105 protein-coding genes, 1 tRNA gene, 1 other RNA gene and 1 pseudogene (1 of these 108 cut by a window edge) are annotated in these 105,080 nt (G+C 67.3%); 52 read left to right on the top strand and 56 right to left on the bottom strand.

Annotated features, from left to right (window positions below; all coding sequences use genetic code 11):
- A pseudogene (locus FA740_RS05120) lies at positions 1 to 586 on the top strand (IS5 family transposase); the annotation flags it as partial.
- Between the two features lie 78 nt (positions 587 to 664).
- Here FA740_RS05120 and FA740_RS05115 read toward each other — a convergent pair.
- Both FA740_RS05115 and FA740_RS05110 read right to left on the bottom strand, forming a co-directional pair.
- Positions 665 to 740, bottom strand: a tRNA-Ala gene (locus tag FA740_RS05115).
- A gap of 191 nt (positions 741 to 931) precedes the next feature.
- Positions 932 to 1,249: an FYDLN acid domain-containing protein gene (locus tag FA740_RS05110; protein ID WP_136855692.1), complete on the bottom strand. Its 318-nt coding sequence runs from the start codon at positions 1,247 to 1,249 to the stop codon at positions 932 to 934.
- Positions 1,250 to 1,346: 97 nt separating this feature from the next.
- Here FA740_RS05110 and FA740_RS05105 point away from each other — a divergent pair, with 97 nt between their 5' ends.
- The 3 genes from FA740_RS05105 (at position 1,347) to FA740_RS05095 (ending at position 3,490) form a co-directional block, all read left to right on the top strand.
- Complete coding sequence (locus FA740_RS05105; protein ID WP_136855691.1) at positions 1,347 to 2,042, top strand: M48 family metallopeptidase; 696 nt, start codon at positions 1,347 to 1,349, stop codon at positions 2,040 to 2,042.
- A 31-nt stretch (positions 2,043 to 2,073) separates the two neighbouring features.
- Positions 2,074 to 2,718, top strand: coding sequence for a GntR family transcriptional regulator (locus tag FA740_RS05100; RefSeq protein WP_136855690.1), 645 nt, complete (start codon positions 2,074 to 2,076; stop codon positions 2,716 to 2,718).
- 67 nt (positions 2,719 to 2,785) lie between these two features.
- On the top strand, positions 2,786 to 3,490 hold the full coding sequence (locus FA740_RS05095) for an intradiol ring-cleavage dioxygenase (protein ID WP_136855689.1): 705 nt from the start codon (positions 2,786 to 2,788) through the stop codon (positions 3,488 to 3,490).
- On the opposite strand, the gene FA740_RS05090 is transcribed toward FA740_RS05095, so the two are convergent.
- Together FA740_RS05090 and hemB are read right to left on the bottom strand one after the other, a co-directional pair.
- Entirely contained in the window at positions 3,487 to 4,113 is a 627-nt protein-coding gene (locus FA740_RS05090) for a lipid-binding SYLF domain-containing protein (RefSeq protein ID WP_136855688.1), read from the bottom strand. The two genes, FA740_RS05095 and FA740_RS05090, sit on opposite strands and share 4 nt — an antisense overlap.
- Positions 4,114 to 4,183: 70 nt before the next feature.
- Positions 4,184 to 5,179: a porphobilinogen synthase gene (gene hemB, locus FA740_RS05085; protein WP_045982965.1), complete on the bottom strand. Its 996-nt coding sequence runs from the start codon at positions 5,177 to 5,179 to the stop codon at positions 4,184 to 4,186.
- A 94-nt stretch (positions 5,180 to 5,273) separates the two neighbouring features.
- Here hemB and FA740_RS05080 point away from each other — a divergent pair, with 94 nt between their 5' ends.
- From FA740_RS05080 to FA740_RS05065, 4 genes are read left to right on the top strand one after another with little or no spacing between them, the layout of a single operon-like run.
- Positions 5,274 to 5,846 (top strand): hypothetical protein, encoded by a 573-nt coding sequence (locus tag FA740_RS05080; protein WP_136855687.1) that lies wholly within the window; start codon positions 5,274 to 5,276, stop codon positions 5,844 to 5,846.
- Between the two features lie 40 nt (positions 5,847 to 5,886).
- Positions 5,887 to 9,366, top strand: a complete 3,480-nt coding sequence (gene mfd, locus FA740_RS05075; RefSeq protein WP_136855686.1) for a transcription-repair coupling factor — start codon at positions 5,887 to 5,889, stop codon at positions 9,364 to 9,366.
- Entirely contained in the window at positions 9,363 to 10,496 is a 1,134-nt protein-coding gene (locus tag FA740_RS05070) for an aminodeoxychorismate synthase component I (RefSeq protein ID WP_136855685.1), read from the top strand. Before mfd ends, FA740_RS05070 begins: the two co-directional genes overlap by 4 nt.
- A complete protein-coding gene (locus tag FA740_RS05065) occupies positions 10,457 to 11,092 on the top strand; it encodes an aminotransferase class IV (RefSeq protein ID WP_169306219.1) in 636 nt (211 codons plus the stop codon). The genes FA740_RS05070 and FA740_RS05065 overlap by 40 nt, the downstream gene beginning before the upstream one ends.
- A 1,007-nt stretch (positions 11,093 to 12,099) precedes the next feature.
- Here FA740_RS05065 and FA740_RS05060 read toward each other — a convergent pair.
- The 8 genes from FA740_RS05060 to FA740_RS05025 form a co-directional block, all read right to left on the bottom strand.
- Positions 12,100 to 12,342, bottom strand: coding sequence for a transposase (locus FA740_RS05060; protein ID WP_136855683.1), 243 nt, complete (start codon positions 12,340 to 12,342; stop codon positions 12,100 to 12,102).
- A 345-nt stretch (positions 12,343 to 12,687) separates the two neighbouring features.
- Positions 12,688 to 12,891 (bottom strand): hypothetical protein, encoded by a 204-nt coding sequence (locus FA740_RS05055; protein WP_136855682.1) that lies wholly within the window; start codon positions 12,889 to 12,891, stop codon positions 12,688 to 12,690.
- 175 nt (positions 12,892 to 13,066) lie between these two features.
- Positions 13,067 to 13,516, bottom strand: a complete 450-nt coding sequence (locus tag FA740_RS05050) for a F0F1 ATP synthase subunit epsilon (protein WP_136855681.1) — start codon at positions 13,514 to 13,516, stop codon at positions 13,067 to 13,069.
- Between the two features lie 9 nt (positions 13,517 to 13,525).
- The gene (gene atpD, locus FA740_RS05045; protein WP_136855680.1) at positions 13,526 to 14,950 is read right to left on the bottom strand and encodes a F0F1 ATP synthase subunit beta; all 1,425 of its coding nucleotides are present in this window, start codon (positions 14,948 to 14,950) and stop codon (positions 13,526 to 13,528) included.
- A 21-nt stretch (positions 14,951 to 14,971) separates the two neighbouring features.
- Positions 14,972 to 15,841, bottom strand: coding sequence for a F0F1 ATP synthase subunit gamma (locus FA740_RS05040; protein ID WP_136855679.1), 870 nt, complete (start codon positions 15,839 to 15,841; stop codon positions 14,972 to 14,974).
- Between the two features lie 12 nt (positions 15,842 to 15,853).
- Positions 15,854 to 17,389, bottom strand: a complete 1,536-nt coding sequence (gene atpA / locus FA740_RS05035; protein ID WP_136855678.1) for a F0F1 ATP synthase subunit alpha — start codon at positions 17,387 to 17,389, stop codon at positions 15,854 to 15,856.
- Complete coding sequence (locus FA740_RS05030) at positions 17,389 to 17,955, bottom strand: F0F1 ATP synthase subunit delta (RefSeq protein ID WP_136855677.1); 567 nt, start codon at positions 17,953 to 17,955, stop codon at positions 17,389 to 17,391. The genes atpA and FA740_RS05030 overlap by 1 nt, the downstream gene beginning before the upstream one ends.
- A 273-nt stretch (positions 17,956 to 18,228) precedes the next feature.
- Positions 18,229 to 19,002 (bottom strand): methyltransferase domain-containing protein, encoded by a 774-nt coding sequence (locus FA740_RS05025; protein ID WP_136855676.1) that lies wholly within the window; start codon positions 19,000 to 19,002, stop codon positions 18,229 to 18,231.
- A 57-nt stretch (positions 19,003 to 19,059) separates the two neighbouring features.
- On the opposite strand from FA740_RS05025, the gene gloB reads away from it, so the two are divergent.
- The 3 genes from gloB to FA740_RS05010 all read left to right on the top strand — a co-directional run bounded on the left by gloB (position 19,060) and on the right by FA740_RS05010 (position 24,287).
- Positions 19,060 to 19,806 carry a hydroxyacylglutathione hydrolase gene (gene gloB / locus FA740_RS05020; protein ID WP_136855675.1) on the top strand — a complete coding sequence of 249 codons (747 nt, stop codon included), beginning with the start codon at positions 19,060 to 19,062 and terminating at the stop codon, positions 19,804 to 19,806.
- 217 nt (positions 19,807 to 20,023) lie between these two features.
- The gene (gene clpA, locus FA740_RS05015; protein ID WP_136855674.1) at positions 20,024 to 22,348 is read left to right on the top strand and encodes an ATP-dependent Clp protease ATP-binding subunit ClpA; all 2,325 of its coding nucleotides are present in this window, start codon (positions 20,024 to 20,026) and stop codon (positions 22,346 to 22,348) included.
- A 1,639-nt stretch (positions 22,349 to 23,987) separates the two neighbouring features.
- Positions 23,988 to 24,287, top strand: coding sequence for an H-type lectin domain-containing protein (locus FA740_RS05010; RefSeq protein ID WP_136855673.1), 300 nt, complete (start codon positions 23,988 to 23,990; stop codon positions 24,285 to 24,287).
- Here the strand turns inward: FA740_RS05010 and FA740_RS05005 are convergent.
- The gene (locus FA740_RS05005) at positions 24,284 to 25,045 is read right to left on the bottom strand and encodes an alpha/beta fold hydrolase (protein ID WP_136855672.1); all 762 of its coding nucleotides are present in this window, start codon (positions 25,043 to 25,045) and stop codon (positions 24,284 to 24,286) included. The two genes, FA740_RS05010 and FA740_RS05005, sit on opposite strands and share 4 nt — an antisense overlap.
- Positions 25,042 to 25,641, bottom strand: coding sequence for a 2-hydroxychromene-2-carboxylate isomerase (locus FA740_RS05000; RefSeq protein WP_136855671.1), 600 nt, complete (start codon positions 25,639 to 25,641; stop codon positions 25,042 to 25,044). Before FA740_RS05000 ends, FA740_RS05005 begins: the two co-directional genes overlap by 4 nt.
- Positions 25,642 to 25,725: 84 nt before the next feature.
- Here FA740_RS05000 and FA740_RS04995 point away from each other — a divergent pair, with 84 nt between their 5' ends.
- Positions 25,726 to 26,745 (top strand): ribose-phosphate pyrophosphokinase, encoded by a 1,020-nt coding sequence (locus FA740_RS04995; protein WP_136855670.1) that lies wholly within the window; start codon positions 25,726 to 25,728, stop codon positions 26,743 to 26,745.
- Between the two features lie 100 nt (positions 26,746 to 26,845).
- Here the strand turns inward: FA740_RS04995 and purD are convergent, their stop codons facing one another.
- Positions 26,846 to 28,102 carry a phosphoribosylamine--glycine ligase gene (gene purD / locus FA740_RS04990; protein ID WP_136855669.1) on the bottom strand — a complete coding sequence of 419 codons (1,257 nt, stop codon included), beginning with the start codon at positions 28,100 to 28,102 and terminating at the stop codon, positions 26,846 to 26,848.
- A 62-nt stretch (positions 28,103 to 28,164) separates the two neighbouring features.
- On the opposite strand from purD, the gene xseA reads away from it, so the two are divergent.
- A complete protein-coding gene (gene xseA, locus FA740_RS04985; RefSeq protein WP_136855668.1) occupies positions 28,165 to 29,748 on the top strand; it encodes an exodeoxyribonuclease VII large subunit in 1,584 nt (527 codons plus the stop codon).
- Between the two features lie 2 nt (positions 29,749 to 29,750).
- Here the strand turns inward: xseA and FA740_RS04980 are convergent, their stop codons facing one another.
- Together FA740_RS04980 and eda are read right to left on the bottom strand one after the other, a co-directional pair.
- Entirely contained in the window at positions 29,751 to 30,947 is a 1,197-nt protein-coding gene (locus FA740_RS04980) for an MFS transporter (RefSeq protein ID WP_136855667.1), read from the bottom strand.
- Positions 30,948 to 30,949: 2 nt separating this feature from the next.
- A complete protein-coding gene (gene eda / locus FA740_RS04975; protein WP_136855666.1) occupies positions 30,950 to 31,591 on the bottom strand; it encodes a bifunctional 4-hydroxy-2-oxoglutarate aldolase/2-dehydro-3-deoxy-phosphogluconate aldolase in 642 nt (213 codons plus the stop codon).
- Positions 31,592 to 31,852: 261 nt separating this feature from the next.
- Here eda and rpsB point away from each other — a divergent pair, with 261 nt between their 5' ends.
- The gene (gene rpsB, locus FA740_RS04970) at positions 31,853 to 32,626 is read left to right on the top strand and encodes a 30S ribosomal protein S2 (protein ID WP_136855665.1); all 774 of its coding nucleotides are present in this window, start codon (positions 31,853 to 31,855) and stop codon (positions 32,624 to 32,626) included.
- Positions 32,627 to 32,709: 83 nt separating this feature from the next.
- Positions 32,710 to 33,621: a translation elongation factor Ts gene (gene tsf / locus FA740_RS04965; RefSeq protein WP_136855664.1), complete on the top strand. Its 912-nt coding sequence runs from the start codon at positions 32,710 to 32,712 to the stop codon at positions 33,619 to 33,621.
- Positions 33,622 to 33,769: 148 nt separating this feature from the next.
- Here the strand turns inward: tsf and FA740_RS04960 are convergent, their stop codons facing one another.
- Positions 33,770 to 34,576, bottom strand: a complete 807-nt coding sequence (locus tag FA740_RS04960) for a helix-turn-helix transcriptional regulator (RefSeq protein ID WP_136855663.1) — start codon at positions 34,574 to 34,576, stop codon at positions 33,770 to 33,772.
- Positions 34,577 to 34,783: 207 nt separating this feature from the next.
- Between FA740_RS04960 and FA740_RS04955 the strand changes: the two genes are divergently transcribed.
- Entirely contained in the window at positions 34,784 to 35,371 is a 588-nt protein-coding gene (locus FA740_RS04955; RefSeq protein ID WP_136855662.1) for a (d)CMP kinase, read from the top strand.
- A 17-nt stretch (positions 35,372 to 35,388) separates the two neighbouring features.
- On the opposite strand, the gene ade is transcribed toward FA740_RS04955, so the two are convergent.
- The 3 genes from ade to hisB form a co-directional block, all read right to left on the bottom strand.
- Positions 35,389 to 37,083: an adenine deaminase gene (gene ade / locus FA740_RS04950; protein ID WP_136855661.1), complete on the bottom strand. Its 1,695-nt coding sequence runs from the start codon at positions 37,081 to 37,083 to the stop codon at positions 35,389 to 35,391.
- 61 nt (positions 37,084 to 37,144) lie between these two features.
- Positions 37,145 to 37,774, bottom strand: coding sequence for an imidazole glycerol phosphate synthase subunit HisH (gene hisH / locus FA740_RS04945; protein WP_136855660.1), 630 nt, complete (start codon positions 37,772 to 37,774; stop codon positions 37,145 to 37,147).
- Positions 37,774 to 38,361 (bottom strand): imidazoleglycerol-phosphate dehydratase HisB, encoded by a 588-nt coding sequence (hisB, locus tag FA740_RS04940; RefSeq protein ID WP_136855659.1) that lies wholly within the window; start codon positions 38,359 to 38,361, stop codon positions 37,774 to 37,776. The genes hisH and hisB overlap by 1 nt, the downstream gene beginning before the upstream one ends.
- A gap of 206 nt (positions 38,362 to 38,567) precedes the next feature.
- Between hisB and FA740_RS04935 the strand changes: the two genes are divergently transcribed.
- The 4 genes from FA740_RS04935 to FA740_RS04920 all read left to right on the top strand — a co-directional run bounded on the left by FA740_RS04935 (position 38,568) and on the right by FA740_RS04920 (position 41,602).
- The gene (locus tag FA740_RS04935; protein ID WP_136855658.1) at positions 38,568 to 40,328 is read left to right on the top strand and encodes a BCCT family transporter; all 1,761 of its coding nucleotides are present in this window, start codon (positions 38,568 to 38,570) and stop codon (positions 40,326 to 40,328) included.
- A 96-nt stretch (positions 40,329 to 40,424) separates the two neighbouring features.
- The gene (locus FA740_RS04930; RefSeq protein ID WP_211243643.1) at positions 40,425 to 40,886 is read left to right on the top strand and encodes a hypothetical protein; all 462 of its coding nucleotides are present in this window, start codon (positions 40,425 to 40,427) and stop codon (positions 40,884 to 40,886) included.
- A gap of 1 nt (position 40,887) precedes the next feature.
- Positions 40,888 to 41,250 carry a cell division protein ZapA gene (locus FA740_RS04925; protein ID WP_136855657.1) on the top strand — a complete coding sequence of 121 codons (363 nt, stop codon included), beginning with the start codon at positions 40,888 to 40,890 and terminating at the stop codon, positions 41,248 to 41,250.
- Positions 41,251 to 41,284: 34 nt separating this feature from the next.
- On the top strand, positions 41,285 to 41,602 hold the full coding sequence (locus FA740_RS04920; RefSeq protein WP_136855656.1) for a hypothetical protein: 318 nt from the start codon (positions 41,285 to 41,287) through the stop codon (positions 41,600 to 41,602).
- On the opposite strand, the gene FA740_RS04915 is transcribed toward FA740_RS04920, so the two are convergent.
- Entirely contained in the window at positions 41,599 to 42,381 is a 783-nt protein-coding gene (locus tag FA740_RS04915; RefSeq protein ID WP_136855655.1) for an alpha/beta fold hydrolase, read from the bottom strand. The two genes, FA740_RS04920 and FA740_RS04915, sit on opposite strands and share 4 nt — an antisense overlap.
- A 93-nt stretch (positions 42,382 to 42,474) precedes the next feature.
- Here FA740_RS04915 and FA740_RS04910 point away from each other — a divergent pair, with 93 nt between their 5' ends.
- The gene (locus FA740_RS04910; RefSeq protein ID WP_246053471.1) at positions 42,475 to 42,834 is read left to right on the top strand and encodes a hypothetical protein; all 360 of its coding nucleotides are present in this window, start codon (positions 42,475 to 42,477) and stop codon (positions 42,832 to 42,834) included.
- Positions 42,835 to 42,934: 100 nt separating this feature from the next.
- The gene (locus tag FA740_RS04905) at positions 42,935 to 44,137 is read left to right on the top strand and encodes an MFS transporter (protein WP_136855653.1); all 1,203 of its coding nucleotides are present in this window, start codon (positions 42,935 to 42,937) and stop codon (positions 44,135 to 44,137) included.
- Here FA740_RS04905 and FA740_RS04900 read toward each other — a convergent pair.
- On the bottom strand, positions 44,040 to 44,816 hold the full coding sequence (locus FA740_RS04900) for a DUF599 domain-containing protein (RefSeq protein WP_136855652.1): 777 nt from the start codon (positions 44,814 to 44,816) through the stop codon (positions 44,040 to 44,042). The two genes, FA740_RS04905 and FA740_RS04900, sit on opposite strands and share 98 nt — an antisense overlap.
- A 91-nt stretch (positions 44,817 to 44,907) precedes the next feature.
- Between FA740_RS04900 and FA740_RS04895 the strand changes: the two genes are divergently transcribed.
- The 4 genes from FA740_RS04895 (at position 44,908) to FA740_RS04880 (ending at position 49,253) form a co-directional block, all read left to right on the top strand.
- Positions 44,908 to 46,365 carry an FAD-linked oxidase C-terminal domain-containing protein gene (locus tag FA740_RS04895; RefSeq protein ID WP_136855708.1) on the top strand — a complete coding sequence of 486 codons (1,458 nt, stop codon included), beginning with the start codon at positions 44,908 to 44,910 and terminating at the stop codon, positions 46,363 to 46,365.
- Positions 46,355 to 47,392: an FAD-binding protein gene (locus FA740_RS04890; RefSeq protein WP_136855651.1), complete on the top strand. Its 1,038-nt coding sequence runs from the start codon at positions 46,355 to 46,357 to the stop codon at positions 47,390 to 47,392. The genes FA740_RS04895 and FA740_RS04890 overlap by 11 nt, the downstream gene beginning before the upstream one ends.
- Entirely contained in the window at positions 47,392 to 48,687 is a 1,296-nt protein-coding gene (gene glcF / locus FA740_RS04885; RefSeq protein WP_136855650.1) for a glycolate oxidase subunit GlcF, read from the top strand. The genes FA740_RS04890 and glcF overlap by 1 nt, the downstream gene beginning before the upstream one ends.
- A 113-nt stretch (positions 48,688 to 48,800) precedes the next feature.
- Positions 48,801 to 49,253 carry an Hsp20 family protein gene (locus FA740_RS04880; protein WP_136855649.1) on the top strand — a complete coding sequence of 151 codons (453 nt, stop codon included), beginning with the start codon at positions 48,801 to 48,803 and terminating at the stop codon, positions 49,251 to 49,253.
- A gap of 97 nt (positions 49,254 to 49,350) precedes the next feature.
- Here FA740_RS04880 and recR read toward each other — a convergent pair whose 3' ends face one another.
- The 7 genes from recR to FA740_RS04845 form a co-directional block, all read right to left on the bottom strand.
- Positions 49,351 to 49,950 carry a recombination mediator RecR gene (recR, locus tag FA740_RS04875; RefSeq protein WP_136855648.1) on the bottom strand — a complete coding sequence of 200 codons (600 nt, stop codon included), beginning with the start codon at positions 49,948 to 49,950 and terminating at the stop codon, positions 49,351 to 49,353.
- A gap of 5 nt (positions 49,951 to 49,955) precedes the next feature.
- Positions 49,956 to 50,300 carry a YbaB/EbfC family nucleoid-associated protein gene (locus FA740_RS04870; RefSeq protein WP_136855647.1) on the bottom strand — a complete coding sequence of 115 codons (345 nt, stop codon included), beginning with the start codon at positions 50,298 to 50,300 and terminating at the stop codon, positions 49,956 to 49,958.
- 3 nt (positions 50,301 to 50,303) lie between these two features.
- A complete protein-coding gene (locus tag FA740_RS04865; protein ID WP_136855646.1) occupies positions 50,304 to 52,103 on the bottom strand; it encodes a DNA polymerase III subunit gamma/tau in 1,800 nt (599 codons plus the stop codon).
- A 55-nt stretch (positions 52,104 to 52,158) separates the two neighbouring features.
- Entirely contained in the window at positions 52,159 to 52,815 is a 657-nt protein-coding gene (locus FA740_RS04860; RefSeq protein ID WP_136855645.1) for an HAD family hydrolase, read from the bottom strand.
- A gap of 95 nt (positions 52,816 to 52,910) precedes the next feature.
- Positions 52,911 to 54,371, bottom strand: coding sequence for a fused MFS/spermidine synthase (locus tag FA740_RS04855; RefSeq protein ID WP_136855644.1), 1,461 nt, complete (start codon positions 54,369 to 54,371; stop codon positions 52,911 to 52,913).
- Between the two features lie 86 nt (positions 54,372 to 54,457).
- Positions 54,458 to 54,554: signal recognition particle sRNA small type (ffs, locus tag FA740_RS04850), an RNA gene on the bottom strand.
- A gap of 50 nt (positions 54,555 to 54,604) precedes the next feature.
- Positions 54,605 to 56,422 (bottom strand): bifunctional 2',3'-cyclic-nucleotide 2'-phosphodiesterase/3'-nucleotidase, encoded by a 1,818-nt coding sequence (locus FA740_RS04845; RefSeq protein ID WP_246053470.1) that lies wholly within the window; start codon positions 56,420 to 56,422, stop codon positions 54,605 to 54,607.
- Positions 56,423 to 56,827: 405 nt separating this feature from the next.
- Between FA740_RS04845 and FA740_RS04840 the strand changes: the two genes are divergently transcribed.
- On the top strand, positions 56,828 to 57,286 hold the full coding sequence (locus tag FA740_RS04840) for a hypothetical protein (protein ID WP_136855707.1): 459 nt from the start codon (positions 56,828 to 56,830) through the stop codon (positions 57,284 to 57,286).
- 12 nt (positions 57,287 to 57,298) lie between these two features.
- On the opposite strand, the gene FA740_RS04835 is transcribed toward FA740_RS04840, so the two are convergent.
- Positions 57,299 to 58,159, bottom strand: coding sequence for a prephenate dehydratase (locus tag FA740_RS04835; RefSeq protein WP_136855642.1), 861 nt, complete (start codon positions 58,157 to 58,159; stop codon positions 57,299 to 57,301).
- Positions 58,160 to 58,292: 133 nt separating this feature from the next.
- Here FA740_RS04835 and FA740_RS04830 point away from each other — a divergent pair, with 133 nt between their 5' ends.
- The 11 genes from FA740_RS04830 (at position 58,293) to FA740_RS04780 (ending at position 71,239) form a co-directional block, all read left to right on the top strand.
- Positions 58,293 to 58,808 (top strand): c-type cytochrome, encoded by a 516-nt coding sequence (locus FA740_RS04830; RefSeq protein WP_338118609.1) that lies wholly within the window; start codon positions 58,293 to 58,295, stop codon positions 58,806 to 58,808.
- Between the two features lie 169 nt (positions 58,809 to 58,977).
- Positions 58,978 to 60,864, top strand: coding sequence for an extracellular solute-binding protein (locus tag FA740_RS04825; RefSeq protein ID WP_136855640.1), 1,887 nt, complete (start codon positions 58,978 to 58,980; stop codon positions 60,862 to 60,864).
- Between the two features lie 95 nt (positions 60,865 to 60,959).
- Positions 60,960 to 62,036, top strand: a complete 1,077-nt coding sequence (locus FA740_RS04820) for a microcin C ABC transporter permease YejB (protein WP_136855639.1) — start codon at positions 60,960 to 60,962, stop codon at positions 62,034 to 62,036.
- Positions 62,036 to 63,139, top strand: a complete 1,104-nt coding sequence (locus FA740_RS04815; protein ID WP_136855638.1) for an ABC transporter permease — start codon at positions 62,036 to 62,038, stop codon at positions 63,137 to 63,139. Before FA740_RS04820 ends, FA740_RS04815 begins: the two co-directional genes overlap by 1 nt.
- Before the next feature lie 95 nt (positions 63,140 to 63,234).
- Positions 63,235 to 64,869: an ABC transporter ATP-binding protein gene (locus FA740_RS04810; protein WP_136855706.1), complete on the top strand. Its 1,635-nt coding sequence runs from the start codon at positions 63,235 to 63,237 to the stop codon at positions 64,867 to 64,869.
- Positions 64,866 to 66,089: a glycosyltransferase gene (locus FA740_RS04805; protein ID WP_136855637.1), complete on the top strand. Its 1,224-nt coding sequence runs from the start codon at positions 64,866 to 64,868 to the stop codon at positions 66,087 to 66,089. The genes FA740_RS04810 and FA740_RS04805 overlap by 4 nt, the downstream gene beginning before the upstream one ends.
- A 29-nt stretch (positions 66,090 to 66,118) precedes the next feature.
- Positions 66,119 to 67,588, top strand: a complete 1,470-nt coding sequence (gene cysS / locus FA740_RS04800) for a cysteine--tRNA ligase (RefSeq protein WP_136855636.1) — start codon at positions 66,119 to 66,121, stop codon at positions 67,586 to 67,588.
- Complete coding sequence (locus FA740_RS04795; protein ID WP_136855635.1) at positions 67,585 to 68,355, top strand: squalene/phytoene synthase family protein; 771 nt, start codon at positions 67,585 to 67,587, stop codon at positions 68,353 to 68,355. The genes cysS and FA740_RS04795 overlap by 4 nt, the downstream gene beginning before the upstream one ends.
- A 90-nt stretch (positions 68,356 to 68,445) precedes the next feature.
- Positions 68,446 to 69,318, top strand: coding sequence for an ABC transporter permease (locus tag FA740_RS04790; RefSeq protein ID WP_136855634.1), 873 nt, complete (start codon positions 68,446 to 68,448; stop codon positions 69,316 to 69,318).
- Positions 69,315 to 70,127, top strand: a complete 813-nt coding sequence (locus FA740_RS04785) for an ABC transporter permease (protein WP_136855633.1) — start codon at positions 69,315 to 69,317, stop codon at positions 70,125 to 70,127. The genes FA740_RS04790 and FA740_RS04785 overlap by 4 nt, the downstream gene beginning before the upstream one ends.
- A gap of 11 nt (positions 70,128 to 70,138) precedes the next feature.
- The gene (locus FA740_RS04780; protein WP_136855705.1) at positions 70,139 to 71,239 is read left to right on the top strand and encodes an ABC transporter ATP-binding protein; all 1,101 of its coding nucleotides are present in this window, start codon (positions 70,139 to 70,141) and stop codon (positions 71,237 to 71,239) included.
- 21 nt (positions 71,240 to 71,260) lie between these two features.
- Here the strand turns inward: FA740_RS04780 and FA740_RS04775 are convergent, their stop codons facing one another.
- The 5 genes from FA740_RS04775 to FA740_RS19605 all read right to left on the bottom strand — a co-directional run bounded on the left by FA740_RS04775 (position 71,261) and on the right by FA740_RS19605 (position 75,907).
- On the bottom strand, positions 71,261 to 72,592 hold the full coding sequence (locus FA740_RS04775) for a cytochrome P450 (protein WP_246053468.1): 1,332 nt from the start codon (positions 72,590 to 72,592) through the stop codon (positions 71,261 to 71,263).
- A complete protein-coding gene (locus tag FA740_RS04770) occupies positions 72,589 to 73,758 on the bottom strand; it encodes an alpha/beta hydrolase family protein (RefSeq protein WP_136855632.1) in 1,170 nt (389 codons plus the stop codon). Before FA740_RS04770 ends, FA740_RS04775 begins: the two co-directional genes overlap by 4 nt.
- Positions 73,759 to 73,823: 65 nt before the next feature.
- Entirely contained in the window at positions 73,824 to 74,507 is a 684-nt protein-coding gene (locus FA740_RS04765; protein WP_136855631.1) for a M48 family metallopeptidase, read from the bottom strand.
- Between the two features lie 54 nt (positions 74,508 to 74,561).
- Positions 74,562 to 75,743, bottom strand: a complete 1,182-nt coding sequence (locus tag FA740_RS04760) for a vWA domain-containing protein (RefSeq protein WP_136855630.1) — start codon at positions 75,741 to 75,743, stop codon at positions 74,562 to 74,564.
- Positions 75,743 to 75,907 (bottom strand): hypothetical protein, encoded by a 165-nt coding sequence (locus FA740_RS19605; protein WP_169306218.1) that lies wholly within the window; start codon positions 75,905 to 75,907, stop codon positions 75,743 to 75,745. The genes FA740_RS04760 and FA740_RS19605 overlap by 1 nt, the downstream gene beginning before the upstream one ends.
- Before the next feature lie 115 nt (positions 75,908 to 76,022).
- Between FA740_RS19605 and FA740_RS04755 the strand changes: the two genes are divergently transcribed.
- Positions 76,023 to 77,621 (top strand): GMC family oxidoreductase, encoded by a 1,599-nt coding sequence (locus tag FA740_RS04755; RefSeq protein WP_136855629.1) that lies wholly within the window; start codon positions 76,023 to 76,025, stop codon positions 77,619 to 77,621.
- Here FA740_RS04755 and FA740_RS04750 read toward each other — a convergent pair.
- The 5 genes from FA740_RS04750 to FA740_RS04730 form a co-directional block, all read right to left on the bottom strand.
- Entirely contained in the window at positions 77,618 to 78,913 is a 1,296-nt protein-coding gene (locus FA740_RS04750) for a GH1 family beta-glucosidase (RefSeq protein ID WP_136855628.1), read from the bottom strand. The genes FA740_RS04755 and FA740_RS04750 overlap by 4 nt on opposite strands.
- Before the next feature lie 12 nt (positions 78,914 to 78,925).
- Positions 78,926 to 79,741, bottom strand: coding sequence for a metal ABC transporter permease (locus FA740_RS04745; RefSeq protein WP_136855627.1), 816 nt, complete (start codon positions 79,739 to 79,741; stop codon positions 78,926 to 78,928).
- Positions 79,738 to 80,598: a metal ABC transporter permease gene (locus tag FA740_RS04740; protein WP_169306217.1), complete on the bottom strand. Its 861-nt coding sequence runs from the start codon at positions 80,596 to 80,598 to the stop codon at positions 79,738 to 79,740. The genes FA740_RS04745 and FA740_RS04740 overlap by 4 nt, the downstream gene beginning before the upstream one ends.
- Positions 80,599 to 80,665: 67 nt before the next feature.
- On the bottom strand, positions 80,666 to 81,520 hold the full coding sequence (locus tag FA740_RS04735) for a manganese/iron ABC transporter ATP-binding protein (RefSeq protein ID WP_136855626.1): 855 nt from the start codon (positions 81,518 to 81,520) through the stop codon (positions 80,666 to 80,668).
- Positions 81,513 to 82,388, bottom strand: a complete 876-nt coding sequence (locus FA740_RS04730) for a metal ABC transporter substrate-binding protein (RefSeq protein ID WP_136855625.1) — start codon at positions 82,386 to 82,388, stop codon at positions 81,513 to 81,515. Before FA740_RS04730 ends, FA740_RS04735 begins: the two co-directional genes overlap by 8 nt.
- A gap of 98 nt (positions 82,389 to 82,486) precedes the next feature.
- Here FA740_RS04730 and FA740_RS04725 point away from each other — a divergent pair, with 98 nt between their 5' ends.
- A complete protein-coding gene (locus FA740_RS04725; RefSeq protein WP_136855624.1) occupies positions 82,487 to 82,903 on the top strand; it encodes a Fur family transcriptional regulator in 417 nt (138 codons plus the stop codon).
- Positions 82,903 to 83,259, top strand: a complete 357-nt coding sequence (locus FA740_RS04720; RefSeq protein WP_136855623.1) for a YigZ family protein — start codon at positions 82,903 to 82,905, stop codon at positions 83,257 to 83,259. Before FA740_RS04725 ends, FA740_RS04720 begins: the two co-directional genes overlap by 1 nt.
- A gap of 23 nt (positions 83,260 to 83,282) precedes the next feature.
- Here FA740_RS04720 and FA740_RS04715 read toward each other — a convergent pair whose 3' ends face one another.
- The 4 genes from FA740_RS04715 to FA740_RS04700 form a co-directional block, all read right to left on the bottom strand.
- On the bottom strand, positions 83,283 to 84,260 hold the full coding sequence (locus FA740_RS04715; RefSeq protein WP_136855622.1) for a zinc-binding dehydrogenase: 978 nt from the start codon (positions 84,258 to 84,260) through the stop codon (positions 83,283 to 83,285).
- Between the two features lie 94 nt (positions 84,261 to 84,354).
- Positions 84,355 to 84,615 carry a DUF6525 family protein gene (locus FA740_RS04710; protein WP_136855621.1) on the bottom strand — a complete coding sequence of 87 codons (261 nt, stop codon included), beginning with the start codon at positions 84,613 to 84,615 and terminating at the stop codon, positions 84,355 to 84,357.
- Positions 84,609 to 85,229, bottom strand: a complete 621-nt coding sequence (locus tag FA740_RS04705; RefSeq protein ID WP_169306216.1) for a DUF1826 domain-containing protein — start codon at positions 85,227 to 85,229, stop codon at positions 84,609 to 84,611. The genes FA740_RS04710 and FA740_RS04705 overlap by 7 nt, the downstream gene beginning before the upstream one ends.
- Positions 85,226 to 86,458, bottom strand: coding sequence for a GTP-binding protein (locus FA740_RS04700; protein ID WP_136855619.1), 1,233 nt, complete (start codon positions 86,456 to 86,458; stop codon positions 85,226 to 85,228). Before FA740_RS04700 ends, FA740_RS04705 begins: the two co-directional genes overlap by 4 nt.
- Before the next feature lie 100 nt (positions 86,459 to 86,558).
- Between FA740_RS04700 and FA740_RS04695 the strand changes: the two genes are divergently transcribed.
- The 11 genes from FA740_RS04695 (at position 86,559) to FA740_RS04645 (ending at position 98,460) form a co-directional block, all read left to right on the top strand.
- Complete coding sequence (locus FA740_RS04695) at positions 86,559 to 88,421, top strand: ABC-F family ATP-binding cassette domain-containing protein (RefSeq protein ID WP_136855618.1); 1,863 nt, start codon at positions 86,559 to 86,561, stop codon at positions 88,419 to 88,421.
- Positions 88,422 to 88,548: 127 nt separating this feature from the next.
- Complete coding sequence (locus tag FA740_RS04690) at positions 88,549 to 89,289, top strand: MipA/OmpV family protein (RefSeq protein ID WP_136855617.1); 741 nt, start codon at positions 88,549 to 88,551, stop codon at positions 89,287 to 89,289.
- A gap of 156 nt (positions 89,290 to 89,445) precedes the next feature.
- Positions 89,446 to 90,609, top strand: a complete 1,164-nt coding sequence (locus FA740_RS04685) for an ABC transporter substrate-binding protein (RefSeq protein ID WP_136855616.1) — start codon at positions 89,446 to 89,448, stop codon at positions 90,607 to 90,609.
- 4 nt (positions 90,610 to 90,613) lie between these two features.
- A complete protein-coding gene (locus FA740_RS04680) occupies positions 90,614 to 91,531 on the top strand; it encodes a branched-chain amino acid ABC transporter permease (RefSeq protein WP_136855615.1) in 918 nt (305 codons plus the stop codon).
- Complete coding sequence (locus tag FA740_RS04675; RefSeq protein WP_136855614.1) at positions 91,528 to 92,472, top strand: branched-chain amino acid ABC transporter permease; 945 nt, start codon at positions 91,528 to 91,530, stop codon at positions 92,470 to 92,472. The genes FA740_RS04680 and FA740_RS04675 overlap by 4 nt, the downstream gene beginning before the upstream one ends.
- A complete protein-coding gene (locus FA740_RS04670) occupies positions 92,469 to 93,209 on the top strand; it encodes an ABC transporter ATP-binding protein (protein WP_136855613.1) in 741 nt (246 codons plus the stop codon). The genes FA740_RS04675 and FA740_RS04670 overlap by 4 nt, the downstream gene beginning before the upstream one ends.
- Positions 93,209 to 93,895 carry an ABC transporter ATP-binding protein gene (locus tag FA740_RS04665; protein WP_136855612.1) on the top strand — a complete coding sequence of 229 codons (687 nt, stop codon included), beginning with the start codon at positions 93,209 to 93,211 and terminating at the stop codon, positions 93,893 to 93,895. The genes FA740_RS04670 and FA740_RS04665 overlap by 1 nt, the downstream gene beginning before the upstream one ends.
- 102 nt (positions 93,896 to 93,997) lie before the next feature.
- Positions 93,998 to 94,375: a hypothetical protein gene (locus FA740_RS04660; protein ID WP_136855611.1), complete on the top strand. Its 378-nt coding sequence runs from the start codon at positions 93,998 to 94,000 to the stop codon at positions 94,373 to 94,375.
- Between the two features lie 15 nt (positions 94,376 to 94,390).
- Positions 94,391 to 96,499, top strand: a complete 2,109-nt coding sequence (locus FA740_RS04655) for a M10 family metallopeptidase (RefSeq protein WP_136855610.1) — start codon at positions 94,391 to 94,393, stop codon at positions 96,497 to 96,499.
- A 76-nt stretch (positions 96,500 to 96,575) separates the two neighbouring features.
- The gene (locus FA740_RS04650; RefSeq protein WP_169306215.1) at positions 96,576 to 97,814 is read left to right on the top strand and encodes a YeeE/YedE family protein; all 1,239 of its coding nucleotides are present in this window, start codon (positions 96,576 to 96,578) and stop codon (positions 97,812 to 97,814) included.
- Position 97,815: 1 nt separating this feature from the next.
- Positions 97,816 to 98,460: a ceramidase domain-containing protein gene (locus FA740_RS04645; protein WP_136855701.1), complete on the top strand. Its 645-nt coding sequence runs from the start codon at positions 97,816 to 97,818 to the stop codon at positions 98,458 to 98,460.
- Between the two features lie 321 nt (positions 98,461 to 98,781).
- On the opposite strand, the gene FA740_RS04640 is transcribed toward FA740_RS04645, so the two are convergent.
- The 11 genes from FA740_RS04640 to FA740_RS04590 all read right to left on the bottom strand — a co-directional run.
- Positions 98,782 to 99,858 (bottom strand): beta family protein, encoded by a 1,077-nt coding sequence (locus FA740_RS04640; protein ID WP_136855609.1) that lies wholly within the window; start codon positions 99,856 to 99,858, stop codon positions 98,782 to 98,784.
- A 16-nt stretch (positions 99,859 to 99,874) separates the two neighbouring features.
- Positions 99,875 to 100,426, bottom strand: a complete 552-nt coding sequence (locus FA740_RS04635; protein WP_136855608.1) for an ImmA/IrrE family metallo-endopeptidase — start codon at positions 100,424 to 100,426, stop codon at positions 99,875 to 99,877.
- Between the two features lie 34 nt (positions 100,427 to 100,460).
- Positions 100,461 to 100,928, bottom strand: coding sequence for a hypothetical protein (locus FA740_RS04630; protein ID WP_136855607.1), 468 nt, complete (start codon positions 100,926 to 100,928; stop codon positions 100,461 to 100,463).
- 189 nt (positions 100,929 to 101,117) lie between these two features.
- Positions 101,118 to 101,336, bottom strand: coding sequence for a hypothetical protein (locus FA740_RS04625; RefSeq protein ID WP_136855606.1), 219 nt, complete (start codon positions 101,334 to 101,336; stop codon positions 101,118 to 101,120).
- Between the two features lie 745 nt (positions 101,337 to 102,081).
- Positions 102,082 to 102,516, bottom strand: coding sequence for a hypothetical protein (locus tag FA740_RS04620; protein ID WP_136855605.1), 435 nt, complete (start codon positions 102,514 to 102,516; stop codon positions 102,082 to 102,084).
- 126 nt (positions 102,517 to 102,642) lie between these two features.
- The gene (locus tag FA740_RS04615; RefSeq protein WP_136855604.1) at positions 102,643 to 103,149 is read right to left on the bottom strand and encodes a hypothetical protein; all 507 of its coding nucleotides are present in this window, start codon (positions 103,147 to 103,149) and stop codon (positions 102,643 to 102,645) included.
- Positions 103,150 to 103,151: 2 nt separating this feature from the next.
- On the bottom strand, positions 103,152 to 103,811 hold the full coding sequence (locus FA740_RS04610; protein WP_136855700.1) for a peptidoglycan recognition protein family protein: 660 nt from the start codon (positions 103,809 to 103,811) through the stop codon (positions 103,152 to 103,154).
- A gap of 361 nt (positions 103,812 to 104,172) precedes the next feature.
- On the bottom strand, positions 104,173 to 104,541 hold the full coding sequence (locus tag FA740_RS04605) for a hypothetical protein (RefSeq protein WP_136855603.1): 369 nt from the start codon (positions 104,539 to 104,541) through the stop codon (positions 104,173 to 104,175).
- A gap of 17 nt (positions 104,542 to 104,558) precedes the next feature.
- Positions 104,559 to 104,738 (bottom strand): hypothetical protein, encoded by a 180-nt coding sequence (locus tag FA740_RS04600; RefSeq protein ID WP_136855602.1) that lies wholly within the window; start codon positions 104,736 to 104,738, stop codon positions 104,559 to 104,561.
- Positions 104,735 to 104,977 carry a hypothetical protein gene (locus FA740_RS04595; protein ID WP_136855601.1) on the bottom strand — a complete coding sequence of 81 codons (243 nt, stop codon included), beginning with the start codon at positions 104,975 to 104,977 and terminating at the stop codon, positions 104,735 to 104,737. The genes FA740_RS04600 and FA740_RS04595 overlap by 4 nt, the downstream gene beginning before the upstream one ends.
- Positions 104,974 to 105,080, bottom strand: partial view of a hypothetical protein gene (locus FA740_RS04590; RefSeq protein WP_136855600.1) — the final stretch only. The gene runs 253 nt beyond the window's last position; only the last 107 of its 360 coding nucleotides appear in the window; its start codon lies off the right edge, out of view — the gene reads right to left on this strand; its stop codon occupies positions 104,974 to 104,976. Before FA740_RS04590 ends, FA740_RS04595 begins: the two co-directional genes overlap by 4 nt.

Here is a 105,080-nt window from a genome sequence, read left to right as displayed (position 1 = left end):
AGACGCTCTACAATCGCTGGAAGCGTTGGAGCGATAATGGGGTCTTCGCGCGGATCATGGTCGGTCTGGCCGCCGAAGGCGCCGATCCCAAGACGATCATGATCGATGCCACGTATCTGCAGGCGCATCGCACGGCTTGCAGCCTGCGCGCGAAAAAGGGGGGCGGGGTCGCCAGATCGGCCGAACGAAAGGCGGCATGAACACGAAGCTGCATGCTGTCACCGATGCGAAAGGCCGTCCCATCCGGTTCCACATCTCGGCAGGGCAGGTCAGCGATTACACCGGTGCGGCAGCACTGTTGGGCAGCTTGCCGAAGGCGGACTAGTTTCTGGCTGACAGGGGATATGACGCCGACTGGCTGCGAGAAGCGTTGGAAGACAAAGGGATAAGCGCCTGCATCCCCGGCCGGAAATCCCGCAAAAAGACCGTAAAATACGACAAGCGGCGCTATAAAAGGCGCAATCGTATCGAGATCATGTTCGGTCGTCTGAAGGACTGCAGACGTGTCGCCACGCGTTACGACAGGTGCCCGGAAACCTACCTCTCCGCAATCGCATTGGCCGTAACCGTCCTGTTCTGGCTGTGATCAAGAACGAGTCCTGAACCTAAGCAGCTAGGCATAAATCTAGCTCTAATTTATTGAACTGAAACGATAATATGTAAATGGTGGAGCCAAGGGGAATCGAACCCCTGACCTCTTGAATGCCATTCAAGCGCTCTACCAACTGAGCTATGGCCCCACCGTGAGGTCCGCGAAGCGCTTCAGCGCCGCCGCGTGTGGGGTCTATAGGGGGGGGCGGCGCGGGGCGCAAGCGGAAAATCCGCAGCCCCGGAGAGATTTTCGATGCGCCCGTCGCAGGGCCGGAAAAACAGCCCCAAGGCGCGGTGCCGCAATGGAAAAGGCCGCGCCTTTGGGGCGCGGCCTTGGGTCTTATTCTTCTTCGTCGCCGGCGACATCGGCGATGTCGTCCAGCGACACGTCGCCGTCGTCATCGTCCTCCTCCAGCAGATCGTCGTCGATCTCGGCGGCGTCATCGGCGATGTCCTCCTCGTCGTCGACAAGGTCGTCGTCTTCGGTGGCGGCCACGGTCTTTTCGGTCACCAGGGTCTTGCCGCGGCCATCGGTCAGGCTGTCCACGCTGAACGTGTTGCCGCAGGCCGGGCAGGTCATCGGATCGGCCTTGAGATCATAGAACCGGGTCGCGCAATGCGGGCACAGGCGTTTGGTGCCCCATTCCTCTTTGGGCATGGTATTCTCCTTCAGCCGCGATTAGGGGAAATCGGGCGTTCCCCTGCCATAGCGGCCAGAGGGTGTCAAAGGCTTTATCTGGCAGGCCGAGGCGGGCATGGCAAGCGTGGATCAGCGGATCACCATCGAAGAGGGGCTGGCGGTGCAGCTGCGCCGCTCGGGGCGCGCGCGTCGGATGACGCTGCGGGTGCCGCGCGACGGGTCGGACCCGGTGCTGACGCTGCCGGTCGGCGTGCCGCTGTCGCAGGGTCAGGATTTTGCGCGGTCGCGCCGCGACTGGCTGCGGGCGGCGGTGGCGCGTCTGCCCGCCCGGGCGCAGGCGGTCGCGGGCGCCGCCCTGCCGGTCGAGGGGCGAGCGCTGATCCTGACGCCCGCCGACCTGTGCCGCCCCCGGATCGACGGTGACCGCCTGCTGGTACCGCAGGGCCGACCCGTGGGCAGCACGGCCGCCGCCTGGTTGAAACAGCTGGCGCTGCTGCGGCTGCGGGCGGCCTGCGACCGGCTGTCGGCCGACCTGGGGCGGCCCTATCGGGCGATCGTGTTGCGCGACACGCGGTCGCGTTGGGGCAGCTGCACCCATGACGGGCGGCTGATGTTCAGCTGGCGTCTGGCGATGGCGCCGCCCGCGGTACTGGACTATGTCGCCGCCCATGAGGTCGCGCATCTGGCGCATATGGACCACTCGGCCCGGTTCTGGGCGCAGGTCGAGGCGCTGATGCCGGGCCATGCCCCCCACAGGGCCTGGCTGCGTGCCCAGGGCGGCGATCTGATGCTGTGGCGCTTCCGCGATTGACGGGGCGGTGATTCGTGATCACACCAAGGCCATGAGCCCCACCGATCCCACCGCGCATGAACGCCTGTATCGCAGCCTTCGCAGCCAGATCATGCTGGGAGAGCTGCCGCCCGGCCGCGCGCTGACCCTGCGCGGCATCGCCCGCGATCACCACCTGTCCATGACCCCCGCCCGCGAGGCTGTCCGCCGCCTGGTGGCCGAGGGCGCGCTGACCCTGTCGGGGTCGGGCCGGGTCGCCACGCCCGCGCTGACCGACGACCGCATCGAGGAGCTGGCCGCGCTGCGCGCCCTGATCGAGCCCGAGCTGGCCGCCCGCGCCCTGCCGCGCGCGCATTTCGCGCTGATCGACCGGCTGGCACTGATGAACGGCCGCATCGCCGACGCGGTCGAGCGTCATGACGCGGTGGGCTATATCCGCTGCAACCTGGAATTCCACCGGATGCTGTATCTGCGCGCCCAGGCCCCGGCCATGCTGGCCATGCTGGAGACCATATGGCTGCAGCTGGGGCCGACGATGCGGGCGCTGTATGGGCGCGTCAAACGCAACGAGCCGCCGCGCCATCACCGGATGATCCTGGCCGCCCTGCGCGCGGGCGACGAACCTGCGCTGCGCCTGGCGGTGCGGGCGGATGTGACGCATGGGTTGCGGCACCTGACCTCGACCGAGGGGGCCTGACGGCAATGTGACTTTGCGCCGGGGCCCGGGCGGGCATCATGGGCCGCGCACCACAGGAGATGCCGCCATGATCGACCGCCGTCAGCTGTTGCAAAGCCTGGCCCTGGCCGCCCCGTCGGTCCTGGGGATCGGCGCGGTGGGGCAGGCGCTGGCGCAGGAGGCCCGCGCCGCCCATCTGATCGCCGCGAATGTCTGCCAGCTGACGCCCCGGACGACCGAGGGGCCGTTCTATTTCGACCCCCGCCTGATGCGCGGCGACATCCGCGACGGCAAGCGGGGCCACCCGATGGCGCTGCGGCTGCAGGTCGTGGATGCCGCCTGCCGCCCGATCGAAGGGGCGCGTGTCGATGTCTGGCATTGCGATGCGCAGGGCAATTACAGCGGCTATCCGGGGCAGGAACAGGGCGACATGCGCGGGGCGACGTTCCTGCGGGGCGCGCAGATGACCAATCAGGCCGGGCGCGTGGCGTTTCGCAGCATCTGGCCGGGCTGGTATCGCGGTCGCACGGCGCATGTGCATTTCAAGGTGCTGCTGGGTCAGCGCGACCTGCTGACCGGCCAGATCTTTTTCCCCGACCGCTTCAGCCGGGCGGTGTTTGACCAGCTGCCCGATTATGCCCGCGCCAGCACGCGGGGCCGGATCTTCAACGATCAGGATGGCATCGCGCGCCGGGCGGGGCAGGGCGCCTATGCCGAGGTGACCCAGGTCGAGGGGGGCTTTGACGCCGCGATGGTCATCGGGCTGGCCGGGGACCGCGCGGCGCTGCTTTAGCCGCCCGCGCCCATCGGCGGCAGGCTGAGGGTGCCGAACTGGACCTCGGGCAGGGCCGAGGGGATGACGCGGGTGTATTTCGTGCCCTCGATGGCCGCGCCCGCGATCAGGCCCGACTGGCCAAAGATCATCGCCACGACCGGGAACTGGGCGCTGAACGTGTCGGCCCCCACCGCCATGCCGCCCGACGGCAGCGCGTAATAGGCCCCGGCCCCCGCGGTCCAGCCGGGTGCGGCGCGGAACGCCATCAGCGCCTGTTCGTCCTGAAAGATCAGCACATGCGCATATTGCTGCGCGCCAGCCTGAAAACCCACGGTCGCCCGGGTCGCGGAATAATAGTCGACCGTCTGCCCGCCGATGCGCAGCGCGCCCTGGCCATAGGCGCCGCCGAATCCCAGGGCGGCCTCGGTCATCAGGGGCATGTACAGCACGCCGCGCGCGTTCTGCAGCAGCGGCGCCGAGGCGGGATAGGTGCCGATCAGATACTGATGCGTCTGATCGACCCGCGCGTCCAGCTGGGCTGCGGCGTCGCTGCCGACCGCGTTGCTGCACCCCGCCGCCAGCAGGGCCGCGCCCCCGGCCAGCAGCAGGCTGCGCCGGGACAGGTTGTGTGCATTGCTCATGTGTCGCCTCGTGTCGCTGTGCGGGGCTCGTGCCGGCCCGTTGCCCGGCAGGATACGCCAGCGCCGGGCGTCACGCCAGCATCTCGGCCACGGTGGGCGCGAAATAGCTCAAGACCCCGTCACAGCCCGCCCGGCGAAAGCCCAGCAGGCTTTCCACCATCGCGTCGCGCGACAGCCAGCCGTTGCGGATGGCCCCCTCGATCATCGCGTATTCGCCGCTGACCTGATAGGCAAACGTCGGCGCGCCGAACTCGTCCTTGACCGCGCGGCAGATGTCCAGATAGGGCATGCCCGGTTTCACCATGACCATGTCCGCGCCCTCGGCCAGATCGCGCGCGACGCAGCGGATCGCCTCGCCGCGATTGGCGGGGTTGATCTGATAGGTCTTCTTGTCGCCCACCAGCCGACCCGACGCCCCCACCGCATCGCGGAAGGGCCCGTAAAAGGCGCTGGCGAATTTCGCGGCATAGGACAGGATGGCGACGTTCTTGTGATCGTGACGTTCCAGGGCGGCGCGCAGGGCGGCGATGCGGCCGTCCATCATGTCGCTTGGGCCCAGGATGTCGGCCCCGCAATCGGCCTGGACCAGCGCCATGCGCACCAGCGCCTCGATCGTCTCGTCGTTCAGGATCTCTCCGTCCCGGACCAGCCCGTCATGGCCGTTGGCGTTATAGGGGTCCAGCGCGATGTCGGTCATCACCACCAGGTCGGGGACCTCCTCCTTGACCGCGCGGATGGCCAGGTTGCCGATATTGTCGGGGTCCCATGCGCGGGCGCAGTCATCCGTGCGGCTGGCCTGATCGGAATGGGGAAAGATGCAGATCGCCGGGATGTTCAGGCGTGCGGCCCGTTCGGCGGCGCGTCTGGCCCCATCCAGCGTCAGACGCTCGACCCCCGGCATGGAGGCGATTTCGCCCTCGGCGCCGGCCACCTCTGTCACGAAGATGGGCCAGATCAGGTTGGCGGGCGTCAGGTTCCGTTCGGACACCATGGCGCGGATGTTGGCATTGCGGCGCAGCCGGCGCAGGCGGCCGGCGGGGAAGGGAGCGATGATCGGACTGGCCATGCGGGCCTCCTGTCTGGGGTGGGGCAACCGTGCCGCTTTTCCTTGGTCGAAACCCGTTCTAAGGTCGCGCGCAGACAAGGACAAGGAACTGCCCGTGCCGCAATTCGACAACCTGCTGGGGCTTCTGGGCAGCCGGTCCTTTTCCTCGATCTGGTTCTGGCTGGTGCTGATCGGCACCTGGTCCATGGTCGGGCGCAGCGTGCTGGGCGTGCCGACCGAGGTCTTGTCGCGCGCCCATCAGGCGCAGGGCCAGGGCGACGGTCAGGGCACCGCCGTCATCACGCTGCTGGACTGGCTGTCGCTGATCCTGCCGCGCTGGCAGTTGGGCCCGCGCGAGGGGGCGGTGTTTCTGGGCGTCACCAGCTTTCTGATCACCTCGCTGGCGGTGCTGGGCTTTGGCTTCGGGCTGGAGATGGCGCAGGCGCTGACCCTGCTGCTGGTGCCGTTCTGGGCGCTGTTCTGGATGCGCGTGCGCCTGGCGCGCCGTCTGGTGCCCCTGGTCCATGCCGCGCAGGAGGGCCGCGCGCCCGTGTCGCAGGCCGCCGCCGACGCCGCCCGCGCGATGATCTGGCACAAGCGTTTCGTCACCATCCTGTCGATGATATCGGTCGCCGTGACGGCGCTGTGGGGGGCGCTGTGGACGGTCCTGCATCCGTTGGGCTTCTAGCCCGCTTGACTTCACCGTCCCGGGCCTTAGGTCAACCATCATGTCCGAACAGCTGATCCTCTCCGGCGCGCCCGAAGGCTATGACGCCGCGCTGATCGCGCGCGAGGCCGCGCGACCCGAAAACCGCGGGGCCCCCGTGATCCACGTGGCCCGCGACGACCGCCGCATGGAGGCGATGCGCGCCGCCCTGGCCTTTGTCGCGCCGCACTTGGCCGTGCTGGATTTCCCGGCCTGGGACACGACGCCCTATGACCGCGTCTCTCCGGCGGCCGAGGTGCAGGCCGCGCGCATGGCCACGCTGGCGGGCCTGGCCCAGGGACGGGTCAGGGGGCCGTTCGTGTTGCTGACCACCCTGAACGCGGTGCTGCAGCGCCTGCCCGCGCGGGATCTGGTCACCGGGCTGGCCTTCATCGCCCGCGTGGGCGACCGCATCGACGAAGCGGCCTTGCGCGATTTCCTGGTCCGCATGGGGTTTGCGCAGACCGCGACCGTGACCGACCCCGGCGATTATGCGATCCGGGGCGGCATCATCGACATCTATCCCCCCGGCACCACCGGGCCGATCCGGCTGGACCTGTTCGGCGACGTGCTGGACGGGGCGCGCCGCTTTGATCCCGACACGCAGCGCACCACCGAAAAGTTGGACCGGGTCGAACTGGCCCCCATGTCCGAGGTGATCCTGGACGAGCCCTCGATCACCCGGTTCCGCCAGAATTACCGGACCGAGCATGGCGGCGGCACCAGCGACCCGCTGTACGAAAGCGTCAGCGCGGGCCGCAAGACCGCAGGCATGGAGCATTGGCTGCCCTGGTTCCACGACCGGATGGAGAGCCTGTTCGACTATCTGCCCGGCGCGTCGGTCGTGCTGGACGACCATATCGGCCAGGTGATCGACGCGCGGCGCAATACGATCCGCGAACAGTTCGAGGCCCGCCGCGCCGCGATGGCCGCCAAGGGCCGCAGCGACACCGTCTATAAACCCATCCCCCCCGACGCGATGTTCCCGACGGAAGGGGAATGGGCCGCCTGGCTGGCCCCGCACCGCGTGCTGCGTCTGTCGGTGCTGAACCAGCCGCCCGGTCCCGGCGTGCTGGATGCGGGCGGGCGTCCGGGGCGCAATTTCGCGCCCGAACGCCAGGCCGAACAGATCAACCTGTTCAGCGCGCTGGCCGGTCACGTCAAGACGCTGGCGCGCACGCACCGCGTGGTGATCGCCAGCTTTTCGGACGGGGCGCGCGATCGCCTGTCGGGACTGTTGACCGATGAGGGGCTGGCGGGTGCCAAGCCCATCGCCGATCTGCGCGACCTGTCTGACGCGGCGGGCAGCATCGGTCTGGCCGTCTGGCCGCTGGAGGAGGGATTCGTCGCGGACGGCACCGCCCTGGGGCGGATCGCGGTCATCTCGGAACAGGACGTGCTGGGCGACCGGCTGATCCGGGGCGCGAAAAAGCGGCGCAAGGCCGACAATTTCCTCAAGGACACCCAGACCCTGTCGCCGGGCGATCTGGTCGTGCATGTCGAACACGGCATCGGCCGCTATACCGGCATCGAGACGATCATGGCGCTCAAGGTCCCGCATGACTGCGTGGCGCTGGAATATGCGGGCGGCGACCGCCTCTATGTCCCGGTCGAGAATATCGAGCTGCTGTCGCGTTACGGCCACGAGGAGGGGTTGCTGGACCGCCTTGGCGGCGGCGCCTGGCAGGCCCGCAAGGCACGCCTCAAGGAACGCATCAAGCTGATCGCCGACAAGTTGATGCGCGTCGCCGCCGAACGCCTGCTGCGCCCCGCCCCCGTGCTGGAGCCCGAGGATCACGACTGGCAGGCCTTTGCCGCGCGTTTCCCCTATAGCGAGACCGACGACCAGCTGTCCGCCATCGAGGATGTGGCCGGCGATCTGGCCATGGGCCGCCCGATGGACCGCCTGGTCGTGGGCGATGTGGGCTTTGGCAAGACCGAGGTCGCGATGCGCGCAGCCTTCATCGCCGCCAGCCAGGGGATGCAGGTCGCCGTGGTGGCCCCCACGACCCTGCTGGCGCGCCAGCATTACCGCAGTTTCGTCGAACGGTTCCGCGGCACCGCGATCACCGTGCGTCCGCTGTCGCGCTTTGTCAGCGCCAAGGATGCCGCGGCCACCCGCACCGGCCTGTCGGACGGGCAGGTCGACATCGTCGTGGGCACCCATGCGGTGCTGGCCAAGGGCGTGCGCTTCAAGAACCTCGGCCTGCTGATCATCGACGAGGAGCAGCATTTCGGCGTCGCCCACAAGGAACGCCTGAAGGAGCTGCGCAGCGACATCCACGTCCTGACCCTGACCGCGACGCCCATCCCCCGCACGCTGCAGCTGTCCCTGACCGGCGTGCGTGATTTGTCGGTCATCAGCACGCCGCCCGTGGACCGCCTGGCCATCCGCACCTATGTCAGCGAATTCGACAGCGTCACCATCCGCGAGGCGCTGCTGCGCGAGAAATATCGCGGCGGGCAGTCGTTCTTTGTCGTCCCGCGCCTGACCGACCTGCCCGAGGTCGAGCATTGGCTGACCGAGAACATGCCCGAGCTGAACTATATCGTCGCCCACGGCCAGCTGGCGGCGGGCGATCTGGATCAGCGGATGAACGCCTTTTACGACGGCAGCCATGACGTGCTGCTGGCCACGACCATCGTGGAATCGGGCCTGGATATCCCGACCGCGAACACGATGATCGTCTGGCGCGCGGACATGTTCGGGCTGTCGCAACTCTATCAGATCCGCGGCCGGGTCGGGCGGTCCAAGGCGCGGGCCTACGCCTATCTGACCACGAAACCCCGCGTGCCGCTGACCCCGCAGGCGATGCGGCGGCTGAAATTCCTGGGCTCCATCGACGGGCTGGGCGCGGGCTTCAACCTGGCGTCCCAGGACTTGGACCTGCGCGGCGCCGGCAACCTGCTGGGCGAGGAGCAGTCGGGCCATATCAAGGAGGTCGGCTTTGAGCTGTACCAGCAGATGCTGGAGGAGACGATTGCCAAGCTGAAATCCGGTGAGCTGGAGGGCACGCCCGAGGATGAATGGGCGCCGCAGCTGAACCTGGGTGTGCCGGTGACCATTCCCGACAGCTACATCCCTGATCTGGATGTGCGGTTGGGCCTTTACCGCCGTCTGGCCGAGCTGACCACCAAGGTGGAGCTGGAGGGCTTCGCGGCAGAGCTGATCGACCGTTTCGGCCCCCTGCCGCGAGAGGTGAACACGCTGTTGCTGGTGATCCGCATCAAGGCAATGGCCAAGCGCGCCAATATCGCCAAGCTGGATGTGGGCCCCAAGGGCATCACCGTCCAGTTCCACCTCGACAAGTTCCCGAACCCCGCGGGCCTGGTCGATTTCCTGGCCGACGAGCGGGGCACCGCCAAGGTCACCGACAACAAGATCGTCCTCAAGCGCGATTTCGCCACGGATGGCGAGCGGATCAAGGGTGCCTTTGCCGTTGCCCGCGACCTGGCCGCCAAGATCCGCGAAGGCCGCGCCGCCCGAAAGCCCGCCCCGTGAGCGACGGCCTGATCCGGTTCGACACCGGACCCCTGGGCTGCGGCACGCTGTTCACCCGGCCTCAGGCGGTGATCCGGGCCGACGCGCCGCAGGGCGTGGGTCCGGCGCTGGCCGCGATGCAGGCGGCGCAGGCGCGGGGCTGCTGGCTGGCGGGGTATCTGTCCTATGAACTGGGCTACGCGCTGACCCCGCGCCTGGCCGATCTGATGCCTGCTGACCGGCGGATGCCGCTGATCCTGATGGGCGTTTTTGACGGCCCCGAACCCGCGCCGCCGCTGCCTGCTGCGGGGGCTGAGGCGTGCTTTGGCAGGCTACGTCCGCTGTGGGACAGGGCGCGATATGACGCCGCGATCGCAGCCGTGCATGGCTATATCGAATCGGGCGATACCTATCAGATCAACCTGACCTTTCCGTTGACGGCCGAGGTGTCGGGCGATCCGCTGGCCCTTTACGCCGCGCTGGCGGCCCGGCAGCCGGTGGGCGAGGGGGCGTTCGTCGATCTGGGCGGCCCCATCGTGCTGTCGCGCAGCCCCGAGCTGTTCTTTGCCGTGGATGATCAGCGGCGCATCCTGACCCGCCCGATGAAGGGCACCGCCGCCCGCCTGGCCGACCCCGCCGCGGATATGGCCGCAGCGCAGGCCCTGCAGACCTCGGAAAAGAACCGGGCCGAAAACCTGATGATCGTCGATCTGCTGCGCAACGACATCAGCCGCATCTGCCGCCCCGGCAGCGTGCAGGTGCCGCAGCTGTTCCATGTCGAACGCTATGCGACCGTGCATCAGATGGTCTCGACCGTGCAGGGGCAGCTGCTGCCGGGGGTGGGGCTGGCGCAGGTCCTCGGGGCGCTGTTTCCCTGTGGGTCCATCACCGGCGCGCCCAAGATCCGGTCGATGCAGATCATCGCCGAACTGGAGGCCGCCCCGCGCGACATCTATTGCGGGGCCATCGGATGGGTCGATCCGTCAGGGCCGATGCGGTTCAGCGTCGCGATTCGCTCGCCCTGGTTCGAGGCGCCGGACCGGTTGCGCCTGAACGTCGGCGGCGGCATCATCCATGACAGCGAGGCCGGACCGGAATGGGAGGAGGCATTGTGCAAATCCGCATTCCTGGGCCCATTCCCGACGATCTGACCGTTTTCGAGACGATGCGCGCCGAGGCGGATGGGCGCATCCCCCTGTGGGACCTGCATCGCGATCGGCTGCGTCGGGGCTGCGCCGCGGTGGGCTTTCCGCTGGACGAGGGGCGGGTATGGACGGCGCTGGCCGGGCTGCCGCGCGGCCAGGTGCTGCGCGCGCGTCTGGCGGTCGCGGCGGATGGGGCGGTGGCGCTGACCCATGCGCCGCTGCCGCCGAACCCGCCGCGTTGGCACGTGGTGATGTCGCCGCTGCGCCTTGATCCGTCCAATCTCTGGCTGGGCATCAAGTCCTCGAACCGCCCGGTCTACGAGGCCGCGCGCGCCGCGCTTCCCCCCGGCGCGGACGAGGCCTTGTTGTGCAACCACGACGGCGCGCTGTGCGAGGGCACGATCACCAACGTCTTTCTGCGCCGCGGCGCCCGGTTGGTGACGCCGGCGCTGGCCTGCGGCCTTCTGCCCGGCGTTCTGCGGGCGCACCTGCTGCGTGACGGGCAGGCGCAGGAGGCGGTCCTGTCGCCGGACGACCTTCGGCAGGGCGAGGCCTTTTGCGGCAATGCCCTGCGCGGGCTGATCCCGATCCGCCTGATCTGAGCCGGAGCAGACCGGACCCCCATCGAAGGGGTCCGGTCTGCGCGGGGGCACCGCCCCCGAACCCCGCAGCACGGCGCCGCCTGCGGGTCGTGCTGCCGCGCAAGGGGTACCTTGGCTCGGAGGGTGCTATCAGGTCGGAGGTTCTGCCTTGGCAAAGCCGATGTGGCATCGTTTGGGCCTGGCCCATCGGCGCCGCGTGTCTGGCGGCTTGGAGCGGACGTATGGTGGGCGAGATGGCGGGCACCAACGGCGATGCCGGTAGCCATGCTACCCTGCCTACCGGCGGTTCGAAGCTGGCGATCCGGGCGACGTCAGGTCCGGGGGGCGATATCGATCACCCCGAGGAGACGACGTTGGCACTGCAAGGCTATATCACGCGCGTCGTATGGTGGCGGTGTGGTTACAGGCCGTGCCGCCAACAACCCCTCTCGCAAGACCGGCAGATTGGCGCCTGCCAGTCGATCACGCGTCCGGGTGTGGCCCGATGGCGCGGCGCGGCTGCGTGTTTCTACACAGGTAGCTCTGCGGCAAAGGCCGCAGACGGCATATCTTTTCACGTGGTGCGTGCAGGAATTGCGCAGAGAGCCGACAGGACAGATTGCGGGGCGTGTCCTTGCGACCAAACGTCTTGATCACGGTCGAGCGCTGGTAGTCGAGTTCTGCCGGGGCGGCGGTATCAGCAACGGTTATTAGATAGGTGACGCGGGAAATGGCGTGTTCCGGATTCTTTGATCGCCGCTGCGCGTGAGGTGCTGCGCGCCGTCAGTCCAAGTGGCCCTTGGAGATTATATCCCTGGAAGAAGCCGTTTAAGGCAATAGAGGGGCCTGCGTGTCGATAACATATGGCTTTTGAGCGGGTCTGCCATGACTGGTCGGGCGGTGCGATGTCCAGTTCGCGTCTGAACAATTGAAGTGCCACAGTTTCTGCTTGGTAAGTGCGCTCGTCCATGAGCATCAGGGTGTTTGCCCGGCCCAGCCCTGGGGTCGGACCTCCGTCTTGATCGCAGTCAGGCAATGGCGGTCGCAGCCAAAGCGATGGCGGAATGGTATGTCTCCGGGCACTTGTCGTACCGCCGAGCGACACATCCGCATTCCTTGAGGCGACCGAGCAAAATTTCGATGCGGTGACGGCCTTTGCAGCGCCGCTTGGCGTATTTCACTGTGATCTTACGGGACGCCACGCCTGAAATAGACGCTTCTATCCTGCTATTCTGGCATGCGTTTTGTAGATAGTCAGCGTCATATTCCATCCTCTCAGGAAACAGTCAGCCATTGGCGGCCGCTCAGAAGCGCCACCGTGACGGCGTAATCGCTAACCTATCCTGCAAATATGTAGAAGCGGATCGGTCGGACTTTCACATCAGTGACAGCCTGCAGCTTCTCGGAACATTGTCGGACAAAACTGTTCCCAGGACAATTTCCCTTTCCCTCGAACTCTTCTGTTCGACCCGCTTGCCTGTCGCGCGCACCCTCTTCGCATGCCGGCTGCGACCCGTGTGAGGCACCCTTTAGATAGGCCGCATTGTTGATGATCGTCTCTGCACCCGTCACTTCGGCGGTCAGCCCATGGCCCGGTCGAAGACCCCGAAATCCTTCTACTGTTTCCGAGAATTGGAGAAAGCTTTCGCGGGGGCGCGTTTCCCCGGCGTATCGCACCACGACAAACCATTGCGATTAATGATGATAACGCCGTTGAGGGTCCAAAGATCGCCAACACCCGTGTGGCCGTGGCTCTTGGGAATGACCTGAAGGTAGTAGGCTATCTGCGCCTCGGTCAGCCAGAACAGGTTGATGACCAATCAGGTCTTCTTGCAGAGCCTGAAGCACCAATGAGACATAAAATTAACCGTTCTAGAGCGTCGCAAAACCCCATGGTTCCATACATAAGCCGCCATTCTGGCTGGGCGAACCATTGACTCATGACAAAAGCCCCGGTCGGGACCGGGGCTTTGATGGAGTGCCGATGGATGGCGATCAGTCGGGGACGGTGGACTGGTTGGGGTCCAGCCCGATATGCGTGCCAAGCGCCTGCATGTCGCCCAAGAGCTTGACGGCGGCGGTTACGATCTCTTCGCCAACCTGCTCGCGCCGGTCGGTGGCGTTGCGATGCACGCGGTGGGCGTCGCGCAGCATGTCGTTATAGACCTCCTGCGTCAGCTCCTCGCGCGGGTGACCGCGTTCGGCCAGCAGGCTGACGCTGTCCTGATTGATCTCGGCAAAGCCGCCGGTCACGGCGAATTCGCTGGTGGCGCCGTCGGCACCGACCAGGATCACCATGCCCGGACGCAGGGTCACGATCGTGGGCGCATGGCCGGGCATGGCGGTCAGATCGCCATCGCTGCCCGGCAGGCGCACCTCGCGCACGGGAACGGAGGCGAGCCTCCGTTCCGGCGACACGAGGTCGAACTGCATGGTATCGGCCATTGTGCCCCCTTACGCCGCTTCTGCGGCCAGACGCTGTGCCTTGGCCTTCACGTCCTCGATGTCGCCGACCATGTAGAAGGCCGATTCCGGCAGGTGGTCGTATTCACCCGCGACGACCGCCTTGAACGAGGCGATGGTCTTTTCCAGCGGCACCTGGACGCCGTCCGAACCGGTGAAGACCTTGGCCACGTCGAAGGGCTGCGACAGGAAGCGCTGGATCTTGCGCGCGCGGGTCACGGTCAGCTTGTCCTCTTCGGACAGTTCGTCCATGCCTAGGATCGCGATGATGTCCTGCAGCGACTTGTACTTCTGCAGGATGCCCTGCACGTCGCGCGCCACCTGGTAGTGCTCCTCGCCGACGACGGCGGGGTCAAGGATGCGGCTGTTGGAGTCCAGCGGGTCCACGGCCGGGTAGATGCCCAGTTCCGAGATCGCACGCGACAGAACCGTCGTGGCGTCCAGGTGGGCAAAGGTCGTGGCAGGCGCCGGGTCGGTGAGGTCGTCGGCCGGGACGTAGACGGCCTGGATCGAGGTGATCGAGCCGTTCTTGGTCGAGGTGATGCGTTCCTGCATCGCGCCCATGTCGGTGGCCAGCGTCGGCTGATAGCCCACGGCGGACGGAATGCGACCCAGCAGAGCCGACACTTCGGACCCGGCCTGGGTGAAGCGGAAGATGTTGTCCACGAAGAACAGCACGTCCGTGCCCGACGCGTCACGGAACTGTTCGGCCAGGGTCAGACCGGTCAGGGCGACGCGCATGCGGGCTCCCGGCGGCTCGTTCATCTGGCCATAGACCAGGGCCACTTTCGACTCCGACAGGTTGTCGGGGACGATGACGCCCGATTCGACCATCTCGTGATACAGGTCGTTGCCTTCGCGGGTGCGCTCACCAACGCCTGCGAACACGGAGTAGCCCGAGTGCACTTTGGCGATGTTGTTGATCAGTTCCATGATCAGAACCGTCTTGCCCACGCCGGCGCCGCCGAACAGGCCGATCTTGCCGCCCTTGGAGTAGGGGGCCAACAGGTCGATGACCTTGATGCCGGTCACCAGGATCTCCGAGCTGGTCGCCTGCGCGGCAAAGTCGGGGGCCGGCTGGTGGATGGCGCGGGTCTCGCTGGCGGCCAGGTCGGCGCCCTCGTCGACGGGCTCGCCCACGACGTTCAGGATGCGGCCCAGGGTCACGTCCCCCACGGGCACCATGATCGGGTTGCCGGTGTCGGTCACGACCTCGCCGCGGACCAGACCTTCGGTCGCGTCCATGGCGATGGTGCGGACGGTGTTCTCGCCCAGATGCTGGGCAACTTCCAGCACCAGCTTCTTGCCGTTGTTGGTCGTCACCAGCGCGTTCAGAATCGCCGGAAGCTGGTCTTCGAACTGCACGTCAACGACGGCGCCGATCACCTGCGTGATTTTACCAGTGGCCTCTGCCATGTTGTCACCTTTGCTTTACGGTCAGAGCGCCTCGGCGCCCGCAATGATTTCGATCAGCTCCGTGGTGATCGCAGCCTGACGCGAGCGGTTGTACTGCGTCGTCAGTCGGTCGATCATGTCGCCCGCGTTGCGCGTGGCGTTGTCCATGGCACTCATCCGCGCGCCCTGCTCGGACGCTGCATTCTCCAGAAGGGCGGCAAAGATCTGCGTCGCGACGGATCGCGGCAGCAGCTCTGCCAGCAGCGCATCCTCACCCGGCTCGTAGTCGTACAGCGCGTTGGCGGTGGCCCCTTCGGGCACCTCGGCGGGGATGATCTGACGCGCGGTCGGGATCTGGCTGATCACCGATTCGAAGCGGTTGTAGAAGATCGTCGCCACGTCGAAATCGCCGCCGTCAAAACGGGCCAGAACCTCGTCCGTGATGGCGCGGGCGGTGTCATAGCCCATGCGCTTGACCTCGGAGAGGTCGACATGATGCACGAACAGGCTGCCATAGTCGCGCTTGAGCTGCTCGCGGCCCTTCTTGCCAACGGTCAGGATCGCGACCTGCTTGCCCTCGGCCCGCAGCCGTTCCGCATGAACGCGCGCCAGACGCACGATCGAGCTGTTGAAGCCCCCGGCCAGACCGCGTTCCGCCGTCATCACGACCAGCAGGTGACGCTTGTCCTCACCCGTGCCGGCCAACAGGCGCGGCGCGCCGGACTGGCCTGCCGCATTCGCGGTCAGGCCGGCCATGACGGCCGCCATGCGGTCGGCATAGGGGCGCGCGGCCTCCGCCGCCTCCTGCGCACGGCGCAGTTTGGCGGCGGCGACCATCTGCATCGCCTTGGTGATCTTGCGCGTGTTCTTGACGCTGCCGATCCGGTTCTTGAGATCCTTGAGACTGGGCATCTATTCCCCCTCTCAGGCGCGGGTGCTGTTGTATTCGTCCAGCACCGCCTTGATCGCATTTTCCAGATCGCCGCTGACCTTGCGGTCGTTGCGGGTCATGTCGTCCAGCAGGTCGGACTTCTGGCTGCGCAGGAACTGGATCAGACCCTCTTCCCAGGCGACGATCTCGCGGACGGGAACCTGGTCGATATAGCCCTTGGTCCCGGCATAGATCACGATCACGATCTCGGCGTTGGTCAGCGGACGATACTGCGGCTGCTTCATCAGCTCGGTCAGGCGGGCACCCCGGTTCAGCAGGCGCTGAGTCGCGGCGTCCAGATCCGAACCGAACTGGGCAAAGGCCGCCATCTCGCGGTACTGCGCCAGTTCCAGCTTGACCGGACCAGCGACGGATTTCATCGCCTTGGTCTGGGCGGCCGAACCCACGCGGCTGACCGACAGACCGGTGTTCACGGCCGGGCGGACGCCCTGGAAGAACAGTTCCGTCTCCAGGAAGATCTGGCCGTCGGTGATCGAGATCACGTTGGTTGGGATATAGGCCGACACGTCGCCCGCCTGCGTCTCGATGATCGGCAGCGCGGTCAGCGAGCCCGAGCCGTTGGCCTCGTTCAGCTTGGCCGAACGCTCCAGCAGGCGCGAGTGCAGATAGAACACGTCGCCCGGATAGGCTTCGCGTCCGGGCGGACGGCGCAGCAGCAGCGACATCTGGCGATAGGCCACGGCCTGCTTGGACAGATCATCATAGATGATCAGCGCATCCATGCCGTTGTCGCGGAAATATTCGCCGATCGCGGTGCCCGAATAGGGGGCCAGGAACTGCATCGGCGCCGGGTCGGACGCGGTCGCGGCCACGACGGTGGTATAGGCCATGGCGCCGGTCTCTTCCAGCTTCTTGACCAGCTGGGCCACGGTCGAACGCTTCTGGCCGACCGCGACATAGATGCAGTGCAGGGTCTTCATGCCCTCGGCCTCGCGGCCGTTATAGCTCATCTGGTTCAGGATCGTGTCCAGCGCGATCGCGGTCTTGCCGGTCTGGCGGTCACCGATGATCAGCTCGCGCTGGCCGCGGCCAACGGGGATCATGGCGTCCACGGATTTCAGGCCGGTTGCCATCGGCTCGTGCACCGATTTGCGCGGCATGATGCCGGGGGCCTTCATGTCGGCGATGCGGCGCTCGGTCGTCTCGATCGGGCCCTTGCCGTCGATCGGGTTGCCCAGGCCGTCCACGACGCGGCCCAGCAGGGCCTTGCCGACCGGAACGTCCACGATCGAGCGCGTGCGCTTGACGGTATCGCCTTCCTTGATCGAGCGGTCGTCGCCGAAGATCACGATACCGACGTTGTCGGTCTCGAGGTTCAGCACCATGCCGCGGATTCCGCCGGGGAATTCGACCATCTCGCCGGCCTGGACCTTGTCCAGACCATAGACGCGCGCGATGCCGTCACCGACGGACAGGACCTGACCAACTTCGGCAACTTCGGCGTCCTGGCCGAAGTTCTTGATCTGCTCCTTGAGGATCGCCGAAATTTCGGCAGCCTGGATTCCCATTATCCGACCTCTTTCATGACATTCTGCAGGGAAGCGAGCTTCGAGCGGACCGAGCTGTCGATCATCTGCGAGCCCAACTTGACAATCATGCCGCCGATGAGGGTCTCATCGACGCGCGTGTTCAGCTTGACCGTCTTGCCCGATTTCTCGGCCAGGGTCTGTTTCAGGCGGTCCATCTGCGCATCCGTCAGCGCGATGGCGCTGGTGACGTCGGCGGTGACCTCGCCGCGCTCGGCGGCGATCAGGTCGGACAGGCGCGACACCAGCTGCGGCAGCACGAACAGCCGGCGGTTCTGCGCCATCAGCTGCAGCGTGTTGGCCAGCACCGGCGACAGCTGCATCCGGGTGGCCAGCGCGCCGACGGCGCGGGCCTGCTGATCGCGGGAATAGATCGGGCTGGCGATCAGGTCGCGCAGCTCGGCGCTGTCGTGCAGGGCCGCGTCCAGATCGGCGGTCTGGGTCGCCAGGGCGTCGATGCCCCCGCTTTCCTTCGCGATCTCGAAGACGGCCTGCGCATAGCGTCCGGCGATGCTCTGGGACATGGAAACAGAGTTGGCCACGGTCATCCTTTACGGTTTGCCCAAACCCCGCTGGCGGGCCGGGCTGTCGCCTGGTCTGTCGCGGGGTGCGGGTCGCGGTCGCGCGGCTGATGGAAGGTCGCGCGCAAATCTGGGGCGTCTCTAGCAGGTGATTTGACGCCCGGCAACCTACAAGGGCAGGGAAACGCGGGCCTTTGCGACAAAGGGCGCAGGTTTGCGAAAACCCCCGACGGACAGCGCTAACACCCGCCCCGAACCGCCTGGTCTTTATGCGGCAGGATGTCGCATCAGGGGTGGGATTCAGTCGCTTTTGCGGGCGGTGGGCGCGGTTTGCGGGCGGGGGCGCGCCACGCCGTCCAGGATCTCCAGCGGGCTGGGCACATGGATTCGCACCCCCGGACCGACCGGGGCGCGGGTCTGGCGGGACAGTTCGACCAGGATCACGCCCGCGATCAGCACCCGGCTGATGCGCGCGCCGGTGCGTTCCCAGAACTGGGCGCTGCGCAACCAGAATCGCCTGTCGGAAGGCGGGATATAGACCGCGCTGCCGTGCCAGTCGTTCTGGAACCCCGCGCGGCGCATCTGCGCCTCGACCTGGCCGGTGGTGTAGGACCGCCCGAAGCCAAAGGGCGTGCGGTCCGAGGCCGCCCACAGGCCCGCCCGGTTCGGCACCATCAGCATCATCCGCCCCCCCGGTCCCAGGCAGCGCCAGGCCTCGGCCAGCAATTCGCGCGGATGCTCGCTGGTCTCCAGCCCGTGCAGCATGACCAGCCGGTCCAGGCTGCCGGTCTCGATCGGCCATGCGGTCTCGTCGCACAGGACCGAATGGTTGGCCTGGCCGGCGGGCCAGCCCATCACCCCCTGCGGCCCGGGCATCAGCGCCGTCACCCGGCGCGCCGTCGGCAGATAGGGCCGCAGCATCGGCGCGGCAAAGCCGAACCCCGCCACCGTCATGCCCGTGCAGCCCCCCGGCGCCCACCGCGCGGTCAGCCGGTCGCGCAGGATGCGCTGGACCACGCGGCCAAGCGCCCGCTGGTAATAAAAGCGCCGCAGCTGGTCGATGTCATGGTGCATTGCGCGCAGGTCCCGGTTTTGACAGGCTCAGGTGAACACAAGGTCAAGGATTTGCCAATGCCGCTGGAACTGGTCACGCTGCGCTGCCTCAAGGACAACTATGCCTACCTGCTGCATTCCGACGCGGGCACCGTGCTGATCGACGCCCCCGAGGCGATGCCGGTCCTGACCGAACTGGAGGCGCGGGGCTGGGGCCTGGACGCGATCCTGCTGACCCATCACCACGACGACCACATCCAGGCCGTCCCCGACATCGTCGCGGCCACCGGGGCGCGCGTCATCGGGGCGGCCGCCGATGCGCACCGCCTGCCGCCGCTGGACGTCCGCGTGGCCCCCGGAGAGCCGCTGGAGGTGCTGGGCGAGGCGGTCGAGGTGATCGACGTGTCGGGCCATACGGTGGGTCACGTGGCGTTCCATTTCCCGGCCAGCGCCATGGCCTTTACCGCCGACAGCCTGATGGCCCTCGGCTCCGGCCGCCTGTTCGAGGGCGATCCGGCGATGATGTGGGACAGCCTGTCGCGCCTGAATGCCCTGCCCGGGGACACGCTGATCTGTTCGGGACACGACTATTGCGCGGGCAACGGCGCCTTTGCGCTGTCCGTCGATGCCGACAACCCCGACCTGCACGACCGCCTGGCCGCCATCGCCGAGGCGCGCAGCCCCTGCGCCCCCGCGACCCTGGCCGAAGAGCGCGCGACCAACCCGTTCCTGCGGATCTCGGCGCTGCGCGGCCCCCTTGGCATGGAGGGTCAGGACGACGCCGCGGTCTTTGCGCGGCTGCGCCGGATGAAGGACGAATTCTGACCCCCTGCGGCACCGGCGCACAGGGGGCCGGGCGCGATACGCTTGAAATGCGGGCGTTGCGACATCACATTGGCCTCAACCGGGGGAAAAACGTGGCACCTGTCGGAAAAACCACTTGATGCCAGGCGAAATCCACCAAATCTTAACCCTACCATGACAGTCTGGGCAGGTGGGCCGCGAACAGCCCATACCGCCAGCCGACTGACAGGAGACGACCGTGCCAAGTTTCTCGACCTCCCTGGAACAGGCCATTCACCAGGCGCTTGCGCTGGCGAACGAACATCGACACGAGCTTGCGACGCTGGAACATCTGTTGCTGGCGCTGACCGAGGAACCCGACGCGGTCAAGGTCATGCGCGCCTGCAACGTCGATCTGGAAGAGCTGCGCAAGACCCTGGTCGATTTCATCGAGGATGACCTGTCCACGCTGATCACCGATGTCGAAGGCTCCGAGGCGGTGCCGACGGCCGCCTTCCAGCGGGTGATCCAGCGCGCCGCCATCCATGTCCAAAGCTCGGGCCGCCAGGAGGTGACCGGGGCCAACGTGCTGGTGGCCATCTTCGCCGAACGCGAATCTAACGCGGCCTTCTTCCTGCAGGAGATGGACATGACCCGCTATGACGCGGTGAACTTCATCGCGCATGGCGTGGCCAAGAACCCGTCCTTCAACGAGCCCCGCAAGGTGGTCGGATCGGACGAGCCCGCCGAGGCCAAGCAGGCCGAGGCCGCCCCCGACCCCAAGGACGAGACCGCCCTTGGCAAGTATTGCGTGGACCTGAACGTCAAGTCCAAGAAGGGTGACGTCGACCCCCTGATTGGTCGCGAACCCGAGGTCGAGCGCGCGATCCAGGTCCTGTGCCGTCGGCGCAAGAACAACCCCCTGCTGGTGGGTGACCCCGGCGTCGGCAAGACCGCCATCGCCGAGGGCCTGGCGCTGAAGATCACCCGCGGAGAGACCCCCGAGGTTCTGGCCGGTGCCACGATCTTCTCGCTGGACATGGGCGCGCTGCTGGCCGGCACCCGCTATCGCGGCGATTTCGAGGAGCGCCTGAAGGCCGTCGTCAAGGAGCTGGAGGCGCATCCCGATGCGATCCTGTTCATCGACGAGATCCACACCGTCATCGGTGCGGGCGCGACCTCCGGGGGCGCGATGGATGCGTCGAACCTGCTGAAGCCCGCGCTGGCGGGTGGCAAGCTGCGCTGCATGGGCTCCACGACCTACAAGGAGTATCGCCAGCACTTCGAAAAGGACCGCGCGCTGAGCCGCCGGTTCCAGAAGATCGACGTGAACGAGCCTTCGGTGCCCGACACCATCAAGATTCTGATGGGTCTGAAGCCGCATTTCGAGGCGCATCACGACCTGCGCTACACCAATGACGCGATCAAGTCGGCGGTGGAGCTGGCTGCGCGCTATATCAATGACCGCAAGCTGCCCGACAGCGCCATCGACGTCATCGACGAAGCCGGTGCTGCCCAGCATCTGGTCAGCGAGAGCAAGCGGCGCAAGACGATCAGCCCCAAGGAGATCGAGGCCGTCGTCGCCAAGATCGCCCGCATTCCGCCCAAGAACGTCAGCAAGAACGACGCTGAGGTCCTGCGCGATCTGGATGCCGGTCTGAAGCGTGTCGTCTTTGGCCAGGACAACGCCATCGAGATGCTGTCCAGCGCCATCAAGCTGGCCCGCGCGGGCCTGCGCGAACCGGAAAAGCCCATCGGCAACTATCTGTTCGCAGGCCCGACCGGCGTCGGCAAGACCGAGGTGGCCAAGCAGCTGGCCTCCAGCCTGGGCGTCGAGCTGATCCGCTTCGACATGTCGGAATACATGGAGAAGCACGCCGTCAGCCGCCTGATCGGCGCGCCTCCGGGCTATGTTGGCTTTGACCAGGGCGGTCTGCTGACCGATGGGGTCGACCAGCACCCGCATTGCGTGCTGCTGTTGGACGAGATCGAGAAGGCGCATCCGGATGTGTTCAACATCCTGCTGCAGATCATGGATGCGGGGCGTCTGACCGACCATAACGGCCGGACCGTCGATTTCCGCAACGTGATCCTGATCATGACGTCGAACGCAGGGGCCGCGGATCAGGCCAAGGCGGCGATCGGCTTTGGCCGCGACCGGCGCGAGGGCGAGGATACGGCCGCGATCGAGCGGACCTTCACGCCCGAGTTCCGGAACCGTCTGGACGCGATCATCAGCTTTGCGCCTCTGTCGCGCGACGTGGTGGTCCATGTGGTCGAGAAGTTCGTGCTGCAGCTGGAGGCGCAGCTGATGGACCGCAACGTCCATATTGAACTGACCCCCGAGGCCGCCAACTGGCTGGCCGAGAAGGGCTATGACGACCGAATGGGCGCCCGCCCCTTGGGCCGCGTGATCCAGGAAAGCATCAAAAAGCCCTTGGCCGAGGAGTTGCTGTTCGGTCGCCTGACCAAGGGTGGCGTGGTCAGGGTCAATATCGAGGACGACAAACCCGTGTTCGACATCACCGGCCCCGACGCACCGCGGATCGGCAAATCCAAGACGCCCCTTCTGACTGCGGATTGATGCACGACTTGCAGGCCCCGCCGCGATGGCGGGGCCTTCACCATTCTGGTCGGTTCGAACATCGGCATGGCCTGCCGAATGGCGGATATTGCTTCCTGCGAACTACGCGACCCGTCATACTCTGAGCGGTTGGGTTGATCCTGATCACGGCCGCAGGTGATGGTTGCCGCCAAGGCAACTGCGGTAAAGTACGTTTCCAGGCATGTGCCATATGATGCGGCGACATGTCGCCAAGTCACAAGCCAGCCGGATGTCATCTCCATGAAGTCGCGCTTTTGTGACACCGTTTATTATGTGCGATGTCTTGCTATGGGGACACCCGGTCTACGGTGTCGACTATTGGGCATCTTTTCATAGGATGCGTCGCCGCTGGCCGGGTCACGTCCCTCTCTGCAAGGCGTCATGAATCCTGCTGCACCATGGTGCCACTCCCTGCACGTGCCGTAAGAGAGGAGTTGGCTGCCCATTCGCCTCAGTGTGCGGATGCAATTTGGTATTCCGATCTCGGGCGACTTGTCCGCAGGACCATTTCCTTTGCTGTAGAACGCCATTGTTCTCCCGATCCGGCGGTCGGGTGCGAGTTTTTGGAGCGCAGACCGCAGGCTGGGGGGGCTTCAGTCAGCCGGCAGTGATCAGATAGTCCTCGATCGGTTCCCTTTTCGGCATTCCTATCACGATCCGGGCAACGGCGGCGTGATCGTGTTCGCGCTCAGAGCGATTGAGGAGGGGCCTGGCTATTTTTCTCCAAGCCCGTCGCCCCGTCGCACACCGTCGCGATAGCAAAGATTGATGCTGCTCTGAACCCCCAGATCCACGAAACTTGGGCGGCAATGGTTCTTGAGACAGGCCGGGCGAGGGCGCGTGATGGACATACCCGATAGCCATATCACGCTGCTCATCGATCAGAACTCATCAAGGGCTTGAGGCACGCGAAGGACGGTATATCGTGGGGTTAGAAAACGGCGCGTCACTGGGATGAAAGTTTGCAAACGGGCTCGAAGCAGCCGTGCCAGCCGGTCGGCACCTTGTCCCCTCTGCGCTCACGAGAGGGTCGCGTGGAAACCTCCATGCACCTTTCGGAGGACAGCCCGAACATCGCGTCGGGATATGGTCGGCAGGGGTTGGGGCGGCGCGTGGTCCTCAGAAAGGGGGGTGTGCCTTGTCGATGTTGGCCTTAAGGTCCGGGTCAAGGGTGCCGGACCCCATGACGGTCATGTGCACGTGAATGATACCGTGCTTCGAAACCGACCGCGCCATTGATTTCTAGACACGGTGATCGTCCCGCTGAGCTCATCGTCGGAGCCTGCCCACCGGTCAGGTCGCTCTGACAAGCTGCGGTCGTTCGTTGATCCGCTGCGTCATGGCGGTGGAAAGCCCAAAAGGGGGCGGCGTCTGTCTTGGGGGCAACGCGGCCTGTGGCGCAGGCCGCCGGGTCGCATCGGCCCTTGCAACAAGGGCGGCTGACCGCACTGATCTAACCCTTCTTACCCCAAAATCCCCGCAGGGGAGGCACAAGGATGCATGGCGCTCCATCCGATCTTTTTTTCCCCGCGCGACCCGCTAAGACGGGGCTGCGCAAAGGGATGAGCCCATGTAGAGATTTGCCACCCACGAAATCAGAATCCTGCACGGAGAGGTCATGATCGTCTCCGACGATGACACCCAGGGACCGATGTGGACGGATCAGGGCGAACGCCAGGTGCGGCAGCATGTCGTGTTCAGTGAACGCTTTGTCGCGCCGCCCGTCGTGCAGCTGGGCGTGGGGATGTGGGATCTGGACCGCGGCTGCAACCAGCGCGGCGACCTGCAGGCGCAGAATGTCACGCTGACCGGGTTCGACATCGTGTTCCAGACCTGGGGCGACACCCGCATCGCGCGGATGCGGGTGCAATGGACGGCGACCGGCGCCGTTCCCGACGAACAGGACTTTATCCTCTAGGCGCGGTCCAGGTTCACCGCGATCAGTCCGGCGACCTGCTGGGGGTGGGTCAGTGGGGCCATGTGGCCCGCACCGGGCACCACCGCGCGGCCGACATCGGGCAGGCGCGCGGCCAAGGCATCGGCGATGCCCCGGATCACCGGCGGGCTGTCGGCCCCCTGGATCAGCAGCACCGGCGCGTCGATTTGCTCCAGCCCGCCCTCGCGCAGGATGCGGGCGCTGTCATGGCGCAGCGCATCGCCCGTGCCCGCGACCAGCCGGATCTGGCGCAGCATCGCCGCGCCGATCCGCGGCGGCACCGCGCCCCAGACCGACAGGAAGGCCGCCGCCGCCTCGGCATCGCGACCCTCGTCCAGCAGGGCCGCCATCCGGGCGTCCAGCGCATCCTGGGCGGGGTCGGGGCAGGCGGCGAACAGCACCGGCTCGATCAGGGTCAGGCTGCGCACGGCCTCGGGGGCGGCCACCGCGATGCGCAGCGCGACGGTCGCGCCGAAGCTGTGGCCGATCAGGTCCAGCGGCCGGTCGATCATCGCCGCGGCCAGCCGCGTGACAGCCGTGTGGTAGTCCGGGCCGTCGGGCGTTGGCTGCCAGTCGTCGCTGCGCCCGTGGCCGGGCATGTCGAACCCGCGCAGATCGACGCGGCCCGCCAGCGCGGCGGCGATGGGGCCCCAGGACGACCCGCTACCCATCATGCAATGCAGCGCCAGCGCCGGGCGGTCGGCATCGCCCGGCCAGTGGCGCAGATGCAGCCCCGTCACAGCGTGGCCAGATGGCGGTCCAGAAAGTCCAGCCGGTCCTGGCCCCAGAACCGCTGATCGGTCTCGCGCACGATATAGAAGGGCGCGCCAAAGGCCCCCGCCGCGACCGCCTGTTCCAGATTGCGGCCATAGGTTTCGGCGCCGACGAACAGCCCCGTGTCGGCCAGCGCCGGATCGAACCCATGCGCGCCCAGGATGTCACGGATCACCGCGTCGTCGCTGATGTCGCGGTTCTCGGCCCAGACCGCGCGCAGGAACCCGTGCACCAGCCCGCCCAGATCGCCGCCGCCCGCCTCCTGCGCCGCGATGATCGCATAGGAGGAGGGCGCCATGTTCACCGGCCAATGCGCCGGTTTCAGGGTCAGGGGCATGCCCAGATGGTCGGCCCACCGGGGCAGCTCCTGGTTGCGATAGTCCATGCGGCTGGCATGGCGCTGCGCGGGGCGCACGCCGCCGGTGCGGTCGAACAGCTGCAGCAGGTCCAGCGGCCTGTAGGTGATCTGCGCGCCGTGGCGGGCGGCGATCCGTTCCAGCCGGTCGCCCGCCAGATAGCACCAGGGGCTGATGGTCCCCAGATAATAGTCGATATGGGCCATGGCTTTGTCCTTTCCGGGTTTGCCGCAGGCTAGCGCGGTGCTAAGGCAGCCGCAATCTGACGCAACCGCCAAAGGCCCCGCCCCATGCCCGTCATGACCGAACCCAAGCTGATTTCCGGAAACGCCAACCGACCTCTGGCGCAAAGCATCGCGCGGCGCATGTCCCTGCACCGGGGCATGAGCGTCAACCTGCTGGATGCGCGGGTCGAGCGGTTCAACGATGCCGAGATCTTCGTCGAGGTCTATGAGAACGTGCGCGGCGAGGACATGTACATCATCCAGCCGACCTCGAACCCGGCCAATGACAACCTGATGGAACTGCTGATCATGGTCGACGCACTGAAGCGGTCGTCGGCCGCGCGCATCACCGCCGTGATCCCCTATTTCGGCTACGCCCGCCAGGACCGCCGCGCCAAGGCCCGCACGCCCATCACTGCCAAGCTGGTCGCGAACCTGCTGACCAATGCGGGGATCGACCGGGTGCTGACGCTGGACCTGCATGCGGCGCAGATCCAGGGGTTCTTCGACATTCCGGTGGACAACCTTTATGCGGCGCCGGTCTTTGCGCTGGATGTGCAGCATCACTTCAAGGGCCGGATGGGCGATCTGATGGTGGTGTCGCCGGATGTGGGCGGCGTGGCCCGCGCGCGCGAGCTGGCGACCCGGATCGGCGCGCCCCTGGCCATCGTGGACAAGCGCCGCGAGAAGGCCGGCGAGGTGGCCGAGATGACCGTGATCGGCGACGTGTCGGGCAAGGCCTGCATCATCGTGGACGACATCTGCGACACGGCGGGCACGCTGTGCAAGGCGGCGCAGGTGCTGACCGACAATGGTGCGACCGAGGTGCATGCCTATATCACGCACGGCGTCCTGTCCGGCCCTGCGGTCGAGCGGGTGTCGAAATCGGTGATGAAATCGCTGGTCATCACCGATTCGATCCAGCCGACCGATGCAGTCAAGAATGCGCCCAACATCCGCATCGTGCCGACCGCGCCGATGTTCACGCAGGCGATCCTGAACATCTGGAACGGGACATCGGTGTCCAGCCTGTTCGAGACGGACACGCTGCTGCCGATCTATGAGGGGTTGTACTCTCCCAGCTGAGGGACGCGCCGGGCGCGGGGGCGGATGCCTCCGGCGGGGATATTTTTCTGAAGAAGAAGGGCAGGGGCCGGTGCGTGTTTGGCGCGCCGGCCCTTTGCTGTCAGAGGGCGCGCCAGCCGATGTCGCGGCGGCAGAAGCCCTGCGGCCAATCGATCGCGTCGACCAGCGCATAGGCGCGCTGATGCGCCTCGGCCAGGGTGGCGCCGCGGCCGGTGCAGGCAAGGACGCGTCCGCCTGTGGCGATGACGGTGCCGTCCTTGGTGTCGGTGCCGGCGTGGAAGGTCATCTGGAAGCTGGTTTCGGGCAGGTCCTGCAGGCCGCGGATGGCGGTGCCCTTGGTATAGGCGCCGGGATAGCCCTGGGCGGCCATGACCACGGTCAGGGCGTGGTCGTCGGCCCAGGTGACGGGCGTGTCGGCCAGCCGCCCCTCGGCGCAGGCCAGAAGAAGGTCCAGCACCTGGCCGCCAAGCCGCATCATCAGCACCTGGCATTCCGGGTCGCCAAAGCGGACGTTGTATTCGACCAGCCGCGCTTGGCCCTCGGCGATCATCAGCCCGGCATAGAGCACGCCCTGGAACGGGGTGCCGCGCCGCGCCATCTCGGCGATGGTGGGGCGCACGATGCGGTCCATCACCTGATCCTGGATCGCCTGCGTCAGCACCGGGGCGGGGCTGTAGGCGCCCATGCCGCCGGTGTTTGGGCCGGTATCGCCGTCGCCCACGCGCTTGTGGTCCTGGGCGGTGCCGATGGCCAGACAGTCGGTGCCGTCGGAGAGGATGAAGAAGCTCGCTTCCTCTCCGTCCATGAACTCCTCGATGACGACGGACATGTCGCCGAATGCGCCGTCGAAGATGTCGTCGATGGCGGCATGTGCCTGTTCCACCGTCTCGGCCACGGTGACGCCCTTGCCGGCGGCCAGACCGTCGGCCTTGACCACGATCGGCGCGCCCTGGGCGGTCACGTAATCGCGGGCGGCGGCGGCATCGGTGAACCGGGCCCAGGCTGCAGTCGGGGCGGCGCAGGCGTCGCAGATTTCCTTGGTGAAGGTTTTGGATGCCTCCAGCTGGGCTGCGGCCTGCGACGGGCCAAAGACCAGGAAGCCCGCGTTGCGCAGGGCGTCGGACACGCCTGCGGCCAAGGGCGCCTCGGGGCCGACGATCACGAAGTCGATGGCGTTTTCCTGAGCGAACTCCAGGACCTCGGCGCGCGACAGCACGTCCAGATCGGCGCATTCGGCGACGCCCGCGATGCCTGCATTGCCGGGCGCCACGATCAGGCGGTCGCATTTCGGGTTCTGCCGGATTGCCCAGGCCAACGCGTGTTCGCGCCCGCCGCCGCCCAGGATCAGGATATTCATCTGCCGCCCTTTCGCTTGACCTTGCGGCGTTCTAGTCTGGCGCGGACAAGGGAACAAGACGCATGGACCTGCTGGACGACGACATGGACGATGCCCCCGAACCGGGCAGCAACGCGCATGAATTCACCGTGTCCGAACTGTCCGGCGCGGTCAAACGCAGCATCGAGGATCAGTTCGGCCGCGTCCGCGTGCGGGCCGAGGTCGGCCGCGTGTCCCGCCCCGGATCGGGACATCTGTATTTCGACCTGAAGGATGACCGCGCCGTCCTGGCCGCCGTCACCTGGAAGGGGCAGGCCGCCCGCCTGATCCAGCGCCCCGAGGAAGGGATGGAGGTCATCGCCACCGGCCGCCTGACGACCTTTCCGGGCCAGTCGAAGTACCAGATGATCGTCGATCAGATCGAACCCGCGGGTGCGGGCGCGCTGATGGCGATGCTGGAGAAGCGTCGCAAGGCGCTGGCCGCCGAAGGGCTGTTCGATCAGGACCGCAAGCGCGCCCTGCCTTATCTGCCACGGGTGATCGGGGTGGTGACCTCGCCCTCTGGCGCGGTGATCCGCGACATCCTGCACCGGCTGCGCGACCGGTTTCCGACCCGCGTGATCATCTGGCCGGTGGCCGTGCAGGGCGAGGGTTGCGCGCCGCAGGTGACGGCGGCGATCCGGGGCTTCAACGCGCTGACACCGGGCGGGCCGATCCCGCGGCCCGACCTGATCATCGTGGCGCGCGGCGGCGGGTCGCTGGAGGATCTGTGGGGCTTCAATGAGGAACCTGTCGTACGGGCGGCGGCGGAAAGCGACATTCCCCTTATATCGGCTGTGGGGCATGAGACGGACACGACGCTGATTGATTTCGCTTCGGACAGGCGGGCGCCGACACCCACGGCCGCGGCCGAGATGGCCGTGCCGGTCCGCGCCGATCTGGCCACACGACTGGCGGAAACCGGGGCACGGATGGCGCGCAGCAATGCGCAGGCGATCCAGCGCCCGCGTCAGCGCTTGCGCGATCTGGCCCGCGCCCTGGGCCGCCCCGCCGCCCTGACCGAGGGCGCGCGGCAGCGGCTGGACCTGTGGGGCGGGCGGCTGGAACCGGCGCTGCGGCAGCTGGCCCGCGCGCGCCGGCAACAGCTGGCCGCGCGCCCGATGCCCGCCGCCATGCTGCGTCAGTTCACCCAAGGCAAGCGGTCCGGGCTGGACCGGGCGCTGATGCGGCTGGAGGCTGCGCGCAACCGGCGACTGGAGCGTCCGCGCGACCGTCTGGCACAGCTGCGCGACCGGCTGGAGAATTCGCTGGTGCGGGTTCTGGCCGACACCCGGCGCGCGGTGGCGCAGCAGGGCGCGCGGCTGGCCGATCTGGACCGGCGGCTGGTCGCGGCCATGGCCCGTATCCGCGCTCAGCGGCAGGATGCGCTGGTCCGGCTGGACAGGATGCGGCTGTCATTGGGTCATGAACAAACGCTGCGGCGCGGTTTCGTGATCCTGCGCGACCCGGAGGGCGGGGTGATCACCGCGCCCGAGGTCGCCGCCCGGACCCCGCGGGTGGAGCTGCAATTCGCGGGCGATCGCCGCGTGGCCGTGCGCCCCGAGGGCGTCCCCGACAAGCCAAAGCGGCGCAAACCCGCCCCACCGGAGCAGAAGACGCTGATCTGATCTCAGGCGGGGCGGGGACGCATCACCAGCCAGATCAGCGCTCCGCCCGCCAGCACCAGGAAGGGCAGCATCGCCAGATTGACCGCGTTCCAGCCCGCGACGATGGACCCGCCCGAACAGTTCATCAGCCCGCCCGACGACAGGGATGCCAGGAACACCCCGCCGAAGACGACGAAATCGTTCATGCCCTGCACGCGGCCGCGTTCCTCGGGGGCGTGGGCGCGGGTCAGCATGGTCGTGGCCCCGATATAGCCAAAGTTCCAGCCGATCCCCAGCAGGATCAGCGCGATGAAGAACTGCTCCAGCTCCAACCCGGACAGGGCGACGGCGCCAGCGGCGGCCAGGATCGCCAGGCCCAGCCCCACGATGGTCTCGGCCCCGAAGCGGGCGATCAGGTGGCCGGTGACAAAGCTGGGCGCGAACATGGCCAGCACATGCGCGCTGACGATGTTGGCCGCATCCGCCGTGTCATAGCCGCAGCCCACCACGGCCAGCGGTGTCGATGTCATCACCAGGTTCATCAGCGCATAGGACACCATCCCGCAGATCATCGCGACGGCGATGGCGGGGGTCCGCAGGATCTGGCCCATCGGGCGCCCGGCCGGTGCGCCCGCCACCGGGGCGGGCGGTTTGGGGATGTCCAGAAAGGCAAACAGGACCGGCCCGGCCAGGTTCAGGCCGATCACCGCCAGATAGGTCGCCAGGAACGGCACCGCCGTCAGGTCGCTGGTCATCCGCACCAGCGCGGGGCCGATGATCGCGGCGGCAAGGCCCCCGGCCATGACCAGGCTGATGGCCTTGGGGGCGTAATCTTCCGGCGCGGTGTCGGTGGCGGCAAAGCGATAGAAGCCCTGCGCCGACATGTAGATGCCCGTCAGGGTCGACCCGACCATGAACAGCCCGAACGATCCCAGCCACAGCCCGGCCGCCGCGACGGCCGCGCCCAGGCCCCCTGCCGCCACCGCCAGCAGGAACCCCGCCTGCCGCCCGCGCGCCTGCATGAAGCGTGCCAGCGGCCGCGCCGACAGGGTCGAGCCCAGGATGATCATCGACAGCGGCAGCGTCACCAGGCAGGGATGCGGCGACAGGATCTGTCCCGCCAGCCCGCCCACAATGAAGATGACCGACATCTGCGCGCCCAGGATCGCCTGCGCCAGCACAAGGACGGCGACATTCCTGCGGGCGCGCGCCAGGTCCATGGTCAGCCGCGCAGGGCTGCGGCGGTGCGGGCGCGATCCTCGATCGCATGCCAGTTGCCGGCGGCCATGTCGGCGTCGCTCACGATCCAGCTGCCACCGACGCAGATCACGTTGGGCAGGGACAGATAGCTGGTCGCGTTCTGCGGCGTGACGCCGCCCGTGGGGCAAAAACTGATGCGGGGCAGGGGGCCTGCCAGCGATTTCAGCGCCGGGGCGCCGCCCACCGCCTCGGCCGGGAAGAACTTCAGCATGTCAAACCCGGCATCTGCGGCGCGCATGACTTCGGAGGCGGTGACCGCTCCGGGCAGCAGCGGCAGGGCCAGATCCTCGCAGGCCGCGATCAGCCGGTCGGTCAGGCCGGGCGAGACCGCAAAGCTGGCGCCCGCGTCCTTGGCGCGTTTCGCGTCGTCCGGGGTCAGCACGGTGCCTGCGCCGACATGGCCTCCCGACACGCGGCTCATGGCGCAGATCGCGTCCAGCGCGGCATCCGAGCGCAGCGTCACCTCCAGCACCGGCAGGCCGCCCGCGACCAGCGCGCGCGCCAGCCCCTCGGCGTGGCCTGCGTCCTTGATGACGATGACCGGGATCACCGGCGCCAGCTGGCACAGGGCTTTCGTCTGCCGGGACTGATCTTGGGGGGTCATGACGGGCCTATCGCTTATGAATGGAACTGCTGCGAACCTGAACCCAAGCCCCGCCCGATGCAAGGGTGCCGCCATGCTGATGTTACCGCTATCTGCAGGAATGCCACAGCGAATCCGCTTGCGTTTCGCCCGTGCAGGGGCTATCGCGCGCCTACTTCACAGGCAGGGGAGGGCCTTGCGGGACATATCCGCAAAGGTCCACCGGTTGGGGCATCCGCCCTGAGACCCCCTGCCAAGGCGCAAACCGGAAAGGAACTCCTCATGGCGCTTCCCGAATTCTCGCTGCGTCAGCTTCTTGAAGCTGGCGTTCACTATGGCCACCAGACGCAGCGCTGGAACCCCCGCATGGGCGAGTTCATCTATGGCGACCGCAACGGCATCCACATCCTGGACCTGACCCAGACCGTCCCGATGCTGGACCAGGCCCTGCAGGTCGTGCGCGACACCGTCGCCAAGGGCGGCCGCGTGCTGTTCGTCGGCACCAAGCGCCAGGCCCAGAAGGCCATCGCCGAAGCCGCCGAGAAATCGGCGCAGTTCTACATGAACCACCGTTGGCTGGGCGGCACGCTGACCAACTGGAAGACCGTCAGCCAGTCGATCAACCGTCTGAAGGCGATTGATGAGACCATGGCCGGCGGCGCCGAGGGTCTGACCAAGAAAGAGCGCCTGCAGCTGGAGCGCGAGCAGACCAAACTGCAAGCCTCGCTGGGCGGCATCCGCGACATGGGCGGCCTTCCCGACCTGATCTTCGTCATCGACGTGAACAAGGAAGACCTGGCCATCCTGGAAGCCAAGAAGCTGGGCATTCCGGTCGTGGCCGTGGTCGACACCAACTGCTCGCCCGATGGCGTGGACTACATCATTCCGGGCAACGATGACGCGGCCCGCGCCATCGCGCTGTACTGCGATCTGGTCAGCCGTGCGGCGCTGGACGGCATGTCGGCACAGATGGGCGCCGCCGGCGTCGACCTGGGCTCGCTGTCGGACGCCCCCGAAGAGCTGCTGGACGAGGCCGAGGCGCCCGCCGAGGCCTGATCCGTCCGGATCGACGATTTCATGGATGTGTCGTCAGGCGGGGGTATGCCCCGCCTGACGCGTTCAACAGATAGGAGACGGATATGGCAATCACCGCAGCGATGGTGAAGGAACTGCGCGAGACCACCGGCGCAGGCATGATGGACGCCAAGAAGGCCCTGACCGAAAACGACGGCAACATGGAAGCGGCCATCGACTGGCTGCGCACCAAGGGCCTGGCGAAAGCCGCCAAGAAGGCCGACCGCGTCGCCGCCGAAGGTCTGGTGGGCGTGCAGGTTTCGGGTGGCCGCGGCGTTGCCGTCGAGATCAATTCGGAAACCGATTTCGTCGCCAAGAACGCCGATTTCCAGCAGCTGGTCCGTGACATCACCGGCGTTGCGCTGAACGGCGCAAGCGACATCGAGGCGCTCAAGGCGGCCGATCTGGGCGGCAAGCCCGTGGGCGACGTCGTGACCGGCGCCATCGCCCGCATCGGCGAGAACCTGACCCTGCGCCGCGTGCAGGTCCTGGAAGGCGAGACCGTCGTGTCCTACGTGCACAACGCCGCCGCCGACGGCCTGGGCAAGATCGGCGTGCTGGTCGCGCTGTCGGGTCCGGCCGACACGGCGCAGACCGTGGGCAAGCAGTTCGCGATGCACATCGCGGCCACCAACCCCGTGTCCCTGTCCGAGGCCACCATGGACCAGGCCGCGCTGGAGCGCGAGCTGCAGGTGCAGACCGCCAAGGCGCTGGAAGAGAACGCCTCGTCCACCAAGCCGAAGCCCGAGGCCGTCATCCAGAACAACATCATCCCGGGCCGGATGAAGAAGTTCGTGGCCGAGAACACCCTGCTGGGTCAGGCCTTCGTGATGAACCCCGACCTGACGGTCGAGCAGGCCGCCAAGGAAGCCGGCGTCGAGATCACCGGCTATGCCCGCGTGATGGTCGGCGAAGGCATCGAGAAGAAGGAAGAGGATTTCGCAGCCGAGGTCGCCAAGACCCTCAGCGGCGCCTGATCTTCTGACTGCTGACTGACACGGATGCCGGCCCTTTGGCCGGCATCTTGCGTTTCGCGGCCTTTGGTGGCGGCGCGCGGCCAAGGCAACCCGACCGCGCGCCGCCTGTTCCTGACACTGTCGTGTCACCACTCACGGAACAGCGCGATCAGATGCGGTTTTTCAGCGCAGCGAAACGGTGGAAACCCTTACCTTCGCCATCCTCGCCCCGCGGCAGGGTCGCGCCGGTGACGGGGCCGAACAGCTGATGCGTCACATGGGCCTTGAGCACGGCCTGGGGGGTCGTGTCCACGCCCAGGGCCTCGCGGGCCAGGCGCATGTGCTTTTCCACGGTGGCGGGGGTGATGCCCAGGATCATCGCGGTCTCGGCTACGGTCTTGCCCGACGACCGCCATCCCAGAACCTCGCGCTGGCGGGGCGTCAGGGTCGCCTTGGCCGGGTGGCGGTGCATGGTGGCGATGCGCATGTGCATGACCCAGGACAGGACCCGCACATCGCGTCCCGCCAGGGCCCACCGCTCTCGCAGGTGGTGATCGCCTGCGCCCTGAAAGGGAACCGCCAGCACCGCGCCCACCCCGTTCAGGACCTTGTCGCGCAGGCTGACGATCTGGACCGCGCCCACGCCGTGATCCGCCGCCAGCGCCAGCGACGGCGAATGGACGCCACGGGCCAGCAGATCGCGCGCGGCGATATCGCCGTCATTGTTCAGCACCCATTCGATCCACGGGTCGCGATGCAGGTCGCGCAACTGCTGCGCGTGTTCGATCAGCCGCGGCGGCAGATTGCTGAGCACGACCGGATTTTCCTGCATCACTGATCGCGGCACGCTGAGCATGAAACGTCCCGCATAGAGCGCATGTTCGAACCCCAGATGCGCCATCGCCTGGTGAAAGACGGCGCCGATATCGGGGATGGTTCTGGCGTCCAGCAGACGTTCGATGAAACCTGGCAACATTTATATCACGAACTCAAATCATTGCATAAAGATGCATAGGATGGTGCCCCGCGGTCTTTGCCAAGGGGGAAACTGGAACAGTCCTAACGCCCGGACGCGGCATCGGGTCCGCCTTTGGGCGTCGGCGATGGGCTGGGGCGCTGGACCTTTGGGGCCGTGCCATGCGAAACAGGGCCCGAACCGCCCTTGCCCAAAGTCGCCCCCGCCATGCCCTTCATCATCGCCATCGACGGACCTGCCGCCTCGGGAAAGGGCACGATTGCCCGCGCCCTGGCCGATCGGTTCGGTTTTCACCACCTGGATACGGGCCTGCTGTATCGCGCGACGGGTGCCAAGGGCGGCGACGCCGTGGCCGCGGCGCGCACGCTGACCGCCGCCGACCTGACCCGCGAGGGCTTGCGCAGCGCCGAGGCGGGCCAGGCCGCCAGCCGCATCGCGGCCATCCCCGAGGTTCGCGATGCCCTGGTGGCGTTCCAGCGTCATTTTGCCGCACAGGAACCAGGCGCCGTCCTGGACGGGCGCGACATCGGCACGGTGATCTGCCCCGACGCGCCGGTCAAGCTGTATGTCGTGGCCTCGGACGCGGTCCGCGCCGCCCGACGCGCCGCCGAATTGGGCGCCGATCCCGACGAGATGCTGGCCCAGCTGCGCGAACGCGACCTGCGCGACAGCCAACGCGCCGCGGCCCCGCTGCGCCCCGCCGAAGACGCCGTGGTGCTGGACACCAGCGCGCTGAGCATTGAGGCCGCCGTGGCCGCCGCCATCGCCCATGTGGAGCGGGTGCGCGGCGCCTGAGGTCGTGGGGCCTGATCTCAGGGGGCGATGATCTCGAAGGCGGTGACGTCGACCATGCCGCGATCGGTGATTTTCAGCGCCGGGATGACCGGCAGGGCCAGAAACGCCAGCTGCAGGAACGGCTCCTCCAGTGTCGTGCCCAGGGTGCGGGCGGCTTCTCGCAACGCGATCAGCCGGTCGCGCACGGCCTCGAAGGGGTCCAGGCTCATCAGGCCCGCGACGGGCAGGGGCAGTTCGGCCAGGACCCGGCCGTCCAGGGTCACCACGAATCCGCCCTCGATCTGGGTCAGGCGGTTGGCGGCCAGGGCCATGTCGTCGTAATCGACCCCCACGACCGCGATGTTGTGATGGTCGTGGCACACGGTCGAGGCGATGGCCCCCCGCGCCAGCCCAAACCCCCGCACGAACCCCGTGGCGATGTTGCCGTTCTTGCCGTGACGCTCGATCACCGCGATGCGGGTCAGGTCGCGGGCCGGGTCGGGGCGCTTGTCGCCATCTTGCGGGGCGATGTCGACGGTCAGGTGTTCGGTGATGATCTTGCCTTCCAGGATGCCGATCACCGGGGTCTGGGTCCGGTTGCCGGTGCAGCGGAAATCCTGCGCGGCGACCCGGGGCGCCTTGACCGAGGCGCGCGCCACCGGGGCGATGGCCCCGCGTGCAGCAAAGGCCGCGTCATCCACCACCCGGCCCCCGGCCAGGACCAGCTGCGCGTGGCAGCCCTCCAGGCTGTCGATGGCCACGATATCGGCGCGCAGGCCCGGCGCGATCAACCCGCGATCCTTCAGGCCGAATGCCTCGGCCGCCGACAGCGAGGCGGCGCGATAGGCCGCCAGCGGCGCGGTGCCAAGCGCGATCAGGCGGCGGATCATATAGTCCAGGTGCCCGTGTTCCGCGATATCCAGCGGGTTGCGGTCGTCGGTGCACAGGCACAGATAGGGGCTGGTGGCCTCGGTCAGGATCGGTTGCAGGGCGTCCAGATCCTTGCTGACGGACCCCTCGCGGATCAGCACGCGCATGCCCTTGCGCAGCTTTTCCAGCGCCTCGTCCGCTGTGGTCGCCTCGTGCTCGGTGCGGATGCCGGCGGCGATGTAGGCGTTCAGGTCCCGGCCCGACAGCTGCGGGCAATGCCCGTCGACATGGCCGCCCGCGAACAGGCGCAGCTTGGCCATGGCGCCCGGATCGCGGTGGATGATGCCGGGATAGTTCATGAACTCGGCCAGCCCGATGGCCGAGGGGTGGCCCATGACCTGCGCCAGATCCCCGGCCTCGATCCGCGCGCCCGATGTCTCCATCTCGGTCGACGGCACGCAGGAGGACAGCTGGACCCGCAGGTCCATCAGCAGCTGTTCCGAGGCCTGCTGGAACCAGCGGATGCCGTCCAGGCCGATGACATTGGCGATCTCATGGGGGTCGCAGATGGCGGTGGTGACGCCGCGCGGCGTCACGCAGCGGTCGAATTCATGGGGCGTGACCAGGCTGCTTTCGACATGCAGATGCGTGTCGATGAAGCCCGGAACCAGGACCAGCCCGGCCACGTCGATCACGCGGGCGCCGTCATAATCGCCGATGCCCGCGATCCGGTCGCCGCAAATGGCCACGTCGCCCACCATCATCGTGCCGGTGATCAGGTCGAACACCCGGCCGCCCCGCAGGACGATGTCGGCGGGTTCGTCGCCGCGGGCCATGGCGATGCGGCGTTCCAGATCATCCATCGGCGTCTCCTGTTGCTTGGCGGCACCAAACCCCAAAGGCGGCAGGAAATCCAGAGGCGGCTCAGGGGTTCCAGCGCAGGAAGTTCGCGATCAGACGCAGGCCGACGCCTTGCGATTTCTCGGGGTGGAACTGGGTGCCGATGATGTTGTCGCGCCCGACCACCGCCGTCACCGGGCCGCCGTAGTCGACATGCGCCAGCAGATGCGCGGGGTCGGTCACCTGGAACTGCCAGCTGTGGACGAAATAGGCGTGGTCCCCGGTCGTGATCCCCTCCAGCACGGGGTGGGGGTGGTCGATGACCAGGTCGTTCCAGCCCATATGCGGCACCTTGAGGCCGGGGGCGGCGATGGCCTGGATTTCGCCGCCGATCCAGTCCAGGCCGGGGGTCTGACGGTATTCGTGTCCGGTGGTGGCCAGCATCTGCATGCCGACGCAGATGCCCATGAAGGGCACGCCGCGGGTCAGGACGGCCTGCTGTATGGCCTCGGCCATGCCGTCCACCTCGCCCAGGGCCGTGCGGCAGGCCGGGAACGCCCCGTCTCCGGGCAGCACGATGCGGTCGGCGCGGGCGGCGACCTCGGGGTCGGCGGTCACGATCACCTCGGCGCCCGCATCGCGGCCCATCAGCTGGAACGCCTTTTCGGCCGAATGCAGGTTGCCGCTGTCGTAATCGACCAGCGCGACCCGCATCACAAGGCGCCCTTGGTCGAGGGCAGAACGCCCGCCATGCGCGGGTCGGGTTCCACCGCCTCGCGCAGCGCGCGGGCCACGGATTTGAACGCGGCTTCGGCGATGTGGTGGCTGTTCAGCCCGTGGATGCGGTCCACATGCAGAGTGATGCCGCCATGCGTCGACAGGGCCTGAAAGAATTCGCGCACCAGTTCGGTGTCGAAGGTGCCGATCTTTTCCGACGGGAAATCGACGTTCCACACCAGATAGGGCCGCGCCGACAGATCCAGCGCGCAGCGGACCTGGGTGTCGTCCATCGCCAGCAGAAAGCTGCCATAGCGGCGGATGCCCGTCTTGTCGCCCAGGGCCGCGACCAGGGCCTGGCCGATGGCGATGCCCGTGTCCTCGACCGTGTGGTGGTCGTCGATATGCAGGTCGCCATCCGCGCGGATGGTCATGTCGATCAGCGAATGGCGCGACAGCTGGTCCAGCATGTGATCGAAGAATCCCACGCCGGTCCGGTTGTCATAGACGCCGGTGCCGTCGAGGTTCAGCGTGACCTCGATGCTGGTTTCCGAAGTCTTGCGGGTGATGGTCGCCTGGCGCATGGGGTGTCCTTCCTGTCAGGCGGCCTTATAGGCGCGCGCGACGGGTCCGCCAAGATGGTCCCTGCCGATGCGCCGATCAGGGGGAACAAATCGGCCCCCGGTGGCCTTTCTCACCGGAATGTGAGAAGAGAAAACCTTCCGCGGCGGATCTCCGCCAAGGGTCCCAGGACCTGCCACCCGATCGAGACGCAATTTGAAAGGGACAGATGTCACAGCCACCGAAAGGCCCCGGCACGCCGGGCACCCCCCCAAACCGCGACCGCACGCGCGAACGCGACGCGCTGACCGGCCGCTATCCCCCGCTCAAACCCAAGGCGCCGCCCCCCGTGCCCACGCCGGAACCCGGGGTCGAGCCGCTGCCCGAACCCGAAGGCCCGACCGAGATCATCGAGACCGATTATTCCATCGGTCAGGACAACATCGAAGGCCGCGCGCCCTTTGCCTTTGACGTGCACAACCCGGTCTTTGGCATCTCGGCCGCGGCGGTGGTGATCTTTACGGTCGTCACGCTGCTGTTTCCCAGCCAGCTGGAGCCGTTCTTCGGCGGCGTGCGCGACACGCTGACGGGCAATCTGGATTGGTTCTTCATGCTGGCCGGCAATGTCTTCGTGCTGCTGTGCCTGGCGCTGATCGTGTCGCCGCTTGGCCAGGTCCGCTTGGGCGGTCCCGATGCCACGCCCGATTTCAGCCTGACCGGCTGGTTCGCGATGCTGTTTGCGGCGGGCATGGGGATCGGGCTGATGTTCTATGGCGTCAGCGAACCCCTGGGCCATTTCGAGGCCGCGCTGGCCGGCACCGCGCAGGAGGGCGGCATCCGCACCGATTGGGCGCCCCTGGGCGGCGCGCTGGACGACCCCGAGGCCGCGCGCCGTCTGGGGATGGCCGCGACCATCTTCCACTGGGGCCTGCACCCTTGGGCGATCTATGCGGTCGTGGCGCTGGCCCTGGGCCTCTTCGCCTATAACAAGGGGCTGCCGCTGACGCTGCGCTCGGTGTTCTATCCGATCTTCGGGGAACGCATCTGGGGCTGGCCGGGCCATGTCATCGACATCCTGGCGGTGCTGGCGACCATCTTCGGTCTGGCGACCTCCCTGGGTCTTGGCGCCGAACAGGCGACGGCGGGTCTGTCCTACCTGTTCGGCTTTGCCAATACCGACATGACCAAGGTCATCCTGATCGTGCTGATCACGCTGGTCGCAGGCTGTTCGGTCGTGCTGGGCGTCGAAAAGGGCGTCAAGCGCCTGTCCGAGCTGAACATGATCCTGGCCATCCTGCTTCTGGTCTTCGTGATCCTGGTCGGCCCGACCGTGGTCATCCTGTCCGGGTTCTTCGGCAATCTGGGCGCCTATGTCACCGAGATCGTGCCGCTGTCGAACCCGTTCGGGCGCGATGACGACAACTTCCGCCAAGGCTGGACGGCGTTCTATTGGGCGTGGTGGATCAGCTGGTCGCCCTTCGTGGGCATGTTCATCGCCCGCGTGTCGCGCGGTCGGACCGTGCGCCAGTTCCTGATCGCGGTGCTGATCGTGCCGTCGCTGATCTCGATCCTGTGGATGACCGCACTGGGCGGCACGGCGATCGACATGACGGTGGCGGGCTTCTCGGGCATCCTGGACGCGCCGCTGGAGTTGGAGCTGTTCGAGATGCTGGCCCAGCTGCCGCTGTCGCAGATCACCTCCTTCGTGGGGATCGTGCTGGTCATCGTGTTCTTCATCACCTCCTCGGATTCGGGGTCGCTGGTGATCGACACGATCGCCGCGGGCGGCAAGATCAACGCCCCCGTCCCGCAGCGCATCTTCTGGGTCGCCATCGAGGGGGCGGTCGCGATCGCCCTGCTGCTGGGCGGCGGTCTGGTCGCGCTGCAGGCGATGGCCGTGTCGACGGGCCTGCCCTTTGCCATCGTGCTGCTGGGGGCGTGCTATGCCCTGGTCGTCGGCCTGATGGCCGAACGGCGCGAGCTGCGCTGAGCCTTGCACGCGAACGGGCGGGTTTTCCCGCCCGTTCTTGCCTTGCCGGTCCTGCAATGCGAAAACGCCGTGACAGGCCATCAAAGGACCGCGCCGATGAGCGACATCACCGCCAGCGAACGCCGCCTCAGCGCCGCGCTTGACCGCATGGACCAGCTGCTGGATCTGGGCGTGCGACCCGCCGCCCCGGCGGAGGCCGCAACCGAACCCCCGGTCCCGCATGACGACACGGCCCCGGACGCCAGCGCGCTGGCCGATCTGCAGGCCCGCCTGGACGCCGCAGCCGAGCAGTCCGCCCGCCTGGCCGAGGCCAACGAGGCGCTGATCGCCGCCAATCGCGATCTGCTGGATGCGCAGGCCACGGGTGGCATCGGCCCGGACGAGTCCCGCGCCGCGCTGGAGGCCGAGCTGTCGGCCCTGCGCGCCGCCCGCGCCGCCGAGATGGCGCAAATGAGCGAGATCATGACCGAACTGGAGCGTCTTCTGGCCGAGGAGCCTGCGGCCATCGACCAGCCGCTGCCCGGGCCGGACGCCTCCGACAATCACGAGGACCGCTGACATGGCCGAGGTCGAATTCACCATCGGACACAAGGAATACCGCGTCGGCGCCGCCGATGGCGAAGAACGCCTGCTGCAGCGCGCCGCCCAGATTCTGGACGGCGAGGCCCGCCAGATCCTGGAGCAGGCCGGCCGCGTCCCCGAGCCGCGCCTGCTGCTGCTGGCCGGGCTGATGCTGGCCGACCGCTTTGCCACGCTGGAGGAGCGCGCCGAAAAGGCCGAACGTCAGGTCGCGCGGCTGCAGCAGAACCCGCCCCGCGTCGAGGTGCCCGTCATCCCCGCCGACCTGCGCGAGGCGATGGCCGAACTGGCCGCCCGCGCCGAATCGCTGGCCGACCGGCTGGAGGAGCAGCGCCAGCCTTAACCCGCCGTTAACCCGGTGCGGCCATGATGGTCGGATGATGCGGCCCGTCCTGATTCTGCTTGCCCTGATCGCGACCCTGACGGGGTGCGCCACGCCGTCGCCCGGCTTTCTGGGCACGCCGCGCCAGGATGTGGCGGTCGACGGGATGCGCTTTGCCGTGCATGTCCGCGCCACCGACGCGCAGGTGATCCGGCTGGACTATGTCACGCGGGCAGGTCACGGGGCGGTGGCCGACCGCATGATGCGCGCGGCGCAGCAGGCGTCGGGATGCGTGCCCATTCCCAACAGCCTGCGACCCTTGGGCGGGGCGGGCTCGGCCGTCGCGGTGGTGATGCTGCGTTGTCCAACCTAGTCGCCCTGACCGTCGCCCAGAAACGCTGCCAGCGTCTCTGCCACGGCCTCGGGGGCGTCGGCATGCAGCCAGTGGCCGGCATCCTTCAGCGTTACGATGCGGACCTGCGGGAAATGCGCGCGCAGCGCCGCCTCTCCGGCCTCATCGACGTAATCGGACCGGGCGCCGCGCAGGGCCATGACCTTGCCCGCGAACCGGCCCGCAGGCATGTCGTCGGGCCAGCCCACGATCTGCGGCATGGCGGCCCGCAGGGCGCTCAGGTTCAGCTTCCACGCCGGGGGGCTGGCCTTCAGGTCCAGGTTCTGCAGCAGAAAGGCGCGGATGCCCGCATCGCCCACCTGCGCGGACAGCGCCGTGTCGGCCTGGCTGCGGCGCGTGACAAGGGACAGGTCCAGCGCCTCCATCGCGTCGATATAGCGGGTCTGGTCATGCGCATAGGCCAGCGGCGCGATGTCCATGACGACCAGGCGGCGCACCAGGTCGGGCCGGGTCAGCGCCAGGACCATCGCGGCCTTGCCCCCCATCGAATGGCCCACCAGATCGACCCGTCCGCCAAGATCGCCGATCAGGTCCGCCAGATCATCGGCCAGCGCCGGATAGTCGGCGCGGTCATCCTGCGGGCTGTCGCCGTGATTGCGCAGATCCACCGTGACCACCCGGCGCGTCTGCGCCAGCCTGCGGGCCTGCGCGCCCAGGTTGCGGCCCTGGCCGTACAGGCCGTGAACCAGAAGGATCGGAAGGGCGCCATCCGGCCCCGTAACGGTGTGATTCAGCTTCATCCGCCCAGCTTACGGCGTCTGGCGCGCGGCTGCCATCCCGTCTATCCTGCCGCGATGAAGCGCAGGGGCCACAGTTTCGAAGACATTCCCGTCATGGCGGATGAGATCGCCGTGCTGATCGCCTCGCGCTTTGGCGGGGCGCGGCGCGGAGAGCGTCCGCCGCTGGACCAGATGCTGCGCCGGCGTGGTGCCGCGCTGCCGCCCCGGCTGCGCCGTCGTGCGGCGCGGCTGGCCCGCGCCGACCAGATGGCGGCCCAGCCCCGGGTTGCCCGACAGCTGCCGGTGGAGGCGCTGGCCCGCGATCACGCCGCCCTGGCCGCCCATCTGCGCCCGTTGGGCGAGATCACGCGCTGGCAGGGCCGGGCGGTCAGTTTCGCGGCCTCGGTGGCCTTCGGGCTGATGGTGGTGGGCGCGCTGGCGGTCTGGATCGCGCTGCAACGCGGACTGCTGTGACGCCTTGCACGTGATGCAAGGCTGACCTGTCCGCGCGGGGCTTGCCAATCGGCGCCCAAGCTGGTGTGAGGGCTAACATCCCGTGCCCAGGAACGCCCTCATGACCTCCTCCCCCGACTATCGCGCCGCCATCCTGGCGCTGGCGCTTGGTGCCTTTGCGATCGGCACGTCCGAATTCGCGGCCATGGGGTTGCTGCCCTATTTCGCCGCCGACCTGATGCTTAGCGAACCGCAGGCGGGCCATGTCATCAGCGCCTATGCCTTGGGCGTCGTGGTCGGCGCGCCGATCACTGCCATGCTGGGCGCGCGGCTGCCGCGGCGGCGCTATCTGGCGGCGCTGATGGCCTTCTATGGCGTGGTGAACCTGGCGGCGGCGGTCATGCCGGGGCTGGCCACGCTGACGGGCATGCGGTTCCTGGCGGGCCTGCCGCATGGCGGGTTCCTGGGGGTCGCGATGCTGTATGCCGCCGACGCGCTGCCCGTGGGGCAACGGGCGCGGGGGGCGGCGCGGGTGCTGCTGGGGCTGACGGTGGCGAATATCTTCGGCGTGCCGCTGGCGGGCTGGATGGGTCAGGCGATCGGCTGGCGGTGGGGCTTTGCGCTGCCCGGCGTGATCGCGCTGGTCTCGGCCTGGTTGATCCTGCGCGTGGCGCCCCGCGTGGGCGGCAACCCCGACGCCCGCCCCTGGGACGAGCTGGCCGCGCTGCGCAATCCGCGCGTGCTGTGGGTGCTGGCCGTGGGGGCCATCGGGTTCGGCGGGCTGTTCGCGGTCTATGCCTTTCTGACGGCCGCGATCCTGGCCACGACCCAGGCACCGGGATACGTCATTCCGCTGACGCTGGCGGCCTTTGGCGTGGGTGGCACCCTGGGCACCTGGGGCGCGGGCCGCCTGACCGAGATCCTGGGCATCGACCGCGCCGCCTATGTCAGCCTGGCGGCGATGGCAGCGACCCAGGGCTTTGCCGCGCTGGTCGTGGGCAGCTGGCCGTTGATGGTGGTGTCGTCCTTCCTGATCGCGGCGGGGGCGGGGCTGGTCATTCCGCTGCAGACGCGGCTGATGGACGTGGCGGGGTCGGCGCAGAACATGGCGGCGGCGATGAACCATGCGGCCTTCAACGCGGCCAATGCCCTGGGGCCGTTCCTGGCCGGGCTGGCGCTGGCGGCGGGTTGGGGCTGGCGCGCGCCGGGGCTGGTCGGTGTGGCGCTTACGGCTGCGGGGGCCGTGGTTCTGACGATCGCGATCCGGCAGGACCGGAAAGCACGGCGTCGGACAGAACGGGCGGCGGCAGCGACCGCAGGATGACCTGCCGCGAGGTCGAGGCGAATTCCCGCCGCCACGTCACCCACAGCACGATTGCAGTGCCGACCATCAGCGTCCAGGCGCCGGTCAGCCAGCACAGCGCCGCCAGCGCGAAATAGACGCTGCGCAGCCCCGCGTTGAAGCTGCGCGCGGCGGTGATGTTCAGATCCGCCGCCTGCATGGCGCGGTTCATCGCCTCGGGGTGGTCGGCCCGGTTGGGGACGGCCGCCATCATCACCGCGCAATAGCCGAACAGCCGGTGGGCCCACACGAATTTCAGGAACGCATTCACCACGAAGAACATCGGCACCAGCAGGCGCAGCTCCCACCCGGTATCGGCGGGGCTCAGCTCCAGCCCGCTGGTCAGGTTGCGCAGGCGTTCCGCATTGCCGATCAGCGCCAGCAGGCCGCCCGTGGCGATCATGCAGGCGCTGGCGAAGAAGGCCGTGCCCTCGCGCAGGCTGGCCAGGATGTTGCCGTCGAAGATGCGTGGGTCGCGGTCGACGAAATGGCGCATCCATTCGCGCCGATAGCGCGTCATCAGCACCGACACCGACGGCCTGCCCGCGGGCGGGCGCTCCGTGAACCAGCCGATGCCCAGCCAGGCCGTGAACAGGAACCCCACAGCGATCATGTCGCGCAGGGCGGGCGGGTTCAGGGCGATCTGTTCCAACAGGGTCATGGCACGACACTAGGCCCGGATCGCGCCGCTTGAAAGCCCCTGCCGCCCGGCCTATCGTCGATGCTCAAGGCAGGGAGGAGAACCGGCCATGATGCAGATGCCCCCACCAGATGCAGGCGTGATGTCGCGCAGGCAGGCCATCACCGACGCGCTGCGCCAGGCGCTGCCCGGCGCTGTGATCGACGATCCGGCGGAAACGCGGGCCTATGAATGCGATGCGCTGTCGGCCTATCGCTGCGCGCCGCTGGCCGTGGTGCTGCCCCGCACCACCGACGAGGTGTCGCGCCTGCTGCGCCTGTGCCACGACCTGCGCGTGCCGGTCGTGCCGCGCGGTGCGGGCACCAGCCTTGCGGGCGGGTCCATGCCCACGGCGGATGCGGTCGTCATCGGTCTGTCGCGCATGACCGACGTGCTGGAGATCGCGCCCGGGGACCGGCTGATCCGCGTTCAGGCGGGGCGCACGAACCTGTCGGTCTCGGGCGCGGTGGACGGGCTGGGGTTCTTTTACGCGCCCGACCCGTCCAGCCAGTTGGCCTGCGCCATCGGCGGCAATATCGCGATGAATTCGGGCGGCGCGCATTGCCTGAAATACGGGGTCACCACCAACAACCTTCTGGGCGTCACGGTGGTGCTGATGGACGGATCGGTCGTGGAACTGGGCGGCCCGATGGGTGAGGGGCCCGGCCTGGACCTGCTGGGCGTCGTCTGCGGCTCGGAGGGTCAGCTGGGCATCGTGACCGAGGCGACGCTGCGCATCCTGCCCAAGCCGGCGGGCGCGCGCCCCGCGCTGATCGGGTTCGACGCGGCCGAGACGGCGGGCGCTTGCGTCGCGGCCATCATCCGCGCGGGCATCATCCCCGTCGCGATCGAGTTCATGGACGCCCCCTGCATCAAGGCGACCGAGGCGTTCTCCGGCGCCGGATACCCCGATTGCGAGGCTCTGCTGATCGTCGAGGTCGAGGGCACCCCGCCCGAGATCGACGAACAACTGACCCTGATCCGCGACATCGCCACGACCTTCGACCCGGTCGAGTTCCGCGAGAGCCGCTCGGACGACGAATCCGCCCGCATCTGGAAAGGCCGGAAATCGGCCTTCGGCGCGATGGGCAGCATGGGCGACTACATCTGCCTGGACGGCACGATCCCGGTGACGGCCCTGCCCACGGTGCTTTCGGGCATCGGCGATCTGTCGCGGCAATACGGGCTGGCCGTGTCGAACGTGTTCCATGCGGGCGACGGCAACATGCACCCGCTGATCATCTATGACGCCAACACGCCGGGCGATCTGGACCGGGCCGAGGCACTTGGCGCCGACATCCTGCGCCTTTGCGTCAAGGTCGGCGGCTGCCTGACCGGCGAACATGGCGTCGGCATCGAGAAACGCGACCTGATGAGCGAACAGTTCGACCCCGCCGACCTCGAGGCGCAGATGCTGGTCAAGGACGCGTTCGATCCGCATTGGCTGCTGAACGCGGCCAAGGTGTTCCCGCTGAATGTCAGCGCCCCGCGCCGCGAGCGTCGCCTGAACCGGCCCGCCGATGCGGCCTGAGACCGAGGCGCAGCTGGCGCAGATCCTCCGCGACGCAAGCGGCCCGCTGACCGTGACCGGCGGCGCCACGCGCCTCTGGCCCGAGGAAGGGCAGGGCGCGCGGCTGGACATGACCGCCCTGACCGGCGTGACGCTCTATGAACCCGAGGCGCTGACCCTGGTCGTCCGCGCAGGCACCCCGCTGGAGGAGGTCCGCCAGACCCTCGCCGCCGAGGGCCAGATGCTGGGGTTCGAACCCACCGGCGCGCCCGGCTCTACCATCGGCGGCGTGGCCGCGACCAATGCCAGCGGCCCGCGCCGGGTGCAGGCGGGGGCGGCGCGCGACGCGATGCTGGGCGTGCGATTTGTGGACGGGCAGGGGCAGGTCGTGCGCAATGGCGGGCGGGTGATGAAGAACGTCACCGGCTATGACCTGGTCAAGCTGCTGGCGGGCAGCCGCGGCACCCTGGGCGCGCTGACCGAGATCAGCTTTCGCACCGCCCCCCTGCCGCCCGTGACCGCGACGCTGGCCCTGCCGGACCTGGACCCGGCGGCGGCGATCCCGGCGCTGTCCGCGGCGCTTGGCGGGCCCTTCGACGTCTCTGGCGCGGCCTGGCTGCCCGGCCACGGCGCGCTGATCCGGCTGGAGGGGCTGGCGGCCTCGGTCAAGGCCCGCGCCGCCGCGCTGACCGCGCGCCTGTCGGCCTTTGGCGCGGTGCGCGACGGCGATCCGCAGACTTGGCTTCTTCTTCACTCAAATATCCACGATCCCGACCTCGATACCTGGCGCATCACCTGCCGGCCAAGCGAGGCGCCCGCCTTGCTGACCCATCTGCCCGAACCGCAATCGCTGGACTGGGGCGGCGCGTTGATCCATGTCCGCCTGCCGCGCGGGCAGATGCCCGATCTGCCGACCTTTTCGGGCCATGCCCGCCGCATCTTGGGCGCACCCGCGATTCTGCCCGCCCCCCACGCCCTGACCGCACGGCTGGAGCGTGACCTGCGGGCGCGCTTTGACCCGCGCGGCCTGTTTGGAAACCCCGCCTGATGCAGACCCATTTCTCGCCCGAACAGCTGTCCGACCCGCTGACCGCGCGGTCCAACAAGATCCTGCGGACCTGCGTGCATTGCGGGTTCTGCACCGCAACCTGCCCGACCTATCAGGTGCTGGGGGACGAGTTGGACAGCCCCCGCGGCCGCATCTACCTGATCAAGGAGATGCTGGAATCCGGCCGCCCGGCGGATGAGAAAACCGTCAAGCATATCGACCGCTGCCTGGGCTGCCTGTCCTGCATGACGACCTGCCCGTCGGGCGTCCATTACGGCCACCTGCTGGAACATGCCCGCGAGCATATCGAGGAGACCTATCGCCGTCCCTTCATGGACCGCTTCCTGCGATGGGTGCTGAAGTTCGTGCTGCCGCATCCGGGGCGGTTCCGGCTGGCCCTGAGGGGCGCGCGGATCGCCCGGCCTTTGGCGCGGCTGATGCCGGACCGCCGCCTGCGCGCGATGCTGGACATGGCGCCGAAATCCATGCCCCCGGTCAGCCGCAACGATGACGGCCAGACCTTTCCGGCCCAGGGCACCCGCCGCGCGCGGGTCGCGCTGATGATCGGTTGCGCGCAGCGGGCGCTGAACACCGACATCAACGACGCCACCATCCGCCTGCTGCAGCGGGCGGGGGTCGAGGTGGTGATCCCGCAGGACTTTGGCTGCTGCGGCGCGCTGACCCTGCATATGGGGCAGGAGGCCGACGGCAAGGCCCGCGCCCGCGACAGCATCCGTCGCCTGTTGGCCGCGGAAAAGGACGGGCCGCTGGACGCGGTGATCATCAACACCTCGGGCTGCGGGACGACGATCAAGGATTACGGCCACCTGTTCAAGGGCGACCCGATGGAGGCCGAGGCCCGCCGCGTTGCGGCTCTTGCCCGCGACGTGACCGAGTTTCTGATTGGGCTGGGCCTGCCCGACCGGGTGGGCGAGGGGGGCCGCGGGATGCGCGTGGCGTATCATTCGGCCTGTTCGCTGCAGCACGGCCAGCAGATCAAGTCGGCGCCGAAGGACCTGCTGTCGGACCTGGGTTTCACCGTGCTGGAGCCTGCGAACCCGCATCTGTGCTGCGGATCGGCGGGCACCTACAACCTGCTGCAACCCGAGCTGTCGTCGGAGCTGAAGGCGCGCAAGGTCGAGACGCTGGAGGCGGTGTCGCCCGAGGTCATCGCGGCGGGCAATATCGGCTGCATGATGCAGATCGGTGGCGGCACGCAGGTGCCGGTGGTGCATACGGTCGAGCTGCTGGACTGGGCCACGGGTGGGCCGAAACCGGCGGCCTTGGGGCCTTGAAACGCGGTTCGGGCAATCTAGATTCAGGAAACCGGCGGCCATGATGGCGTCGGTTTCCTGCCCGCCCGGTTTCGGGGGGCGACCCTGGCATCGCTTTGAACAGGATGTGACACATGCGCAACTTTGATCTGACCCCGCTGTACCGGGCCTCTGTCGGTTTCGACCGTCTGGCTGACGTCATGGACCGCGCCATGACTGCCGATGTGGCCAGCACCACCTATCCCCCGTATAACATCGAGAAGACCGGCGAGGATGCCTATCGCATCTCGATCGCTGTGGCCGGGTTTGCCGCCGACGACCTGAATGTCGAGGTCCGCGACGGCGCCGTGATCGTCTCGGCGCTCAAGGCGGACGAGGATGAGGGCCGGACCTTCCTGCATCGCGGCATCGCGACCCGCGCGTTCGAGCGCAAGTTCACGCTGGCCGACCACGTCCGCGTCGAGGGCGCCAGCCATGTCGACGGGATGCTGCATATCGACCTGGTGCGCGAGATCCCCGAGGCGCTGAAGCCGCGCCGGATCGAGATCGCCAAGACGCCGGCGCGTGTCGGCAAGCTGGACGCCTGATTGCGTCCCGCGACGGCCGGGGGGCCAGCCCCCCGGACCCCCCGTCCGCCCGCGTTCCGATGGGAAGGCCGCGTCACCCGACGCGGCCTTTTTGGTCCTAGAGCCTCCGGCGCGCGCGCAAGGCGGCGGTGATGGTGCCGTCGTCGAGGTAATCCAGCTCTCCGCCGATGGGCACGCCCTGGGCCAGGCCGGTGACGGCGACCGAGGACCCCTCCAGCGCATCGGCGATGTAGTGGGCGGTGGTCTGGCCGTCGACGGTGGCGTTCAGGGCCAGGATCACCTCGGTAATTCGTTCGTCATGGATGCGGGTTAGAAGGGTCGGGATGCCCAGATCGTCCGGGCCCACATCGTCCAGCGCGGACAGCGTGCCGCCCAGCACGTGATAGCGGCCGCGAAACGCCCGGCCCCGTTCCAGCGCCCAGAGGTCGGCCACGTCCTGGACCACACAGATCTCTCCGGTCGCGCGCGCCGGATCGGTGCAGATCGCGCATTCGTCGCGGTCGGTGATATTGCCGCAGACCACGCATTCGCGCGAGTTCTGCGCCACCCTGTCCAGCAGTTGCGACAGCTGGACCATCTGCTGGCTGCGCTTGCGCACCAGTTGCAGCACGATGCGGCGGGCCGATCGTGGGCCCAGGCCCGGCAGCCGCGCCATCAGCGCGATCAGCGCGTGGATGTCGTCGCTGCCCTGGTCCATGCCGATCAGAAGGGCAGTTTCATGCCGGGGGGCAGGCCTAGGCCCTCGGTCAGGCGGGCCATCTCGGACTGCATCTTTTCCTCGGCGGCGCGTTGGGCGTCCTTGATGGCGGCCAGGATCAGGTCCTCGACCACCTCCTTTTCCGACGGCACGAAGATCGACGGGTCGATATCCAGCGCGGTCAGCTCTCCCTTGGCGGTGCAGGTCGCCTTGACCAGACCCGCGCCGGACTGGCCGGTCACGGTGATGCGGGCCATGTCCTCCTGGATCTGGCCCATCTTGTCCTGCATGTCCTTGGCGGCCTTCATCATCTTGGCCATGTCGCCAAAGCCGCCCAATCCCTTGATCATCGCTCAGTCCTCATCTTCGAAGGGGTCCCATTCCTCGACCTCGGCCACAGGGCCTTGGCTGCCGTCATGGGGGTTGGCCGCGCCGTCGGCCAGGTCGGCCGTGTCGGGTTCAGGCGCGGCGCGGGTCACGCGGGTCAGCGTGGCGCCCGGAAACGCCGCCATGACCTGCTGCACGATGGGCAGGGTCAGGGCGCGCTCGTGGGCGGCACGGGCCTCGGCGTCGCGGGTCTCCGCGATGGTGGGGGCGCCGTCCTCGTTGGTGATGGTCACGGCCCACCGCTGCCCGGCGGTCCAGCCGCGCAGGCGTTCGGCCAGCCGCTGCGCCAGATCGGCGGGCGGGTTGTTGCGGGGCTGATACTCGATCCGGCCGGGGCTGTAGCGCACCAGCGCCACGTGGCGTTCCACAAGCACCAACAGCGTCATGTCGCGCATCCGGGTGATCAAATCCACGACCGAGGCGAAATCGGGATAGCTTTCGACCAGCTCGGGCGCCACGGCCAGCGCATGGGCCGCGGCACCCTGCGCCTGGACCGCCGGTGCCGGGCGGGCGCGGCGCATCGCCTGCGGGGCTTGGGCCGCGGGCGCGCCCGCCACCGAAGGTCCGCGCGCGAACTCCCCCGCCGTCTGCGCCTGCTGGACGCGGCGGATCAGCGCCTCGGGGTCGGGCAGGTCGGCCACATGGGTCAGGCGGATCACGGCCATCTCGGCGGCCATCATCGCGTTGGGCGCCGCAGACACCTCCTCCAGCGCCTTCAGCAGCAGCTGCCACATTCGCGACATGACCCGCATCGGCAGGCGGTCGGCCAGATCCTTGCCGCGCGCCCGCTCGTCCGGAGAGATGGTCGGATCGTCCAGCGCCCCCGGCGTGATCTTGACCACCGAAATCCAATGCGTGATCTCGGCCATGTCGCGCAGCACGGCGACCGGATCGGCGCCATCGGCATATTGCGACTGCAGCTCGGTCAGGGCCGATGCGGCATCGCCGCGCATCACCATCTCGAACAGGTCGATCACGCGGCCCCGATCGGCCAGGCCCAGCATGGCACGCACCTGATCGGCGGTGGTCTCCCCCGCGCCCTGGCTGCCCGCGCTGTGGCTGATGGCCTGGTCCAGCAGGCTGGTCGCATCGCGGGCCGACCCCTCGGCGGCGCGGGTGATCAGCGCCAGCGCATCCTCGGTGATGGTCGCGCCCTCGGCGGTGGCGATGCGTTGCAGCAGCGCGATCATCACCTCGGGCTCGATCCGGCGCAGGTCGAACCGCTGACAGCGCGACAGGACGGTGACCGGAACCTTGCGGATCTCGGTCGTGGCAAAGATGAATTTGACGTGCGGGGGCGGCTCCTCCAGCGTCTTCAGCAGCGCGTTGAACGCGCTGGTCGACAGCATGTGGACCTCGTCGATGATATAGATCTTGTAGCGCGCCGAGGCCGCGCGGTAATGGACCGATTCGATGATCTCGCGGATGTCGCCCACGCCGGTGCGCGATGCCGCGTCCATCTCCATCACGTCGACATGGCGCCCCTCGGCGATGGCCACGCAATGCTCGCACACGCCGCAGGGTTCGGTCGTGGGGCCGCCCTGGCCGTCGGGGCCGATGCAGTTCATGCCCTTGGCGATGATGCGCGCGGTCGTCGTCTTGCCGGTGCCGCGGATGCCGGTCATGACAAAGGCCTGCGCGATGCGGTCGGCGGCGAATGCGTTCTTCAGCGTGCGGACCATCGCGTCCTGTCCGACCAGGTCGGCGAACGTCTCGGGCCGGTATTTCCGGGCCAGAACCTGGTAGGCGGGCTTGGTGTCGGTCATCGATCCCTCGGGTGTCGCGCCACCTTAGCGGGGCGCCGCAGGGGCCACAACCGGATCAGGCGGCCAACAGCCCGATGCCGCGCGCGCCCGCGATCAGGTCGGTCGCCAGATAGTCGGCGTAATCGCCCGACAGCGGCACCATGTCGGGCACCTGCACCACGGTCATGCCAGCCGCCCGCGCGGCCAAGGCGCCCACGTCGCTGTCCTCGAAGGCCAGGCAGCGGGCCGGGTCGATCCCCAGACGGTCCGCGGCCAGCAGATAGACGTCGGGCGCGGGCTTGGGACTGGGCACGTCGCTGCGCGTGATCACGATGTCAAAGCTGTCGGTCAGCCCGGCGGCGGCCAGTTTCTCGCGCGCCTGATCGGCGGTGCTGGAGGTGGCGATGGCAAAGGGCAGGCCCGCCGCCCGCAGCGCGTCCAGCAGCGTGCCGACATGGGGGCGCAGGGGAATGCCGTCGCGGTCGCGCCGCTCGATCAGGGCCTCGGCCCAGAGGCGGTCCAGGTGCGCAAAGTCGAAATCGGCGCCCAGCTGTTCGCGCAGCATCCCGCGCGAGGTCGGCTCGTCGATGCCCACCAGCGAGGCCAGCAGCCCCTCGGGCGCGGGGCGTCCCATCCGGGCCAGCGCCGCCTCTCCGGTCTCGATGGTCATCTGTTCGGTGGCCAGCAGGGTGCCATCCAGGTCAAAGATCACGGCATCGAAACGGCGGGTCATGGGCGGTCCTTTCAGGTCTGTCAGACGCTAACATGGGCGCGCGGGCGGCAACTGGCAAGGCACCACATGGCTGCCCTGCGCCCCGCGAAGGGGCGTCAGCGGTGCCCGACCCAGCCCCGGTCATCGGTCAGGGCGCGGCCCGGCGCAATCCGGACGCGCTGATACCCGGGGGGCAGCCCGTCCAGCGCCGGCAGGGGCGTCGGCGACGCGGCCAGCACGATATTGGCCCGCCCGCGTCCGCTGACCGGGCTTTGTGCGGCCTCGACATGCGGCCACAGCTCCGCCAGAATCGCGTGGATGCCGCGTGCCAGTGGGCCATCCGGCGCGTCGATCAGGTTCACATAGACCGGGCCGTCCACGATGGCCCGCAGTCGCTGATAGGTTTCGCGCGTGGCCAGGTGTGCGGGTACCGAGCCCGAGGAAAAGGCATCCATCACCGCCCCGTCAAAACGCTGGTCGGTCTGGTTCAGGTACACCCGCCCGTCGGCATGCACGACCTGCAACCGCGGTGCCGCCCGTTCGGGGGCGGGCTGTTCCGCGATCATCGCGGCGGCCCAGGGCATATGCTGGCGCACGACGCGGGTGATCAGCGGGTCGATCTCGACCGCGACGGCCCGGGCTGCGGGGCGCGACGATAGCAGCGCCGTGGGCAGGCTGTAACCGCCGCCACCGATGAACAGGACCGAAGGCGCGGGCCCCAGATCGGCATCCATCCGCGCCCACAGCCACCGGGTATAGGGCATGACCAGCCGGTCGCTCGGACCCTCCGCGTCGGTGCCGGGGGCCACCCGTTCGGCGGCCTGCTGGGTGCGGTCGGAATACAGATAGACCGCATCACCATGGCGCCGGACGTCGATGCAGGACATCCCGGATTCGTATCGGCACATCGGACCGCTGGCGGCGATTGCGGCGACCACCAGCCCCCCCAGCACCACCGCGACGACCGTTCCGGGCCGCCGTGCTACCCCGCCCGGAGCGGAGGCGCCGCCCCGGATCAGCGGCACGCAGAGCAGCACCGCCGCCGCGCATCCGGCAAAAGTCGCGACCGAGCCGATCAGCGGCAGGGCAATGAACCCCGCCAGCACCGCCCCCAGGATCGCGCCCAGAGAGCCCGCCGCCAGCACCATCCCCAGGGACGAGCCCTCTCGTCCCGGTCGCGCCTCGACCGCCAGCCGGGCCAGGAAGGGCGAGGGAAAGCTGACCAGGACCGAGGCGGGCAAAAAGGCCAGGATGACGGCCAGCAGCATGCCGCCGGTCTCTCGGGCGCCCAAGGCATAGATCAGGCTGAGGACGGCGGGCGACAGCGCCATCAGCACCGCCGTGGCGATCAGCGCCAGGCGCACGGTGCGGGCGGCGACCGCCGCGTCCCGTTCAGCCACCAGCCCGCCAAGCGCGCTGCCAAGCGAGAACCCCGCCAGAATGGTCGCGATCACGGTCGTCCAGGTCACCAGCGACGTGCCGAAGAACGGCGCCAGCACCCGACCGGCGGCGATCTCGTAGGTCAGCCCGACCGCGGACAGAACAAGGATCAGGGCGATCGTGGTCCAGAACCGCATGGGGCTTCCTTGGCGAATGACACGCGTCTGCCTGCCATGTTTCGCGCGCCGCGACCAGAGTGCGGGCGGCATGGTATGAGGGGGTGGGTGAGAGGCTGGACAACGACCCAGGCGGGGCTCGTTACGGCTGCTTCCTTCCGGACCTGACCGATTTGGCGAGGCGCTTGCCCGCGCCAACCTCTCGGGCGCACAGATAGGATGGTCGCGCGACGGATGCAAGCCCGCACGCACCCTTAGAGGGTCAGGCGCATCATCGCGAATCCGTCCGGGCCGATGCCCAGACCCTCCAGCCAGTCGGGCTCGGGCAGGGGGCGGTCCAGGGCGACGGGGGCGGTTTCGAACAGGACCGAGGTGTCGGGCTGGGGCACGAAGGTCCAGTTGGGGCGGTCAGGGACGCGGATGCAGCGCTGACGGCGGACATAGCGGCGCAGCACGTCGCGGGTCATCGCGTCGCGGTCCAGAATGACCGTGTTGCGCGCCACCAGGGGGCTGAACAGCCCGCAGGTCGCCAGCCGATACGAGTTGGTCGCCAGCACGAAGGTCTGATCGTCGGCGACCGGGCGGGTCTGCCAGGTCAGGTCGCGGATGCGCGCGGCATCGGCGCAGGCCAGCCGCCCGTCGGGGTGGAACCGCGCGGGCACCGACAGGTCGATGCGCCAGCTGATCCCGTCGATCATGTCGAAATTATAGGCCGGGAAATCCGGGTTCAGTAGGGTGGCGTCACGGCTGCCGGAGGGGATGTGGTTGAACAGGCTGGCCGAGCGTTCCAGCCAGCCGCGCAACTGTGCGCCGGTCAGGCGAATCGCGGTGATGCGGTTCGGGAAGGAATAGAGATCGGCCAGGTGCCGCAGGCTGAGCGTGCCCGCGGGCACATCGGTGTAATGCTGCGGCCCGCCCCGTCCCCCCGCCCGATAGGGGGCCGATGCCGACAGCACCGGCAGCCCCTCATGCGCGGTGCCAACCAGCCGCTGGCGGACATGCCAGCGCTGCGCCAGGTTCACCAGCCGCAGGCCGCGATCATGGCCGATGACGGCGAAATGGCTGTTCAGAGCCGAGGCCGACCGCCCGATGCGCGTGGACAGCTGGCGCAGCGTGGCTCGGTGGGCGGCGGCCACCGGTCGGGCCACCAGCGCCGAGGCGGGGGTGGCGGGGGCCACGGCCTCGGTCCGGGCGGAGAAGCTGGCGACCGTCAGGCGGCCCTGGGGGTCGGTGGTGAAATGCAGGTCGATCACCCCCAGATGCGACCCGCCGAAACCGGGCATCACCGCGGGTTTTCCCGACAGCGTGCCGCGAAGCGCGTCGATGCCCGGGCGCCCCTGCCAGCGGGGGCCGGGAAAGACCTCGTGGGTGTGGCCCGCGACCAGCACGTCGATGCCGGGCAGGGTGGCCAGCGCATGGGCCGCATGCTCCATCCGCGGGGTGGGGTCGGGCGGGCCGATGCCAGTATGGGCCAGGGCCACGACCAGGTCGACGCCGGTCGTCTCGCGCAGGCGGGGCACCAGGCGGCGGGCGCAGTCCATGATGTCGTCGCTGTGCATCAGGGGGCGCAGGTCCTGGTCCCATTCCTCGGTCTGCGGGGGCAGGAACCCGATGATCCCGATGCGCAGCGGGTGGCGGTTGCCCTGGGGGTCGGTCAGGGACCGGTCAATCACGCAGAACGATGCGAAATCGGGCCCGCGCCGCATCGACAGGTTGGCCGCCAGCACCGGAAAGCGCGCCCGCGCCACGGTGCGCCGCAGAAAGGTCAGGCCAAAGTTGAAGTCGTGATTGCCAAGCGCCGCGGCGTCATAGCCAAGGGCGTTCATGGCCGCGATGGCGGGATGCGTGTCCGGAAACAGCGACGCGCGTCGCGCCACCAGATCGCCCATGGGTCCGCCCTGCAGGAAATCGCCGTTGTCCAGCAGCAGACAGGCCCGCACCTCGGCCCGGCGGGCCTGGATCAGCGACGCGGTGCGCGCCAACCCGATCCGGTCGGAGGGGCGATCCGCCAAGTAGTCATAGGGCAACAGGTGCATGTGCAGGTCGCTGGTCGCCAGGATGCGCAGCGTCATGCTGTCCGGCGGCACGGAACCCGCATGATGGGGGCCCGCAGGGCGGTCGGGCGGTCGCTTCGTGGCACGGTCAGACATCGGACGGCCCTGGCGTTCTTGGTCTTAGGCGGAAGCCCGCCCGGATGGGCGCTGCACGGTCTTTTGTCTTGATTAGCGCATTCGCCTGAAAGCAGACAACCCGTGATTGCATTTATTGCACTTTATCAGCCCTTCGGCCCGTCGCGCGGAAACCTGCCCCGATGGACAGGAGATTTTCATTCGGTTTTGTAGCGATGGGAAAATTGTAGCAAGTGATGTGTGACAATGCTGACGACATAGTTGAATACCCAACGCAATTTGGACTATCAGCCGAACGACGGGTCCTTTCCGACGGATGGCCCCGGCATGGTCAGCGGGTTGTTCAAGATGAAGTTTTCGACGCGTATCGATACCGATCTTGCCGCCGAACGTCTGTTCGAGACGATCGGCAATTTCGACGCGCTTGAACGGATGTTGATCAGCAGGGGGGCCAGCGTGTCGCGCATCGACCCCTCGCTGGAGCCGGGAATCGGCATGGGCTGGAACATCGGATTCGACTGGCGCGGCAAGCCGCGCAAGCTGCGCCTGGCGGTCACCCGCTTCGACCGGCCGGAACAAATGACCATGGCCGGACGGTCCGACGCGCTGGAGCTGGGCATCAGCGCCACCGTCGTCGCGCTGAGCCGCGCGCGGTCGCGCCTGATCTTCGAGACCGAGGTCAAGCCGCGCAACATGAAAGCCCGCCTGATGCTGCAGACCGCCAAGCTGGGCAAGTCGCAGCTGGACCGCCGCTATCAGCGGCGGATCGAGGAATTCGTCCAGCAGATGAGCGGCACTCCGGCATGACCGGTCCCGCGGTTATTGGGGTGTCGTGGCCTGACGCTGCGCCTCGCGCAGCGGATCGGCGGGATAGACGCCCAGGATGTCCAGCATCGAGGTGTAATAGCGCAGCTCTTCCAAGGCGCGGGCGACGTTGGCGTCCTCCGGGTGGCCTTCGATATCGGCATAGAACTGGGTGGCGGTGAAGACCCCGTCGACCATGTAGCTTTCCAGCTTGGTCATGTTCACACCATTGGTCGCAAACCCCCCCATCGCCTTGTAGAGCGCCGCCGGAATGTTGCGCACCCGAAAGACAAAGCTGGTCAGCATCCGGTCCGACCGGCGGCGGTCATCGGCCTCGCGCGACATGATCAGGAACCGGGTGGTGTTGTTCTGGCGGTCCTCGATGCGGTCGGCCAGGCGGTCCAGGCCATAGATCTCGCCGGCCAGGGGGGCGGCCAGGGCGGCCAGCGACGGATTGCCGCGCGCAGCGACCTCCTTGGCCGATCCTGCGGTGTCGGCGCCGGTCAGCGCGCGGATGTCATGGCGGCGCAGAAAGCCGCGGCACTGGCCCAGCAGGACGGTGTGGCTCATCGCCTCGCGGACCTGATCCAGGGTGGTGCCGGGCACGGCCAGCAGGCTGATATGGACGCGCACGAAAGCCTCGTCGATGATCCGCAGGCCGGATTCGGGCAGCAGGTGATGGATATCGGCCACGCGGCCATAGGTCGAATTCTCGACCGGCAGCATGGCCAGATCGGCCGCATTGCTGCGCACGGCCTCGACCACATCCTCGAAGGTTCGGCAGGGCAGGGGGGTCATGTCGGGGCGGGCGCTGCGGCAGGCCTCGTGGCTGTAGGCGCCCGGCTCTCCCTGGAAGGCGATGCGATTCGTGGTCATGACAGAGCCCCCGCTGTCCTAAATTTGAGCGTGCGGGGGTAACTATACCTTGATCCTTGAAAGCGAAAGCGGATACATACCGCTCGACTTGACGAGCTTACCAAGGCGGGGACCGCACGCGATGTTCAATACCATGACCCTGACCAAGGCAGCCGGAGCCTTCATCGGCGCGCTGCTGTTCCTCATGCTGGCCAACTGGGCGGCAAGCGCGCTGTTCCATGTCGGCCATGGGGGCGGTCACGGCGACGACGAGATCGCGCAGGCATACACCATCCCGGTCCCCGAGACCGCCGCATCCGACGCCGGCGCCGGCGAGGAGGTCGTGGACTTTGAGGCGCTGATGGCCTCGGCCGACCTGGCCCAGGGCGAGCGGGAATGGGCCAAGTGCCGGTCCTGCCACCAGCTGAACGGCAATGACGGCGTGGGTCCGCACCTGAACGGCGTCGTGGACCGCGACAAGGCGTCCATCGCCGGGTTCAACTATTCCTCGGCCGCGCAGGACATGCCCGGCGTCTGGACCCCCGAGAACCTGTTCGAATTCATCGAGAACCCGCGCGGCTACATGCCCGGCACCGCCATGAGCTTCGCGGGCATCCGCGACAACCAGGCCCGCGCCAGCCTGATCGCCTTCCTCGAAGCGAACCCCTGATCCGGCACGCCCGTCGCGAACCATCAGAACCCCGGCCGATGCCGGGGTTTTTGCTGTCCGAGGCCCTGCGACATGGCGTGCATTGCCGCCGCCCCATGTTCACGAAATCGCGGCTTGATGGGCGGTGGGGTGCTGGCCTAGCCTTCCCTCCGATCCAGGGGAGTGAACGATGCGCCAGACTGTCCCGAATATCCTGCTGACCGCGCTGACGGCGCTGTGGCTGACCGGCCCGGCCCAGGCCCAGGAGGCATCGCAAGGGGACCCGGCGCAGGAGGCGGTGATCACTGCGCATGGCGTGTCGGTCTTTGACGCCCTGCGTCTGCCCGCCGACTTTCAGCATCTGCCTTATGTGAACCCCGACGCCCCCAAGGGCGGAGAGATGTCGCAGGCCATCCCCAACTCCACGGGCTTTGACAACTTTAACCCCTTCACCTTTCGCGGGCGGGCGGCGGCCCTGGCCTCGATGCCGCTCGAGACGATCCTGACCGGCACGGCGGACGAGATGGGCGCGGCCTATTGCCTGCTCTGCGAGACGATCGAGTATCCTGAAAGCCGTGATTGGGTGATCTTCAACCTCCGACCCGAGGCCCGGTTCAGCGACGGCAGCCCCCTGACCGCTGACGACGTGCTGTTCAGCTATGAGACGTTGCGCGACCAGGGCCTGTCCAGTTTCCGCATGGTGCTGGGCCAGCAGGTCACCGGAACCGAAGTCCTGGACGATCACCGCATCCGCTTTGATTTCGCCGAAGGCATTCCGCGCCGCGAGGTGATCCAGCTGGTCGGCGGACTGCCTGTCTTCAGCCGCGCCGATTTCGAGGCGAACGACCGCAGTTTGGAGCAGACGTCGCAGACGGCCTTTCTGGGGTCTGGGCCTTATGTCTTTGACCGGGCGGACACGAACCGCTTTGTCGCCTATCGCCGCAATCCCGATTATTGGGGCGCCGACCTGCCGATCAATCGCGGGCGCTTCAATTTCGACACGATCCGCATCGAATATTTCTCGGACTACGACGCGGCCTTCGAGGCGTTCAAGGCCGGGCTCTACCTGTTCCGCCGCGAGGTCAGCAGCCGGTCCTGGGCGATCGGCTATGACTTTCCGGCGCTGAACGCGGGCCATGTCGTCAAGGAAGCCCTGCCGGACGGCACCGTCGCCTCGGGGCAGGCCTGGGTTCTGAACCTGCGCCGCCCGATCTGGCAGGACATCCGCGTGCGCGAGGCGATTGGGCTGATGTTCAATTTCGAATGGACGAACCAGACGCAGTTCTACGGCCTCTACAATCGGGTCGAAAGCTTCTGGGACAACAGCGAACTGAAGGCCGAGGGCGTTCCCGAGGGCGCCGAACTGGCCCTGCTGGAGCCCGTCGCGGGGGACCTGCCCGAGGGTATTCTGACCGAGGAGGCCGTCACCGCCCCCGTCTCGGGCGAGCGGCAGATGGACCGGGGCAACCTGCGCCGCGCCGCGGCCCTGCTGGAGGAGGCGGGCTGGGTGACGGGCAGCGACGGGCTGCGCCGCAATGCGGCCGGTCAGGTCCTGCGGCTGGAGATCCTGAACGACAGCCAGACCTTTGACCGGGTGATCAACCCCTTCGTCGAAAACCTGCGCGCCCTGGGCATCGACGCGTTCAACAGCCGCGTCGACAATGCCGAATACGAGAATCGCAAGCGCAGCTTCGATTTCGACATGATCGGCGATCATCTGGGCCAGCCCGAGATCCCCGGCACCGGCCTGCAGCAGTATTTCGGCTCGAACGCGGTGGAGGACGTGTTCAACGTCATGGGGCTGGCCAATCCCGCGATCGACCGGCTGATCACCCATGCCGCCGCCGCCGAGACCCGCGAGGATCTGCTGCCCGCCGTCCACGCCCTGGACCGGGCGCTGCGGGCGCTGCATTTCTGGGTGCCGCAATGGTACAACCCCGATCACCTTGTGGCCTATTTCGACGTTTACGACCGGCCTGACGAACTGCCGCCCTATGCCTTGGGCGAGATGGATTTCTGGTGGTACGACGCGGCCAAGGCCGAGGCGCTGCGCGCGGCGGGCGCGCTGCGGCGCTGAGGGCGCGGCTTGATTTCCGACAGCGAAAGGCCCACAAGGCCGGATAACCAGACGGCCCCGGCAAGGGGCGGACACCAGGGGAAGGGCAGGGGCTGATGGGTGCCTATATCCTGCGGCGATTGCTGCTGATCATCCCGACATTGCTCGGCATCATGGTGGTCAATTTCACGCTGACGCAATTCGTGCCCGGCGGCCCCATCGAACAGATCGCGGCCCAGATGCAGGGCGACGGCGATGTGTTCCGCAACATATCCGGCGGCGGAGCCGAGACAGGACAGCAGGCGCAAACCGGCTATGAGGGCGCGCGGGGGCTGCCGCCCGAATTCATCGCCCAGTTGGAGCGTGAGTTCGGCTTTGACAAACCCCCGGTGGAGCGCTTTCTGTCGATGCTTTGGAACTATCTGCGGTTCGATTTCGGCACCTCGTGGTTCCGCTCGATCAGCGTCATGGACCTGGTGCTGGAGAAGATGCCGGTGTCGATCACGCTGGGGCTGTGGTCCACGCTGATCGCCTATGTCATCTCGATCCCGCTGGGCATTCGCAAGGCGGTACGCGACGGATCGCGCTTCGACACCTGGACCTCGGGCGTGATCATCATGGCCTATGCGATCCCGGCCTTCCTGTTCGCGGTGCTGCTGATGGTGCTGTTCGCGGGCGGCAGCTATTGGCAGATCTTTCCGCTGCGCGGCCTGACATCGGACAATTTCGCGGACCTGTCCCTGTGGGGCAAGGTCAAGGACTATGCTTGGCACGCCTTCCTGCCGGTCATGGCCGCGACGATCAGCAGTTTCGCCACGCTGACGCTGCTGACCAAGAACAGCTTTCTGGACGAGATCAACAAGCAATACGTCATCACCGCCCGCGCCAAGGGCCTGACCGAACGCCGCGTGCTGTATGGCCATGTGTTCCGCAACGCCATGCTGATCGTGATCGCGGGCTTTCCGGCGATGTTTCTGGGCGTGTTCTTTGGGTCGTCGATCCTGATCGAGACGATCTTTTCGCTGGACGGGCTGGGGCGCCTGGGCTTTGAGGCGGCGGTCCAGCGCGATTATCCGGTGATCTTCGGCACGCTTTACGTGTTCGGGCTGATGAGCCTGGTGGTCGGGATTCTGTCCGATCTGATGTATGTCTTTGTCGATCCGCGCATCGATTTCGAAAAGAGGGCCGGCTGATGGCCATGTCGGAACTGAACCGCCGCCGGCTGCGCAACTTCCGCCGCAACGGCCGGGCCTTCTGGTCGCTGGTGATCTTTTCGGTGCTGTTCGTGACCGCGATGTTCGCCGAGATCGTGGCCAACGACAAACCCATCGTCGTGCGCTATCAGGGCGATCTGTACTGGCCGGCCTATAATTTTTACCCCGAGACCGCGTTCGGCGGCGATTTCGGGACCGAGGCGATCTATCGCGACGAGGCCGTCCAGTGCCTGATCATCAGCGGTGGCCGCGAGGCCTGCTGGGACGACCCCGAGGGGCTGATCGAGGCCGTGCAGACCGGCGTCAGCGATGTCCCCCGGGCCGAGCAGGGCTGGATGATCTGGCCGCCGATCCCCTATCACTATCGCACCATCAACAATGTGGGCACCGCGCCAAGCGCGCCCGACGGCAACCACCTGCTGGGCACGGATGATACTGCGCGCGACGTGCTGGCGCGGGTGATCTACGGGTTCCGCACCTCGATCCTGTTCACGCTGATCGTGACGGTGATCGCCTCGACCATCGGCATCGCGGCGGGGGCGATCCAGGGCTATTTCGGCGGGCGGACCGATCTGGTGTTCCAGCGCGTGCTGGAGATCTGGGCCTCGACGCCGGGGCTTTACGTCATCATCATCCTGTTCGCGATTCTGGGGCGCAGCTTCTGGCTGCTGGTCTTTGTCACGATCCTGTTCGGCTGGCCGGCGCTGGTCGGCGTGGTCCGGGCCGAATTCCTGCGCGCGCGCAATTTTGAGTATGTCCGCGCCGCCCGTGCCCTGGGGGTCAGCGACCGCAAGATCATGTTCCGTCACATCCTGCCCAACGCGATGGTCGCCACGCTGACCATGCTGCCCTTTGTCGTGACCGGCACGATCAGCGGGTTGGCCGCGCTGGATTATCTGGGATACGGCCTGCCCGCCGGATCGGCCTCGCTTGGGGAGATGGCGCTGCAGGCGAAACAGAACCTGCAGGCGCCGTGGCTGGCCTTCACCTCGTTCTTCACCTTCGCGATCATGCTGTCGCTTCTGGTGTTCATCTTCGAGGGCATCCGCGATGCCTTTGACCCGCGAAAGACGTTTCGATGACAGACCGGCCGATGCCAGCCGACACGGGGACCGTGACGCCCATCCGCCCCGCCGCCGGAGCGCAGGCCGCCGTCGCCGAGAGCCATGGCGGCGCGATGCCCGGCGCGCCCGAGGCCCATGCCACGCCCGCCCCCGCCAGCGGCGCGGTGCTGGCCGTCACCGACCTGCGCATCGGCTTCCGCTCCGAAGGGGCGGTGATTCCGGCGGTCCGCGGCGTCAGTTTCCACATCAATCGGGGCGAGACGGTCGCCATCGTCGGAGAATCCGGGTCGGGAAAATCGGTCACGGCGCTGTCCACGGTGCAGCTGCTGGCCGGGTCGGCGGTGCTGGAGGGGTCGGTCAAATATGCGGGGCGCGAGATGGTCGGCGCCTCGGACCGCGACCTGCGCGCGATCCGGGGCAATGACATCAGCTTCATCTTTCAGGAGCCGATGACCTCGCTCAACCCGCTGCACACGCTGGAAAAGCAGCTGTCGGAAAGCCTGGCGCTGCATCAGGGCCTGTCGGGGGCCCGCGCGCGGGCGCGCATCATCGAGCTGCTGACCCGCGTGGGCATCCGCGACCCCGAGAGCCGTCTGGCCGATTACCCGCACCAGCTGTCGGGCGGCCAGCGTCAGCGCGTGATGATCGCCATGGCGCTGGCCAACGGCCCCGAGTTGCTGATCGCGGATGAGCCGACGACCGCGCTGGACGTGACCATCCAGGCGCAGATCCTGGACCTGCTGGCGGAACTCAAGGCGGCGGAGGGGCTGTCGATGCTGTTCATCAGCCATGATCTGGGCATCGTGCGCCGCATCGCCGACCGCGTCTGCGTGATGAAGGACGGAGAGATCGTCGAACAGGGCCGCACCCAGGACATCTTTGCGAACCCCCGGCACCCCTATACGCAAAAGCTGTTGGCGGCCGAACCGCAGGGGCAGGCCGAACCGGTGGCCCCCGACGCGCCCGTCATGGTCGAGACCCGCGACCTCAAGGTCTGGTTCCCGGTCAAGCGCGGCCTGCTGCGCCGCATCACCGGGCACGTCAAGGCGGTCGATGGCGCGACCCTGACCCTGCGGGCGGGGGAAACCCTGGGCGTGGTGGGCGAATCGGGGTCGGGCAAGACCACGCTGGCCCTGGCGATCATGCGCCTGATCGAAAGCCGGGGGCCGATCCTCTATCTGGGGCAGGACATCCAAGGCTGGGGCGGCGGCCAGCTGCGCCGTCTGCGCCGCGACATGCAGATCGTGTTCCAGGACCCCTATGGCAGCCTGTCGCCCCGCATGACGGTCGAGCAGATCATCACCGAGGGTCTGGGCGTCCACGGGGTCGAGCCGGGCCGCGACCGCCGCCAGATGGTGACCGAGATCATGGCCGAGGTCGGGCTGAACCCCGACCTGATGCACCGCTATCCGCATGAATTCAGCGGCGGGCAGCGCCAGCGCATCGCCATCGCCCGCGCGATGATCCTGCGCCCCAAGGTCGTCGTGCTGGACGAGCCGACCAGCGCATTGGACATGACCGTGCAGGTCCAGATCGTCGATCTGCTGCGCAATCTGCAGCGGAAATACGGGCTGGCCTATCTGTTCATCAGCCACGATCTGCGCGTGGTGCGCGCGATGGCGCATCACATCATGGTCATGCGCGCGGGTCTGGTGGTCGAACAGGGCAGCGTGGCCCAGATCTTTGACGCACCAGAGCAGGATTACACCCGCGCCCTGCTGCGGGCGGCGTTTCCGATCCACGAATGAAGATCCTGTTCGTTCACCAGAACTTTCCGGGCCAGTTTCCCCATCTGGCCCCGGCGCTGGTCGCGCGGGGGCATCAGGTGCTGGCCCTGACCGATGAGAAGAACCAGCGCCCCAGCCCGATCCGCACCCTGCGCTACAAGGCGCCCGAACCGGTGCAGACCGACAGCGCCCTGGGGCGGACCTATGCCGACCACGCCGAACGCGGGCTGCTGACGGCACGCGGCGCGCGTGCGCTGCGCGACCGGCACGGGTTTCACCCCGACATCATCATCGGTCATCCGGGCTGGGGCGAGACGCTGTTCCTCAAGGAGATCTGGCCCGACGCCACCCTGCTGATCTATGCCGAGCTGATGTATCGCACGCGCGGCCATGACGTGGGCTTCGACCCCGAGATCAGCCCCGACCGGGACGAGGCGCGCTTCATGACCGTGGCCCGGTCGGCGCATCTGATCCAGGCGATGGTGCAGGCCGACGGGGCCATCGCGCCGACCCGCTATCAGGCGGACAGCTTTCCGCCCGAGCTGCGCGGCAAGATCACTGTCATCCATGACGGCATCGACACCGCCCGCGTGGCCCCGGACCCGACAGCCCGGCTGGCGCTGCCCGATGGGCCGACCTTGCGGGCGGGGGATGAGGTGCTGTCCTTCGTGTCGCGATCGCTGGAGCCCTATCGCGGGTTCCACATCCTGATGCGCGCGCTGCCCGCGGTGCTGGCGGCGCGTCCACAGGCGCAGGTGGTGATGGTGGGGGCCGAGGGCACCAGCTATGGCGCCAAGCCCCGCGACGCGAACAGCTGGAAGGACAAGCTGCTGGCCGAGGTCGGCGGCCAGCTGGACCTGTCGCGTGTGCATTTCCTGGGTCGCGTGCCCTATGGAGACTACCTGTCGCTGATGCAGGTCGCGCGGGTACATTGCTATCTGACCTATCCCTTCGTTCTGTCCTGGTCGCTGACCGAGGCGATGGCGGCGGGGGCCTATGTCGTCGGTTCCGACACCGAACCGGTGCGCGAGCTGATCACCGATGGGGTGAACGGGCGGCTGGTGCCGTTCTTTGACACGGGCGCGCTGGCGGCAGCGCTGATCCGCGGGCTGGAGGGCGACCCGCAGGCCCCCGCGATTCGTGCGGCGGCGCGCGCCACGATCCTGTCGGGCTATGATCTGGCGTCGCAATCGCTGCCGCGTCAGATTGCGTGGGTGGAAAGCTGGGGCGCGATGGGCTAGACCCTTGCGACCCCCGCAGCGAGGCCCCCATGACCCAGATCAGGCTGACCAATACCCGCACCCGGACCAAGGAGGATTTCCTCCCCATCGACCCGGCCAATGTGCGCCTGTATCTGTGCGGACCGACCGTCTATGACCGTGCGCATCTGGGCAATGCCCGTCCCGTGCTGGTGTTCGACCTGCTGGTGCGGCTGTTGCGGCATGTCTATGGCGACCGGGCGGTGACCTATGTGCGCAACTTCACCGACGTGGATGACAAGATCAACGCCGAGGCGCAGCGTCGCCGCGCGGCCGGATCGCCCCTGTCGCTGGAGGCGCTGATCACCGAGCGTACGGATGAGACGATCGCCTGGTATCACGCCGACATGGATGCGTTGGGCGCGATGCGCCCCGACCATGAGCCGCGGGCCACCGCCTATGTCGGGCAGATGATCGCGATGACCGCCGACCTGATCGCCAAGGGCCACGCCTATGAGGCCGAGGGCCATGTGCTTTTCGACGTGCGCTCATTCCCGGATTACGGCACTCTGTCGGGCCGGTCGGTCGACGACATGATCGCGGGGGCGCGGGTCGAGGTGGCGCCCTTCAAGCGCGACCCGATGGATTTCGTGCTGTGGAAGCCGTCCAGCGACGACCTGCCGGGGTGGGACAGCCCCTGGGGCCGCGGGCGTCCGGGCTGGCATATCGAATGCTCGGCCATGTCGGCGGCGCTTCTGGGGACGCATTTCGACATCCATGGCGGCGGCATCGACCTGCAGTTCCCCCACCACGAGAATGAGATCGCGCAGAGCTGCTGCGCCCATCCGGGCGCGGGTTTCGCCAATGTCTGGCTGCATAACGAGATGCTGCAGGTCGAGGGCAAGAAGATGTCCAAATCCCTTGGCAATTTCTTCACCGTTCGCGACCTGCTGGATCAGGGCGTGCCCGGAGAGGTGATCCGTTTCGTGATGCTGTCCACGCATTACCGAAAGCCCATGGACTGGACCGAGGCCAAGACGCGCGAGGCCGAACGGCATATCGAGAGATGGTTCTTCGCATTGGTGCAGGCGGGATACACGCGGCGTATGGTCGAAATCCTTAAGCGGGGGGGCGTATGGAAGCCGCTGGACGCGGTAGTCGATGCGCTTGCAAACGACCTGAATGCCTCTGGTGCCCTTGCGGCCCTGCACGAGTTTGATCTCAACGGAACTGCTGTCCAATTGGCACCGTTTGCCGCGTCGTTGGATCTGTTGGGCTTTGTTCCCGATTGGGACGAAATCGCCAGCGTAGCTCGCATAGGCGTTTCAACAGTCGGTGATCATCCCGCGCGTGACCGAGTCGCAGCACTTCTGTTGGACCGGCAAGAGGCGAAACGGGTGAAGGACTTTGCGTCTGCCGACCGTATCCGCAAGGCCTTGGAGGGCGTCGGCATTCAGGTGCAGGACGCTCCGGGCGGCAACTACAGCTTCACCTTGCCGGCAGACTTTGATGAGGCAATGCTGGATAAATTGGACCTATGACCATTGCCGCCTGCACCGAGAGCCTGCGCCAGCACGACCCGGACCGTTTCGGCGCCGTGCTGGTGGCCGAGGCGCGGGATCGGCCTGCGCTGGTCACGCTCTATGCGCTGAACCTGGAGATCGCGCGGGCCCCCTTTCAGTCGGCCGAGCCCATGCTGGCCGAGATGCGGCTGCAATGGTGGGTCGACCGCCTGGACGAGATGGGGCGCGGCACGGCGCCCCCGCTGCATGACGTGCTGACGCCCCTGTGGGAGGCCTGGGGGTCCGAGGCGGGCGCGCTGGCAGCCCTGGCCGAGGCGCGCCGACGCGATTGCGAGCGACAGCCCTTTGGCGACCCCGATGCTGTCCTGACCTATGTCGATGCGACGGCGGGGGCGCTGATGTGGACGGCGGCCCGCCGCTGCGGTGCCCCCGAGAGCACGCGCGAGATCGTGGCCCATCAGGCGCGCGGCGCGGGTCTGGCCGCCTGGCTGCGTGCGCTGCCGCAATTGCAGGCAGTGCGCCTGGGGCTGGAGCCGGCCCGCCCCGAGGATGCGGTGGCGCTGGCCACGCAGGCCCGCGACGGGTTGCGCATGGCCGCACGCATGCATCGCAAGCTGCCGCGCCGGGCGGCGGCGGCGCTGTATCCCGGCCCCCGCGTGCCGCGCCTGCTGTCCGAGATCATGGCCGGGCGCTGCGACCCCTTTGCGGCGACGCCCGCCATCACGCCGTTCCAGCGGCGCGCCTCGCTGGCGCGGCTGGCGCTGACCGGGCATTGGTGGCGCTGAGCCCCGCGAAAAATCTCTTTTCCTTGCCGGGCAGCTATGGAAGGTATGGGAAAAGCCCGCAACCGGGCGCCGGGGCAGGGAAGGACCGCGATGGCAAAGGCCAAGTTCGACGCCGAGGCACGTGCCGGCCTGTCGCTGATCGCGCCGCCGTTCCTTTACGCGCTGGTCATCCTGGCGGTGCCGCTGCTGACCATCCTGGCCTACAGCTTTCTGACCGACGGCTATCTGGAGATCATCCGCGAACCCACGCTTGCGAACTATGCCGAGGTCTTTACCGATCCGATCGTGCGGACGGTGATGATGCGGTCGCTGATCGTGGCGGCCATCGTTACGCTGGCCACGGTGGTGACGGCCTTTCCGGTCGCCTATTACATCAGCTTTTGCGTCCGCCCCGAGAGGAAGGCGCTGTGGCTGTTCCTGATCACCATCCCCTTCTGGACCAGCTACCTGATCCGGGTGTTCCTGTGGAAGGTGATCCTGGGCTATAACGGCGTGGTCAATTCGACGCTGACGGGCCTGGGGATCATCGACGAGCCGCTGACCTTCATTCTGTACAACGTCAATTCCATCGTGATCACGCTGGCCCATGCCTATGCGCCCTTCGCGATTTTGCCGATCTTCGTCGCGCTGGAAAAGATCGACCGATCCCTGTTGGAGGCCGGGCGCGACCTGGGCGAGAACCGCCTGACCACCTTCTGGCGGGTGACGCTGCCCTTGGCCATGCCGGGGGTCATCGCCGCGACGCTGATCGTGTTCATCCCGACCATCGGCGACTATGTGACGCCTGAGGTCATCGGCGGCGGCCGCATCCCGATGATCGCCAACATGATTCAGGTGCAGATGCTGGCGCTGGACAACCGGCCCCTGGGATCGGCGCTGGCGGTCACGACCATGGCCATCGTCGCGGTGGTCAGCCTGATCTTCCTGTTCCTCAACCGACGATTCCTGAGGGTGCGGCAATGAACCGGTCCGGCCGGGGCCTTCAGGCCTATGCGATCTTCTATCTGCTGTTTCTGTATGCGCCGATCATCCTGCTGCCGATCTTTGCGTTCAATTCCGGCACGATCATCGCCTTTCCGCTGCAGGGGGTCACGACCGATTGGTTCGCGCAGATGTGGGGCAACGCCACGCTGCGCCGCGCACTGACCAATTCGCTGACCATCGCGGTGTCGGCCTCGATCCTGGCGACCTGCTTTGGGGTGTTCGCGGCGCGGGCCTCGACCCGCTTCGTGTTTCCGGGCAAGGGGGGGATGATGGGCTTCATCATGCTGCCCATGGTCCTGCCCGAAATCATCGTCGCCATGTCGCTTCTGGTGGTGCTGCTGGGCATGGGGGTGCAGCTGTCGCTGCTGACCGTCATCGTGGGGCACACGCTGATCTGCATGCCCTATGCCATCGCGGTGCTGTCCACCGCCTTCTCCAGCCTTGACCGCAGCCTGGAGGAGGCCGCCTATGACCTGGGCGAGACGAAATGGGGTGCCTTCCGGCTGGTCACGCTGCCGCTGGTGATGCCTGGCATCATCAGCGCGCTGCTGATCAGCTTCACCATCAGCCTGGACGAGTTCATCATCGCCTTCTTCCTGGCGGGGAATGAGCCGACGCTGCCCACCTATATCTTCAGCCAGCTGCGCTTTCCGCGCGCGATCCCCGTCATCATGGCGCTTGGGACGGTGCTGGTGATCCTGTCGATCGCCCTTCTGGCGCTTGGCGAATATTTCCGCCGCCGGGGCAATGCCCGCATCGGCGGCAAGCCCACCGGAGGGTTGATGTGAGCGACAAACCGATGATCCAGTGTCAGGGCGTCCACAAGTATTACGGCGACTATCACGCGCTGCGCGGCATCGACCTGACCATCCGCGCCGGAGAGTTCTTTTCGCTGCTGGGCCCGTCCGGCTGCGGCAAGACCACGCTCTTGCGCACCATCGCGGGGTTCGAGGATCTGTCCGACGGGGTGATCCTGATCGACCAGAAGCGCATGGACGAGGTGCCGGCGAACAAGCGCCCCACGAACATGGTGTTCCAGTCCTATGCGATCTTTCCGCATCTGACGGTCGCCGAGAACGTGGCCTTTGGCCTGCGCCGCGACCCGCGCTCCAAGGCGGAGAAGGCCGCGGCGGTCGAGGAGGCGCTGGCGATGGTCGGCCTCAAGGGATACGGCGCACGGTCGGCTCATGCCCTGTCGGGCGGCCAGCGGCAGCGTGTGGCGCTGGCCCGCGCGCTGATCCTCAAGCCCAAGGTGCTGCTGCTGGACGAACCCCTGTCCGCGCTGGACCGCAAGATGCGCGAGCAGATGCAGGTCGAGCTGATCAAGCTGCAGCGCCAGGTCGGCATCACCTTCGTTCTGGTCACCCATGACCAGGAGGAGGCGCTGGTCATGTCCGACCGCATCGCCGTCATGTTCGAGGGCGAGATCGCCCAGCTGGACGGCCCCGAGGCGCTCTATGCCCGCCCGGCCACGCGCCGCGTCGCGGATTTCATCGGCGTGATGAACTTCCTGCCCGCCGAGATCATCGGCGAGGACGCCGGCACCGTCACGGTCGAGGTCGCGGGCTTGGGCCGGGTCGAGCTGCCCGAACGTCAGATCAGCCGCGCCAATGCCGATGACGCAGGCCCGATGATCGGCTTTCGCCCCGAGACGATGACTTTGGTGGGCGCGGGTGCGACCCACACCCAACCGCGCGAGACCGAGGCCACCATCGACGAGGTCGTCTATTACGGCGACATGACCTATTACGACTTGCGCCTGGACGGGGTTGCGCGCAGCGATGGCCGCGCGCGCACGGTCCGCATCTCGATGCGCAACGTCTTTGGCCGCGACGTGCAGGAGGTCGGCACGCGGACCCGCCTGGCCTGGTCGCCCGGGTCTCTGGTGCTTTTTCGCTGACGCGAAGGGGGTCCTGTTCCGCTAACGCGGCGTCAGGCTGACCCAGATCCCGTCGCGGGCGCGGATCGTCAGGCGGGCGATGGGCATGGGCTGGCGGTCGGTGACCTGCAACCGCCAGCGGGCGGTGATCGCGGCCAGCATCACCACCCCCTCGGCCATCGCCAGGCCTGCGCCGGGGCAGGCGCGGGGGCCTGCGGAAAACGGCAGATAGGCCACGCGGGCGCTGGCCTTGCCTTCAGGTGTGTCCCACCGGGCGGGGTCGAAATCATCGGGCCTTTCCCACATTCGCTGGTGGCGGTGCAGGTGCCAGGGCGACACCACCAGTTGCGCGCCTCGCGGCACGGATCGGTCGCGGAACGTCTCGGGGCGGGTCGCCTCGCGCACGAACATCGCGACCGCCGGGTAAAGGCGCAGCGCCTCGCGGAACACGGCGCGGGTCGTGCGCAGCCCACTGACGCTGGCGAAATCGTCCGTCAGGGTCGCGGATTCGGCGGCCACGCGGTCCTGCCAGTCGGGATGCGCGGCCAGCAGCCACAGCGCCCAGCCCAAGACCGAGGCGCTGGTCTCATGCCCCGCCAGGAACAGGACCGCGACCTGATCGACCATCTCGGCCTGGGTAAAGCACCGGCCTGTCCGGGGGTCGGGGGTGGTCATGATCTTGGTCGCCAGATCGTCGGGGGCGCTGCCCGCCGCGATGGCCGTCTGGCGGTCGGCCACCAGGTCGCGGATCAGGCCGCGGATGCGCCCGGCGGTCTGGCGGGTGCGGCGCGAATGGGGGCGGGGCATCCAGGCGGGCAGGGGCAGCAGCGCCGCCAGATTGACCAGCGGTTGCGCCGCCTGATGGTCGCGGAACGCCTCGAACACATCGGTGGCGATGCGGTGTTCGATGGGCAGCGAGAACAGTGTGCGAAAGATCACGTCGGCGGCGGCGTGGGCGGCCTGCGGCTCGATGTCCTGCACGCCGGCCTGCAGGCGCAGGCCGGCCGCGCGGGCCGCATCCAGGATCGCCGGATAGCTGGCGCGGACGCGCCCGCCTTCGAAGGCCGGGTCGATGATGCGCCGCTGCTGCGCCCAGTCCGCACCATTCGAGATGAACACTCCGTTGCCCAACAGAGGCGCCAGCCCCTCGCGCATGCGGTTGGATTTTGGGAAATCCTGCGGGCGGTCCTGCAGGATCAGGCGCAGCAGGGCGGGATCGTTGCAGAAGAAGCTGTGGATCAGCGGGTTGCGGAATTCGGCCATCCAGGCGCGATAGAGGCGTTCGGGCAACGCCCCCAGCAGGTCACGGCGGAACCCCCGGATCAGGCCCCACAGCGTGCCGCGGCCTTGGCTGCCTTGCGGGCGCGGCGTCACCTTGCGCCCACGGGGCGGGTGATGCGCCCGGGCGAGGGCTTGCGCCCCGCGAACCGCTGCGCCAGCGTCTGTGGGCCTGCGGTGATGGCGAAATAGTCGTAATCGCCGGGCCGGTCGAAGGCGCAGAGATACTGGAAATGCAGCCGGAACCAGCGGTTCTTCAGCGCGGCCTGGCGTTCCGGCGACAGGGTGTGGGTATAGGCGGCCGAAATCACCAGCGGCCAGCGTTGGTCAGGATCCCCCGCACCGCTGACCGCGACCGGATCGCAGAGCGCGAAGCAGCAGGCATCGCCCGGCGCGGTCACGTCCAGCCAGAACAGGTCCGCGCAGCCCAGAAAGGCCAGATCATCACGCAGCCGCCCCGCATCGGGCAGGAAAGACGCCATCGGTACGACATGGCCCAGGGTCAGCAGCGACAGGCGCGGATCGGCCCCGCCCGCGCGCAGGTGATCGGCCAAGAGCGACACCGCCAGATAGGCACCTGAGGAATGACCGACGACCAGAACCTCGTCGGGGCCGTCGTCCAGGATGGCCTGCAGGCGGGCGCGGAAGGCGGTCAGACGATCCTCCAGCGCGGCGGGATAGGCGCCGCGATGCTGCGCGGTGAAGGCGTAATCATGCATCAGGTAATAGGCGAACAGCCGCCCGTCCAGCCGCCGCCCCAGGACCAACACGCCCCAGATCGCCGCCAGCGCCACGGGCAGGCCCAGCCACCCCCCGCCCAATGCCGCGACCGCCCAGCCCGCCAGCGCTCCGGCCAACAGCGCCAGCATCAGCTGCGCCAGCAGCACTGCGATGGGATAGAGCGCCGCGATCACCGGCCCGCGCCTGAGCCGCATCAGCCGCGACAGTGCGCCCGTCGCGATATAGGTCCAGGCGGTGCGGACCAGCTGGCCAAAGGTGCCGATGATGCCCTGCCGCATGGAGGCCTGCACGATGTCGGACCACAGCGCGACCTCGATCACGGTGCGGGTGTCGTGACCCTCGACGCGGCCGTGGACGGCCCAGGCAAAGCCCTGGGCCTCGGCCTTGGTGATGCGCAGGCGGTGGCCCGAGATGCGGGCCTGATCGGCGGCCTCGCGGCGATACAGCTCGCGATAGCGGCGCGGCGGGATCGGGTCGAATCCCGGCAGATAGAGGACGTGGCGGCGGAATGGAGGGGTCATGGGGGCCCTTGGCTGTCCGCCGCCAGAATAGGCGGAAATGCCGCCCCGGCAAGGGCTTGCGGGCGTCAGTCGCGCCAGCGGGCCTCATGCGCCTCGATGGCCTCGATGCGGCGCGGGGTGGGGGGGTGCGACAGGAACCAGGCGGGCGCGCCCGCGCCCATGCGGCCCGACAGGGCGTCCAGCTTGTGGAACAGCGATTTCTGCGGGCCGGTGCCCAAGCCCGCCTTGATCATCAGCGCGCTGGCAAAGCGGTCGGCCTCGAACTCGTCCTGGCGGGACAGGCGGGCGGCGACGGCGGTGGCGATCGCATTGGCGATCATCGCGCCGAACCCGGGGATAAAGCGCGACAGCACCCCGGCCAGCGCCATGCGGATCGCGTTCTGGCCCGCGAAATCGACCATCCGCCTGCGGGAATGGCCTAGGGAGACGTGGCCCAGCTCATGCGCGATGACGCTGGCCAGTTCTTCGGGGGTGACCTCGCAGGCATCCAGCTTGCGGATGAAGCCGCGCGTCAGGAAGATGCGCCCGTCGGGGGCGGCCAGGCCGTTGATCGGCTCGACCTCATAGATATGGGCGCGGATCGGGGGCAGGTCCATCGCGCGGCCCAACCGCTCCAGCATGGGGGTCAGGCGCGGATGGCGCAGGGGCGTCGATTTCTGGTTCAGCTCCTGTTTCAGGCGCCATGCGGAGAAAAACCACATCGCGGCAAGATAGAGGCCCAGCAGGATCAGCGGCAGGAACTTGGTCATGGCCCCAATATGGGCACACCCGCCCGCCCGTGCCAGAGCCAGTTTGCCGCGCCGTCAGCCCAACAGGCGCATGGCCCGCGTCAGCCCGTCCAGCGTCAGCGGCAGCATGCGGTTTTCGAACACCGCGCCCACCATGCCGATGGATTGGGTATAGCCCCAATGCGCCTCGGGGACCGGGTTCAGCCAGATATGGTCGGGAAAGGTGCTGGCCAGGCGGCGCAGCCAGACCTCGCCCGATTCGGGGTTCCAGTGCTCGTTGGCCCCGCCCGGCACCGCGATCTCGTAGGGGGACATCGAGGCGTCCCCCACCACGATGCATTTGTAGTCGCGGCCATAGCGGTGCAGCACGTCCCAGGTTGGCGTCTGCGCATCCCACCGGCGGCGGTTGTCGGTCCACACGCCTTCGTACAGGCAGTTGTGGAAATAGAAATGCTGCATGTGCTTGAACTCGGCCCGCGCCGCGCTGAACAGCTCGTCCACGACGCGGATATGGTCGTCCATGCTGCCGCCGACGTCCAGAAACAGCAGCACCTTGACCGCGTTGCGACGCTCGGGGCGGGTCTGCACGTCGATATAGCCGTGATCGGCGGTGGCGCGGATGGTGCCGGGCAGGTCCAGCTCGTCCGCCGCGCCGTGGCGGGCCCATTGGCGCAGGCGTTTCAGCGCGACCTTGATGTTGCGGGTGCCCAGCTCGGCCCGGTCGTCGAAATCGCGGAACTCGCGCTTGTCCCAGACCTTGACGGCGCGCCTGTGGCGGCTGGTATCCTGGCCGATCCGCACGCCTTCGGGGTTGTAGCCATAGGCGCCAAAGGGCGAGGTACCCGCCGTGCCGACCCATTTGTTGCCGCCCTGATGGCGGCCCTGCTGTTCGGCCAGCCGCTTGCGCAGCGTGTCCATTAGCGCCTCAAGGCTGCCCGAGCCCTGGACCTGCGCCTTTTCATCCTCGGACAGCAGCTTTTCGGCCAGCTTCTCTAGCCAGCCCTCGGGCAGGGCGCGGGGGTCCAGCAGGTCACCGACCTCGACCTGTTCCAGCCCCGAGAACGTCTCGGAAAACGCGCGGTCGAACCGGTCGATATGGCGTTCGTCCTTGACCAGCACCATCCGCGCCAGGGCGTGAAACCCCTCGACCGTCAGGCCGTCCAGGCCCGCGCCCATCCCCTCCATCAGATCCAGCCATTCCCGCAGCGACACCGGAACCCCGTGCCGTCGCAGGTTGTCCAGGAAGGGCAGGAACATCAGGCCATCCGATGCACGAAGATCGTGGCAAAGACGCCGATCATGGCAAAGACCAGCGCGAAGGCCACGGCGTATTGCACCCGATCCTTGCGGTTTCCGCCCAGCTTGACGGCCCGACGCCAGCCCAGGGCCGCGCCGATGATGAGGGCTGCGATGACGATCATGTCGGTCCTTCCCGTGGGTTTGGCCTGCCGCAGATACCCCGCCGGGGCGCCGCCCGCAACCGTGACGCCTTGTCCCTGGCCTGCGGGCTGGCTAGCGTCGCGCACGGAGGAGCGCATGCAGGATTTCGGCGATTACGACTATATCATCGTGGGGGCGGGGTCGGGGGGCTGCGTGCTGGCCAACCGGCTGTCGGCCGACCCGAATAACCGGGTGCTGTTGCTGGAGGCGGGGGGCCATGACAACCGCCTGTGGGTGCATATCCCGGTGGGCTATCTTTATGCGATGGGCAACCCCGGCCTGGACTGGTGCTATCAGACCGAACCCGAGGCCGGGCTGAACGGGCGGCGGCTGAACTATCCGCGGGGCCGGGTGCTGGGCGGCTGTTCGTCGATCAACGGGATGATCTACATGCGCGGCCAGGCGGGCGATTACGACCGCTGGCGGCAGATGGGCAATGCGGGCTGGGGCTGGTCCGACGTGCTGCCGCATTTCCGCGCCACCGAACGGCATTACGAGCCCGCCTGCGACATCCACGGCGATCAGGGCGAATTGCGGGTGGAACAGCAGCGGCTGCGCTGGCCGATCCTGGATGCGGTGGCCGAGGCCGCGCAGGAGCTGGGCCTGCCCGCGAACCCGGATTTCAACCGGGGCGACAACGAGGGCGTCGGCTATTTCCCGGTCACGCAGCGCAAGGGCATCCGCTGGAACGCGAGGAAGGCGTTCCTGAACCCCGCGAAGGGCCGCCCCAACCTGCGGATCGAGACCGATGCCCAGGTTTTGCGCCTGCAGCTGGACGGCCGCCGCGTCACCGGCGTGCTGTTCGAACAGCACGGCATCCGCCGCCTGGCCCGCGCGCGGGGCGAGGTGGTTCTGGCCGCCGGTGCGATCAACTCCCCCGCCCTGCTGGAGCTGTCGGGCATCGGTCAGCCCGAACGTCTGGCGGCCTTGGGCATCGCGCCCGCCCATGCCCTGCCGGGGGTGGGCGAGAACCTGCAGGACCACCTGCAGCTGCGCACGGTGTTCCGCATCAGCGGTGCGCGCACGCTGAACGACCGGGCGCGGACGATCTGGGGCCGCGCGGGCATCGCGCTGGAATACGCGCTGCGCCGCACCGGGCCGATGGCGATGGCGCCCAGCCAGCTGGGGATCTTCGCGAAATCCTCCGAGGCGTTCGAGACCGCGAATATCGAGTATCACGTCCAACCGCTGTCCCTGGGCAAGTTCGGCGACCCGCTGGACGATTTCTCGGGGCTGACGGTGTCGGTCTGCAACCTGCGGCCCGAAAGCACCGGCTCGGTGCATATCACCGCGCCCGATCCGCGCGCCGCGCCGTCGATCGCGCCGCGATACCTGTCCACCGAAGGCGACCGGCAAGTGGCCATCGACAGCCTGCGCCACGCGCGCCGCCTGATGGCGACCGCCCGCATGGCCGAATTCGCGCCCGAGGAGCACAGGCCCGGCGCTCATCTGACCAGCGACGCCGATCTGGCGCAGGCGGCAGGAGAGGTCGGCACCACGATCTTTCACCCGGTGGGCACCACGCGGATGGGCAGCGATCCGATGGCCGTGGTCGATGCGCAGCTGCGCGTCCACGGGCTGTCGGGGCTGCGCATCGCGGATGCCGGGGTGATGCCCGCCATCGTGTCGGGCAACACCCACGCGCCCGTCACGATGATCGCGCATAAGGCGGCGGCGATGATGCTGGCGGTCTAGGTCAGCATCGCGCGAAAGGCGTGCCAGCTGGCCTTGGGGGTCCGCTCCATCGTGTCGTAATCGACATGGACCAGCCCGAAACGCGGCCCGTATCCCCAGCCCCATTCGTAATTGTCCAGAAGCGACCAGTAGAAGAAGCCGCGCACGTCCACGCCCTGATCCATCGCGGCCTTGGTCGCGCGCAGGTGATCGCCGATGAAGCGGATGCGCTGCTGATCATCCGTGGGCACCTCGGACGCCATGCCGTTCTCGGTCACATAGATCGGCAGGCCGCCGGTATGGTCGCGCTTCAGCCGGGTCAGGAACTCGGTCAGGCCCTCGGGGCGGATCTCCCAGTCCATCTGGGTCTTGGGCAGCGGGCCGGGCAGCTCGGTCACGTGCGGCCACAGCCCGTCATTGCCCGTATAAAAGCGCCGCGTGTAGTAGTTCACGCCCAGCCAGTCCAGCGGCTGCGCGATCAGGGCCATGTCGTCCTGCCAGCCCCTTGGCAAGTGCGGGCCGATCCCTTCCAGCGCGGCGTCGGGGTATCCCTGACCCATCAGCGCGCGGATGAACCACTGGTTATAGATCGCGTCCTGCGTCGCGGCGGCCATGGCGGCGGCAGGGCTGTCATCGGCGGGGTGGCTCGTCTCGAAATTCAGGACGATGCCAAGGTTCGAGGCGCCCTCGGCGCGCAGGGCCTGCATCGCAGTGCCGTGGGCCAGCAGGACGTGATGCATGGCGCGGCTGGCGGCGTGGATGTCGCGCAGGCCCGGCGCATGGGCACCGATGAAATGGGACAGCCAGGCGATGCACCACGGCTCGTTCAGGGTGGCGGCGCTGGCGACGCGGTCGCCGATGCGGGCGTTGATCACGCTGCACAGATCGGCGAAATGCTGCGCCACGTCACGGTTCTGCCAGCCGCCCTTGGCCGACAATGCGGCGGGCAGATCCCAGTGGTGATAGGTCAGATAGGGCGCCAGACCCCGTTCCAGCATCCCGTCCACCAGCCGGTCATAGAAGTCCAGACCGTCGGGATTCACCGTCTCTCCGTCCGGCATCACCCGCGCCCATGAGGTCGAAAAGCGGTAGGCCCCGAAACCCGCATCGCGGATCAGGTCCAGATCCTGCCGCCACAGATTCAGGTGGTCGCAGGCGCGGCTGCCGTTCGAATTGTCCATGATGGTGCCCGGCGTCGCGGCGAACGTGTCCCAGTGGGACAGCCCCGCGCCGGTCGTGCCCTCGATCTGATAGGCCGAGGTGGCAGCGCCGAAGACGAAGCCTTTGGGAAAGTCGGTGCGGGGGGGCAGCATGGGCGTCTCCGGTCAGGGGCGCGGCGCCAGCTGGCGCCAGCCGAAGGCCAGCACGAACAGCGCCGTCAGGATCACGATGATGGTCGGTGCGGGCGCGCTGTTCAACCAGAAGCTGGTCCAGATGCCGGCCAGGCTGCTGACGACGGCGGTGGCGGTGGCCAGCGCCATCATCGCGGCCAGCCTGCGCGTCAGCAGGAAGGCGATGGCGCCCGGCGCGATCAGCAGGCCTACCGCCAGGATGATCCCCACCGCCGACAGCATCGCCACGACCGATGCGGCGATCATCGCCAGCATCCCGTAATGCAGCCAATTGGTGGCCAGTCCCGATACGCGTGCCTGCACCGGATCAAAGGCCAGCAGCGCGAAATCGCGCCATTTCAGCAGCAGGATCGCCGACACGGCCAGTGCAATGGGCGCGGCCTGCGCAAAATCGGCCGGGCCGATGCCCAGGATGTTGCCGAACAGGATATGGTCCAGATGGATGCCCGGCGGAAACAGCGTGAACAGGATCAGGCCGAACGCGAACAGCCCGGCCATGACCACCCCAAGCGCGGTGTCCGGCTTGATGCGGCTGTTGGCATCCAGCCAGCCCGCGGACAGGGCGCAGATCATGCCGGCGATGAACGCCCCGATCAGCAACGGCAGCCCCATCGCATAGGCCAGCACGATGCCCGGCAGGACCGCGTGGCTGATCCCGTCGCCCATCAGCGCCCATCCCTTGAGGACCAGAAAGCAGGACAGCAGCGCCGCCGGGATGGCCACGATCACAGCGATCATCGCGGCATCGGCCATGAGGGGATAGCTGAAGGGCAGGATCAGCGCGTTCATGCCTGACCCTCGACGGCGGCGCGGGCGCGTCTGCGCGCGGCGCGCAGGCCGTGGGTAGGGGCAAAGACGAAGGCCGCCAGAAAGATCAGCGTCTGCAGCGTGACGATGATGCCGCCCGTGGCCCCGTCCAGAAAGAAGCTGGCATAGGCGCCGATGGCCGAGGTCGTGGTGCCGATGGCCACGGAAATCATGATCAGCCGCGGAAACCGGTCGGTCAGCAGATAGGCGGTGGCCCCCGGCGTCACGACCAGCGCGATGACCAGGAACGCACCCACCGTCTGCATCGCGGCCACGGTCGATGCGGCCAGCAGGGTGAAGAACAGCGCCTTCATCCGGTTTGGATGCAGGCCGATGGTGCGGGCATGCGTTTCGTCGAAGAACACCACCATCAGGTCGCGCCATTTCATCAGCAAAATCGTCAGCGTGACCCCCGAGATCAGCACCAGCTGGACCACGTCGCCCGGCGCGATGGCCAGGATGTTGCCCATGGTGATCGCCTGCAGGTCCACCGCGACCGGGTTCAGCGAGATCATGAACAGCCCGATACCGAAGAAGCCGGTGAAGATCAGCCCGATGATCGCGTCCTGTTTCAGCCCCGTCCGGGTGTTCAGGAACAGCATGGTCAGCGCCGCAAACCCGCCCGACAGGAAGGCCCCCAGGGCGAAGGGCAGGCCCAGCATATAGGCGCCGGCCACGCCCGGCACGATGGAGTGGGACAGCGCGTCGCCGATCAGGCTCCAGCCCTTGAGCATCAGATAGGCCGACAGGAAGGCGCAGACGCCTCCCACCAGCGCCGACACCCAGATCGCGGTCGTCATGTAGCCATAGGTGAAGGGGGTCAGGGCCAGTTCCATCATCGGGCGTCGCAGGCGGGGGTTTCACACCCCCGCACCCCCGTGGGATATTTGCGTGAAGAAGAGGGGGTCATGCGCCGCCTCCGGTGCGGGGGCGGTCGTCATAGAAGATCAGGGGGCGTTCGTCGTCGGTAAAGACGTCCACGTTGCGGGCATCGGCGTCGTCATGCAGGTCGGGGCCGCCCAGCATGAAATGGCGCAGCGTGCCGCCGAAGGCCTGGCGCAGATTGGCGGGGGTGAAGGTGGTCTCGGTCGGGCCCGACGCCAGCACGGTGCCTTTGACCAGCACCACGCGGTCGCAATATTCCGGGACCGAGCCCAGGTCATGGGTCGAGACCAGCATCACCCGGCCTTCGTCGCGCATCTGGCGCAGCAGGGTGATGATCGTCTGTTCGGTCTGCACGTCGACGCCGGTGAAGGGTTCGTCCAGCAGGATCACCCGCGCCTCTTGCGCCAAGGCCCGGGCCAGGAAGACGCGCTTCTTCTGGCCGCCCGACAGTTCGCCGATCTGGCGGTCGCGCATGTCGGTCAGGCCGACGCGGGTCAGGGCGTTGGTGACCGCCTGACGGTCGGCCGCACGGGGGCGGCGCAGAAAGCCCATATGGCCATAGCGGCCCATCATCACCACGTCCTGGACCAGCACCGGAAAGGTCCAGTCGACCTCCTCGGCCTGGGGGACATAGGCGACCATGTTGCCCGCCAGCGCCTGGCGGACGGGCAGGCCCAGGATCTGCACCCGGCCCGAGGCATGCGGCAGCAGGTCCATCAGCGCCTTGAACAGCGTCGATTTTCCCGCGCCGTTCACGCCCACCAGCGCCGTCACCGACCCCTGCGGGACGGTGAAGCTGGCCTTGGCCAGCGCGCGGTGGCCGTTGCGATAGGCCACGGTCAGGTCGCTGACCTCGATGCCAAGGGGCTCAATCATCCGACAGGGCGTCCACGATGGTCTGCGACGTGACCCGCAGCAGGTCCAGATAGGTCGGCACCGGGCCATCCGCCTCCGACAGGCTGTCCACATAGAGGACGCCGCCGTATTCGGCCCCGGTTTCCGCCGCGATGCTGCGCGCCGGGCGGTCCGAGATGGTGCTTTCGGAAAAGATCACCGGGGCGCCGGTCTGGCGCATGGCGTCGATCAGGGCGCGGACCTGCTGGGGGGTGCCCTGACCTTCGGCGTTGATCGGCCAGAGAAACATCTCGGTCAGGCCGAAATCGCGGGCCAGATAGCTGAAGGCGCCCTCGGACGTGACCAGATAGCGGCGATTTTCGGGCAGGGCGCGGGCCGCGTCGCGCAGGGGGCCGATCACGTCGGCGATCTGCTGTTTGTAGGTCTCGGCGTTGCGGGCGTAGGCCTGGGCACTGTCGGGATCGGCCTGGGCCATCGCAGCGGCGATGTTGTCGACATAGATCTGCGCACCGTCCAGGCCCATCCAGGCATGGGGGTTGGGCGCGCCGTCGTAGTCACCGCCCCGGATGGGCAGGGCGTCGATGCCGGCGGTCACCTCGACGATGGGGGCGTCGCCGGCGCGGGTCAGGTATTGCTGGGCCCACCCGTCCAGGTTCAGGCCGTTGACCAGCACCAGATCGGCATCGGCGATGCCGATGATGTCGCGGGGGCTGGGCTGATAGTCGTGGATCTCGGCCCCCGGCGGGGTGATCGATCGCACCTCGGCCAACGGTCCGCCCACGTTGCGGGCCATGTCGGCGATGACGGTGAAGCTGGTGACGACCTGCAGCTGGTCGGCGCCGGCATGGGTCGGGATCAGGAACAGGAAAGGGGTCAGGAATCGAAACATCACATCCTCCGTTGCCGCGTTTATCTGCGAACCGTTCGCAACTGTCAACAGCTGAGTACCAGTTGCAACTGGCCGGGGGCTGCGGCAGAATAACGGCCATGACGGATCGGCGTGCGAACAGATTGGAACAGGCGCTGCGGGATGCGGGCGTGCGCGTCACGCGCCAGCGGTCGGCGCTGTTGCGGGTGATCGCCGCGGCCGAGGATCACCCCGACGCGGCAGAGCTGCACGCCCGCGCGGTGACCGCCGGGGCGGGGGTGTCGCTGGCCACCGTCTATCGCACGCTGACGACGCTGCAGGCGCAGGGCGTGATCGACAAGCTGGAGTTCCAGGGAGAGCCCGCCAGGTGGGAGGCCGCCGACCAGCATCACCACGACCACATGATCGACATGGACAGCGGCGCGGTGATCGAGTTCACCGATGAGCGGATCGAGCGTCTGCAGGCCGAGATCGCCGCCGAGATGGGCTATGACATCGTCCATCACCGGCTGGAGTTGTATGTGCGGCGGCGCTGATGCAGGTGTTCGACAAGATCATCAGCGATCGCGGATCGCGCTATGCGGTATCGGGCGGGCCTGCCGCCGACCGGGCGACGGTCGCCGCGATGCTGGCCGATCTGACACGGGTCAAGCGGTTCCAAAAGGCCACGCACCACAGCTGGGCCGCGATCCTGGGCGGAGAAGGTGTCAAGGATGACGACGGCGAATCCGGCGCGGGCCAGCTGATCCTGCAGATGCTGGAACGCGCGGGCCTGTACGATCACGCGGTCATCGTCACGCGCTGGTATGGCGGCAAGCATCTGGGCGGGGACCGGTTCCGGCATGTCGCAGATGCGGTGCGCCATTACCTGCGCGAGACGGGGTTGGGCTGACCCCGCAAGGGGTCAGCGGGGGATCAGGGCTTGAACATCACCTTGCCGGTGCGGCCCGGCGTCAGGGCGGCAGTCATCGCGGCGTTGGGTTCGTCCAGGCCGAAGGTGCCGCCTGCGGGCAGGTCCAGCTTGCCCTCCATCACCAGGCCGATCAGCTCGGCGAACATGCGCTGGCGGTCGGCAGGCGGGGTCGCGGGCATCACCCTGGCGCCCCAGAATCCCTTGATGGACAGGTGCTTGAAGATGATCGGGCCGGCGGGCAGCTGCAGATCCTCTCCGGTGGTCGAGCCGAAGGTGACCAGCAGGCCCTCGGTGCCCAGCAGGTCGATCAGCCCGGCCGCGACCGCGCCGCCGACCGAATCGACCGCCGCACGGGCGCCGTCGTTGCCGATGATGGCGCGGGCCTGCGCGATCCAGTCCGGGTCGCTGGTCGAGATGACGTCGGTCATGCCCATCGCGGTCAACTCGGCCACGGCTTCGGGGCGGCGGACCAGGTTCAGCAGGCGCACGCCGCGCGACTGCGTCAGCACGGCCATGATCTTGCCCACGGCGCCGTTGGCGGCGGTCTGGATGACCCAGTCACCGCGCGACACGTGCAGGAACTCCAGCAAGGTGATGGCGCTGAAGGGCATGGCGATCAGCTGGGCGGCGGCCGCGTCGGGCATGTCGTCGGGCACGGGGATCACGCCTGCCGCCGGGGCGGTGGCATATTCGGCCCAGGACCCCTTCAGCCCGGCTGCCGCCACGCGGCGGCCCTTGAGGGCGGGGTCGACGCCGGAGCCGGTCTCCTCGACGATGCCCACGGCCTCGCTGCCGGCGGTGGCAGGCAGGTCGGGGCGGGTGCCGTAGGTGCCGCGGATGGTCCACAGGTCGTGGTTGTGGATGGGGGACAGGATCACGCGGATCAGCACCTCGCCGTCCTGCGGGGCGGGACGGTCGGTGGCGGCCGCCTGCAGCACGTCTGCGGGTTCGCCAAAGCGGTCATGGATGACGCTGCGCATGGGGTATCCTTTCGGGTTGTTCGACCCCCGACCTAAGGGTCGCCCGCCACTCCTGCCAGAGGCGGCGGGAGGGGGCGCCCAGGGTGACCTTGCGTCAGGCGGCCTGCGCCTCGCGCATCAGGGCGCGGGCCTCGGCCCGGTCCAGGGCGGCCAGGATCTGCGCGGTGGGGGCGCCCTGCGCCTGCATCCGCTGCCAGATGCGCAGGCAGGAGGCGGGCGACCAGGGCAGCGCCGCGCGGGCCAGCCACCCGCGCAGCGCCGGGGGCAGCGCGTCATAGGCCGCCATCGGGTCGCGCGTGCGGCGGCGCGTGCGCTGAGCGGTGCGGCCCAGATTGCCGCTGCGTGCGCTCAGCATGACGCGGCCTCGTCCACCGGATCGACCACCACCAGCAGCCGCGTCTGACCGGCGATCGCGGGCGGAGAGCGGTGCAGGATGCCCGCAGGCTCGGCCCCCCATCTGCGGCCCCGGAACAGGGCAACGGAGCCGGTGGGCATCTGCTGATGGCGGTCCACCTGGGCGGGCCCGGTGGCGGGGCCGAACTGCGTGCCCGCCCCGCGCAGCGTGCAGAGCAGCGGTGCGCGCACCGCATCCAGATGCCATTTCGGGCAGGACTGCCCGTCCGTGACCTCGACCCGCAGGGTGACCATCAGCGCATCCAGATGCTGTGCTGCCAGTTCGGTCAGCGTCGCGATATGCCCGATCAGGGCGCGTCGCTGCGGGCTGTCGGGCAGGGATGCCGCGTCGCAGGCCGCCCGCAGCGCGGCGGGCGCGTCCTGCGGGCGCAGCGCCTGACGCAGGCGCGGCAGCCGGTCCGCGGGCAGCGCGTCCAGCCACGCCTGCCGGTCCGGGTCGGGCGCGGGGTGCCACAGGGCCACCGCCACGCCGGGCAGGGCGATGGTGCCCAGGATGCGCGGGTCATGGCCGCTGTTCATCGCGGTGGCGGGGCGCAGGGCTGTGTGCTGGTTCATGCCGCGGCGCTTTCGGCACGCCGCCATGCGGGGAAGGGGTCGGCAAGCTGCGCCCAGCCCGCCGGGTTGTCGCCCCATTCCTCGCCCAGCAGGCAGGCATCCAGGCGGGCGCGGAGGCGGTCCTCATCCATGCCGGTGCCGATAAAGACCAGCTCCTGCCGCCGGTCGCCATAGGGTTCGGACCAATGCGCGTCCAGATAGGCGCGCCCCTCGGGGTGCGTGGGCCAGCGGTCGCGCGGGACCGAGGCCCACCACTGCCCCAAGGGCCGGACCGAGGACAGCGCGCCGGCCAGAGAGAATTCGGCCACCCAATCGGGGCGCGTGGCGACCCAGAAATGCCCCTTGGCCCGGATCACGCCGGGCAGGGGGCCGTTCAGCAGCTCATGGATCTTGCGCGGCTCGAAGGGCAGGCGGGCACGATAGACAAAGCTGGCGACGCCGTATTCCTCGGCCTCGGGGGTGTGGTCGGCATGGCCATACAGCTCCTTGGCCCACATCGGATGGGTATGGGCGCGGTCGAAATCAAAGAGGCCGGTGTTCAGGATGTCGCGCGGCGCGACGCGGCTGTGATCGGTCTCGATGATGCGGGCATCGGCGTTCAGCGCGCGGATGATCTTGCGCGCGGCATCCACGCGAGCGGGGCCCGCGTCGGTGCATTTGTTCAGCACGATCACATCGGCGAATTCCATCTGGTCGGTCAGCAGATCGACGAGGGTGCGGGCATCGCCGTCGCCCATGACCTCGCCGCGGTCGGACAGGAAATCGTGGCTGGAGAAATCGGCCGTCAGGTTCACCGCATCGACGACCGTGACCATCGTGTCCAGCCGGGCCACGTCCGACAGGCTGGCGCCGTTCTCATCCGCGAATTCAAAGGTGGTGGCCACGGGCAGGGGCTCGCTGATGCCGGTCGATTCGATCAGCAGGTGGTCGAACCGCCCGGCCTCGGCCAGCTTGCGGACCTCGATCAGCAGATCCTCGCGCAGCGTGCAGCAGATGCAGCCGTTCGACATCTCGACCAGGGTCTCGTCGGTGCGCGACAGCCCGGCGCCGGTGTCGGACAGGCCCGCATGGACCAGATCGGCGTCGATGTTCACCTCGGACATGTCGTTCACGATGACCGCGACGCGCAGCCCCTCGCGGTTGTTCAGCACCGCGTTCAGCAGCGTCGTCTTGCCCGCGCCCAGAAAGCCGGACAGCACGGTGGCGGGAAGGCGGGGGTCTTGGCTCATGGCGTCTCTCCGAATTTGCTGCGTTAGTGTAATAGTATCACATAACGCGATGCAAGAGGGGCCATTGACGCCCGGCGGGCTTTGCGCCATGCCGCGCCCCATGCTGCATATCGATGACATCTCGTATTCCATTCAGGGCCGCCCGCTGTTCGTCGGTGCCTCTGCCACTGTTCCCGAAGGCCACAAGATCGGCCTCGTCGGTCCCAACGGCGCGGGCAAGACTACGCTGTTCAAGCTGATCCGCGGAGAACTGGCACTGGACGGCGGCGCGATCAGCCTGCCGACCCGCGCCCGGATCGGCGGCGTGGCGCAGGAATCGGCGGCGACGGCCCGGTCGGTGCTGGACACCGTGCTGGATGCCGACCAGGAACGCGCCGCCCTGCTGGCCGAGGCCACGACCGCCACCGACCCGCATCGTATCGCCGACATCCAGAACCGCCTGACCGATATCGACGCCTGGTCCGCCGAGGCCCGCGCCGCGACCATCCTGGACGGTCTGGGCTTCGACACCGCCGATCAGGCCCGCCCGACCAGCGATTTTTCGGGCGGCTGGCGGATGCGCGTGGCGCTGGCGGGGGTGCTGTTCGCGCAGCCCGACCTGCTGCTGCTGGACGAGCCGACGAACTATCTGGACCTTGAGGGCGCGCTGTGGCTGGAGGGCTATCTGGCCCGCTATCCGCATACGGTCATCATCATCAGCCACGACCGCGGCCTTTTGAACCGCGCCGTCGGCCATATCCTGCATCTCGAGGACAAGAAGCTGACGCTGTATACCGGCGGCTATGACAGCTTTACCCGAATCCGCGCCGAAAAACGCGCCCTGCAGGCCGCCGAGGCCAGAAAGCAGGCCGACCGCCGCGCGCATCTGCAAAGCTTTGTCGACCGCTTCGGCGCCAAGGCCTCCAAGGCCCGTCAGGCCCAGGCCCGCGTCAAGGCGCTGGCCAAGATGGAGCCGATCACCGCCCCCGAGGAGGCCAAGTTCTTCCGCTTTACCTTTCCGCAGCCCGAGGAGATGTCGCCCCCCATCGTCGCGATGGAGGGGGTGTCGGTCGGCTATGACGACCGTGCGGTGCTGAAAAAGCTGGCCCTGCGCATCGATCAGGACGACCGCATCGCGCTGTTGGGTCGCAACGGGCAGGGGAAATCGACGCTGTCGAAGCTGCTGGCCGAACGCCTGGGCACGATGGCGGGCAAGATCACCCGGTCCTCCAAGCTGCGCGTCGGCTATTTCGCCCAGCATCAGGTCGATGAGCTGCATCTGGACGAGACGCCGCTGGACCATATCCGGTCCGTGCGCCCGAACGAGGGGCAGGCGAAACAGCGCGCCCGTCTGGCCGGTTTCGGCCTGATGGAGGCGCAGGCCGAAACCAAGGTCGGCCAGCTGTCGGGCGGCCAGAAGGCGCGCCTGTCGCTGCTGCTGGCCACGATCGACGCGCCGCATCTGCTGATCCTGGACGAGCCGACGAACCACCTGGACATCGAGAGCCGCGAGGCCCTGTCCGAGGCGCTGAACGATTACACCGGCGCTGTCGTGCTGGTCAGCCACGACATGCACCTGCTGGGACTGGTCGCGGACCGGCTGTGGCTGGTCAAGGATGGCGCCGTCGCCCCCTATGAGGGCGATCTGGACGATTACCGCAAGTTCCTGCTGTCGGGCGACGCCCCTGCTGAGAAGGCCGGGGCGACCACGCCAGAGCCCAAGCCCGCGGCGCCCAAGAAACCGTCGCGCGATGCCGTGCTGGCGCTGCGTGCCGATGTGCGCAAATCCGAGGAGCGGGTCCAGAAGTTGACCGAGATGATGGGCAAGCTGGACGTCAAGCTGGCCGATCCGGGCCTCTACAACGACCCCTACGAGGCCGAGAAATGGGGCAAGAAGCGGGCCGAGGCCGTGCGCGCCCTGGCCTTCGCCGAAGAGCTGTGGATGGCCGCGCTGGAAAAGCTGGACGCTGCCGAGAAGGGCTGAGCCGACAAGGCCAAGGCCCGCGCTGTGGCGAAAATGCCCGGTCCTGCGGCGGCATCTCTGCCGCAGGTTGTCGTGGGCGGGCCGCTGCCTTTACAGTGCCGCAACGCCCTCTTGCCGGATTCGCCCGATGAAATATGCCTTGGCCCTTGCCCTGCTGTTTGCCACACCCTTGTCCGCCCAGGATTTCGGTCTCAGCGGGGGGCGGGCGTTCTCGGTCGATCTGGGTCTGGGGGCATCGCTTGGCCCCACCTATCCCGGTGCGGAGGAGGCCGAGGTCTCTCCCTGGATCATCTGGCGCAATGCGGGCTTTGGCCCGGTCGGTCAGGCCCCCGCGCAGGGGTTCTCGATCGCGCCGTCCTTTGGCACCGTCGGCTCGCGCGACAGCGCCGATGACGCGGCGCTGACCGGGCTGGACGATATCGACCGCGCCTATGAGCTGGGCCTGCGGGTGAATTACGGGGCCGGTCCCGTGCGCGCCTATGGCAGCCTGCGCCGCGGTTTCGGCGGCCATGAAGGCGTCACCGGAGAGCTGGGCGCCAAGTATCGCTCCGAACTCAGCGACCGCGTCACCCTGTGGTCCGGGGTCGAGGTCGGCTATGGCAATGCTGATTACAACGATACGTACTTCGGCGTGACGGCCGCCGAAAGTGCCGCCAGCGGCCTGCCCGCCACCGCGCCCGGCGGCGGTGCCAATGAGGCGGCCCTGACCTTCGAGGCGCGCTATGCCCTCAGCGACACGACCGCCCTGCTGGGCGAGGTGCGCTATGGCAAGCTGATCGGCGATGCCGCCGATTCGCCGGTGGTGCAGGACGAATACCAGCCCTCGCTGCGCCTCGGCGTGACGCGCCGGTTCTCGTTCGGCTTCTGATCGGGCCGGATGGCAGAGGATCGCGTGCTGCGCGGCCCTTTTTTGATGCGGAATGTTTTAAGCCTGAAATAATTTCTTGACAGGTCGCGCCCGCCTGTTGCGTTCTGGTGTCAAGGCACCGGAACCGGGCCGCGACCAACAGGGAAAGACCGCATCATGACACAGACCCGTTCGCTGATCGCGGCGCTTGCCGCAACGACCGCCCTGGCCGCCCCGGCCATGGCGCAGGACGACACGCTGACCGTAGGCGTGCTGCTGACCCTGTCCGGCCCCGGCGCGGTGCTGGGCGAGATGGCGCGCGACGGCTTCCTGCTGGCCGCCGAGGAGATCGGCGAGATGGGCGGCATGGCGACCCGCATCATCGTCGTCGATGACGAACAGAAACCCGACGTCGCCGCCAACAAAGCCCGCGAACTGGTCGAGCGCAACGGCGCCGATATCGTGGTCGGCCCGATCTTTTCCAACATCGCGGGCGCCATCGTCCAGCCGGTGACCCAGGGCGGCGGCATCCTGATCAGCCCCAACGCGGGGCCGTCGAACCTGGCCGGGGCCGATTGCAACCCGGCCTTTTTCGCGACCTCCTATCAGAACGACCAGATGCACGAGGTGATGGGCGCCCATGCGCAGGCGCAGGGGTTCCAGAACGTCTTCCTGCTGGCGCCGAACTATCAGGCCGGGCAGGACGCGCTGGCGGGGTTCAAGAAAAGCTATACTGGCGGCGTCGCCGGAGAGATCTTCACCCAGATGGGCCAGCTGGACTATTCCGCCGAACTGGCCCAGATCGCCGCGATGCAACCCGATGCGGTCTTCGCCTTCATGCCGGGCGGCATGGGCGTGAACCTGGTGCGCCAGTATCGTCAGGCCGGGCTGGAGGGCATTCCCTTCCTGTCGGCCTTCACCGTGGACGAGGCGACCCTGCCCGCGCAGGCCGAGGCGGCCTTGGGCTTCTTTGCCGGATCGAACTGGGCGCCCGATCTGGACACGCCCGAAAACGCCGCCTTCGTCGCGGCCTATGAGGCGAAATACGGCCATGTGCCGGGCGTCTATGCGATGCAGGGCTATGACGCGGCCCGCCTGATCGACGGCGCGCTGCGCCAAGCGGGCGGCACGGACCGCGACGCGATGATCGCGGCGCTGGCGGAGGCGCCCTTCACCTCGGTCCGCGGCGATTTCAGCTTTGGGCCCAACCATTTCCCGATCCAGGACTTCTACCTGACCACGGTCGTGCAGCGCGAGGACGGCAAGTTCGCCACCTCGATCGTCGAGAAGATCTTTGACGATTATCAGGACAATTACGCCGCCAACTGCCAGATGAACTGAGCCGATGACCAGCCTGTTCCTGCTGCAGCTGCTGAACAGGGTGCAGCTGGGGGTCCTTCTGTTCCTGATCGCCGCCGGGCTGACCCTGGTCTTCGGGATCATGGATTTCGTGAACCTGGCGCATGGCGTGATCTACATGGTCGGCGCCTATCTGGTGGTGATGTTCGCGGGCATGACCGGCAGTTACGGGCTGGGGTTGCTTTTGACGCTGCCCGCGACGCTGGCGATCGGGCTGGTGCTGGAGGCGCTGATCTTTCGCAGGCTCTATGACCGCCCGCATCTGGATCAGGTGCTGGCGACCTTCGGGTTGGTCATGGTGGTGACGGAACTGGTCAAGATCATCTGGGGTCAGTCGCCGCTGTCGATCCTGCCGCCCGACGCGCTGTCGGGGTCGGTGCCGCTGGTGGGCGCGCTGCGCTATCCGGTGTTCCGGCTGGTGGTGATCGCGGCGGGACTGGCGGTGGCGGTGGGGCTGTGGCTGGTTATCACACGCACCCGCATCGGCATGCGGCTGCGGGCGGGGGCCAGCAACCGGGCGATGGTCGGCGCGCTTGGCGTCGATATCGGACGGCTCTTCACGGTGATCTTCGCCTTCGGCGCCATGCTGGCGGGGTTCGCGGGGGCGATGGTCGCGCCGATCCTGTCGGTCGATCCGGGCATGGGGGAAAGTGTGCTGATCCTGGCCTTCGTGGTGATCGTCATCGGCGGCATCGGCTCGGTCAAGGGTGCCTTTGCGGGCGCGCTGCTGGTGGGCATCGTTGACACGCTTGGCCGCAGCTTTGGCCCGATCATCCTGCGCGCGGTGATGGAGCCCTCCGCCGCCGCCCAGACCGGGCGCGTGCTGGCGCCGATGCTGGTCTATGTGCTGATGGCCGCGATCCTGGCCGCCAGGCCACAGGGCCTGTTCGGAGCGCGCCCATGACCCGCTGGCTGATGCGCCGCCGGGTCGCGGCATGGCTGATCTTTGGCGGTTTCGCGGCCCTGCCGCTGATCGCGGCGATGACCGGCGATCCCTATCTGGTGGTGGTGGCGACGCGGATCCTGGCCTTTGCCATGGCCGCCTTGGCGCTGGACCTGATCCTGGGTTATGGCGGCATGGTCAGCTTTGGGCACGCGGCCTATCTGGGCATCGGCGCCTATGCGGTGGCGATCCTGTCACGCGCGGGCATCACCGATCTGGGCGCGCATCTGGGCGCGGCGGTGGTCGCGGGGTCGGCATTCGCGCTGGTGACCGGGGCGATCAGCCTGCGCACGCGGGGGATCTATTTCATCATGATCACGCTGGCCTTCGCGCAGATGGCCTATTTCTTCTTCGTGTCGCTGTCGGCCTATGGCGGCGATGACGGGGTGACGCTGGCCGCGCGGTCCACCGTGCTGGGGCAGGACTGGCTGGCCGACGACCGGGTGCTGTATTACGCGGCGCTGGCGATGCTGCTGGGCCTCTATCTGCTGTGCGTGGCGATCACCGGGTCGCGCTTCGGTCGCGTGCTGACCGGCGCGCGGGAAAACCCGCTGCGCATGCAGGCGGTGGGGTTCACGCCGTTCCGGTTCCAGCTGACGGCCTTTGTCATCTCGGGCGCGATGACAGCCATCGCGGGGGTGATCCTGGCCAATCAGGCCAGCTATGTCTCGCCCGCCTACATGAACTGGCACCGGTCGGGGGAACTGGTGGTGATGGTCGTGCTGGGTGGCATCGGCAACCTGCTGGGCGCCATCGCCGGGGCCACGCTGGCCCTGCTGCTGGAGGAATGGCTGGCGCTGTTCACCGAACATTGGCGGCTGATCTTTGGCGCGCTGCTGATCCTGGTGGTGCTGTTCTCGCGCGACGGGCTGACGGGGCTGTTCAGGGGGCGGGCGAAATGAGCCTCTTGTCCGTGCGCGGCTTGCGCAAATCCTATGGCGCGCTGAAGGTCACCGACGATCTGGACCTGGAGGTCACGGAAGGGGAACTCCACGCCATCATCGGTCCGAACGGGGCCGGCAAATCCACGCTGATCGCGCAACTGTCGGGGCAGGCGGGGTCGGATGCGGGGTCGGTCCTGTTCGCGGGGGCGCAGATGATGGGCAAGCCGATGCCCGCGCGGGTCAGGGCGGGCATGTCGCGCAGCTTTCAGATCACCTCGATCCTGCCGGGCTTCTCGGTTCTGGAAAATGTTTCCACGGCAGTGCAGGCGCGCGCGGGCAGCAGCTTTCGTTTCTTTGCCCCCGTCGCGCGGGATGCCGATCTGAACGAACAGGCGATAGCGGCGCTGGCGCAGGTCGGGCTGTCGGATCGCGCGCAGACCCGCGCGGGCAGCCTGTCGCACGGAGAGAAACGCGCGCTGGAACTGGCCATCGCGCTGGCCACGCAGCCGCGCCTGCTGCTGCTGGACGAGCCGTTGGCCGGGACCAGCGGCGCCGAGGCCGAGCGGCTGGTTCAGGTCATGGCGGGCCTCAAGGGGCAGGTGACGCTGGTGTTGATCGAACATGACATGGACGCGGTCTTTGCGCTGGCCGACCGGGTCAGCGTGCTGGTCTATGGCCGGATCATCGCGACCGGCATGCCGGCCGAAATCCGCGCCGACCCTGCTGTGCGCGCCGCCTATCTGGGGGATGCGTGATGCTGGTCGTCGAGGGGTTGCAGGCCGGATATGGTGAGGCGCGGGTGCTGCACGACATCCACCTGCAGGTCGGGCAGGGGCAGGTGGTGACCCTGCTGGGCCGCAACGGCATGGGCAAGACGACGACGATCAGCACGATATTCGGCCTGCTGCCCGCGCGCGGGGGCCGCGTCAGCATCGACGGGCGCGACATGACGCGGGCCGCGCCGCACCGCATCGCGCGGGCGGGCCTGGGTCTGGTCCCCGAGGGGCGGCAGGTCTTTCCAACGCTGGACGTGCGCGAGAACCTGCTGGCCACCGCCCGTCCCGGCCACTGGACCCAAACCCGCGTGCTGGACCTGTTCCCGCGCCTGGCCGAACGGATGGGCCACAAGGGCAGCCAGTTGTCGGGCGGAGAGCAGCAGATGCTGGCCATCGGCCGGGCGCTGATGACCAACCCGCGCCTGATCGTGCTGGATGAGGCGACCGAGGGCCTGGCCCCCCTGATCCGCGACGAGATCTGGTCCTGCCTGACCCGCCTCAAGGATCAGGGCGAGGCGATCCTGATCGTGGACAAGAACCTGTCGGCGCTGACGCGGTTCGCGGACCGCCATGTGGTGATCGAAAAGGGCCGCACCGTCTGGTCGGGCGAAAATACTCAGCTTTTGAATGATATAACCGTGGTCGAACGGCATCTGGGCGTCTGAGGCGGCCGCACCGTTCTTTACCGACCACCCCGCCGCCCATATGATCAAGTCTTGCTCCGCCTTGGGCGGTCGGTGTTTCATCAGGGTCGGGTCACGGTTTTCATGCGGCATCCTGCGCATCTTCAGGCCCTTGAACTGGCGGCCAGCCCGCTGCTGCTGGCGGCCTGCCGGATCAGGGCCGGGTCGGCTCCTACCATGCCCGCGCTGATCGAAGGCGCCGCTGAACCGAGCACGGATGCCCGCGTGACAGCAGCGCTGTGTGATGCGCTGCGGGCTGCGGGACCGGACCGGTCGCTGCGCCTGCATGTGCTGGCAACCGGCCCGGCATCGCTGTCGGCTCGTCTGGACGTGACCGACCCACAGGGCGACCGACCCGGATTGCGCTTGGATTTCAGCGTCAGCGTCAGCGACCACGACATGACGGCCATCGATTACCGCAACTTTGCCTGCGACCTGCTGCGCCATGGTCAGCCCGACTGACAAGGAACCCCATCCATGTGCACCATCTGCGCCGCGATACGCCCCTTTGATCCGTCCTGCGCGCTGTCCGGGCTGGCGGGGACCGGGATCGATTCCCTGCGTGCGGTGATCCGCGAGACGGCTGATGCCGCACCGCGTCAGGGAACGGCCTATCGCATGGCGGTGGGGGATTCCTTTGTCGGGGCGATCGACGGGCGCTGTGACGAGGATTGGGTAGGCATCGCGCTGGAGGCGGGCCGCAGCTATGTGTTCGAGCTGCGCGGCGCGGGCCGCTCTCCGCTGTTGGATCCTGTGGTGGAGCTTTACAGTCCGCAGGGCGGGTTTCTCCGGTTCGTCGATAACGAGGGACAGGGGCTGAACAGCCGCATGGTGTTTACCGCGCCCCAGTCAGGCACCTATTATCTTAGCGTGGAAGGTCATCACAACAGCATCGGCGGCTTTCAGCTGACCGCACAGGTCTTGCAGCCGCTCCGCCCCGCGTCGCTGGACACGATGGCAACCTATCTGACGCGCGGCTACTGGATCGACAAAGGGCTGGTGCCGCGCGCCTATGACGTGCGGACCGACAACATCATCACGGTCGATCTGTCGGGCTTGGGGCCGGCGGGGCAGGCGATGGCGCGAAGCGCCCTGCAGGCTTGGGCCGCCGTGGCCGATCTGCAGTTCCGCGAGACGACCACCCGGGCCGAGATCCGCTTTACCGAGAATGATCGGGGCGCCTATGCCGGTGCCACCATGACGCTGGACGGGCGGGTGGTGTCGTCGGTTCTCAATATCGACCGCGGCTGGCACCAGTCCGAAGGCAACCGGATCGGCACCTACACCTTCCAGACATACTTGCACGAGATCGGCCACGCGTTGGGTCTGGGCCATATGGGCCCCTATAACGGCGGCGGCACCTTTCCGGGCGACGCGCGCTTTGCCAATGACAGCTGGCAGGCCTCGGTCATGTCCTATTTCGCCCAGACTAGAAATCCGAACATCGACGCCTCCTATGCCTTCGCGGCGACGCTGATGCCGGCGGACATCATCGCGATCCAGCGGCTCTACGGGGCGGCGGGCGCCGGCACGCTGACGGCGGGCAACACCGTCTATGGGCTGGGCCACACCTTGGGCGACAGCTGGCTGGGCCGGATCTTTGCGGCGCAGAACGGCGCGCAGCTGCCCGGCATCGAGGATGCGCGCGACGTCGCGATGACGATCTATGATGCGGGCGGGTTCGACACCATCAACTTCTCGCGCGACGGGATGGATCAGCGGGTCGATCTGCGCATGGGCGCGTCCTCCGATGTCTGGGGCCTGCGCGGCAATCTGCAGATCGCGCCGGGCACCCTGATCGAGGGCTATGTCGCCGGCTCGGGCAATGACGTGGTGCAGGGCAACGCCGTGGGCAACATGCTGCGCGGCGGTGCGGGCAACGACCGCATCCTGGGCAATGGTGGCAACGACTCGCTGCATGGCGGCATGGGCAACGACACGCTGATCGGGGGCGCGGGTAATGATCGCCTGTTCGGGAACGAGGGCGCGGATCATCTGACCGACATGCTGGGCAACAACTGGATGGCGGGCGGCATGGGCAATGACCGGCTGACCGCGGGGGCGGGGCGCGACACGCTGTATGGCGACATGGGCAACGATATCATCCTGGCGGGTGCGGGCGATGATCTGGTCTTTGGCGGGCCGGGGTGGGACACGATCCGCGCCGGGGCGGGCAATGACCGGGCCGAGGGCGGGATGGGCAACGACCTGCTAGACGGCGGTCCGGGCCGCGACACGCTGCTGGGCCAGCAGGGCAACGACACGATCATCGGCGGGCTGGGTCAGGACGTGCTGACCGGCGGCATGGGGGCGGATGTGTTCCGCTTCAATTCCGTGGCCGACAGCGCGCGCGGATTGGCAGACCTGATCACCGATTTCCGCCCGGGAGAGGACATGATCGACCTGCGGGCGCTGAACCTGACCTTTGCCGGGACCGGCCCGCACGACGGGATGCGCTCGCTGCGGTGGGATCACATGGACGGGGCCACGCGCCTGCTGGTCGACGTGAACGGAGACCGCACGCCCGACATGATCATCCGCCTGGCCGGGCGGCTGGAGCTGGAGGCCGACCACTTCCTGCTATGACGGGCGGGGCTTGCCAATCGGGGGGCTTCGGGGCCATCTGCGCGGACGCATCCCGAACCATGACAAAGGAACCGCCATGGCCGACGCACAGATCCTGTCCTCCCGACCCGGAATGGGCCGACCCGGAATGGGCCTGCCGCCTTTGGGCGCGCCGGGCGTGGGGGCGCTGGTGGCGCTGGCCCTGGGCACGGTCGGGCTGACCCTGACCTATGGCCCGGCGCAGGGCGCGCTGTTCCTGATCGGCGGGGCCCTGGGCCTGTCGCTGTATCACGCGGCCTTCGGCTTCACCTCGGCCTGGCGGGTGTTCATCCTGGACGGGCGGGGGCGCGGGCTGCGGGTCCAGATGCTGCTGCTGGCGATGGCGGTGCTGCTGTTCTTTCCGGCGCTGTCCTCGGGCACGCTGTTCGGGAACGAGGTGCGGGGCCTGGTCTCTCCCGCCGGTCTGGGGGTGATCGCGGGGGCGTTCATCTTTGGCATCGGGATGCAGCTGGGCGGAGGCTGCGCCTCGGGGACGCTGTTCACGGCTGGGGGCGGCAATGCCCGGATGCTGATCACGCTGGTCTTCTTCATCGTTGGATCGCTGCTGGGCACCGTCCATTTCGACTGGTGGGCCAGCCTGCCCTCGCTGGAGCCTATGGCCCTGTGGCAGCCCTTCGGCGCATGGGGCGGCATCGCGCTGTCGCTGGCGATCTTTGGCGCCATCGCGCTCATGACGCTGCGGGTCGAACGCCGCCGCCATGGCACGCTGGAGCAGGCGCCCGACAGCCCGGTCCATGGTGCGGCGCGCTGGCTGCGCGGGCCCTGGCCGCTGGTGGCAGGCGCGGTGGCGCTGGTGGTGCTGAACTTTCTGACGCTGGCGATTTCCGGGCGGCCCTGGGGCATCACCGCGGCCTTTGCGCTGTGGGGCGCCAAGATCGCGCAGCTGGTGGGGATCGATCCGACCGCCTGGGGCTATTGGCAGCGCCCCGCCAATGCCCAAGCGCTGCAATCGTCGATCTTTGCCGACATCACCACGATCATGAATTTCGGCATCATCGCGGGGGCCATGCTGGCGGCGTCGCTGGCGGGGCGCTTTGCGCCGTCACTGCGCATCCCGCTGCGGTCGGTGATCGCGGCGGTGGTGGGGGGCCTCATGCTGGGATACGGGGCGCGCATCGCCTATGGCTGCAACATCGGGGCCTATTTCTCGGGGATCGCGTCGGGCAGCCTGCATGGCTATCTGTGGGCGGTGGCGGCCTTTGCGGGCAATATTCTGGGGGTCAAGCTGCGGCCGTGGTTCTTCATGGAGCGGCGGACCAGCCGGGCGGATGGCTGAGATGGATTGGTTCGCCCCCGTCGACGCCTATTGCGAACGCACCGGCCCGGATTACTGGTCCGAACCGATCAACGCCCTGACCAACCTGGCCTTTCTGCTGGCCGCCGTGCTGATCTGGCGGCGGCTGCAGGGGCCGGGCCTGGCGATGGGGCGGCTGATGGCGGGGGTGCTGTTCGTCATCGGCATCGGGTCCTGGCTGTTTCACACCCACGCGAATCCCTTGACCAGCCTGATGGACGTGGTGCCGATCGTCGCCTTCATCCTGCTTTATGTCTTTGCCGCAACGCGCGATTATTTCGGCGCGCGGCCCTGGGTGGCGGCGGTGGTGACGGCGGGGTTCATCCCCTATGCCGCCCTGACCGTGCCGCTGTTCCAGCAGGTGCCGGGGCTGGGGTCGTCGGCCAGCTATGCGCCCGTGCCGCTGCTGATCGGCGTCTATGCGCTGCTGTTGCGCCGGCGGTTGCCGCAGGTCGCGCGCGGGCTGGCGATCGGCGCGGGGCTGCTGGTCGTGTCGCTGACCTTCCGCACGCTGGATGAGGCCAGCTGCGCGGTGCTGCCTATCGGCACGCATTTCATGTGGCATATCCTGAACGCGATCATGCTGGCCTGGATGATCGAGGTCTGGCGTCGCCATCGCGTCGGTTAGGGAAACTGGTGCACCCGAAGGGACCACGCGAATCCTTTGCCTCCAGCGAGTTAGGTTGGAAAATAGGCGCCAACCGCTGCACAACATTTCAATGAGTTGCGTAGCGGTTTGGAAACGTTTTCCTGGCAGACTTCTGGCAAATTGTGAGGCTTGTGACCGCAGTTATCAGACGCCAGCTAGCCCACTTTCTTAGGCGCTTCGGCCCTCGAATCCGTGAAGATCGAGCGAAGATCTTGATGGATGAACAGCACCACTCGTCATGGTTTCGGCGGCTTTACCCCGGACGGCGTGTAGGGGCGGAGGATCTGTTATGCAAATTTATTAAAGATCGTCGCTCCAAGCCTCATCCAGTGCTTCTGGCGGAGGAAGCTGCCCGTAATATGCCTGCCGGTGCAGATGAATATTAATCCGTGCCGAATACATTTTGGGCATGGTATCTATTGCAAACGCTTGGCCCAAAGCCGCGCCCTCAATCAGCTGTTCGCCCCAAATCCCCAATCCGCCGGACCACTTCCCTTTTGCGGAAATTATTCGTTTTGCGGCAGTCTGAAACGACATTGGCCCACCATTTTCACGGGCAATTAGCCAACCTGTGTCTGTCGGGTAGTCAATTCGATTTCTTGGTGTACTGGCGTGGCCGTAGGATCTCGGCTTTGTTGAGCCCCAGTCACCGTAGATCATCCTTGGATGGTTTGTTGCACGCTTTATCTGCGCGAGAAGTTCGCGGTTGGAAAAGCTGAGTTCCTCAATTCCATCAAACACAATGAAATCAGTTGGAAAAGTTGTGCAGCAGACAGCGATTGGTATCTCTGGTGGCACATCTGAAAAGAAGCTAGTGATGTAACCAGCGGCCACCGGCGCGACATCTAGCGCACTTGGTACGAGTCCAAAGTCAAACACAACTGCATAATCTATGGCTCCTTCGGCTGCGAGTTCTCTCACTAGGATCGGCATCCATGTGGGGATCCCGGGCCCAGCCATGTTCATGCGCAGGCAAAAGGATCGATCATGACTTCGTGCCCAATCGATCTGAGCCCGAGCACTTTCGATGGTTGAGCCGGCCATCAACAAACAAGGATTGGCGTTTGGGTATGGTAGTAACAGCGCGTGCCAGACCTGGATGTCAGCGGGGTTCTTCGCCAGCTCAGCCCACGTATCCTTTGCCTCGTTGTTGTTTTCCCCGGGATGGTAATAAGTGTCCACATCAATGAAATAGGGTCTGCCAGGATAGGCGTCCTCGAACTTGTCGATGGCCTTTGAGAGCGGAGATGTGGATAGCCAAGGCGCCAAAAGCACGAGAGGGGTCAGCCGGTCTTTCGTGCTGCCCGGCAGTTCTTTCAGGCCGCTCAGTTCGGCACGGCGAATGCACAAGGTCACTAGGTACTCTGTAACTTCCATGTGCCGCGTAGCCCTCTCAAACCATCTGTAGTTTAATTTCCATCGCCGCCGTCGAGACCCCAAAACGCCGGGCGAGATCCTCAATAATCTCACTGGTCATTGGCCCAGTATATTCAGCGGTGGCGTTAGCCAACACACTTGAGGGGATCACGAGATCAGATGCAAGACGGTTTGCCTCGTACTCAATCTGGAGCGGCTGATTGGGAGCGCGGAGAAGTACGTTCTCAGACCAGCCTCCCTCTGCGACAACTCGGTCCCGGTGCAAAAGAAAGTGCGCCAGCTCGTGCGCAAGAGTGAAGCGCTGGCGGTGCTTGGCTTCATGACGATTAATACGGATGACAAAGTCGCCATTTTCTTGGCCAATCTGCCCAGAGGTACCGCGCGGCAGCGTCGACAGCAGCACTTTGACACCCAAGCGTTCAGCTATTGCCCCTAGTTTTACCGGGTACTCCGCCAAGAACCTGTCAATCTCTTGCCGAACAGTGGCAGGAAGGTTCAAGTACTCGCGTGACGGCGACTTAACTTCCCAGCCATTCGGAGCGGTCATGCTCTGCGTATTGCCGTCCATAGTTGCGCCCTCTCTTCTGTCAGTTCTGATCGACTCAATTATCATCGGGTTGCTCGGGATCATCTGTGGGACCGCCCTGCAATCGGGCCACGACACGTTCAAGCACCGCGTCTAGTTCTCCCCGACCAGCCATCTCAGTAAGGATTTTGTCGGCTAGATCGTCGTTCATCAAAGCTGATGGAAGTGCGGCGGGCAAGGCTTCGCGAACTTTGGCATCTACGCTAGGGGCAAGTTCAGCTGCAATCTTGTTGCCAGCCGCAATTTTTGCTTCGGTTGCAGCTTCAGTTTTGATTTCACGTAAAGTTTTTAGGGCAACCAGACCTATCACCAGCGCTCCCACCGTGACAGCTAACCCAATAGCGCCAAGAAGTATGGTTACCATAGTCAGGAGCAGGTCAATATAGTCCGCTCTCGTGGGATCTACATGTGCTTTTTCATTGCCGTGAGGTAACCCCCATCCGAACCAAAGAACCATAGCAGCTACTGTCGAGAAGCCGCCCATGATAGATCCCATGACGGTGGCACCCACTTTTCCCAAAGATACCTCCCGATTGGAACAAATGAAGAACGCTTGTGAGGATAGCTTAACTAGGATCGTTGTGAACGTCGATAGGTAGTTGTGATGGGTTGCGCCCCACTTGACGCATCATTTCTTAGACGACGGCTGTAGCCTGGGAGGCACGCCCCCTGGCTACGGCAAACTCTCGCCAAGGCCATGCCCGCCTCTAATGCGCTCTATCGTCTGGATCATCTCATACAACTGCGCTTCGACCTCGACCCGCGACTTGGTTTTAGTCTGCGAAAACTGGCCGACCATCCATCCATTTTCAGTCCAGAACAACTCGGCCGACAGGTCAGGCAGGTGGACAATGGCGCCCCTAGGCGTAGGTACGATCTTAAAATCATCCATGGTGGGCCTCCTGTGGGACGGATACCAGACCAAGGTTAATTCTAGGTAAGCCACAGGCCCACCGCGACGGACGTGCGTCCACAACTGCGTGTTGCAGAGCCTCGGGCACGGACCGGGGGACATAGCCCGGGATCTCGGACACGGTTTTGTCCACCGCGGCGGCCTGGGGCGTTCGGCGCACGCCCGTCAGGCCATCAGCTTGGCCTTCGTCGCGCGCCTGGAAGCCGAGTTGTCGAAACATTACTGGCATAGTATCCCCCCCACAGCGCAGTAGGCGATAGTAGTCCCTCCGGGCCTACCAAAGCCAGTATTTTTCATTGATTTTACTGAGAAAAAACGAAAAGTGTCCCAGGCCGGAACAGGGCGTGGGACACTTTCTAGTTTCGAAGGACCGGCCGGGTTCGATCCGGTCCGACCTGGCGGCGCCGACACCGCGCGCACCCGGCGTCACACGGTGAAGATCCGCACCCCTGCAAGGTCTGCCAATTGGTCGTCTATGCTTCTACCCATCCCGGTTGCCACGACATGGAGAGACATGTTCACCGCCCCCAGCTTACCGCAGACCGAGCATCTGGCGCGGCGCAGCAGCTCGTCTCGGTGCAGCCAGCTAGAGGTGCCAATCATCGAGTGATGACCGCAGGCGCATTCGACGCGGACATAGTGAACTGACACGATGATTCCTCCGTTCACGAAACGTGAACAGATTGGCAACAATTCTACAAGGGTTGCGGATTGAGGGCCGGGCCTATGGTTCAGCAACCGCGACTTCGACGGGCGACCATGCATCGTCGGTTCGGCTGTATTGAACCTTTGCCGCGTAATCGTGCCGGATCATGACACCAAACCTATTCGCTGCATCGACGGCGCCGGTCACGGTGTAGATGCAAAAGGCGTCGTTGCTTGGCATCAGATAGGTCTCATCGTTCTGGAATTTGGCCGAGCTAGGGGAAATCAATGCATCGCGGACATAGTCTTTGGCACGCATTGGGGCGCGCCATGCCAGTTCCTGATCGCCACAAGCAACCGGACCAGCTGCCGCGACGGCCGCCGCTTCTGAGGCGTCCTGACTACCGTCGTCCCGCATCACCTGACCGTACACAAATAGCCCTATGAGACCCCAAGCACCGATGATCAGTGCCTTCTGGCCAGTGCTGCGTTCGGCCCATGTCTTTTTCGCCATCCAAGTCACCTCAATTACCTAAGACAATCCCGCACGCATGATGCCGATCACCCGGACCAAGACAACGGAAAAGAGAGCTGACCGCCTGCACGGACCTAGGGGCTTGCCCCCAATCGCGCGACCTCCCTATGGCTTTCGCACGTCCAGACCCGGAACCTGGCTGAGAGCCTGGGCCAGCTTGTCCGGGGCCACCTCGCCCAGCTGCTTGATCAGTTCGGCGCGGGCCATGTCGTGCAGATGATTTCGCGCGGTCTGGCTGGCGTCGAGGCCAAAGCGCTTCAGCGACCCGCGCGCGCCTTCATCGACATAGGGCAGCATCGAACGGGCCGCCGTGGACAGACGCTGGCCAAGCGGGTTGTCGGCAGCTTCGGCCAGCAGCCATTCCAGCGCCAGACGCGCGGCGCGCTGCAGGGCGGTCTCAATCGTCGCACGGGCGCGCGCGTCAAGCGTCACCCCCACAACCCGCGTGATGACGGCGGCGATGGCAGAGACGGCGGCCGTTGCAATGGCAGCGGCCAGCCAGGCGAGGCCTTGGTCGACGAAGCCAGACAGGCTGCCGGCGCCCAAGGCGGCCACAGGGGCGATGATCAGCGCGGTTGTGATACCGGCTAGGGCGGGGGTGATGCGGTTCATGGTCAGGCTCCTTTCAGCCAAGTGGTCACGTCAAAGCCCGGGCAGGCCTTGGCGGCATATTCGTTGTGGCCGCTGATCTTGCGGATCGCGGTGCGCAGGCTGATCGCGTCGATCATCTGGCGCAGGGTGATGTCCTGCTGGCCGGTGTAGTGCTGCGCGAATCGGTCGGTCTCGGCCGAGCCATGGCCGCCAAGCAGGCAGACGCCCAAGGTGCCGCGGTTCTTGACCGCGCCGGCGTGGGCGCCGATCACATTCTCGGCGCGGCCGGCCAGAACCTTGCCGTCGCGGTCTATGATCCAGTGATAGCCGATGTCCTTCCAGTTCAGCGGCGCGCTCATATGCCAGCGCCGGATCTCGGCTGCCTTGTCGGCGATCGGGCGGCCGGCCATCCAGTCGGGCCGGGTGGCGGCGCAGTGGACGATGATCTCGGTCACCGGGTATCGGGCATTGCCCTGGTAGATCATGGCTGCGTTGGCAGGCCTCGGGACGGCGGGCACCGGAGCCGAAGCCGGAAACGGGGCCGGTGCCGCCCGTCCGCCGGCCGCCAGCCAGCGTTCGGCCGCCTCACGGGTGTTCTTGCCGTAGTAGCCATCAATCGGGCCTGGCGAGTAGCCAAGCGCGTTCAGGCCGGTCTGGATGGACCGGATGGGTTCGCGGGTCATGGGATGCTCCAATGCAAAAGCCCCGCACGATGGCGGGGCTTGGGTGAGTAGGGCAGTTATCTCGCTGTTATGTATGCCCTTAACCGTCAGTAAACCTTTCCTCTGCTACGACGGCTCGAGGGTGAAGAAAGGGATCGCTATGTGGGATATTCTTTGGTGCGATACATGCGGCAACGAAAAGGTGCCGATGAATGCGGTCCGTCATGGCTGCATGTCCTGCTATGTGGCCACGGGTCCAGACTGGCCGGAACGCTGGCTGCGAGATTGCCAGATACCGACAGATCCCCTTCATAACGTCGTGCAGTTTTCAGACTTCCACCGGAAGGGAACAGCGATGCGCAGGGCTTGAGGCCCAACCTTTTTACCGCCAGGGAAGCAGCCGGATCTTGGTCGGGTGCATCCAGGCGCGCCAGATCGGCCACTGGGCCCGTTCGCTTTCGGGTATCAGCATCTGGCGGCATTTGAGCGCGCAGAAGAACGACGCCATCTTCATCAGGCCGAAGACGACGTTGATCATCCGGCCGCGGGTGGCGTCAGACCACTGCACGGCAAAGCCAGGTACCCACAGCCGCATCAGCGGCAGAGCCACATCCCAATAAAGGCCGCGCAGGATGATGGCGCCCGCCAGGATCATGAAGCCCGTGGCGAACCACCAGGTCGCGGAACGCAGTTCGCGGAAGCTGGCACGGAAAGCCCAGATCACGGCGAAATAGCCGAGGGCGTTGATCATCGCGATCAGGCCGATAGTCAGTGACATGTGTTGGCGTCCTTCTCCAGCTTTTCCACGAGGCGCTCGATCGCCGCCACCCGCGCCTTGATGGCCCGCTTTTCCGGGGCCGAACTTTCCATGTGATCACGCATGATCGTGTCTGCGCGTTCGGCGCGCCGGCCGTGGCCGGTCAGCTGTCGGATGAGCCTACCCATCATCGCCGGTCCTCCAGCAGACGAACCGCGCGGCCCATGATCTCGGTGTTGGCCGCTGTGGTCTTGTTGGTGTCGGTGATCAGGTCGCGGCTTTCCTTGACCATGGATTGGGCCATCTCCAGCATCTTGTCCTGCAGCTCGCCATTGCGCTTGTACTGGATCCAGTTGGCCCAGCCCTGGACAACGATCACGACGCCCGCCAAGCCGCCGCCAACCTCGGATATGAAGTCCGCCAAGTTCATCGCCGCCTCCTCACGCCCGCGATCCCGATCACCGCCAGAAGTGCCAGAGCGGCCCCCACAGCGGCGCCCCGGTTTCGCCATGCACCTGCCGCCACGACAGCGC

The sequence above is a fragment of the Paracoccus hibiscisoli genome (assembly GCF_005048265.1).
GTDB lineage: Bacteria > Pseudomonadota > Alphaproteobacteria > Rhodobacterales > Rhodobacteraceae > Paracoccus > Paracoccus hibiscisoli.
This window is presented reverse-complemented; position numbering and strand designations above follow the sequence as displayed.

Bases quoted from the DNA above. Each gene is read 5' to 3' on its own strand.
- FA740_RS04720 (WP_136855623.1), top strand. From the start codon at position 82,903: ATGCAGGTGTTCGACAAGATCATCAGCGATCGCGGATCGCGCTATGCG.
- FA740_RS04710 (WP_136855621.1), bottom strand. From the start codon at position 84,615: ATGCTGAGCGCACGCAGCGGCAATCTGGGCCGCACCGCTCAGCGCACG.
- FA740_RS05000 (WP_136855671.1), bottom strand. From the start codon at position 25,641: ATGGCCCATATCGACTATTATCTGGGGACCATCAGCCCCTGGTGCTAT.
- glcF (WP_136855650.1), top strand. From the start codon at position 47,392: ATGCAGACCCATTTCTCGCCCGAACAGCTGTCCGACCCGCTGACCGCG.
- FA740_RS04920 (WP_136855656.1), top strand. From the start codon at position 41,285: ATGATGCGGCCCGTCCTGATTCTGCTTGCCCTGATCGCGACCCTGACG.
- FA740_RS04830 (WP_338118609.1), top strand. From the start codon at position 58,293: ATGACCCTGACCAAGGCAGCCGGAGCCTTCATCGGCGCGCTGCTGTTC.
- FA740_RS04905 (WP_136855653.1), top strand. From the start codon at position 42,935: ATGACCTCCTCCCCCGACTATCGCGCCGCCATCCTGGCGCTGGCGCTT.
- FA740_RS04645 (WP_136855701.1), top strand. From the start codon at position 97,816: ATGGATTGGTTCGCCCCCGTCGACGCCTATTGCGAACGCACCGGCCCG.
- FA740_RS04790 (WP_136855634.1), top strand. From the start codon at position 68,446: ATGGCAAAGGCCAAGTTCGACGCCGAGGCACGTGCCGGCCTGTCGCTG.
- FA740_RS04795 (WP_136855635.1), top strand. From the start codon at position 67,585: ATGACCATTGCCGCCTGCACCGAGAGCCTGCGCCAGCACGACCCGGAC.
- FA740_RS04610 (WP_136855700.1), bottom strand. From the start codon at position 103,811: ATGACCCGCGAACCCATCCGGTCCATCCAGACCGGCCTGAACGCGCTT.
- FA740_RS04635 (WP_136855608.1), bottom strand. From the start codon at position 100,426: ATGGACGGCAATACGCAGAGCATGACCGCTCCGAATGGCTGGGAAGTT.
- FA740_RS04910 (WP_246053471.1), top strand. From the start codon at position 42,475: ATGGCGGATGAGATCGCCGTGCTGATCGCCTCGCGCTTTGGCGGGGCG.
- FA740_RS05040 (WP_136855679.1), bottom strand. From the start codon at position 15,841: ATGCCCAGTCTCAAGGATCTCAAGAACCGGATCGGCAGCGTCAAGAAC.
- FA740_RS04995 (WP_136855670.1), top strand. From the start codon at position 25,726: ATGCCCGTCATGACCGAACCCAAGCTGATTTCCGGAAACGCCAACCGA.
- atpD (WP_136855680.1), bottom strand. From the start codon at position 14,950: ATGGCAGAGGCCACTGGTAAAATCACGCAGGTGATCGGCGCCGTCGTT.
- FA740_RS04935 (WP_136855658.1), top strand. From the start codon at position 38,568: ATGTCACAGCCACCGAAAGGCCCCGGCACGCCGGGCACCCCCCCAAAC.
- FA740_RS04685 (WP_136855616.1), top strand. From the start codon at position 89,446: ATGACACAGACCCGTTCGCTGATCGCGGCGCTTGCCGCAACGACCGCC.
- FA740_RS04670 (WP_136855613.1), top strand. From the start codon at position 92,469: ATGAGCCTCTTGTCCGTGCGCGGCTTGCGCAAATCCTATGGCGCGCTG.
- FA740_RS04820 (WP_136855639.1), top strand. From the start codon at position 60,960: ATGGGTGCCTATATCCTGCGGCGATTGCTGCTGATCATCCCGACATTG.
- FA740_RS04895 (WP_136855708.1), top strand. From the start codon at position 44,908: ATGCAGATGCCCCCACCAGATGCAGGCGTGATGTCGCGCAGGCAGGCC.
- FA740_RS04625 (WP_136855606.1), bottom strand. From the start codon at position 101,336: ATGGATGATTTTAAGATCGTACCTACGCCTAGGGGCGCCATTGTCCAC.
- FA740_RS05050 (WP_136855681.1), bottom strand. From the start codon at position 13,516: ATGGCCGATACCATGCAGTTCGACCTCGTGTCGCCGGAACGGAGGCTC.
- FA740_RS04640 (WP_136855609.1), bottom strand. From the start codon at position 99,858: ATGGAAGTTACAGAGTACCTAGTGACCTTGTGCATTCGCCGTGCCGAA.
- FA740_RS04765 (WP_136855631.1), bottom strand. From the start codon at position 74,507: ATGACCAAGTTCCTGCCGCTGATCCTGCTGGGCCTCTATCTTGCCGCG.
- FA740_RS04770 (WP_136855632.1), bottom strand. From the start codon at position 73,758: ATGACCCCTCCATTCCGCCGCCACGTCCTCTATCTGCCGGGATTCGAC.
- FA740_RS04700 (WP_136855619.1), bottom strand. From the start codon at position 86,458: ATGAGCCAAGACCCCCGCCTTCCCGCCACCGTGCTGTCCGGCTTTCTG.
- FA740_RS04915 (WP_136855655.1), bottom strand. From the start codon at position 42,381: ATGAAGCTGAATCACACCGTTACGGGGCCGGATGGCGCCCTTCCGATC.
- xseA (WP_136855668.1), top strand. From the start codon at position 28,165: ATGGACCTGCTGGACGACGACATGGACGATGCCCCCGAACCGGGCAGC.
- FA740_RS05095 (WP_136855689.1), top strand. From the start codon at position 2,786: ATGATCGACCGCCGTCAGCTGTTGCAAAGCCTGGCCCTGGCCGCCCCG.
- FA740_RS05010 (WP_136855673.1), top strand. From the start codon at position 23,988: ATGATCGTCTCCGACGATGACACCCAGGGACCGATGTGGACGGATCAG.
- FA740_RS04835 (WP_136855642.1), bottom strand. From the start codon at position 58,159: ATGACCACGAATCGCATCGCCTTCCAGGGAGAGCCGGGCGCCTACAGC.
- FA740_RS04745 (WP_136855627.1), bottom strand. From the start codon at position 79,741: ATGAACGCGCTGATCCTGCCCTTCAGCTATCCCCTCATGGCCGATGCC.
- eda (WP_136855666.1), bottom strand. From the start codon at position 31,591: ATGACCCCCCAAGATCAGTCCCGGCAGACGAAAGCCCTGTGCCAGCTG.
- FA740_RS05110 (WP_136855692.1), bottom strand. From the start codon at position 1,249: ATGCCCAAAGAGGAATGGGGCACCAAACGCCTGTGCCCGCATTGCGCG.
- FA740_RS04725 (WP_136855624.1), top strand. From the start codon at position 82,487: ATGACGGATCGGCGTGCGAACAGATTGGAACAGGCGCTGCGGGATGCG.
- FA740_RS04675 (WP_136855614.1), top strand. From the start codon at position 91,528: ATGACCCGCTGGCTGATGCGCCGCCGGGTCGCGGCATGGCTGATCTTT.
- FA740_RS04695 (WP_136855618.1), top strand. From the start codon at position 86,559: ATGCTGCATATCGATGACATCTCGTATTCCATTCAGGGCCGCCCGCTG.
- FA740_RS04930 (WP_211243643.1), top strand. From the start codon at position 40,425: ATGAGCGACATCACCGCCAGCGAACGCCGCCTCAGCGCCGCGCTTGAC.
- FA740_RS04740 (WP_169306217.1), bottom strand. From the start codon at position 80,598: ATGATGGAACTGGCCCTGACCCCCTTCACCTATGGCTACATGACGACC.
- FA740_RS04715 (WP_136855622.1), bottom strand. From the start codon at position 84,260: ATGCGCAGCGTCATCCATGACCGCTTTGGCGAACCCGCAGACGTGCTG.
- FA740_RS05090 (WP_136855688.1), bottom strand. From the start codon at position 4,113: ATGAGCAATGCACACAACCTGTCCCGGCGCAGCCTGCTGCTGGCCGGG.
- FA740_RS05100 (WP_136855690.1), top strand. From the start codon at position 2,074: ATGAGCCCCACCGATCCCACCGCGCATGAACGCCTGTATCGCAGCCTT.
- FA740_RS04665 (WP_136855612.1), top strand. From the start codon at position 93,209: ATGCTGGTCGTCGAGGGGTTGCAGGCCGGATATGGTGAGGCGCGGGTG.
- FA740_RS04805 (WP_136855637.1), top strand. From the start codon at position 64,866: ATGAAGATCCTGTTCGTTCACCAGAACTTTCCGGGCCAGTTTCCCCAT.
- FA740_RS19605 (WP_169306218.1), bottom strand. From the start codon at position 75,907: ATGATCGTCATCGCAGCCCTCATCATCGGCGCGGCCCTGGGCTGGCGT.
- atpA (WP_136855678.1), bottom strand. From the start codon at position 17,389: ATGGGAATCCAGGCTGCCGAAATTTCGGCGATCCTCAAGGAGCAGATC.
- FA740_RS04865 (WP_136855646.1), bottom strand. From the start codon at position 52,103: ATGACCGACACCAAGCCCGCCTACCAGGTTCTGGCCCGGAAATACCGG.
- FA740_RS05030 (WP_136855677.1), bottom strand. From the start codon at position 17,955: ATGACCGTGGCCAACTCTGTTTCCATGTCCCAGAGCATCGCCGGACGC.
- FA740_RS04750 (WP_136855628.1), bottom strand. From the start codon at position 78,913: ATGCTGCCCCCCCGCACCGACTTTCCCAAAGGCTTCGTCTTCGGCGCT.
- FA740_RS04825 (WP_136855640.1), top strand. From the start codon at position 58,978: ATGCGCCAGACTGTCCCGAATATCCTGCTGACCGCGCTGACGGCGCTG.
- FA740_RS04810 (WP_136855706.1), top strand. From the start codon at position 63,235: ATGCCCGGCGCGCCCGAGGCCCATGCCACGCCCGCCCCCGCCAGCGGC.
- purD (WP_136855669.1), bottom strand. From the start codon at position 28,102: ATGAATATCCTGATCCTGGGCGGCGGCGGGCGCGAACACGCGTTGGCC.
- FA740_RS04605 (WP_136855603.1), bottom strand. From the start codon at position 104,541: ATGATCAACGCCCTCGGCTATTTCGCCGTGATCTGGGCTTTCCGTGCC.
- FA740_RS04705 (WP_169306216.1), bottom strand. From the start codon at position 85,229: ATGAACCAGCACACAGCCCTGCGCCCCGCCACCGCGATGAACAGCGGC.
- FA740_RS04780 (WP_136855705.1), top strand. From the start codon at position 70,139: ATGATCCAGTGTCAGGGCGTCCACAAGTATTACGGCGACTATCACGCG.
- FA740_RS04755 (WP_136855629.1), top strand. From the start codon at position 76,023: ATGCAGGATTTCGGCGATTACGACTATATCATCGTGGGGGCGGGGTCG.
- FA740_RS04630 (WP_136855607.1), bottom strand. From the start codon at position 100,928: ATGGGCGGCTTCTCGACAGTAGCTGCTATGGTTCTTTGGTTCGGATGG.
- mfd (WP_136855686.1), top strand. From the start codon at position 5,887: ATGTCCGAACAGCTGATCCTCTCCGGCGCGCCCGAAGGCTATGACGCC.
- FA740_RS04880 (WP_136855649.1), top strand. From the start codon at position 48,801: ATGCGCAACTTTGATCTGACCCCGCTGTACCGGGCCTCTGTCGGTTTC.
- FA740_RS04650 (WP_169306215.1), top strand. From the start codon at position 96,576: ATGGCCGACGCACAGATCCTGTCCTCCCGACCCGGAATGGGCCGACCC.
- FA740_RS04845 (WP_246053470.1), bottom strand. From the start codon at position 56,422: ATGACGCTGCGCATCCTGGCGACCAGCGACCTGCACATGCACCTGTTG.
- FA740_RS05105 (WP_136855691.1), top strand. From the start codon at position 1,347: ATGGCAAGCGTGGATCAGCGGATCACCATCGAAGAGGGGCTGGCGGTG.
- FA740_RS04595 (WP_136855601.1), bottom strand. From the start codon at position 104,977: ATGAACTTGGCGGACTTCATATCCGAGGTTGGCGGCGGCTTGGCGGGC.
- FA740_RS04730 (WP_136855625.1), bottom strand. From the start codon at position 82,388: ATGTTTCGATTCCTGACCCCTTTCCTGTTCCTGATCCCGACCCATGCC.
- hemB (WP_045982965.1), bottom strand. From the start codon at position 5,179: ATGGCCAGTCCGATCATCGCTCCCTTCCCCGCCGGCCGCCTGCGCCGG.
- FA740_RS04735 (WP_136855626.1), bottom strand. From the start codon at position 81,520: ATGATTGAGCCCCTTGGCATCGAGGTCAGCGACCTGACCGTGGCCTAT.
- FA740_RS05025 (WP_136855676.1), bottom strand. From the start codon at position 19,002: ATGCACCATGACATCGACCAGCTGCGGCGCTTTTATTACCAGCGGGCG.
- FA740_RS04815 (WP_136855638.1), top strand. From the start codon at position 62,036: ATGGCCATGTCGGAACTGAACCGCCGCCGGCTGCGCAACTTCCGCCGC.
- FA740_RS04600 (WP_136855602.1), bottom strand. From the start codon at position 104,738: ATGATGGGTAGGCTCATCCGACAGCTGACCGGCCACGGCCGGCGCGCC.
- FA740_RS04760 (WP_136855630.1), bottom strand. From the start codon at position 75,743: ATGTTCCTGCCCTTCCTGGACAACCTGCGACGGCACGGGGTTCCGGTG.
- hisB (WP_136855659.1), bottom strand. From the start codon at position 38,361: ATGCGCCAGGCGACCATCACCCGCAAGACTTCGGAAACCAGCATCGAG.
- FA740_RS04870 (WP_136855647.1), bottom strand. From the start codon at position 50,300: ATGATCAAGGGATTGGGCGGCTTTGGCGACATGGCCAAGATGATGAAG.
- cysS (WP_136855636.1), top strand. From the start codon at position 66,119: ATGACCCAGATCAGGCTGACCAATACCCGCACCCGGACCAAGGAGGAT.
- FA740_RS04900 (WP_136855652.1), bottom strand. From the start codon at position 44,816: ATGACCCTGTTGGAACAGATCGCCCTGAACCCGCCCGCCCTGCGCGAC.
- recR (WP_136855648.1), bottom strand. From the start codon at position 49,950: ATGGACCAGGGCAGCGACGACATCCACGCGCTGATCGCGCTGATGGCG.
- FA740_RS04655 (WP_136855610.1), top strand. From the start codon at position 94,391: ATGTGCACCATCTGCGCCGCGATACGCCCCTTTGATCCGTCCTGCGCG.
- FA740_RS04890 (WP_136855651.1), top strand. From the start codon at position 46,355: ATGCGGCCTGAGACCGAGGCGCAGCTGGCGCAGATCCTCCGCGACGCA.
- FA740_RS04785 (WP_136855633.1), top strand. From the start codon at position 69,315: ATGAACCGGTCCGGCCGGGGCCTTCAGGCCTATGCGATCTTCTATCTG.
- FA740_RS04980 (WP_136855667.1), bottom strand. From the start codon at position 30,947: ATGGACCTGGCGCGCGCCCGCAGGAATGTCGCCGTCCTTGTGCTGGCG.
- FA740_RS04925 (WP_136855657.1), top strand. From the start codon at position 40,888: ATGGCCGAGGTCGAATTCACCATCGGACACAAGGAATACCGCGTCGGC.
- FA740_RS04615 (WP_136855604.1), bottom strand. From the start codon at position 103,149: ATGAACCGCATCACCCCCGCCCTAGCCGGTATCACAACCGCGCTGATC.
- FA740_RS04620 (WP_136855605.1), bottom strand. From the start codon at position 102,516: ATGGCGAAAAAGACATGGGCCGAACGCAGCACTGGCCAGAAGGCACTG.
- FA740_RS04690 (WP_136855617.1), top strand. From the start codon at position 88,549: ATGAAATATGCCTTGGCCCTTGCCCTGCTGTTTGCCACACCCTTGTCC.
- gloB (WP_136855675.1), top strand. From the start codon at position 19,060: ATGCCGCTGGAACTGGTCACGCTGCGCTGCCTCAAGGACAACTATGCC.
- FA740_RS04680 (WP_136855615.1), top strand. From the start codon at position 90,614: ATGACCAGCCTGTTCCTGCTGCAGCTGCTGAACAGGGTGCAGCTGGGG.
- FA740_RS04840 (WP_136855707.1), top strand. From the start codon at position 56,828: ATGAAGTTTTCGACGCGTATCGATACCGATCTTGCCGCCGAACGTCTG.
- rpsB (WP_136855665.1), top strand. From the start codon at position 31,853: ATGGCGCTTCCCGAATTCTCGCTGCGTCAGCTTCTTGAAGCTGGCGTT.
- FA740_RS04660 (WP_136855611.1), top strand. From the start codon at position 93,998: ATGCGGCATCCTGCGCATCTTCAGGCCCTTGAACTGGCGGCCAGCCCG.
- FA740_RS04960 (WP_136855663.1), bottom strand. From the start codon at position 34,576: ATGTTGCCAGGTTTCATCGAACGTCTGCTGGACGCCAGAACCATCCCC.
- tsf (WP_136855664.1), top strand. From the start codon at position 32,710: ATGGCAATCACCGCAGCGATGGTGAAGGAACTGCGCGAGACCACCGGC.
- FA740_RS04955 (WP_136855662.1), top strand. From the start codon at position 34,784: ATGCCCTTCATCATCGCCATCGACGGACCTGCCGCCTCGGGAAAGGGC.
- FA740_RS04855 (WP_136855644.1), bottom strand. From the start codon at position 54,371: ATGCGGTTCTGGACCACGATCGCCCTGATCCTTGTTCTGTCCGCGGTC.
- ade (WP_136855661.1), bottom strand. From the start codon at position 37,083: ATGGATGATCTGGAACGCCGCATCGCCATGGCCCGCGGCGACGAACCC.
- FA740_RS04860 (WP_136855645.1), bottom strand. From the start codon at position 52,815: ATGACCCGCCGTTTCGATGCCGTGATCTTTGACCTGGATGGCACCCTG.
- FA740_RS05060 (WP_136855683.1), bottom strand. From the start codon at position 12,342: ATGGAATATGACGCTGACTATCTACAAAACGCATGCCAGAATAGCAGG.
- hisH (WP_136855660.1), bottom strand. From the start codon at position 37,774: ATGCGGGTCGCGCTGGTCGATTACGACAGCGGCAACCTGCATTCGGCC.